Annotated in this window: 107 protein-coding genes and 1 pseudogene (1 of these 108 running past the window's edge); 29 read left to right on the top strand and 79 right to left on the bottom strand. The window is 55.0% G+C overall.

The window, feature by feature from the left end; all coding sequences use genetic code 11:
• Both ABRZ28_RS12955 and ABRZ28_RS12950 read left to right on the top strand, forming a co-directional pair.
• On the top strand, nt 1-78 hold the 3' end of the coding sequence (locus tag ABRZ28_RS12955) for a 1,2-dihydroxy-3-keto-5-methylthiopentene dioxygenase (RefSeq protein ID WP_319604857.1). Its footprint begins 444 nt before the window's first position; the window shows 78 of its 522 coding nt (coding positions 445-522); its start codon lies off the left edge, out of view; its stop codon occupies nt 76-78.
• Between the two features lie 109 nt (nt 79-187).
• Nucleotides 188-652 (top strand): YehS family protein, encoded by a 465-nt coding sequence (locus ABRZ28_RS12950; RefSeq protein ID WP_319604858.1) that lies wholly within the window; start codon nt 188-190, stop codon nt 650-652.
• A 28-nt stretch (nt 653-680) separates the two neighbouring features.
• On the opposite strand, the gene ABRZ28_RS12945 is transcribed toward ABRZ28_RS12950, so the two are convergent.
• A complete protein-coding gene (locus tag ABRZ28_RS12945) occupies nt 681-1,619 on the bottom strand; it encodes a LysR family transcriptional regulator (RefSeq protein WP_330520444.1) in 939 nt (312 codons plus the stop codon).
• A 55-nt stretch (nt 1,620-1,674) separates the two neighbouring features.
• On the opposite strand from ABRZ28_RS12945, the gene ABRZ28_RS12940 reads away from it, so the two are divergent.
• The 6 genes from ABRZ28_RS12940 (at nt 1,675) to ABRZ28_RS12915 (ending at nt 9,623) form a co-directional block, all read left to right on the top strand.
• Nucleotides 1,675-2,601, top strand: coding sequence for a carbon-nitrogen hydrolase family protein (locus ABRZ28_RS12940; RefSeq protein WP_319604860.1), 927 nt, complete (start codon nt 1,675-1,677; stop codon nt 2,599-2,601).
• A 166-nt stretch (nt 2,602-2,767) separates the two neighbouring features.
• Nucleotides 2,768-4,711: a methyl-accepting chemotaxis protein gene (locus ABRZ28_RS12935; protein WP_413556266.1), complete on the top strand. Its 1,944-nt coding sequence runs from the start codon at nt 2,768-2,770 to the stop codon at nt 4,709-4,711.
• A gap of 314 nt (nt 4,712-5,025) precedes the next feature.
• On the top strand, nt 5,026-6,669 hold the full coding sequence (locus ABRZ28_RS12930) for a methyl-accepting chemotaxis protein (protein WP_330520443.1): 1,644 nt from the start codon (nt 5,026-5,028) through the stop codon (nt 6,667-6,669).
• Between the two features lie 171 nt (nt 6,670-6,840).
• Nucleotides 6,841-7,476, top strand: a complete 636-nt coding sequence (grxB, locus tag ABRZ28_RS12925; RefSeq protein WP_330520442.1) for a glutaredoxin 2 — start codon at nt 6,841-6,843, stop codon at nt 7,474-7,476.
• Between the two features lie 361 nt (nt 7,477-7,837).
• Nucleotides 7,838-8,443, top strand: a complete 606-nt coding sequence (locus ABRZ28_RS12920) for a TetR/AcrR family transcriptional regulator (protein WP_319604864.1) — start codon at nt 7,838-7,840, stop codon at nt 8,441-8,443.
• On the top strand, nt 8,436-9,623 hold the full coding sequence (locus ABRZ28_RS12915; RefSeq protein ID WP_330520441.1) for a multidrug effflux MFS transporter: 1,188 nt from the start codon (nt 8,436-8,438) through the stop codon (nt 9,621-9,623). The genes ABRZ28_RS12920 and ABRZ28_RS12915 overlap by 8 nt, the downstream gene beginning before the upstream one ends.
• 343 nt (nt 9,624-9,966) lie before the next feature.
• On the opposite strand, the gene fdhE is transcribed toward ABRZ28_RS12915, so the two are convergent.
• From fdhE to ABRZ28_RS12890, 5 genes are all read right to left on the bottom strand, one after another.
• Nucleotides 9,967-10,893 (bottom strand): formate dehydrogenase accessory protein FdhE, encoded by a 927-nt coding sequence (gene fdhE / locus ABRZ28_RS12910; RefSeq protein WP_319604866.1) that lies wholly within the window; start codon nt 10,891-10,893, stop codon nt 9,967-9,969.
• A 5-nt stretch (nt 10,894-10,898) separates the two neighbouring features.
• Nucleotides 10,899-11,528, bottom strand: a complete 630-nt coding sequence (gene fdoI / locus ABRZ28_RS12905) for a formate dehydrogenase cytochrome b556 subunit (protein WP_319604867.1) — start codon at nt 11,526-11,528, stop codon at nt 10,899-10,901.
• Nucleotides 11,515-12,429: a formate dehydrogenase subunit beta gene (fdxH, locus tag ABRZ28_RS12900; RefSeq protein WP_330520439.1), complete on the bottom strand. Its 915-nt coding sequence runs from the start codon at nt 12,427-12,429 to the stop codon at nt 11,515-11,517. Before fdxH ends, fdoI begins: the two co-directional genes overlap by 14 nt.
• A gap of 12 nt (nt 12,430-12,441) precedes the next feature.
• The gene (gene fdnG / locus ABRZ28_RS12895; RefSeq protein ID WP_330520438.1) at nt 12,442-15,489 is read right to left on the bottom strand and encodes a formate dehydrogenase-N subunit alpha; all 3,048 of its coding nucleotides are present in this window, start codon (nt 15,487-15,489) and stop codon (nt 12,442-12,444) included.
• Nucleotides 15,490-15,870: 381 nt separating this feature from the next.
• Entirely contained in the window at nt 15,871-16,593 is a 723-nt protein-coding gene (locus tag ABRZ28_RS12890) for a glutamine amidotransferase (protein ID WP_319604870.1), read from the bottom strand.
• Nucleotides 16,594-16,911: 318 nt separating this feature from the next.
• Here ABRZ28_RS12890 and ABRZ28_RS12885 point away from each other — a divergent pair, with 318 nt between their 5' ends.
• Both ABRZ28_RS12885 and ABRZ28_RS12880 read left to right on the top strand, forming a co-directional pair.
• A complete protein-coding gene (locus ABRZ28_RS12885) occupies nt 16,912-17,391 on the top strand; it encodes an Hcp family type VI secretion system effector (protein ID WP_330520436.1) in 480 nt (159 codons plus the stop codon).
• A gap of 44 nt (nt 17,392-17,435) precedes the next feature.
• A complete protein-coding gene (locus tag ABRZ28_RS12880) occupies nt 17,436-17,861 on the top strand; it encodes a DUF2778 domain-containing protein (RefSeq protein ID WP_330520435.1) in 426 nt (141 codons plus the stop codon).
• Nucleotides 17,862-18,167: 306 nt separating this feature from the next.
• On the opposite strand, the gene ABRZ28_RS12875 is transcribed toward ABRZ28_RS12880, so the two are convergent.
• From ABRZ28_RS12875 to ABRZ28_RS12830, 10 genes are all read right to left on the bottom strand, one after another.
• Nucleotides 18,168-18,797: an SDR family oxidoreductase gene (locus ABRZ28_RS12875; RefSeq protein WP_330520434.1), complete on the bottom strand. Its 630-nt coding sequence runs from the start codon at nt 18,795-18,797 to the stop codon at nt 18,168-18,170.
• Nucleotides 18,794-19,288, bottom strand: a complete 495-nt coding sequence (gene hutX / locus ABRZ28_RS12870) for a heme utilization cystosolic carrier protein HutX (RefSeq protein ID WP_319604876.1) — start codon at nt 19,286-19,288, stop codon at nt 18,794-18,796. Before hutX ends, ABRZ28_RS12875 begins: the two co-directional genes overlap by 4 nt.
• Before the next feature lie 13 nt (nt 19,289-19,301).
• A complete protein-coding gene (gene hutW / locus ABRZ28_RS12865; protein ID WP_330520433.1) occupies nt 19,302-20,615 on the bottom strand; it encodes a heme anaerobic degradation radical SAM methyltransferase ChuW/HutW in 1,314 nt (437 codons plus the stop codon).
• Nucleotides 20,616-20,888: 273 nt separating this feature from the next.
• Complete coding sequence (locus ABRZ28_RS12860) at nt 20,889-22,367, bottom strand: FGGY-family carbohydrate kinase (protein WP_319604878.1); 1,479 nt, start codon at nt 22,365-22,367, stop codon at nt 20,889-20,891.
• Entirely contained in the window at nt 22,364-23,248 is an 885-nt protein-coding gene (locus ABRZ28_RS12855) for an L-ribulose-5-phosphate 3-epimerase (RefSeq protein WP_319604879.1), read from the bottom strand. The genes ABRZ28_RS12860 and ABRZ28_RS12855 overlap by 4 nt, the downstream gene beginning before the upstream one ends.
• A complete protein-coding gene (locus ABRZ28_RS12850; RefSeq protein WP_330520432.1) occupies nt 23,248-24,294 on the bottom strand; it encodes an ABC transporter permease in 1,047 nt (348 codons plus the stop codon). The genes ABRZ28_RS12855 and ABRZ28_RS12850 overlap by 1 nt, the downstream gene beginning before the upstream one ends.
• A gap of 12 nt (nt 24,295-24,306) precedes the next feature.
• Entirely contained in the window at nt 24,307-25,296 is a 990-nt protein-coding gene (locus ABRZ28_RS12845) for an ABC transporter permease (RefSeq protein WP_048638133.1), read from the bottom strand.
• Nucleotides 25,289-26,803: a sugar ABC transporter ATP-binding protein gene (locus tag ABRZ28_RS12840; RefSeq protein ID WP_319604881.1), complete on the bottom strand. Its 1,515-nt coding sequence runs from the start codon at nt 26,801-26,803 to the stop codon at nt 25,289-25,291. Before ABRZ28_RS12840 ends, ABRZ28_RS12845 begins: the two co-directional genes overlap by 8 nt.
• A 69-nt stretch (nt 26,804-26,872) precedes the next feature.
• On the bottom strand, nt 26,873-27,877 hold the full coding sequence (locus ABRZ28_RS12835; RefSeq protein WP_121590227.1) for a substrate-binding domain-containing protein: 1,005 nt from the start codon (nt 27,875-27,877) through the stop codon (nt 26,873-26,875).
• A gap of 172 nt (nt 27,878-28,049) precedes the next feature.
• On the bottom strand, nt 28,050-28,859 hold the full coding sequence (locus ABRZ28_RS12830; protein WP_330520511.1) for a DeoR/GlpR family DNA-binding transcription regulator: 810 nt from the start codon (nt 28,857-28,859) through the stop codon (nt 28,050-28,052).
• 483 nt (nt 28,860-29,342) lie between these two features.
• Here ABRZ28_RS12830 and araD point away from each other — a divergent pair, with 483 nt between their 5' ends.
• Nucleotides 29,343-30,038 carry an L-ribulose-5-phosphate 4-epimerase gene (gene araD / locus ABRZ28_RS12825; protein WP_330520431.1) on the top strand — a complete coding sequence of 232 codons (696 nt, stop codon included), beginning with the start codon at nt 29,343-29,345 and terminating at the stop codon, nt 30,036-30,038.
• Nucleotides 30,039-30,067: 29 nt separating this feature from the next.
• Here the strand turns inward: araD and hypF are convergent, their stop codons facing one another.
• From hypF to ABRZ28_RS12760, 13 genes are all read right to left on the bottom strand, one after another.
• Nucleotides 30,068-32,380: a carbamoyltransferase HypF gene (gene hypF / locus ABRZ28_RS12820; protein ID WP_330520510.1), complete on the bottom strand. Its 2,313-nt coding sequence runs from the start codon at nt 32,378-32,380 to the stop codon at nt 30,068-30,070.
• A gap of 224 nt (nt 32,381-32,604) precedes the next feature.
• Nucleotides 32,605-33,621, bottom strand: a complete 1,017-nt coding sequence (gene hypE, locus ABRZ28_RS12815; RefSeq protein ID WP_330520509.1) for a hydrogenase expression/formation protein HypE — start codon at nt 33,619-33,621, stop codon at nt 32,605-32,607.
• A 42-nt stretch (nt 33,622-33,663) separates the two neighbouring features.
• Nucleotides 33,664-34,779 carry a hydrogenase formation protein HypD gene (gene hypD / locus ABRZ28_RS12810; RefSeq protein ID WP_330520430.1) on the bottom strand — a complete coding sequence of 372 codons (1,116 nt, stop codon included), beginning with the start codon at nt 34,777-34,779 and terminating at the stop codon, nt 33,664-33,666.
• Nucleotides 34,766-35,053, bottom strand: coding sequence for a hydrogenase maturation factor HybG (gene hybG, locus ABRZ28_RS12805; RefSeq protein ID WP_319604883.1), 288 nt, complete (start codon nt 35,051-35,053; stop codon nt 34,766-34,768). The genes hypD and hybG overlap by 14 nt, the downstream gene beginning before the upstream one ends.
• Nucleotides 35,044-36,075 carry a hydrogenase nickel incorporation protein HypB gene (gene hypB / locus ABRZ28_RS12800; RefSeq protein WP_319604884.1) on the bottom strand — a complete coding sequence of 344 codons (1,032 nt, stop codon included), beginning with the start codon at nt 36,073-36,075 and terminating at the stop codon, nt 35,044-35,046. Before hypB ends, hybG begins: the two co-directional genes overlap by 10 nt.
• A 51-nt stretch (nt 36,076-36,126) precedes the next feature.
• Entirely contained in the window at nt 36,127-36,468 is a 342-nt protein-coding gene (gene hypA, locus ABRZ28_RS12795) for a hydrogenase maturation nickel metallochaperone HypA (protein WP_319604885.1), read from the bottom strand.
• A complete protein-coding gene (gene hybE, locus ABRZ28_RS12790; RefSeq protein ID WP_319604967.1) occupies nt 36,461-36,970 on the bottom strand; it encodes a hydrogenase-2 assembly chaperone in 510 nt (169 codons plus the stop codon). The genes hypA and hybE overlap by 8 nt, the downstream gene beginning before the upstream one ends.
• A 28-nt stretch (nt 36,971-36,998) precedes the next feature.
• Nucleotides 36,999-37,499, bottom strand: a complete 501-nt coding sequence (locus ABRZ28_RS12785; protein ID WP_330520429.1) for a HyaD/HybD family hydrogenase maturation endopeptidase — start codon at nt 37,497-37,499, stop codon at nt 36,999-37,001.
• Nucleotides 37,499-39,205 (bottom strand): hydrogenase 2 large subunit, encoded by a 1,707-nt coding sequence (hybC, locus tag ABRZ28_RS12780; protein WP_330520428.1) that lies wholly within the window; start codon nt 39,203-39,205, stop codon nt 37,499-37,501. The genes ABRZ28_RS12785 and hybC overlap by 1 nt, the downstream gene beginning before the upstream one ends.
• On the bottom strand, nt 39,183-40,382 hold the full coding sequence (gene hybB, locus ABRZ28_RS12775) for a Ni/Fe-hydrogenase cytochrome b subunit (RefSeq protein ID WP_330520427.1): 1,200 nt from the start codon (nt 40,380-40,382) through the stop codon (nt 39,183-39,185). The genes hybC and hybB overlap by 23 nt, the downstream gene beginning before the upstream one ends.
• Nucleotides 40,369-41,403, bottom strand: coding sequence for a hydrogenase 2 operon protein HybA (gene hybA / locus ABRZ28_RS12770; protein WP_319604889.1), 1,035 nt, complete (start codon nt 41,401-41,403; stop codon nt 40,369-40,371). Before hybA ends, hybB begins: the two co-directional genes overlap by 14 nt.
• A gap of 3 nt (nt 41,404-41,406) precedes the next feature.
• Entirely contained in the window at nt 41,407-42,555 is a 1,149-nt protein-coding gene (gene hybO, locus ABRZ28_RS12765) for a hydrogenase 2 small subunit (RefSeq protein ID WP_319604890.1), read from the bottom strand.
• A gap of 599 nt (nt 42,556-43,154) precedes the next feature.
• Nucleotides 43,155-44,747: an ABC-F family ATPase gene (locus tag ABRZ28_RS12760; protein WP_319604891.1), complete on the bottom strand. Its 1,593-nt coding sequence runs from the start codon at nt 44,745-44,747 to the stop codon at nt 43,155-43,157.
• 329 nt (nt 44,748-45,076) lie between these two features.
• Here ABRZ28_RS12760 and ABRZ28_RS12755 point away from each other — a divergent pair, with 329 nt between their 5' ends.
• Entirely contained in the window at nt 45,077-45,958 is an 882-nt protein-coding gene (locus tag ABRZ28_RS12755; protein ID WP_330520426.1) for a PhzF family phenazine biosynthesis protein, read from the top strand.
• A 163-nt stretch (nt 45,959-46,121) separates the two neighbouring features.
• On the opposite strand, the gene elaB is transcribed toward ABRZ28_RS12755, so the two are convergent.
• The 15 genes from elaB to lrhA all read right to left on the bottom strand — a co-directional run bounded on the left by elaB (nt 46,122) and on the right by lrhA (nt 63,304).
• Nucleotides 46,122-46,436 (bottom strand): stress response protein ElaB, encoded by a 315-nt coding sequence (gene elaB / locus ABRZ28_RS12750; RefSeq protein WP_319604893.1) that lies wholly within the window; start codon nt 46,434-46,436, stop codon nt 46,122-46,124.
• Nucleotides 46,437-46,625: 189 nt separating this feature from the next.
• Nucleotides 46,626-48,086, bottom strand: coding sequence for an NADH-quinone oxidoreductase subunit NuoN (gene nuoN / locus ABRZ28_RS12745; protein WP_330520424.1), 1,461 nt, complete (start codon nt 48,084-48,086; stop codon nt 46,626-46,628).
• A gap of 6 nt (nt 48,087-48,092) precedes the next feature.
• A complete protein-coding gene (gene nuoM / locus ABRZ28_RS12740; RefSeq protein ID WP_330520423.1) occupies nt 48,093-49,628 on the bottom strand; it encodes an NADH-quinone oxidoreductase subunit M in 1,536 nt (511 codons plus the stop codon).
• A gap of 97 nt (nt 49,629-49,725) precedes the next feature.
• A complete protein-coding gene (nuoL, locus tag ABRZ28_RS12735) occupies nt 49,726-51,573 on the bottom strand; it encodes an NADH-quinone oxidoreductase subunit L (protein WP_330520422.1) in 1,848 nt (615 codons plus the stop codon).
• A complete protein-coding gene (gene nuoK / locus ABRZ28_RS12730) occupies nt 51,570-51,872 on the bottom strand; it encodes an NADH-quinone oxidoreductase subunit NuoK (protein ID WP_319604897.1) in 303 nt (100 codons plus the stop codon). Before nuoK ends, nuoL begins: the two co-directional genes overlap by 4 nt.
• Nucleotides 51,869-52,429 carry an NADH-quinone oxidoreductase subunit J gene (gene nuoJ, locus ABRZ28_RS12725; protein WP_319604898.1) on the bottom strand — a complete coding sequence of 187 codons (561 nt, stop codon included), beginning with the start codon at nt 52,427-52,429 and terminating at the stop codon, nt 51,869-51,871. The genes nuoK and nuoJ overlap by 4 nt, the downstream gene beginning before the upstream one ends.
• A 9-nt stretch (nt 52,430-52,438) precedes the next feature.
• Nucleotides 52,439-52,981 (bottom strand): NADH-quinone oxidoreductase subunit NuoI, encoded by a 543-nt coding sequence (nuoI, locus tag ABRZ28_RS12720; protein ID WP_319604899.1) that lies wholly within the window; start codon nt 52,979-52,981, stop codon nt 52,439-52,441.
• A 14-nt stretch (nt 52,982-52,995) separates the two neighbouring features.
• Nucleotides 52,996-53,973, bottom strand: coding sequence for an NADH-quinone oxidoreductase subunit NuoH (gene nuoH, locus ABRZ28_RS12715; protein WP_319604900.1), 978 nt, complete (start codon nt 53,971-53,973; stop codon nt 52,996-52,998).
• Nucleotides 53,970-56,696 (bottom strand): NADH-quinone oxidoreductase subunit NuoG, encoded by a 2,727-nt coding sequence (nuoG, locus tag ABRZ28_RS12710; RefSeq protein WP_330520421.1) that lies wholly within the window; start codon nt 56,694-56,696, stop codon nt 53,970-53,972. Before nuoG ends, nuoH begins: the two co-directional genes overlap by 4 nt.
• Before the next feature lie 127 nt (nt 56,697-56,823).
• Complete coding sequence (gene nuoF / locus ABRZ28_RS12705) at nt 56,824-58,173, bottom strand: NADH-quinone oxidoreductase subunit NuoF (RefSeq protein ID WP_330520420.1); 1,350 nt, start codon at nt 58,171-58,173, stop codon at nt 56,824-56,826.
• A complete protein-coding gene (gene nuoE / locus ABRZ28_RS12700; RefSeq protein WP_319604903.1) occupies nt 58,170-58,721 on the bottom strand; it encodes an NADH-quinone oxidoreductase subunit NuoE in 552 nt (183 codons plus the stop codon). Before nuoE ends, nuoF begins: the two co-directional genes overlap by 4 nt.
• 2 nt (nt 58,722-58,723) lie before the next feature.
• Nucleotides 58,724-60,523 (bottom strand): NADH-quinone oxidoreductase subunit C/D, encoded by a 1,800-nt coding sequence (gene nuoC, locus ABRZ28_RS12695; RefSeq protein WP_319604904.1) that lies wholly within the window; start codon nt 60,521-60,523, stop codon nt 58,724-58,726.
• Between the two features lie 95 nt (nt 60,524-60,618).
• Nucleotides 60,619-61,293, bottom strand: a complete 675-nt coding sequence (locus ABRZ28_RS12690) for a NuoB/complex I 20 kDa subunit family protein (RefSeq protein ID WP_009112081.1) — start codon at nt 61,291-61,293, stop codon at nt 60,619-60,621.
• A gap of 16 nt (nt 61,294-61,309) precedes the next feature.
• Nucleotides 61,310-61,750, bottom strand: a complete 441-nt coding sequence (locus ABRZ28_RS12685; RefSeq protein WP_319604905.1) for an NADH-quinone oxidoreductase subunit A — start codon at nt 61,748-61,750, stop codon at nt 61,310-61,312.
• Between the two features lie 642 nt (nt 61,751-62,392).
• Nucleotides 62,393-63,304: a transcriptional regulator LrhA gene (lrhA, locus tag ABRZ28_RS12680; RefSeq protein ID WP_319604968.1), complete on the bottom strand. Its 912-nt coding sequence runs from the start codon at nt 63,302-63,304 to the stop codon at nt 62,393-62,395.
• Between the two features lie 493 nt (nt 63,305-63,797).
• On the opposite strand from lrhA, the gene ABRZ28_RS12675 reads away from it, so the two are divergent.
• Together ABRZ28_RS12675 and yfbR are read left to right on the top strand one after the other, a co-directional pair.
• On the top strand, nt 63,798-65,012 hold the full coding sequence (locus ABRZ28_RS12675) for a pyridoxal phosphate-dependent aminotransferase (protein WP_319604906.1): 1,215 nt from the start codon (nt 63,798-63,800) through the stop codon (nt 65,010-65,012).
• Between the two features lie 128 nt (nt 65,013-65,140).
• Nucleotides 65,141-65,740, top strand: a complete 600-nt coding sequence (yfbR, locus tag ABRZ28_RS12670; RefSeq protein ID WP_330520419.1) for a 5'-deoxynucleotidase — start codon at nt 65,141-65,143, stop codon at nt 65,738-65,740.
• Nucleotides 65,741-65,758: 18 nt separating this feature from the next.
• Here the strand turns inward: yfbR and ABRZ28_RS12665 are convergent, their stop codons facing one another.
• The 4 genes from ABRZ28_RS12665 to yfbV all read right to left on the bottom strand — a co-directional run bounded on the left by ABRZ28_RS12665 (nt 65,759) and on the right by yfbV (nt 69,756).
• Nucleotides 65,759-67,591, bottom strand: coding sequence for an SLC13 family permease (locus ABRZ28_RS12665; RefSeq protein ID WP_319604908.1), 1,833 nt, complete (start codon nt 67,589-67,591; stop codon nt 65,759-65,761).
• Nucleotides 67,592-67,857: 266 nt separating this feature from the next.
• A complete protein-coding gene (locus ABRZ28_RS12660) occupies nt 67,858-68,517 on the bottom strand; it encodes a sugar phosphatase (protein ID WP_330520418.1) in 660 nt (219 codons plus the stop codon).
• Between the two features lie 21 nt (nt 68,518-68,538).
• On the bottom strand, nt 68,539-69,033 hold the full coding sequence (locus ABRZ28_RS12655; protein WP_319604910.1) for a YfbU family protein: 495 nt from the start codon (nt 69,031-69,033) through the stop codon (nt 68,539-68,541).
• A gap of 267 nt (nt 69,034-69,300) precedes the next feature.
• Entirely contained in the window at nt 69,301-69,756 is a 456-nt protein-coding gene (yfbV, locus tag ABRZ28_RS12650) for a terminus macrodomain insulation protein YfbV (RefSeq protein WP_319604911.1), read from the bottom strand.
• A gap of 427 nt (nt 69,757-70,183) precedes the next feature.
• Here yfbV and ackA point away from each other — a divergent pair, with 427 nt between their 5' ends.
• Complete coding sequence (ackA, locus tag ABRZ28_RS12645) at nt 70,184-71,386, top strand: acetate kinase (protein WP_330520417.1); 1,203 nt, start codon at nt 70,184-70,186, stop codon at nt 71,384-71,386.
• Nucleotides 71,387-71,463: 77 nt separating this feature from the next.
• Nucleotides 71,464-73,605: a phosphate acetyltransferase gene (gene pta, locus ABRZ28_RS12640; protein WP_319604913.1), complete on the top strand. Its 2,142-nt coding sequence runs from the start codon at nt 71,464-71,466 to the stop codon at nt 73,603-73,605.
• Nucleotides 73,606-73,704: 99 nt separating this feature from the next.
• On the opposite strand, the gene yfcD is transcribed toward pta, so the two are convergent.
• The 5 genes from yfcD to eat form a co-directional block, all read right to left on the bottom strand.
• Nucleotides 73,705-74,313 carry an NUDIX hydrolase YfcD gene (yfcD, locus tag ABRZ28_RS12635; RefSeq protein WP_319604914.1) on the bottom strand — a complete coding sequence of 203 codons (609 nt, stop codon included), beginning with the start codon at nt 74,311-74,313 and terminating at the stop codon, nt 73,705-73,707.
• A 74-nt stretch (nt 74,314-74,387) separates the two neighbouring features.
• Complete coding sequence (gene yfcE / locus ABRZ28_RS12630; protein ID WP_319604915.1) at nt 74,388-74,939, bottom strand: phosphodiesterase; 552 nt, start codon at nt 74,937-74,939, stop codon at nt 74,388-74,390.
• Nucleotides 74,940-75,218: 279 nt separating this feature from the next.
• The gene (gene eutC, locus ABRZ28_RS12625) at nt 75,219-76,013 is read right to left on the bottom strand and encodes an ethanolamine ammonia-lyase subunit EutC (protein WP_330520416.1); all 795 of its coding nucleotides are present in this window, start codon (nt 76,011-76,013) and stop codon (nt 75,219-75,221) included.
• The gene (locus tag ABRZ28_RS12620) at nt 76,010-77,401 is read right to left on the bottom strand and encodes an ethanolamine ammonia-lyase subunit EutB (protein ID WP_330520415.1); all 1,392 of its coding nucleotides are present in this window, start codon (nt 77,399-77,401) and stop codon (nt 76,010-76,012) included. Before ABRZ28_RS12620 ends, eutC begins: the two co-directional genes overlap by 4 nt.
• Nucleotides 77,402-77,556: 155 nt before the next feature.
• A complete protein-coding gene (eat, locus tag ABRZ28_RS12615) occupies nt 77,557-78,942 on the bottom strand; it encodes an ethanolamine permease (protein ID WP_330520414.1) in 1,386 nt (461 codons plus the stop codon).
• Between the two features lie 410 nt (nt 78,943-79,352).
• On the opposite strand from eat, the gene folX reads away from it, so the two are divergent.
• Together folX and ABRZ28_RS12605 are read left to right on the top strand one after the other, a co-directional pair.
• The gene (gene folX / locus ABRZ28_RS12610; protein ID WP_319604919.1) at nt 79,353-79,742 is read left to right on the top strand and encodes a dihydroneopterin triphosphate 2'-epimerase; all 390 of its coding nucleotides are present in this window, start codon (nt 79,353-79,355) and stop codon (nt 79,740-79,742) included.
• 106 nt (nt 79,743-79,848) lie between these two features.
• A complete protein-coding gene (locus ABRZ28_RS12605) occupies nt 79,849-80,754 on the top strand; it encodes a TIGR01777 family oxidoreductase (protein WP_319604920.1) in 906 nt (301 codons plus the stop codon).
• An 86-nt stretch (nt 80,755-80,840) separates the two neighbouring features.
• Here the strand turns inward: ABRZ28_RS12605 and hisP are convergent, their stop codons facing one another.
• From hisP to pdxB, 15 genes are all read right to left on the bottom strand, one after another.
• A complete protein-coding gene (gene hisP, locus ABRZ28_RS12600) occupies nt 80,841-81,614 on the bottom strand; it encodes a histidine ABC transporter ATP-binding protein HisP (protein WP_319604921.1) in 774 nt (257 codons plus the stop codon).
• A gap of 15 nt (nt 81,615-81,629) precedes the next feature.
• A complete protein-coding gene (locus ABRZ28_RS12595; RefSeq protein WP_319604922.1) occupies nt 81,630-82,346 on the bottom strand; it encodes an ABC transporter permease in 717 nt (238 codons plus the stop codon).
• Nucleotides 82,339-83,028, bottom strand: a complete 690-nt coding sequence (locus ABRZ28_RS12590) for a histidine ABC transporter permease HisQ (RefSeq protein WP_319604923.1) — start codon at nt 83,026-83,028, stop codon at nt 82,339-82,341. Before ABRZ28_RS12590 ends, ABRZ28_RS12595 begins: the two co-directional genes overlap by 8 nt.
• 253 nt (nt 83,029-83,281) lie before the next feature.
• Complete coding sequence (locus tag ABRZ28_RS12585) at nt 83,282-84,061, bottom strand: lysine/arginine/ornithine ABC transporter substrate-binding protein (protein ID WP_319604924.1); 780 nt, start codon at nt 84,059-84,061, stop codon at nt 83,282-83,284.
• Nucleotides 84,062-84,190: 129 nt separating this feature from the next.
• Nucleotides 84,191-84,352 carry a hypothetical protein gene (locus ABRZ28_RS12580; protein WP_319604925.1) on the bottom strand — a complete coding sequence of 54 codons (162 nt, stop codon included), beginning with the start codon at nt 84,350-84,352 and terminating at the stop codon, nt 84,191-84,193.
• A gap of 116 nt (nt 84,353-84,468) precedes the next feature.
• A complete protein-coding gene (locus ABRZ28_RS12575; protein ID WP_330520412.1) occupies nt 84,469-85,038 on the bottom strand; it encodes a UbiX family flavin prenyltransferase in 570 nt (189 codons plus the stop codon).
• 196 nt (nt 85,039-85,234) lie between these two features.
• Nucleotides 85,235-86,752, bottom strand: a complete 1,518-nt coding sequence (purF, locus tag ABRZ28_RS12570; protein WP_319604927.1) for an amidophosphoribosyltransferase — start codon at nt 86,750-86,752, stop codon at nt 85,235-85,237.
• Nucleotides 86,753-86,773: 21 nt separating this feature from the next.
• Nucleotides 86,774-87,274: a colicin V production protein gene (gene cvpA / locus ABRZ28_RS12565; protein ID WP_319604928.1), complete on the bottom strand. Its 501-nt coding sequence runs from the start codon at nt 87,272-87,274 to the stop codon at nt 86,774-86,776.
• A gap of 157 nt (nt 87,275-87,431) precedes the next feature.
• Nucleotides 87,432-88,169 (bottom strand): cell division protein DedD, encoded by a 738-nt coding sequence (dedD, locus tag ABRZ28_RS12560; RefSeq protein ID WP_330520411.1) that lies wholly within the window; start codon nt 88,167-88,169, stop codon nt 87,432-87,434.
• Nucleotides 88,159-89,427, bottom strand: a complete 1,269-nt coding sequence (gene folC / locus ABRZ28_RS12555) for a bifunctional tetrahydrofolate synthase/dihydrofolate synthase (RefSeq protein ID WP_330520410.1) — start codon at nt 89,425-89,427, stop codon at nt 88,159-88,161. The genes dedD and folC overlap by 11 nt, the downstream gene beginning before the upstream one ends.
• A 90-nt stretch (nt 89,428-89,517) precedes the next feature.
• Nucleotides 89,518-90,432: an acetyl-CoA carboxylase, carboxyltransferase subunit beta gene (accD, locus tag ABRZ28_RS12550; protein ID WP_319604931.1), complete on the bottom strand. Its 915-nt coding sequence runs from the start codon at nt 90,430-90,432 to the stop codon at nt 89,518-89,520.
• Nucleotides 90,433-90,661: 229 nt separating this feature from the next.
• A complete protein-coding gene (locus ABRZ28_RS12545) occupies nt 90,662-91,324 on the bottom strand; it encodes a DedA family protein (protein WP_319604932.1) in 663 nt (220 codons plus the stop codon).
• Nucleotides 91,325-91,423: 99 nt separating this feature from the next.
• A complete protein-coding gene (truA, locus tag ABRZ28_RS12540; RefSeq protein ID WP_319604933.1) occupies nt 91,424-92,251 on the bottom strand; it encodes a tRNA pseudouridine(38-40) synthase TruA in 828 nt (275 codons plus the stop codon).
• The gene (locus ABRZ28_RS12535) at nt 92,251-93,261 is read right to left on the bottom strand and encodes an aspartate-semialdehyde dehydrogenase (protein ID WP_330520409.1); all 1,011 of its coding nucleotides are present in this window, start codon (nt 93,259-93,261) and stop codon (nt 92,251-92,253) included. Before ABRZ28_RS12535 ends, truA begins: the two co-directional genes overlap by 1 nt.
• Before the next feature lie 99 nt (nt 93,262-93,360).
• Nucleotides 93,361-94,497, bottom strand: coding sequence for a 4-phosphoerythronate dehydrogenase PdxB (gene pdxB, locus ABRZ28_RS12530; RefSeq protein WP_330520408.1), 1,137 nt, complete (start codon nt 94,495-94,497; stop codon nt 93,361-93,363).
• A gap of 182 nt (nt 94,498-94,679) precedes the next feature.
• Between pdxB and flk the strand changes: the two genes are divergently transcribed.
• Nucleotides 94,680-95,858, top strand: coding sequence for a flagella biosynthesis regulator Flk (gene flk, locus ABRZ28_RS12525; RefSeq protein WP_330520407.1), 1,179 nt, complete (start codon nt 94,680-94,682; stop codon nt 95,856-95,858).
• 72 nt (nt 95,859-95,930) lie between these two features.
• Here flk and fabB read toward each other — a convergent pair whose 3' ends face one another.
• Complete coding sequence (gene fabB, locus ABRZ28_RS12520; RefSeq protein WP_319604937.1) at nt 95,931-97,145, bottom strand: beta-ketoacyl-ACP synthase I; 1,215 nt, start codon at nt 97,143-97,145, stop codon at nt 95,931-95,933.
• A 159-nt stretch (nt 97,146-97,304) separates the two neighbouring features.
• Here fabB and mnmC point away from each other — a divergent pair, with 159 nt between their 5' ends.
• From mnmC to ABRZ28_RS12500, 4 genes are all read left to right on the top strand, one after another.
• Entirely contained in the window at nt 97,305-99,323 is a 2,019-nt protein-coding gene (mnmC, locus tag ABRZ28_RS12515; protein WP_330520406.1) for a bifunctional tRNA (5-methylaminomethyl-2-thiouridine)(34)-methyltransferase MnmC2/FAD-dependent 5-carboxymethylaminomethyl-2-thiouridine(34) oxidoreductase MnmC1, read from the top strand.
• A gap of 63 nt (nt 99,324-99,386) precedes the next feature.
• A complete protein-coding gene (locus ABRZ28_RS12510) occupies nt 99,387-100,235 on the top strand; it encodes an AraC family transcriptional regulator (protein ID WP_330520405.1) in 849 nt (282 codons plus the stop codon).
• A gap of 173 nt (nt 100,236-100,408) precedes the next feature.
• Complete coding sequence (locus ABRZ28_RS12505; protein ID WP_442878691.1) at nt 100,409-101,146, top strand: AzlC family ABC transporter permease; 738 nt, start codon at nt 100,409-100,411, stop codon at nt 101,144-101,146.
• Nucleotides 101,143-101,454, top strand: a complete 312-nt coding sequence (locus ABRZ28_RS12500; RefSeq protein ID WP_330520404.1) for an AzlD domain-containing protein — start codon at nt 101,143-101,145, stop codon at nt 101,452-101,454. Before ABRZ28_RS12505 ends, ABRZ28_RS12500 begins: the two co-directional genes overlap by 4 nt.
• Before the next feature lie 44 nt (nt 101,455-101,498).
• On the opposite strand, the gene ABRZ28_RS12495 is transcribed toward ABRZ28_RS12500, so the two are convergent.
• Genes ABRZ28_RS12495 through prmB form a run of 6 tightly spaced genes read right to left on the bottom strand, consistent with a single transcriptional unit; the run spans nt 101,499 to nt 106,089 of the window.
• Complete coding sequence (locus ABRZ28_RS12495) at nt 101,499-101,786, bottom strand: YfcL family protein (protein WP_319604941.1); 288 nt, start codon at nt 101,784-101,786, stop codon at nt 101,499-101,501.
• 34 nt (nt 101,787-101,820) lie between these two features.
• Nucleotides 101,821-102,384, bottom strand: coding sequence for an elongation factor P hydroxylase (locus ABRZ28_RS12490; protein WP_330520403.1), 564 nt, complete (start codon nt 102,382-102,384; stop codon nt 101,821-101,823).
• Entirely contained in the window at nt 102,384-103,184 is an 801-nt protein-coding gene (locus ABRZ28_RS12485; RefSeq protein ID WP_330520402.1) for a sulfite exporter TauE/SafE family protein, read from the bottom strand. Before ABRZ28_RS12485 ends, ABRZ28_RS12490 begins: the two co-directional genes overlap by 1 nt.
• Before the next feature lie 3 nt (nt 103,185-103,187).
• On the bottom strand, nt 103,188-104,018 hold the full coding sequence (gene mepA / locus ABRZ28_RS12480; protein ID WP_330520401.1) for a penicillin-insensitive murein endopeptidase: 831 nt from the start codon (nt 104,016-104,018) through the stop codon (nt 103,188-103,190).
• Nucleotides 104,019-104,024: 6 nt separating this feature from the next.
• The gene (gene aroC, locus ABRZ28_RS12475) at nt 104,025-105,110 is read right to left on the bottom strand and encodes a chorismate synthase (protein ID WP_319604945.1); all 1,086 of its coding nucleotides are present in this window, start codon (nt 105,108-105,110) and stop codon (nt 104,025-104,027) included.
• Nucleotides 105,111-105,156: 46 nt separating this feature from the next.
• Nucleotides 105,157-106,089 (bottom strand): 50S ribosomal protein L3 N(5)-glutamine methyltransferase, encoded by a 933-nt coding sequence (prmB, locus tag ABRZ28_RS12470; RefSeq protein ID WP_319604946.1) that lies wholly within the window; start codon nt 106,087-106,089, stop codon nt 105,157-105,159.
• Nucleotides 106,090-106,259: 170 nt separating this feature from the next.
• Here prmB and smrB point away from each other — a divergent pair, with 170 nt between their 5' ends.
• A complete protein-coding gene (smrB, locus tag ABRZ28_RS12465; RefSeq protein ID WP_319604947.1) occupies nt 106,260-106,802 on the top strand; it encodes an endonuclease SmrB in 543 nt (180 codons plus the stop codon).
• Between the two features lie 71 nt (nt 106,803-106,873).
• Here smrB and sixA read toward each other — a convergent pair whose 3' ends face one another.
• Nucleotides 106,874-107,359 (bottom strand): phosphohistidine phosphatase SixA, encoded by a 486-nt coding sequence (sixA, locus tag ABRZ28_RS12460; RefSeq protein ID WP_330520400.1) that lies wholly within the window; start codon nt 107,357-107,359, stop codon nt 106,874-106,876.
• Nucleotides 107,360-108,085: 726 nt separating this feature from the next.
• On the opposite strand from sixA, the gene ABRZ28_RS12455 reads away from it, so the two are divergent.
• The 5 genes from ABRZ28_RS12455 to ABRZ28_RS12435 all read left to right on the top strand — a co-directional run bounded on the left by ABRZ28_RS12455 (nt 108,086) and on the right by ABRZ28_RS12435 (nt 113,423).
• Nucleotides 108,086-108,631 (top strand): Csu type fimbrial protein, encoded by a 546-nt coding sequence (locus ABRZ28_RS12455; protein ID WP_319604949.1) that lies wholly within the window; start codon nt 108,086-108,088, stop codon nt 108,629-108,631.
• A 63-nt stretch (nt 108,632-108,694) separates the two neighbouring features.
• Nucleotides 108,695-109,219 (top strand): Csu type fimbrial protein, encoded by a 525-nt coding sequence (locus tag ABRZ28_RS12450; RefSeq protein ID WP_319604950.1) that lies wholly within the window; start codon nt 108,695-108,697, stop codon nt 109,217-109,219.
• 18 nt (nt 109,220-109,237) lie between these two features.
• Nucleotides 109,238-110,029 (top strand): fimbrial biogenesis chaperone, encoded by a 792-nt coding sequence (locus ABRZ28_RS12445; protein ID WP_330520399.1) that lies wholly within the window; start codon nt 109,238-109,240, stop codon nt 110,027-110,029.
• A 24-nt stretch (nt 110,030-110,053) separates the two neighbouring features.
• Nucleotides 110,054-112,459, top strand: a complete 2,406-nt coding sequence (locus ABRZ28_RS12440; RefSeq protein WP_442878690.1) for a fimbria/pilus outer membrane usher protein — start codon at nt 110,054-110,056, stop codon at nt 112,457-112,459.
• Nucleotides 112,452-113,423, top strand: a complete 972-nt coding sequence (locus tag ABRZ28_RS12435; protein ID WP_330520397.1) for a Csu type fimbrial protein — start codon at nt 112,452-112,454, stop codon at nt 113,421-113,423. The genes ABRZ28_RS12440 and ABRZ28_RS12435 overlap by 8 nt, the downstream gene beginning before the upstream one ends.
• A 148-nt stretch (nt 113,424-113,571) precedes the next feature.
• Here the strand turns inward: ABRZ28_RS12435 and ABRZ28_RS12430 are convergent, their stop codons facing one another.
• From ABRZ28_RS12430 to ABRZ28_RS12420, 3 genes and pseudogenes are all read right to left on the bottom strand, one after another.
• Nucleotides 113,572-113,868: a YfcZ/YiiS family protein gene (locus tag ABRZ28_RS12430; protein ID WP_319604954.1), complete on the bottom strand. Its 297-nt coding sequence runs from the start codon at nt 113,866-113,868 to the stop codon at nt 113,572-113,574.
• 389 nt (nt 113,869-114,257) lie between these two features.
• Nucleotides 114,258-115,139 (bottom strand): hypothetical protein, encoded by an 882-nt coding sequence (locus ABRZ28_RS12425; protein WP_330520396.1) that lies wholly within the window; start codon nt 115,137-115,139, stop codon nt 114,258-114,260.
• A 7-nt stretch (nt 115,140-115,146) separates the two neighbouring features.
• Nucleotides 115,147-115,343 (bottom strand): annotated as a pseudogene (locus ABRZ28_RS12420) (hypothetical protein); the annotation flags it as partial.

Below are 115,343 nucleotides of genomic sequence, written 5' to 3'. Positions count from 1 at the left end.
GATTTTGTCGCTATCCGCATCTTTACCAACCCGGCGGGCTGGGTCGGTCATTTCACCGGCAGAGAGACCTTCCACTGACCGACGCGGCAATGCCCGCCGCCGCCGAGGTATCCTTTACTGCGTTTACGGCCGGATCGCTTTATACTACCCGGCCATAATGATCATCAGCGGCGGGAATCATCCGGTAATGATAAATAACGATGTATTACGTAGCGTGCGCTACATGCTAAACCTGAATAACGAACAATTGATTGAAATTCTGGCGCTGATGGACGTCAGCGTCACGCCGCAGCAAATGGCCGCGTTCGTCAAAAAAGAAGAGGAAGAGGGCTGCCAGCTCTGCCCGGATGTGCTGATGGGCGCGTTTCTCGATGGGCTGATTATCCACAGGCGCGGCAGAGACGACAGCCGCCCGGCCCCCAAAATCGAACGCCGGATCACCAATAACATCATCCTGAAAAAACTGCGCGTAGCATTCGCGCTGAAAACCACCGATATTCAGGAAATTCTTCAGTCGCAGGATTTCCGCCTGTCGCAGCCGGAACTGACCGCCATGCTGCGCGCGCCGGAACACAAAAACTACCGCGCCTGCGGCGATCAGGTGCTGCGTTATTTCCTGAAAGGATTGGCGGTGCGTCTGCGCAAAGGCTGATTGCCGACGGCCGTAGCCTTACATCCGGCTACGGTTGCCTGAAACATTCCTCTATCGCGCCCTTAACCTTGATTTCAATTTTGTCGAATGAACCGGCGGCGCGCCAGCCCACCTCGATGGGATAACGGCTCAAACCGACCGGACACGGCAACAGGCGTAATCCGCCGTTGCCGGCAATGGCCAGCGCGGCATGCGCCGGAATGGTGGCTATCGCCGGCGATCCTTTCAGCAGATACGGCAGCGCGGCGAAATGGGTAGTGGCGGCCGTGACATGACGCTTCAGACCGGCAGCCGCCAGCGCCTCATCCACAATGCCGATAAAACCGCCGGATGAGATCAGGATGTGATCGCTCGCCACAAAGCGTTCCAGGTCCATGCACTCATCGGCCGGATGAAATGCAGGATCGACCAGACAGGCATACTCCCCTTCCCCCACCCACGCGTGGCTCAACGCGCGGCTGGAAAAGCCGCCGGACGTAATCGCAATATCGATTTGGCGCTCCATCAGCGCGCTCGACACAATCTGGCTATGCGTCTGACGAAAAATCAGCCGCAGTTTTGGCGCCCGTTCAGCCATAATGGCGATCAGCCGGGAGCCGATGGCGATTTCAAAGTCGTCGGAAAGCCCGATAATCAGCGAGCGCCCTTCATAGCTTTCGGCCTGCGGGGAGACCATCGACAGGCTTTGGCGAAACCGGTTTAACGCCTCCGTCACGACGGGTTTTAGCTGACTGGCCAGCGGCGTCGGCGCCAGCCCGTGGCCGGTACGCTGAAACAATTGCTCGCCATACAGCTCGCGCAGACGGGCAAGCGAGGCGCTGACCGCCGACTGGGTGACATGCAGACGGATGGCGGCCCGGCTGGCGCTGCCTTCTTCATACAGCGCTTCAAACACTTTTAACAGGTTCAGGTCGGCCCTGACGATATTCATATCATTCATATCGATTAGCAACCATTCGCTCTTCATTGGTAACAGCGCATTCTATATCATCAGGTCTCCGTCCCTTCAGAGGTTTTTTGCCATGACTCAATCCATCGTCGCCGCGCTGCAAATCGGCGCTTTGCCCAGCGGTAAAGCCGATACGCTGAAACTCATTCTTTCCTATGAAAAAGCCATCGCCGCCAGCGGCGCAAAACTGGTGGTGCTGCCGGAAGCCGTGCTCGGCGGTTATCCCAAGGGCGAGATATTCGGTACGCATCTCGGGTATCGGTTACCGGAAGGACGGGAAGCGTTCGCGCGCTATTTCGACAACGCCATCGAAGCGCCCGGCGAGGAAACCGAGGCGCTGGCCGGTTTATCCGCCCGCACCGGCGCGGCGCTGGTGGTCGGCGTCATCGAACGGTCCGGCAGTTCGTTATATTGTTCATCGCTGTTTTTCGAACCGACGCTGGGACTGGCGGCGAAACACCGCAAACTCATGCCGACCGGCACCGAACGCCTGATCTGGGGTCAGGGCGACGGCTCCACGCTGCCGGTGGTTGAGACGGAGGCCGGACGCATCGGCTCGGCAATCTGCTGGGAAAACCATATGCCGCTGCTGCGCACCGCCATGTATGCCAAAGGCGTGGAGATCTGGTGCGCGCCGACGGTCGACGAACGCGATATGTGGCTGTGCTCCATGCGTCATATCGCGCATGAAGGGCGGTGTTTCGTGGTCAGCGCCTGTCAGGTGCAACCCTCGCCGAAAGAACTGGGGATCAGCGTCGCGGGTTGGGATGAAAACCGGCCGTTGATTCAGGGCGGCAGCGTGATCGTCGGCCCGCTGGGCGATATTCTGGCCGGCCCGTTCAAAAACGAGAGCGGTCTGATCAGCGCGGAAATCGATACGCGGGAGCTTAAACGCGCTCGTTACGATTTCGATGTGGTCGGTCACTATGCCCGCCCCGATGTGTTTGAGTTAAGCGTGGACGAACGCGCCAGGCCGGGCGTGAAATTTATTCGCGACTAATCGCCTGATAATAAGCCGGGCGACGCGGCGCCCGGCCCCGCCTTTTCATGCGGCGGATAAACGTGACCCGTAACGCATTCAGAAAATACGTCGCAGGCTAGACTCGGATGATTCAATGATTCGTTTTACTCCATGATTCAATTGAAGAGAGGGAACTACTATGGGAATGCTGTCGTCTTTCCGTGCAGGAGCAAGTCTTTTCGGCGTCAAATCGCCCGCCAGCGGCGTCTATAACTGTGATGCGTTACCCGCCTCGTTGAGTAAAATCGGTCTTTCCGCCCCCTCGGGGCTGCTGTTCGCGTTCGTGCCGCCCGATGCCGATTTCGCCAGGGTCAATAGCGCCTGGCAGCGGTTTTCAGACGACGACCTGACGGTTATCGCCCTTTCATCCTCCGGCGCGCTGTGCAGCCGTCCGCAGACCTCGACCTATTGCGCAATGAGCGGAAGCCAGGGAAGTTGGCTATGGTTGCCGCAGACATTGATCGCCCGTCATGAAGTTCACGTTATTGATTTGCATGTACAGGGAAAGGCCGGCGCCGGCGAGCGAGTGGCGGCGATTCGTCAGGAACTGGAGCGGCTCAATCTCAAGATGCCGCTTTCCGCCGATCGCACTTTCGCCATGATTTATTGCGACGGCCTGTCGGCCTCAGAAGGTTTTCTGATGCAGGCATGGTATGACAGCGGCCGCTTTCCCTGCCTGGCGATTGGCGGCTCGGCCGGCGGCAAGCTCGACTTCAGCGCCACCTATATCGGTCGCCGCGACGGCGTGCTGCAAGGCAAGGCCGTGCTGGTGTTTTGCCAGATGGCTGAAGGGAAATCCTTTGCGCCGTTCAAGAGCCAGAACTTTACCCCTACGGAGCAAAGCTGGCTGGTCGCGGAGGCCGATCCGGTGGCCCGCACCGTCCGGTCGGTTTTCGACGCCAACGGACGGCCCCAGCCGATCGTCAGCGCGCTGGCCGAATACCTGCGCTGTCGACCGGAGCAAATCGCCGATCAACTGACAGGGAAAACCTTCGGGGTGAAGGTCGATAACGAATATTTTATTCGTTCGATCGCCGCCATTCACCCCGACCGCATCGCGTTCTTCTGCGATTTAGCGTTCGGCGATCGCCTGTATCTTCTTCAGGCAACGGACTTTGTCGCCGCCACCCGCCATGACTGGCAACGGTTCCTGGCCGATAAGGGCAAACCCACGGGTCTGCTGCTGAATGACTGCGTGTTGCGCAGAATGAACAACGCCGCCAGCCTGGAACACGCCGGCTTCTTTGATCAGGTGCCGGCCGCCGGTTTTTCCAGCTTTGGCGAGATTTTCGGCGTCCCCATCAACCAAACGCTATCCGCGCTGGCGTTTTTCGATCACGACGTCAAAGCCATGACGCATTTTCCCATCGAATACGCGGCCTACGCCGGCCACTATGCCCAGCGGGCGCTGCGGCGCTGGGAAGCCATGCACGGCATCCAGTCCGGCGTGATCCAGCGGGTCGTCGCTTATCAGGAAGAACTCAACCCGCTGCTGACGACGCTGCCGCAGTTGGAGCACGCCACGACCCGGCAGACCGAAACGTTGGACATCGCCGAGTCCAGCATCCGCGCCATCAGCGCCGCGGCCATGCAGACGCGCACGGCGCAAAACAATCTGGAGCAGGAGCTAAACCAACTGGAGCAGATTTCTCTCGGCATCACGCAGATCACCGTCGGCATCAGCGCGATAGCCGATCAAACCAACCTGCTGGCGCTCAATGCCGCCGTGGAAGCCGCACGCGCGGGCGATGCCGGCCGCGGCTTCGCCGTGGTGGCCGACGAGGTCCGGCGTCTGGCCCGCTCTTCCAAAGAACAGGCCGACGCCACCAGGCAGAATATCCGTTCGGCGGTCGACACCATTGAGCGTATCCGCAACGTCGCCGCGCAAACCGTCAGCACCACGCAGGATATGGCGAATCAAAGCATTTCAGCCGCCGACCAGATCGCCGTCATGAGCACCGAAACCAGTCAGGAGCGTCATAACGTAACCGCCAATATGGGACGTTTGAAGGAAGCGGCCAAAGGAATGGATGCGATGCATGAGGCGGTCGAGCAATTGACGACCCTGCAACGCCTGACGTCGTCTTAATACACCCCGTCGAACCGGCGACTGCGGCGCAGTCGCCGGATGCGCATCAAGGGAATGCGCCGATGACGGCCGAAAAACACATTCGCCAAAAGATTATTAACAAAACATTAACTCGATCTAAACCTTGGAATCCAATAGAATCTTCCGCCCCAATTCGCTATCTCATAACTCGACTCTGCGGCCGGGCGCGGCGACCGTTTCCCGCAGCAATTCGCGGCAGGGAAGACGCGAACAAAATGACGGGTAGACACAACAACCCTCCTCCGAAACAAGACGCTCTTCGTTAGGGAAGAATAAAATGGCAAAGGATATTTATGAATAAGTTGAAAAATATGAAGCTCAGCTCAATGCTGGGCGCCGGTTTTACGTTAGTGATTTTACTTGGCCTGCTCACCGCGATTTTCGGACGCGGCCAGTTGGTCAGCGTAGCGAACCATATGGACTATCTGGCGAATACCCGGCTAACCAACCTGATCTTGATGCAAGAAATCAAAGATAATATGAATACCGCGTCACGATTGATTCGCGACATGGCTTTATATACCGATAAGCATCGTATTCAGGAAAGCAATCAACAAATTGAGCGCCTGATCGTTAGTGATAACGAACGAATGACGCTGCTGGATAAGAACCTGAAGCTCAAACGCTCGCGCGAGCTGCTGGATAATCTGAATGCGACCCGTCCGGCGTACTCGGAAGCGGTCAAAAAGGCGATTGAGATGAGCTTGTCCGGTGAGCAGGAAAGCGCGCGCGCCTATATTCTGGCTGAAGTGATCGAACCGCAGAACCGGGTGATCGCGGCGCTGGACGCAATGATCCAGGAGCACAAGGCCGATACCATCGCGATGTCGCATCGCTTTATGGATGAGGCAAAATCGACGGGAACGTTGCTGCTGATCGTCACCGCCATCAGCGCGCTGATTGGCGCGCTGATCGCCTGGCTGATTACCCGTACGGTTAAAAGCCAGTTGGGCGGCGAACCCGCCTATGCGGCGCAAATCGCCCATCAGGTGGCGGAAGGCAATCTGTCCATGCAGGTCGCGCTGCGCCAGGGCGACGCCGGCAGCCTGCTGGCGGCCATGAACGACATGCGCGAACAGCTGCTCGTGATGGTTCATCAGGTACGGCAGAGCAGCGAATCCATCGCCACCGGCGCCAAAGAAATCGCGGCCGGCAGCACCGATCTGAGCCAGCGTACGGAAGAACAGGCCGCCAGCCTGCAACAAACGGCCGCGGCGATGGAACAGATGAGTCAGACCATTCGTCAAAACGCCGATACGGTACGCACCGCGACCCAGTTGGCCAACACCACCAGCGCCACGGCCGCGCAGGGCGGACAGGCGGTGGGGAATATCGTCCAGACCATGCAGGAAATCAGCGGCAGCTCGCAGAAAATCGGCGATATCATCGGCGTGATCGACGGTATCGCCTTCCAGACCAACATCCTTGCGCTGAATGCCGCCGTAGAAGCCGCCAGAGCGGGCGAGCAAGGCCGCGGTTTTGCCGTGGTCGCAGGCGAAGTCCGCGCGCTGGCGCAACGTTCCGCATCGGCCGCCAAAGAAATCAAGGATCTGATCGGCGCAAGCGTCGCGACGGTGGAAAAAGGCGCGTCATTGGTCAGCGGCGCAGGCGCCACCATTGATGAACTGGTGCAGCAGGCCCGCCACGTCGCCGGATTGATTGCCGAAATCGGCGTCACGACGGAAGAGCAAGAGCACGGCATCGGCCAGATTAACGACGCCATCACCCAGTTGGATCAGGTGACCCAGCAAAACGCCGCGCTGGTTGAACAATCCGCCAGCGCCGCGGACAGCCTCAGCGACCAGTCCGCCAGACTGGTGGAACTGATGAGCGCGTTCAATATCGGCGACACGCGCGGCGACTCCCCGGCGCCGGCGTTGAAAAAACCCGCGCCGACGCGGCTGGCGCCAGCGGCCGGCGACTGGCAACGCGTTTAATTCTCCGGCGGGTAGATTGCTTTTTATCACGCGCAACGCGGGTTGGCCGGCGACAGCCCGCCCGCGTCAATATGCCGACGGCCCACCCGGCGGCAACTTGCAGTATGATGGTTACAGGTCGGATAAAGATCCGTATTCTGCTGTTTTCCTACCCATTGAAGGTGCCAAAACATGAAACTTTTCATTTATGAACACTGCCCGTTCTGCGTCAGAGCCAGAATGATTTTCGGTCTGAAGGCGATCCCCTTCGATCTGTCCGTCATTATGGAAGGCGACGTTGAAACCCCGACCCGCATGGTCGGACGTAAGGTGGTTCCCATCCTTCAGAAGGATGACGGCAGTTTTATGCCGGAAAGCATGGATATCGTTCATTATGTCGATAACATCAGCACGCCGCTAATCGCGGACAAGCCGGTCGATGCCGCCATTGAAACATGGTGCAAAGCCGCCTCCGGGGTAATTTTCAACCTGGCGGTGCCGCATTTCACCAAAGCGGATTTCAAAGAGCTGGCTACGCCTGAAGCGCGTGAAGCCTACCGTCTGCGCGAAGAGAAAGCCTTCGGCGATCTGGATGCGCTGATCGCCGACAGCCCGGCGCTGATCGCCGAAGCGCAGCGCAAACTGACGGAGCTTGAGCCGCTATTGGCCGATAAACAGACGATTGCCACCACCGACTTTATTCTGTTCCCGCTTCTGCGCTCGCTGAGCATTGTGAAAGGCATTCACTTCGGACCGCACGTCGCCGGCTACCTGACGCGCGTCAGCGATGCCGGCAAGGTTGATCTGCTGACCGCTCAGGCCAGATAAACGCGGCAAACCTCATTTCACCTGTCAACCGACGATCAACAAACGATGTCAAAGCAAGAAAAAACGCCATGGCGGCATCAGCGGAAAACCCCTGACTATCGATTTTCGCTGGCTAATGAGCGTACGTTTCTCGCCTGAATCAGAACCGCGCCGGCCTTTCTGGCCGGCGCGATCGCTATCGACCAATTCACCGTAACGACCGCTTTTCCTGCGCGCGACAAAATAAAACGTTTCCCCGGGCGGAAATCATGCCTTATAATTGAGAATGAACGTTCATTCTCATAATTAACAAAACGCGATAAGATCGTCCGCCAAGTTGATTACTGTTTGTCTGGGTGAACGTTGCAACATTGGAGAGACTATGCAAAAAACCATCAGCAAATCAGAACGAATAACCGCCCGCCGCGATCAGATCATCGCGGCGGCGCGCTTTTGTTTTCGCCGTGCGGGATTCCATGGCGCGGGGATGGCGGCCATCGCCTCGCAAGCGAACCTTAGCGTCGGCCAGATATATCGCTACTTCGCCAACAAAGACGCCATCATTGAGGAAATGGTCAGCCAGATCGTGAACAATAAATTACAGCTTCTCAGGCTGAGCGGCGATCATTCCGCGCAAATGATAAAAATGCTGGCGGAGCGCATTCTGGTGGGCGATGAGAAAACCCGCGAAGATGATAATGCGCTGATGCTGGAAGTGACCGCCGAAGCCACGCGCAATCCTCGCGTCGCGGCGATCCTGCAAGAAGCCGATAACAAGCTGTTCCAGCAGGCGACCGAGATGCTGCAACAGCGTTATCCCGCCTTGAGCGCGCCGCAAATCGCCGCGCGCGTTGAATTAATGGCCGTCTTGTCTGAAGGCACGGCGTTTCGCGCCGTGACCAGCCAAAAGGCCTCGCCGGATATGTTAAGTCAGCTTTATCAGCATATCTTCCATCACTCTTTCCCTGAAACCACCGTCAATGAATAAAACCACGCAATCATCCCGTTTGGGTTACGCACTGGTACTGGGGCTGCTTGCGACGCTTGGCCCTTTATGTACCGACCTCTATCTGCCCGCGCTGCCGGAATTGGCCTCGGAACTGTCGACGACCACCGCCGCCGCACAGTTAAGCCTGACCGCCGGCCTGCTGGGTTTGGGCGTCGGCCAGCTGATTTTCGGCCCTCTCAGCGACAAACTGGGGCGCCGGCGACCGTTGCTGATCTCCCTGTTTATTTTGCTGCTGGCTTCGGTTTGGTGCGCGCTGGCGCAGGATATTAATCACCTGATCGTCGCGCGGGTTATTCAGGGGCTGGCCGGCGCCGGCGGCGCCGTTTTGTCGCGCGCGGTAGCCCGCGATCTCTATTCCGGCCATGAGTTGACCCGCTTCTTCGCCTTGCTGATGTTGATCAACGGTCTGGCGCCGATCGTCGCGCCGGTCATGGGCGGCGCGTTACTGAGCATTATCGACTGGCGGGGAATATTTATTGCGCTGGCGGTGATTGCCGTTTTGCTGCTGTTGCTTGCCGCCCTGCGCCTGCCCGAAACCCTTCCGCCGCAGCGCCGGGTGACCGGCGGCGTGGGAACGCTGGTCCTGTCGGTCGCCAACCTGCTGACGCAGCGCCAGTTTATGGGGCTTTGTCTGGCTCAGGGCTTCGCCGGGGCCGGGATGTTTGCCTATATCGGCGCCTCGCCGTTTGTCTTGCAGGAGATCTATCGGCTTAGCCCGCAGATGTTCAGTTTATGTTTTGCCATCAATGGCGTGGGATTGATATTTTCCGCCCAGATATCCTCACGCTTGAGCGGTCATTTTGGAGAAATACCGGTGCTGAAGGTCGGGCTGGTTATCGCCGGCGTATCGTCGCTGCTGTTGCTGCTGGCGACCGCGCTGCAAGCATCGCTGATCTGGCTGCTGATCCCGCTGTTCTTTACCATTATCATTATCGGTATCGTCGGCCCCAGCGCATCGGCATTGGCGATGCAAAGTCAGGGAGATAAAGCGGGCAGCGCCTCGGCGTTACTTGGCGTCAGCATGTTCACCCTGGGCGCCGTCAGCGTTCCGCTGACCGGACTATTCGGCACTTCCGCGCTGTCCATGGCGCTGGTGATCGCCATCTGTTATGCGCTGGCCATCGCGTCGTTTGTCTTGCTGGCGCGCCGGACGAGCTAACATATGCGCCTGCCGCCGGCAGACTCTAACGCTTGTGATGCCTGCCCCCCTCTGCGTTATTCCCTGCGCACAAAAACAGCGGGCATGTTTTTGAACGCCGCCGAAGAGATGGGGCGAGTAACCGGGAATCAGTCAATGACTATCTCCGGTTTCAGCATGTGATCCCCGCCTACTACTGCGGGGATGACGAGTTTGTTGGCGGGAGATGATGAGTTTGTTGGCGGGAGGCGACGAGTCGGTTGGCTGCGGGGATGGTTAGTTGGCTGGTAGGGATAATAAGTTGGCTGGCGGGAATGACTGGGGCAGGCCCGGATGACGGGGATAATTCCCCGCCAGTTCGCGATCAGATTGCGCTTTCGGGGAACAGGAACGGATTGATGCTGCTGCGGGAAAAGCCTTCTTCTTCCATTTTCACGTCCAGCACCAGCGACGCCAGATCGTCGGCCACCGCTTCCACCCGGTGATCTTTTTCCTGATACAGGATTTTCAGATAGGTGCCGCAGTTGCCGCAGCTTTCCGCTTTAACGGCGGCATTTTCGCTGTCCAGCGACCAGTAGTTCAGATCGCTCGACTCCTCGCAGTTGCTGCATTTCACCCGCACCATGTGCCACTCGCTTTCACACAGATTGCAGTGCAGATAACGCAACCCGCTGCCGGCGCCGAGCTGCACCACGCCGGAAACCGGCATACTGCCGCACACCGGGCAAAACTGACGGTGTTCGCCCGGCTCCGCCCGCGCTTTACCGGGGATTTGGCTGGCCATCTGCGCCCAGAATAACGACAGCGCGGCCCAGATAAACGGCGCTTTATCGTTAATTTCCGCGCCGAACTCATGGTTAAACAACGCGGTCGCCATGGTTTCCAGCTCTTGCGCCGACGACTTCTCCAGATTTTCCAGCGTCGCCAGCACCTGCCCGTCCGCTTCCGGTTTCAGCTCTTCGATCAGCGCGCGCAGCAGGGCGTGCCAATGTTCATCGCGGGGAAACGCCGAAATATCCAGCGGGGGACGATTGCCGGCCTGTTTGAGTACCTCGGACAGATCCATCCGCAACGGATGATCGTGCAGCACTTTCCGCTGCGCCTCCACCACGGCGGCGGCGAACGTCAGATAATCCCCCAGCGGATGCGCCTGCGCCAACTGCCGCAGCCGCTCGGCGCGGCTGCTGTATAAACTTTTCAAATTAGCAAAAAGCAACGGCGGGATATGTCCCACCGATGCTGAAGTTTCATTACTTTCTAACTGTTCCTGAGGAACAATACGGATACTCATCAGGGTTATTTTTCCTGTTGTTTACGTTGTAACTCGCGATACCAGCGCGGGTGATGTTTTTTCGCCCAGGCGGCCGGCACCCAGCCTTCCACCATAGCGGTTATCGTCCCTTTCACCCACAATGCCGCATAGATATGCACCATGATAACGAGGATAAGCCCAACCGCCGACAGCGAATGAACCAATAAAGCCAGGCGTAAAACCGGAATGGGGAACGCGTCGGCAAAATAGGGCCGCCACATGACCACGCCGCTCGCCAATAGCAATACGAGGCTGATAATGGCTAACCAGAATACGCATTTCTGGCCGAAATTATACCTGCCCGTGTCGCCGACTTCCTCATTTCTGGCGATTTTATGAATATTTTTAGCCCATTCGATGTCGTCGCGATTGATCAGATTGTGTTTCCAGTAGCGGAAAAACATCAGCAGAAACGCCGCAAACATCACCACGCCGACAAACGGGTGCAGAATGCGCGCCAGTTGCGCCGTTCCCAGGATATTCATCATCCAGTTGAGCGAAGGAAAGAAAAAGCCTAATCCGCTGATGGCGGCGAACACGAAACAAAAAGCCACAATCCAGTGATTAATGCGCTCCGGCGCGCTATAGCGCTGAATCCGATTATTCTTCTTCATGTTGCTTATCCTCATGATGCGCCTCATCCGCGTCCTCTTCATCGTCTTCTACGCGATTCGGCCCCACGCCGACATAGTGGAATACGCTGGCGGCGAATGTAGCGGCAAAACCGATGGCCGCCAGCGGTTTCCAGATCCCTTTCCAGAAAGTCACCGTCGGGCTGATGGCCGGGTTATCCGGCAGGCCGTGATAAAGCTGGGGTTTATCCGCATGGTGCAGAACATACATAACGTGGGTGCCGCCGACGCCGGCCGGATCGTACAGTCCGGCATTTTCATAACCGCGGCTGTTGAGATCGAGGACGCGCTCCGCCGCCAGATCTTTCATCGCCTCTTTGGTGCCGAAATGAATGGCGCCGGTCGGGCAGGTCTTGACGCAGGCCGGCTCCTGGCCCACCGCCACGCGGTCCACGCACAGCGTGCATTTGTAGACGCGGTTGTCCTCTTTGTTCATACGCGGTACGTCAAACGGACAGCCGGCGATGCAGTAGCCGCAGCCGATACAGTGTTCGGACTGAAAATCGACGATACCGTTGGCATACTGAATAATGGCGCCTTCCGACGGGCAGGCTTTCAGGCAGCCCGGATCGGCGCAGTGCATACAGCCGTCCTTGCGGATCAGCCACTCCAGTTTGCCCTTCTCCTCGACTTCCGAGAAACGCATCACCGTCCAGGATTTGGCGGTTAAGTCGGTCGGGTTATCGTACACGCCGACGTTATGCCCCACCTCATCGCGAATATCATTCCACTCGGAGCAGGCGACCTGACAGGCTTTACAGCCGATACAGGTGGTCACGTCGATCAGCTTGGCGACTTTCTGCTGGTGATCGCGCGCCTGCGGCGGCGGCGTCAGGGAATTTGTCGCGGAGCGACGGATAATATCTTGTGATTGCATGGCCATAATTTTTCTCCGCTACGCCTTTTCCAGATTAACCAGGAACGCCTTGTATTCCGGCGTCTGGGTATTGGCATCCCCGACGTGCGGCGTCAGGATATTGGCCAGAAACCCTTTCTGCGTGGTGCCTTCGAACCCCCAATGACAAGGCACGCCGATGGTTTCCACCGGTCGCCCTTCGATCATCAGCGTGCGGATGCGTTTGGTGACCACCGCTTTCGCCTTGATGTAACCGCGTTTGCTGCTGAGCTTCACCATGTCGCCGGCGCGGATGCCTTTCTGCTCGGCCAGCGCTTCGCCGATTTCGACAAACTGCTCCGGCTGGACAATCGCATTCAGCCGCGCATGTTTGGTCCAGTGACGAAACAGTTCGGTGATGGAGTAGGTGGTCGCCACGTAGGGAAATTCAGACGCCGCGCCCATGCGTAGCCGGTCGGCCTCATACAGGCGGGCGGCCGGGTTAAAGCGCGTATTTTCATGCAGCGGACTTTTCGCCAGCGGCGATTCGACCGGCTCGTAGTGTTCCGGGAACGGCCCGTCGGTCAGCTTATCGATGCCGAACAGGCGCCCCATGCCTTCCGCCTGCAAGATGAAAGGCCCGACGCCGCTGCCGGGCGCCGCATTACCATAATCGGGGATATCGATCCCCTGCCAGCGCTGCCCGTCCCAGCGCAGGATTTCACGTTTCGGATCCCAGGGTTTTCCCTGCTCGTCGGCCGAGGCGCGGTTGTACAGAATGCGGCGGTTTTGCGGCCAGGCCCAGGCCCACCCCAGCGTGCTGCCCAGACCCGATGGATCGGCGTTATCGCGCCGCGCCATCTGATTGCCCTGCTCGGTCCAGCAGCCGGTATACACCCAGCAAAAACTGGCGGTGGCGCCGTCATCGCGCAGTTGCGAAAAGTCGGCCAGCAGTTGCCCTTTTTTCAGCACCAGATTGCCCTGCTCGTCGTACAGATCTTCCAGCGCGTAACCGTTGCCCTCTTTCGCCACCTCTTCCGGCGTCGGATCTTCCGGATTGAGGTAATTCCAGGCCATATTAAGCACCGGCTCCGGGTTGGCGCCGCCCTCTCTGGCGTACATTTCCCGCAGGCGCAGAAAAATGCCCGCCAGAATCACCCCGTCATGGCGCGCTTCCGCCGGCGGCTCCGCGCCTTTAAAGTGCCATTGCAGCCAGCGCCCGGAATTCACTATCGAGCCGTTTTCTTCGGCAAAGCAGCTGGACGGCAGGCGGAACACTTCCGTTTGAATACTGGCGCTGTCCACCTCGTTGAGTTCGCCGTGGTTTTGCCAGAAATTGGAGGTTTCCGTCGCCAGCGGATCGATAATCACCAGAAATTTCAGTTTTTTCAGCGCGTCACGCGCTTTGTTCGAGTCGGCGAAGGCGGCTATCGGGTTAAAGCCCTGAGCGATGTAGCCGTTCACCTTGCCTTCAATCATCATCTGCGTGTAGTGCAGCGCGTCATAACTCTGATCCCACTTGGGCAACCAGTCGAACCCCCAGTCGTTTTCCTTACGCGCGTTATCGCCGTAGAAACTCTTCATCATGCTGATAAAAAATTTAGGCGTGTTTTTCCAATAATTTACCTGGTCGGGCAGCAGGGCGTTGGGGGTAATCTGGCTTAAATAGTCTTGCAGCGTGGTCTGTTTTTCCGACGGCAAATCCATATAGCCCGGCAGCCGCAGCGAGAGCAAGCCGAGGTCGGTATAGCCCTGAATATTGGAGTGTCCGCGCAATGCGTTGATGCCGCCCCCCACCATGCCGATATTTCCCAGCAGCAGTTGGATCATCCCGGCGGCGCGAATCATCTGGGACCCGGTGGTGTGCTGCGTCCAACCGAGCGCATACAGAATGGTGGCTGTTCTGTCCGGCACGCAGGTGGAGGCCAGAATGTCGCAGATGGTCAGAAAGTCTTCTTTCGGCGTGCCGCAGATATTGGTGACGACGTCCGGCGTATAGCGGCTGACGTGCTGTTTGAGCAGATTCCATACGCAGCGCGGATGGCTCAGCGTGGTATCGCGTTTGGCGAAGCCGTTTTTATCCAGTTCGTACAGCCAGGAAGCGCGATCGTATTTGCGCGTCTGCGCGTCGTAACCGCTGAAAATGCCGTCCTCGAATGTGTAGTCCGCGCGCACCAGCAGGCTGGCGTTGGTGTAGGACTTCACATATTCCATCTGGACTTTGTTGTTGCTGAGCAGATACTGAATCACCCCCAGCAGGAAGGCGACATCCGAACCCGCACGAATGGGCGCGTAGAGATCGGCAACCGACGCGGTGCGATTAAAACGCGGATCGACCACAATCAGCTTGGCGCCGTTTTTGATTTTGGCTTCAACCGCCCATTTAAAACCCACGGGATGCGCTTCCGCAGGGTTGCCCCCCATCACGAGCACCACATTGGCGTTTTTAATATCCACCCAGTTATTGGTCATCGCCCCGCGACCAAAAGTCGGCGCCAGCGCCGATACGCTGGGCGCGTGGCACAGCCGCGCCTGGGTATCTATCCCCAGCATCCCCAGCGCGCGGGCGAAACGGTGGTCCAGCATGCCGGTTTCATTACTGGCGGCCGATGAGCACAGCATGCCCGTCGTCAGCCAGCGGTTGACCGTCACGCCCGCGCTGTTCTTTTCAACGAAATTGGCGTCCCGATCGGCTTTCATCAAGCGCGCGATGCGATCGAATGCCTCCGTCCAGCTGATACGCTGCCATTTATCCGAACCCGGCGCGCGATATTCAGGATATTTAAGACGCTGATCGCTATGGATAAAATCAATCAACCCGGCGCCTTTCGGACACAATGAGCCGCGGCTGACCGGATGGTCGGGATCGCCTTCGATATGAAAAATCGACGGTTTGGCGTTTTTGGCGCCGTCGCCGAGGCTGTACATTAAAATGCCGCACCCGACCGAACAGTAAGTGCAGTTATTACGCGTTTCTTTGGCCCGCAGTAATTTATATTGCCGGGTTTCCGCCAGCGCGACGGCCGGAGAAAAACCCAGGGCGGTCACGGTGGTTCCGGCCATGCCGCCCGCACAAATCCTAAAGAATTGCCGTCTACTGACCTGCATGAAAAACTCCTCACACCACATTGCTCACAATTAGGTGAAACTCTTTCTTTTTATAAGGAGGGATAAAACGATGGCGAAACCAGCCAAAACCCCCACTAACTCTAGGTATTATGATGTGGAATAATAAAATCTCAAATTTTTATCTAAATAATAACAATTCCATCACAAAATCGAGATTGTTTGCGTTGGCCGTCACAATTTATTGATTTGAAAATAAAAATAATAATCATTTGTATTATTTCTGAAGCGGGCGTGATTTTGATATGCGGTTTGGATGGCTAAAATCAGAAGGACGACCGCCTGCGCGCAACTACCGCAGGCGATGGCTTGACGAGGGATGTTCAACGCGTCGTCCATGACGATAAAAACGGGGATGCGCGGCTACCGGGTCGCGTATTGCTGAATAAAATCCAGCAGGATTTTTCTGGCCCAACGTGGTTCATCGCTCAATTGCATCATCTGTTCATAATCGAATCCCAACTGACGCAAACGGACTTCGTTACGCCGCAAACAGGCCCGCATGATGTCTGCATTAAATTCCGGATGAAATTGTACGCTCAGCGCGTTATCGCCGTAGCGAATAATCTGGCATCCCTCCACCGCCGAACTGGCCAGCACCTGCGCCCCTTCGGGCGGCACCAGCACCGACTGACGATGGCTAAGGTAAGCCTGAAATTGCTCAGGATGCTGTCGCAGCCAGCTGACGTTTTCCGCTCCGGGATGCAAGGTTACCGTCTGAAGCCCCATTTCGGCGCCGTTGGGGTTGTCGCCCACCGTACCGCCCAGAGCATGCGACAGCAGTTGATGACCGTAGCAGACGCCCAGCAGCGGCACATCGGCGTGAAACGCTTCGCGCAGCCAGCCGGCCGTATACTCGCTCCAGTCCAGGCGATCCGTCACCATTGACCAGGAACCAGAAATGATCGCCGCCGATAGCTGCTCGAACGGCGGCAAAGGTTCCCCCAGATCGGGGCGAATCACGCGCAGCGCATTGGCGCCTTCCGGCAGCGTATCTGCAAACCATTTCCCTTGCGGCCCAACCTGAGAAGCAACATCTTCCGGCGGCTCGCCCATCTGAATAACTAATAATGCCTTTGTACTCATGCCGCTACTCTACCCCACACTGATGAGTGACTGCCTCAAAAACCGGGCTTAATGCCCATGAGCGGTCTGCTGTGTTTTCCCATTTAAAACAGACCTGTAATTATTAAGTCAAATTAACTCACACATCAATAATTTTAATTATTATTTTTTGGCATGAAATAGTTATTAATATTATTAATTTAATTAGCGGTTATTTTAAAATGGAGAAGTAACAAATAAATCATCAAAAAAAATATTTCCAAAAAAAACATTTATTAACTTGCCATCTTCGCCAAACAAATAATAACATAACCAGATAGCTAATATCAGGAAGATAAAATGGCAATCCCAGCATACTTATGGTTGAAAGATAAAAGCGGCGCAGAGATCAAAGGCTCCGTCGAGGTTCTGGGTCGTGAAGGTAGTATTGAAGTGTTAAGTTTCGGTCATAACCTTCGTATTCCCGTTGATGGAATTACAGGAAAATTAACCTCTACCCGCACCCACTCCCCAATGTTTATTGAAAAGGAGTTTGAACGTTCATCACCATACCTTTACAAATCCGTGGCGACAGGGAATACATTACAATCCGCCGAGATTAAATGGTATCGAATCAATCGTGCCGGACATGAAACCGAGTACTTCAACATGTTATTAGAAAACGTTAAGATTGTTTCTATCTCTCCAGGCATGCACAATTGTAAAGATCCCGCGCTGCATCACCAGAATCATATTGAAACCGTAGAATTGAGATATGAAAAAATCACCTGGAAGCATTGCGATGGAAATATCATTTTTTCCGACTCATGGAATGAGTAATCACAGATATGTTGAATTTCACATTTACGCTTAATGGCAAACCCATGTCTGAACTGGTTTGCGGCGCTTATCGGTTTCAGGCTTTTTCCGGCGATGGTCCATATATCAATAAAAGAAACTATTCTTGCATGAAAGATATCGGCGCACTACCGCCTGGCGACTATCTGATTGTCGATCGTCCGTGGGGAGGGCCACGATCGATTGTATATGGCGCAGCAAAATTAAAGTTTATATGGTTCGCTCTTTACCGAATGGATAATAGTATAGATGATTATACCTGGTGTAACGGTGTTGAGCGTGGAAATTTTCGCTTACATCCACAAGTAACCATACGAGGACGTTCACTTGGTTGCATTACACTTCCCAATAATACGCATTTTATGATGCTAAGAAGTCTACTACTTTCACACGGGAAGTCTTTATATCATGGTTCGAACATCGAAACTTACGGGATAATATCGGTAATATGAAAAAATGGATTAAGTGCTTTATTGTTTGGTTGATGCTAACTATTGTTATATCCAACATATTTTATTTTCTAAGAATACAACTATGGACCGACCATATTGATGACATAATCAATAACTACATCAGAAAACACGCCAGAACACAGGAAGATATCGCGGATATCGTTTCCAATATCTACTTTTGTATATTTATGATCCCCTGCGCCTTCATCGCCTATTTTGCTACGGTTTATCCCGCCTATAAATCCAACAGCAAAAAATAGCCTTCCGCCGTCAGTACACCGTAGAGGATCATCTCTACGGCATAGGTTACGGCATCAACGGCAGCTCAAGATCCGGATCAATCAGGCTGTAGATTTGATTACCGAACTTCGGCTGTTGTAAAAGGCGGTCGACGGTCAGCGCGACATCCTGGCGGGACACCAGCCCTAACGCCGCATCCCCCTGGGTCAGCCGCGCGTTATGCGTGGCGACGACATCCAGCAGTCCGCCCGGACGGACGATGCAATAGTCCAACGTGCTGGTTTGCAGCCAGCTTTCCGCCAGCGACTTCTCCCGCACCGCCAGCCCGAAGGCGGCTTTGGCGCGCGGCGACAGCAGCGGCCATTGCTCGCCGCAGCCCATGGACGTCACCAGCAGCATACGCTTTATCCCGGCCTGCTCGGCGCCGTCAATCACGACGCGATGACCAAGATAGTTCACCGCGCCGCCGCCCAGGGTGGACACGACGATAGCATCCGGGCCTGCCAACCGGCAGGCTTGCGCGACGGCATCGGCATCGCAGGCGTCCCCCTGCACCACGCTAACGCCCTGCGCACGCCAGTGAGCGGTTTGTTCCGCATCGCGCAGCATTACGACCACCGGTTGCTCGCACTCAATGGCGCGCTGCAATAAACAGCCGCCAACGCCCTGTCCCGCCCCAAAGAGTAGCCACGTCATACCTGCTCCAGTTGTAACTCAACCGCTAATGTATGGAACGCCTCAACCTGCGTCGTCAGCAGCTGACGATGGCTGTCTCGTCCAAGAAAGATTTTAAACATCGCATCGCCGTCGGCATTAAAAAACACCACGGACGCGGTGTCCACTCCCATGAACTTACGTTCGATGAATGCAATATGCCGACAATTCGCCGCGCGGATATGCCCGCTCAGCCCATTTTTGCCGCGCAGATTAAAGTAACCATGGCGATGCGCGCCGCTCGGCAGTTCGCTTTTGAATTCCAGAATGGCGTCCGCCGTATGGCTGATTAACGTCACCTCTCCCCAGCCGGTTATCGCCTCCCATACCTGATCAAACCGCTCCCCGGCCGCCAGCGAACGCTGCGCTTCAGGTAACGCCTTAACCACATTGAACAACGAGGTTTCATACTGACTGGCGATATCTTCCAGCGTGCCGTCCGGCTCGGTCGCCAATAATTCATGCAATGTCATGGTAAGTCTCCAGTTAGTAGGCGGGTTCTTCGGCATTCAGTTGAGGAATGATTTGTTGCAACGCCTGCATCAGGTTATTAGCCCAAAAACGGCCGTCATCGGTTAAACGCAGGCAGGTTGAGTCGTCGCAGGTTAATCCCGCCTGATGCCACTGGCTCAGCAAAGGCTGAAGCGCGCCGGCGTGGCGAGTGAGCTGCGGCAGTTTAACCCGACCGACTTCGATCCCAGCCTGAAGCTGGTGCTGCCAGGAACCGGCCGGACTGGCCGGCGTCATCATCATGATCGGCTTTTGTCCCTGATCGAGCGCCTGGTAATAGCGCTCCAGACTGCGCTCCATCATATAGGATTGGCCGTTGAGATTACCGCCCGCGCCGCTGCCCATCGCCAGACAGTCGGCGCCTTGTTTAATCAGCAGATTATACAGGTTACGTTCGCGGGTAGTTCTGGCCCAGTGGCTGTTGCTGAGCTGATGCCAGCCGGCATCCGCCAGAAATGACGCGCCGCTGCGGTAGAAATTGCGGCGGGCGGTCACATCGGGCAAGACCACGCGCTGGTTTTCGGCGGCTTTCGCCAGCGGCGTGGTGGGCAATAAATTCAAGGCGTAGAGATCAACGCCGTCTAAAGGCAAATTGCTGACGATGTTCAGATCCTCCCGCCAGGTTTCCGGTGTTTGCCCCGGCAGACCGAACATCAGATCGCAAACTACCGCGGCGCGATCGCGCTGACACAGGCGCTCCAGGAAACGGATCGACTGCTGTTTATCCGAGGTGCGCGCCATCCGCTGACGGATACGGCTATCAAAGGTTTGAATACCGATGGAAAAACGGTTCGCGCCCGCATCCAGCCAGGCATCGATGCGTTCATCATCGAAATCCAACGCCCGGCCCTCCACCGTAATTTCACAGTCGGGCGCTAACGGCAATGAATCGCGAATAGCGCGGATAATCCGGGCAAGCTCGTTAGCCGTCATCGCCGTCGGCGTGCCGCCGCCGAAATAGACGGCATGGATCGGCGCCGACTGGTGCAACGGACTGTCCGCCTCCAGCGCCAGCTCTTGCAGCAGATAGCGGGTATAGGTTTCCGTACTGTCGTCGCGCAATTTATTCTGATAGAAGCCGCAGAAAGTACAATGCGTCGCGCAGAAAGGGATGTGCAGATACAGCAACCGCTTGCGGGCAGGCAGTATTCGCTGCGTCAACGCCTGCCAGCCGGCGGGGATCTTTTCAGGCGACAGCGGCACATGATTGCGCCAGGGCATGGCCATACGCCGTGCGCCGAACGGCTGTTCACCTGGTTGAGCATAATAGGGCGTCAAATCGATGTTCATTCATATCCATCCCTTCAAAAGCATTATTTCAAATTAGATGATAATAATTTTTATTTATCAATAAGGATGAATGCGGGACGGACATGCACGGCATATTCCGCCGGCGATATTTCGCTGAATTAACCAATTTGTATATTTTATTTAAAATTACATCTACAACTTATTTCTCTTATTCTTTATTATTTTCATGGCATTAAATTCACTTCCCCTATTTTTGTGTAACAAAAACGACCACCGCGGCCAATACATTAAAGTTAATTCATTTTCAAAAAATCACGCCACTTCGGCCATCGCCGCGGCGATACGCTTGAAACGCTCAAAACGCTGCCGCAGCATCCGGTATTTGTCCGCATCCGGCTCCAGACGGATAACCGGAACCTGACTCGCCTGTATCGCGTCTTCGAAGCCGCCATACTCGCCGGCGCCCACGGCAGCGCAAAGCGCGGCGGCGCGACAGCCCGACTGGCGCACATCGACGATCTCCAGCGGTAGATTGCCGGCATCGCAAAACATCTGCATCCAGATTAGGGAGTGCGTCGGGCCGCCGGTAAAGCGAATACATTCAGTACCTTCTATCAGCGCCAACACGCGATCCTGATGCAAAAGATGTGAGAATAGAATGCCCTGATAGATGGCATACACAATATCCTCGGTGCGATGATGGCCGCACAGTCCCCAAAATCCGCCGCTCAGATTGGCGCTGAAGTTGGAACCGTACAACCAGGGGAAAAACAGAATGTCCGCCGGCTTTTGATATGCCTGCGCGACCCATTGATTGATAACGCGGTAGCTGTCAGGTAAATCAGGCAGAAATTGCTGCACAAACCAGCTCAGATTACTGGCGGAGGTCGGGCTGCCCTCATGGGCGAAATAGGTGCCGGGAACGCTGTACTTCCCCCAGACATAAGGATAATCCGAAGGGACGATGCGATCGCAGACGCGGGTGGCGATCGACCAGGTGCCCGCCACGGCGCTGAGTTTGCTGGCGTCATAGACGCCCGACGTCAGCGCGGCCCCCACCACATCAAATACGCCGCCAAATACCGGCGTCCCCGGATTTAACCCGCAGCGTCGGGCGGCCTCGGGCTGCACATAGCCGGCAAGGTCGGATGAACCGATAATTTTTGCCGTTTTATCCGCCACTTCTTCAATGCCGAAGATATTCAACAGGTCGGCATCGAACTCCCCGCTATGCTGATTGAAAAGATTACTGCCGGAAATATTGGTTTCCTCACAGGAAAACTCACCGGTCAGGCGATAACGGATATAGTCATGCGCCATCAGGACATAGCCGGGTTGCGCGTAACAGGCCGGTTCATACTCCTTGAGCCAGCGTAACAGCGCGGCCGGATGTGACGGCCATAGTTGTTGCAGGCTATGCGGGTAAGCTTGCCGATCTTTTCCCTGCGCTTTCCAGCGGCTGACCAGATCCTGAGCCCGCGAATCCGATGACACAATGCCATTGCGTAACGGATTTCCCCGTTTATCAACCAGGTAAAGCCCTTTGCCATGCGCGGAAAAACCAACCCCGCGGATAAAGGACGGATCGATATTTCCCTCGGATAATGCCTGCCGGATCGCCTGGCAGGTCACCTCCCACAGTTCATCCATGTTTCTTTCACAAAAACCCATGCGCGCACTCAGCAGCGGCAACAACCGCTCCGTAACGATGATTTCTCTGCCTTCGGACGTGTAAATACCGGCTTTGGTCACCGTTCCACCCAGATCGATCCCCAGAAAATAACGGCTCATTTCTCCCCCTCGGCCAATGGCAAATCCTGCCAGCCGGCAATGCGCATTTTGTCTTCAATCCAGTGACGGGCATGGATGATATCCAGCAGCGGTTCCGCCGACTTTTCGGTCCACATTTCGATCAGGAAGGTGCCTCGATAGTTGAGACGATGTAATATTTTGAATAAACCAACAAAATCAACACATCCGGCGCCGAAAGGCACATCACGAAACTGCCCGGGCGAATCACCGGTCACCGGAAAGGTGTCTTTGAGATGGATTGCCGCAATTCGATCGATCCCCTGACTCAGCTCACTTTCCACCTCGTTACCCCATGCGGTGAGATTGCCGATATCGGGATAAACCGTGAACCACGGGGAATTAATTTTATTATCCAGCGCCTTCCACTTGCCGATCGAGTTGAGAAAGGCGGTATCCATAATCTCGACGGCGCACATCACCTGGGCGGCGGCGGCCTGCTCCACCGCCCAGGCCATCGCGTCTTCAAAGCGGGCGATGGTTCCGGCGTCCTGCGGCTCATAATAGACGTCATATCCCGCAAGCTGGATGGTGCGAATGCCTAAATCCTGCGCCAGTTGAATCGCCTTGAGCATAATCTCTCTGGCGCGCTCGCGGGTCGCGCCGTCACGACTGCCAAACGGAAACCGGCGGTGCGCCGACAGGCACAAGGTTGGAATACGTACGCCGGTCTGCTGAATGGCGCTGATGATCTCCATACGTTCAGCGCGCGTCCACTCGAGGCGCGCCAGACGTTCATCACTCTCATCAACCGACATTTCGACAAAATCAAACCCACAAGATTTAGCTACGGCGAGCTTTTCTATCCAGCTGATCCCACAGGGCAACGCTTTCTCATAGATACCTAACGGATGACTGCGCATTATTTTCCCCCGCGTGTCGCCAGTTGATGTTGATATTTCATTCGGTTTTGCTTCATTGCGCGCCGGGAGCGCCATTTATCTTTAAAGCACTTAAACGCCAGCGCGCAAATCAGGGTGATGCCCCATACCGCCAGATTAATGTGCAGGCTGACGCCCAGCAGACTTAGCCCGGTGGCAATAACCTGTAAAACCAGCAACGCGCAAAACACATGACTGACTTTGCCCGCGCCGCCGAACGGATTGGTTCCCCCCAGCACGATAGCCAGTACCGTCAACAACAAATAAGAGTCGCCATATCCCATACGGGCGGAGTTAAAGCGGGCCATCATGATGAGACCGGCCAGCACGCAGAGCAGGCTGGAAATCGAATAAATCGCGATCATGACCCGTTCGGTGCGAATACCGCTGAACCAGGTGGCGTTGATATTGCTGCCGCACATGTAAATGGTTTTCCCCAGCCGGGTTTTCCCCAACACCAGCCCCAGCGCCAGCGAAGCGGCCACGAAAATGATCATCGGTATCGGGATCCCCCACACCACCTCCGATCCGATGCTGCGCACGATAGGCGGCATACCGCTTAGCGCAGCGCCTTTGGTCAGATACACCCCGATGCCGCTGATAATGGTCATACTGCCCAGCGTCACCAGAATCGGATGCGCCCCCACGCGGGAAACCAGCAATCCGGTCAGACCGCCGATAACCAGCGCGATGATCGCCGCGCCCAACAGGGCGATGACCAGCCACGTCAGTTGCATAGCGACGCCCGCATCCGCCGGCACATACCGGATCAGCAACCAGGCCATAAACAGACTGGTCAGGTTGGCGGTGCCGATAATCGACAGATTCAGCCCGCCGCTGAGCATCGGGACAAACATGGCGAAAGTCAGCAACCCCAATTCCGGTAGCTGAAACGCAATGCTCAGAAAAGTATTTTCGGTGAAGAAACGTCCCGGCATGGCCAACGCAAAGATCGCCGTCGCCAGACAGCAAATACTGAGCAGTCCCAATACCGTGCCGTCAATGGGGAAAAGTCCGTGCTTTTTCATATGAGACCCTCGTCAGACAAAACCAACGTCAGTATCTTTGCGTTTTTTGTAATGCGTGACGCAGATAGCCGCGACGATCACCACGCCAATCACGATATTGACAAAATAGCTGGACACGCCGATCAGATTGAGTCCGTTTTTCAATATGCCGATCAGAAACACGCCCATCAGGGTGCCGATTACCGAACCGCGCCCGCCCGACAGGCTGGCGCCACCCAGTACCGCCGCGGCCAGCACATCCAGCTCGCCGCCGACCAGCGCGCTGGGTACGACTTCACTCATACGGTAGGTCTGCAACAGGCCGCCGATAGCCGCCGTCGCCCCAAGGTAACCATAAGCAAACAGGTAGATCAGCGAGACGCGAATGCCGATACGATGAGCGGATTCCGGGCTTCCCCCGACGGCATACAACTGACGACCGATATGCGTTTTATTCAGCAACGCCCAGGTCAGCAGCGCGATAACGAGCATCACCGCCAGCGGCAACCCCACCTGATAGCTTTCGCCGCCATAGCTAAACGGCAGCACGGCGCGCTGACCGATCCACCACTCCGGCAGGTCATAAATGCTATGACCGTTGGTGATCCACATCAGCAGCCCGAACAGCAGCGACTGCATGCTGATGGTAATAATAATGGAAACAATATTGAGGTAGTAAATCAGCACCGCGTTCACCAGCCCCAGCGCAATACCGACCGCCACGGCAATGATCAGACACAGCGCCGGGCTGGTTACCAGCGCATTGAGCAACAGCGAAGCCACGACGTACTGCACCACCGACGCGACGGCGGCAAATGAAATATCGATCCCGCCGGTCACCAACACCACAAACAGTCCCAGAGCAAAGATCCCGGTCACCGCATAGCTTTCGGTCAGATCGAGTAAATTCTGTACCGAGAGAAACTCACTGCTGAGCGATGAAAACAGCGCCAGCATGATCACGATCACCCAGCTCAGCCACCCTTCCACCGAACGCGGTTTAAACCGATTAAAATTAGCCATTAATAGCCTCCGCACATTGTTGTTCGGTAATCTGAGCGGGGAACAGTTCATGCAGAATTTTCCCCTGCTTCATATGCAGGATGCGATCGCAGTTGTAATAAGCTTCAGGGACTTCATCGGTGATAAGCAGTACGGCGATACCCACGCCGGAGAGACGATGAATCAGTTTATAAATACTGTCTTTGGCCCCGATATCGACGCCGACCGTCGGCGCATCCAGGATCAGCACTTTCGGACGCGTCAGTATCCATTTTGCCAGCACCACTTTTTGCTGATTACCGCCGGATAACGTCGCAAGCGGGTTATTGAGATCGCTGACCTTGATGTCCAGATCTTTAATCCACTCCCGCACCATCTCCTCCTGTCTGACTTGATCAATCAGATAGAACGGGGTGCGGATGCGTTTAAGAATCGACAGCACCATATTATCGGCCACCGACTGCGGCAGCACCGCGCCTAACGTCAGGCGATCTTCAGATACATAGCCAATACCCATTTCAATGGCATAGGTATTGTCCTTGATGGCGGTTTTTTTGCCGTCAATGTAGATATCGCCGCTGTGCGGATGCGTAATGCCGAACAAACTGAGCGCCAGCTCCGTTCGCCCCGCGCCCAGAAGACCGCACAGGCCGAGAACTTCGCCCCGATGCAGACTGAACGACACGTCCTGAAACTGACCTTTGCGGCTCAGCCGTTCAAGTCTCAGCACCTCTTTACCCAGCTCGGCGTTAGGCAGTTTTCGTTCATGAACGATCGTCAAACCGGTCATTAGTTCGGTGATACGGCCGGTCGACAGCGTCTGTGCCGGCCAGGTTCCCACTTTTTCCCCATCGCGGATCACCGTGATACGATCGGAGATCTCTTTAACTTCATCCAGGCGGTGACTGACGAAAACCACGGTAATGTTTCTATCGCGCAGATAGTTCACCGTGCGCAGCAGTTGATTGACCTCCGTGCGAGTCAACGAGGCGGTAGGCTCATCCATAATCACCAGTCGGGCATCCGCCACCAGCGCGCGGCAGATCGCCACCTGCTGACGCTGGGCGATGGGCAAATGCTGTACTAACGCGTCAGGATCGATGTTGAACTGCAATTCTTCGAGGATCTTCCGGGCGCCTTGTTTGATTTTTCGCCCGCTGAACCAACCAAGATATCCCTTCAGGTTATATTCAAACGCAATATTTTCAGCTGCTGTAAGATTAGGAAACAACGATAAATCCTGATAGATCACCTGTATCCCCATTTTCCTCGCCCGATCCGGCGTCAGGGAGGTGTAAGACTTATCATCGATAATTATCTCGCTGCCATCATCCGGCGCGTATACGCCGCTGATGGTTTTAATTAATGTGCTTTTCCCGCAGCCGTTGGCGCCCGCCAGGCAATGAACCTCGCCCTGATGCAACGTCAGATCGATATTTTTCAACGCCTGGTGGCCGCCGAAACTTTTGGAAAGCGCCTTTAGCGTAATCAGCGGAACGCTATCATCAAGGTCAGAAATAATAGCCATTTTACTTTTCCCGAAACGCGACTTGAGTAGCGCCGGGCAACGCATTGCCCGGCTTGATTTTCAACCCGTTTACAGGCCGAGCTTCACCAGACGCCGGGTGTTTTCAACATCCAGTTTTTCCGGGTTGTCGCTGAGAAGGGTATTGCCGTTGATTTTTATCTCGCCCATATCACCGATTCTGACGCCGTCTTTGAGCGCCTCGCCGTTCATCATGGCGGTCGCGACCTGCACGAACACTTTACCGGCGACCATCGGGTTGGAAATGTAACCGCCGTCAATCGCGCCTTTTTCCAGCAGCCTGATGCCCTGCCCCGGCGTGAATGTGCCGAATACGCAGGTGGCGTCATTCTTTTTACGCTTATCGATCGCGCGCGCCGCGCCAATCGGCCCCTGGGAACCAAATGACATGATGCCTTTCAGATCTTTATGCCGGGACAGCAAATCGTTGGCGGTGCGCATGGAATCATCAACCGACTCCGCAACGCCAAAACGATCTTCCACCAGCGTCATATCGGGGTAATGCGCCTTCTGATAAGCAATCGCCGCATCCGCCCATTCGTTAACCAGCGGCACGGTCAAACTGCCGACGAACATCGCGTATTTCCCCTTTTCGCCCATACAGGCAGCCATATCTTTCATATGATTGGCGCCCATATTTTGCGTATCCAGCAATTCAAAATCCCAGTCCGCATTGGTCTGCGCGGGCGACTCGTGGGTTATCACCTTAATGCCGGCCTGCTGAGCGCGTTTAAGCACCGGTTCCAGCACTTTGGCATCGTTAGGCACTACGCCGATGACATCGACCTTCTTCGCAATCAAATCTTCAATCGCCCGAACCTGCTCCGCCGGATCGGCGGTTGTCGGCCCGACTTGCCAGGCATCGACCCCCAATGCTTTTCCTTCCTCTTTGATCCCCTGCTCCATGACGTTAAACCAGGGAATTCCGCCGACTTTAACCACCACGCCCAGCGTGAAGGGTTTATTGGCTTTTTGCGCAATAGCGCTATCGGCGGCCCATACGGAAGATGAGGCGATCAGCGTGGTAATCAAACAGGGTAAGATTGATTTTTTCATTATAAAATCCTCAGAAAAATGATTTATACGCGTCAATACTTGACGCTTTTTATTAAAAGCTGTCTTTTTTATAAAATTCCCGCTGGTATTGGCTCTGTTGCTTACATCAGTTAAACGATCATAAATAATTTGTCATCTCTTACCGCCACATCATAAAAAACAGAAAACAACTTTATTTTTCCGTCTCAATAATCTTAAAAGTATGGTTATCGCCGTAATGATTTTTCAATTCAACTTTGTTAGTAATCAAAACATCGACCTCATCCAGCATGCATATTTTACAAAACGCATACTGTTCGAATTTACTGGAATCCACGAGCAATATTTTTTGGTTGGATACCTGTAACATCACCTGTTTTAGTCTGGCATTGACTTCATTGCCGTCCCTGACGCCATTCTCCTGATTCAGTCCCTGGCATGAAAAGAAAAAAGTATTAATCTGAAAACTCCTTAGCATGCTTTCAGCTACCGGCCCGTGAAAGTCGCCATGACGTTCGGAATATTCACCGCCGACGCCAATAATGCGAACTTTATCGCGACTGGCCAATGCCTGAATAATATTAATCGAGTTTGTCACTACGGTAATTTCAATATCCGGGATTTGCCTGGCAAGAAACCAGCATGAGCTGCTGTTATCCAACAGAATGCAGTCGCCAGGATGGACGAATTGCAGTGCGGACTTGGCAATCCTCATTTTAATATCAGGATTTTTTTCCGTTCTTTTGCGAAAAGACTCGGCCCTGTCAACATTGTTAAGACTATAAGCGCCGCCTTTAATATCGATTACCGGCGTTTCATGCGTATCCAATGCCACTGCGCCGCCAAAGCTACGGATTAACTTTTTATTTTTTTCCAATATTCTCAGGTCGCGGCGAATCGTTTCCGGCGAAACCCGACACATCACGGATAATTCCGCCACTAACGCGGATCCCGACTGTTGGACATGCGTACAAATCATTTTATAGCGTTCCGCCTGTAACATCATCGTTCTCCACCAGAATATGGATTGGCCTGCTGTTATCTTGGTTTTTTTTAGCTACGGTTAAAGTGAGCTAATTCAATAAACGGCGCATACCGCCGCCATTGCTGAAATTACGCTAGACCATTCAAACTAAAACATGAAATGAATACATCTAATTACATATTTTCATGATGGTCATCACAAAAAATAGCAAAAAAGCATCAGCAAATAGGCATCAACAGAAATGATAAAACATAAACGGGCATCAATTCGATGCCCGTTTATGCCCGAATAAGACATAGTATGACCATTTAATCTTCGCCGACGCCTCTCACGCTTTAATCCTGATAATAAACGCAGTAATTTAATTATCAGATAATTTCAAATCACTCTGTCATGGGAAGAATGAACCCTTGAACAGAAATACAAATAGGAATAAATGCATCTTGATTAATATTTCTATTTCATATCCGTATTCCAATCATTCTTACGAGGTGAGTAATAATGCTACAGCGATTAAAACAACAGGTTTTTGAAGCGAATTTATTACTACCGGAATATCGGTTAGTGACATTTACCTGGGGAAACGTCAGCGGGGTAGATCGTCAAAACGGACTGATGGTCATTAAACCTTCCGGCGTGGAATATCACACCATGAAAGCAGACGATATGGTGGTCGTTGAACTGGAAAGCGGAAAGGTGGTGGAAGGCGAGAAAAAACCCTCTTCAGACACGGATACGCATCGGGTCTTGTACCTCGCTTTCCCTGAAATCGGCGGTATCGTGCATACCCATTCACGTCATGCAACCATCTGGGCGCAAGCCGGCGCCGCCATAACGGCTCTGGGGACTACCCACGCGGATTATTTCTACGGCGCCATTCCCTGTACACGACAGATGAAAGAAGAAGAAATTGCCGGAGATTACGAATATGAAACGGGCAAGGTGATTGTCGAAACCTTTAAAGCGCATTCACTCAGCGCCAAAGATATTCCCGCCGTGCTGGTCAACGGTCACGGCCCCTTCGCCTGGGGAGAAGACGCGCTGAATGCGGTGCATAATGCCGTGGTACTGGAGGAGATTGCCTACATGAATCTGTTCACCCATCAGCTTCGGCCGCAGATTGGCCCGATGCAGCAGAAATTACTGGATAAGCACTATCTGCGTAAACACGGCAAAGACGCCTATTACGGGCAATAATCGCCGCTATCTGAGAATAAGCGGTACGCTCAGGGAATGGGCGATGAGCGCAACGCGGATAATTGCGCCGCGGCGATCAGCGCCTGCCCCAACGCCAGTCCGCCGTCGCCGGCGGGCAGTCTTTCCGGTTGCAGTAGAGTGAATTCCGCCAGTTGCCGGCGCAGCAATTCGACAAGCAAGCGGTTGTGCATCACCCCGCCGGACAACACGATGGTGGTAATGCCGTATTGTCGCGCCGCTTGCCGCGCCAGCTCGGCGAATCCCTGCGCCAGCGCATGATGAAACGCATAGGCTTTGTCGGCAGGCTCGGCGCGATAGGCCAGCCACTGCCGCCAGAAGGTGGCCAGATCCAGCGTACCGTCGGCCAGCAAAGGCAGCGTGACCGGCGGTTGACGCATAAACAGCCGACTCCGCCAGGCCAGGGATTCCAGCCAGCAGGCGGCCTCGCCCTCCCAGCTTTGCGCCGGCGCGGAGAACCCGGTCGCGGCGGCGACCGCGTCGAACAAGCGGCCGGCGGAAGACGCCGTCGGCGAATTAATTCCCCGTGCAATCGCCTTGCTGAGCAACGCGCGCGCATCGGTCGGGATGGCCGCGGCTTGCGGTAAGTACGCCCAGTCCGGGACAAAACGCAGCCACTGCGCCAGCAGGTTGCGCCACGGCTGGCGCGCCGCCAGATCGCCGCCGGGCAAGGCGACGGCGGGTAATCCGCCCAGACGCCGACATTGGCGATAATCCGTCAGCAGGCATTCGCCGCCCCACCACTGGCCGTCCGCGCCGAATCCGATGCCATCCAGCGCCAGCCCGATAACCGGCCCGGCGTCGCGCGGCCGCCGGTGTTCCGCCAGACAAGCAACGATATGGGCGTGATGGTGCAATACCTCGATAGAGGGGATCTGCCGCTGTTCGGCCAGTTCCTTTCCCAGACGATGGCTGAGATAACCGGGATGCGCATCGATCGCCACCGCTTTAGGAGTAAAACGGTAAATATCCTCGAATAGCGCAATGGCCTGGCGGTACTGCCGTTCAATATCGCTGTCGGCCAGATCGCCCAGGTGCTGGCTGACGATGGCTTGCTCATCGCGCAGCAGGCAAAAAGTATTCTTTAAATCCGCGCCCATCGCCAGTAACGCGGGCTGTTCGGCGAATCCCGGCGGCAGGAGCAATGCGTCCGGCACGTAACCGCGCGCGCGACGCAGCATCTCCGCCCGGTTTTTATGCAGTCTGACCAGCGAGTCATCGGCGCGTTGCACTATCTGCCGATTGTGCAGTAACCACAGGTCGGCAATGCCGCCAAGCTGCGCCGTCGCCTGTGCATTGGTCAACGCCGGCGGTTTGCCGGCGGCATTGCCCGAGGTCATCACCAGCGGGCGCGCCACGCTTGCCAGCAACAGATGTTGCAGCGGATTGGCGGGCAACATCACCCCAACTTCAGATAAACCCGGCGCCACCAGCGCGGACAGCGGGCCATCCTGCCGCAGCGGCAGCAGAACAATCGGCGCCGCCGCGCTTTTCAACAACCGTTGCGCAGCGGGAATATCGTCAGCCGTTGTGCATGTCGTCAGCCAGTCTATCGCTGGAAGCATCACCGCCAACGGCTTACCGGGGCGATGTTTGCGTTGGCGCAAGCGCAGAACGGCCGGAGTATTGGTGGCATCACAGGCCAGATGAAAACCGCCGACCCCTTTAATCGCCACGATATCGCCGGCCAATAATGCGCTGGCGGCCTGATAAATCGCCTCATCCCCTTCCGCCTGCCGCTGCGCCGCTTCATTTTCCAGCCAGACCTGCGGCCCGCACTGCGGACACGCATTGGGCTGAGCGTGAAAACGCCGATCCGCCGGATGTTGATATTCCGCCAGACACTGCGGGCAAAGCGGGAAATCCGCCATTGAGGTAAACGGCCGGTCATAGGGCATCTGGCGGATAATGGTGAAACGGGGGCCGCAGTGCGTGCAGTTGATAAACGGATAGTGATAACGGCGATTGGCCGGATCGTTCAGTTCGCGCAGACATTGTTCACAGGTTGCGGCATCCGGCACCACCTGCGTATCCATCTGTCCTTCTCCGCTGTGCTCGATAACGAAGGAAGACGGCGCGGACGAGCACTGCCACGGCTCGCAGGTCATGCTGTCGATATGCGCCAGCGGCGGACACATTGCCGGCAATTCCGTCATAAAGCGTTCAATATTTGCCGACTGATAGAGATGAATCAGCACCCCGGCGCCGTCATTGCTGACGTTGCCGCGCAGTTCCAGCTTATGCGCCAATTGCCAGACATAGGGCCGAAATCCTACCCCCTGCACTTTGCCTTTTATGCGGATCTGAATACCGTTATGGTTCACGCTCACGTGGAAGATATCCTTGCCTGTTTAGACTGGTTTCTCTGTAAGTTCAGTGCTATTTCGTGCGCGAAGAGAAAGGTATTTTTATGCCGTACCCAGCACATACCGGGGTTCTTCACGGCCACTCACGTCATTCCCGCGTAGGCGGAAATCAACCGATGGCTGTCTACGGTTTCAGAGACAGATCCCCGCCTGCGCGGGGATGTCGGGGCAGGGAAATGTCGTCAGCAAATCCTCGGCATCGGCTCGTTATGCGGCAGATCCAGCAGCCGCGAGGCGCCGAACACGCCGCACAGGCGAACCTGCGGTTTTTCCGTCACCACGCCGATGGTTGCCGCGTCGCGGCCTAGCGGATGCGCGCGTAGCGCGGCCAGTACGGCGCTTTCCGCCTCGCCTGACACCACCAGCACCAACTTGCCCTCGTTGGCGAAATTGAGCGCTTCCAGCCCCAGAATTTCACAAATGCCGCGCACCGCCTGCTTCAGCGGCAACGCGCTTTCGTTGATTTCCATCCCGCAACCGCTGGCCTGCGCGTACTCGTGCAGGATCGCCGTCACCCCGCCGCGCGTCGCGTCGCGCAAGGCGCGCACGCCGTCGATGCCGCGCAACGGCGCGATTAACGGCGTCAATACCGCGCAATCGCTGGCAAGCTCCGCCTCCAGCCCCAACTGCTCGCGCAGGTTGAGAATGGCGGCGCCATGGTCGCCCAGCGTGCCGCTGACGATAATTTTATCGCCGGGGCGGATCTCCCCCGTTCCCCAGTGAATATCCGCCGGGATCGCGCCGATGCCGGCGGTATTGATAAAGATCTTATCGGCCGCGCCGCGCGGCACCACTTTAGTGTCGCCGGTGACGATTTGTATCCCGGCGTCGCGGGCGGTTTGCGCCATGGACGCCACAATACGCAGCAGGTCGGCGCCGGCAAATCCCTCTTCAATAATGAAACCGCAGGAGAGATATTTCGGCGTGGCGCCGCTGACCGCGATATCATTCGCCGTACCGCATACCGCCAGCTTACCGATATCCCCGCCGGGGAAAAAAATCGGATCGATAACGTAGCTGTCGGTGGTGAACGCCAGACGATCGCCCTGTTGCATCAACTCGGCAAGGGGTAATCTGGCCTGGTCTTCCCGCTGTCCCAACAACGGATTGTCGAACGCCTGTAAAAACAGTTGTTCAATCAGTTGTTGCATCGCCCGGCCGCCGCTGCCGTGCGCCAGCGTAATTTCTTTTAGCCGTATCTCTTTTAAAGCAAGATCAATTGGCTGTGTTGAATGACTCATTCAGGCACACTCCCGCCGATACTGATAATAAGCCGCACAGGCGCCTTCGGAAGAGACCATCAGCGCGCCGATGGCGTTTTGCGGCGTACAACGCCGGGCAAACAGCGGGCAATCCGCCGGCTTGCAGCGTCCGGTCAATACGTCGCCGCAGCGCGATCCCGGCTCATCGGACGTATGCTGATGGCGCGGATGAAAACGGCGCTCCGCATCAAAGTCGGCATAAGCCGCGCGCAATTGCATACCGGAGTCGGCTATCTCGCCCAGCCCTCGCCATTCGCTGCTGGATTTGGTTTCAAATACCTCGTCCATCACCTTCTGCGCCAGCAGGTTGCCGCAGTCCGGCACGATGCGCCGGTACTGATTTTCCACCACGCAACGCGCGTCGTGAATCTGACTGACCAGCATCAACAGCGCCTGCAAAATATCCAGCGGTTCGAAGCCGGTGACCACAAAGGGTTTATGGAACCGATCGCACAGCGGTTGATACGGATGCGCGCCGATCACCATGCTGACATGTCCCGGCGCCAGAAAACCGTCGATACGAAGGTCAGGCTGTTGCAGCAGGCTCTTCAGGGTGGGAACAATGGTGATGTGCTGGCAAAACAGCGTAAAGTTGGCGATGTTGCGACGTTTCGCCTGTTGCAGCGTCAGCGCGGTGCTCGGCATGGTGGTTTCGAATCCCAAACCGAAAAACACCACCTGACGATCGGGATTTTTCTCCGCCAGCGTCAGCGCATCCAGCGGCGAATAAACAATGCGCACGTCCGCGCCATGTCGGCGGGCGTCCTGCAACGAACCGTTGCGGCCCGGCACGCGCATGGCGTCGCCGAAGGTGCAAAAGATCACCTCGGGATGCGCCGCAATCTCCAGACAAGCGTCAATACGCCCCATCGGCAATACGCAAACCGGACACCCCGGGCCGTGGATAAATTCAATTTCCGGCGGCAGCAGACGATCCAGGCCGAATTTGAAAATGGCGTGCGTATGTCCGCCGCAGACTTCCATCAGCTGTAGCGGCCGCTCGCGCCATTGCGGCATGTCGGCCACCAGCGACTGAATGCGTTGCAGCAACGCTTTCGCCAGTTCAGGATCGCGGAATTCATCAACGTACTGCATGGTCGGCTCCGGTCTGTCGCATTTCATCCAGCTCCAGCCCCACGGCGCGCATCGACTGCAACGCCGTCAGCGTATCCCGCGCTTCCTGTTCATCCAGCAGGCTCATGGCGAAACCGACATGCACCAACACCCACTGCCCGATCAGATCGGCGGGATCGCCTTCGCAAACCAGCGCAATGCTCACCGAACGTTGTACGCCGCAGACGTCGACATACGCGGGTTGATGAATGTCAGCGCCGACGGCCACCACCTTGCCGGGAATGCCTAGGCACATAGCTGCGCCTCCAGCCAACCGATCCACTCCTCCATGCCATCGCCGTGGCTGGCGGATAGCGCGATAACCTGAATATCGGGATTGACGCGCCGGGCATTCGCCACGCAGGCTTCCAGATTGAAATCCAGATAAGGCAGCAAATCGATTTTGTTAATGACCATCAGCGATGCCGCGGCAAACATATGCGGATACTTCAGCGGCTTATCCTCGCCCTCCGTGACCGAAAGCACGGCGACTTTGGCGCGCTCGCCGAGATCAAAACCGGCCGGACACACCAGATTGCCGACGTTCTCAATGAACAACAGACTGTTGTCCGGCAGTTGCAGACGATGCGCGGCATCATGCACCATCTGCGCATCCAGATGGCATCCTTTGCCGGTATTCACCTGAATGGCCGCAACGCCCGTCGCCCGAATGCGCTCGGCGTCATTAGTGGTTTGCTGATCGCCCTCAATCACCGCGCAGGGTACCTTCTGACTGATGTGATTCAGCGTAGCGGTCAATAGCGTGGTTTTACCCGAACCGGGGCTGGAAACCAGATTCAGCGCCAGAATATTCTGCGCGTTGAAGTGTTCCCGGTTATGTTCCGCCAGATGATTATTCTTGCTCAGTACGTCCATTTCAATCTGGAGCAGACGTTGCTGGCCGACGCCCGGCGCATGGGTTCCCGCCTCGCCGTGACCGTAATGCAGATCCTGTTCATTAACCTCCGGCTGAAACGCCGCTTCGCGCTCGTCGGCGGCATGTTGTTTCGCCGGTTTCGCTCCCTGCCGGATCTTGGGCGGCAGCGCGTAATAATGATTATGGACATCGCCATGATAATGATGGTGGTGGATAATCACGCAGCGGCCTTTTATTTTGCCGCCGTGGTGATGACCATGGTCGTGATGATCGTGCTCATGGTCATGATGATGGTCGTGCTTATGCCCGTGTTCGTGTTCGTGATGATGGTCATGCTGATGAAGATGTTCTTCACCCTCGATTCTGCTTTCCCCTTCACCGCAACCGCATGTGGTACACATAGGGATCTCCTCCCGCTATTTCTCTTTAGCCCAGACGGGCTGGACTATCGGTTACTCAATCGCTAACTGTTTAATCTGCATGCTGTCGCCGTCATCAACCCGCAGGTTGTAGCTGCCGCACTGCGGACATCCGGCGCCGTGCTCGACCACCGCCACCAGCGCGCTGCATTCCCAGCACCAGGCTTTGGCCGGTCGAACCGCGACGTGCAGTCGGCACCCTTCCGCCAGCGTTTGTCGGCAGACGGACTCGAAACAAAAACGCAGCGCGCTTTCTTCGATACAGGAAAGCGCGCCGATCTCCAGCCAGACCTCCGTCACCCGCCGGGCTTTATGTTGACGGGCCTGTTGTTCAATCAGCTCCAGTGCGTTATAGCACATGGAAATTTCATGCATGACGCTCCCCCCGGTTTCGGCTAAACAGCGCGCGCCGGCTGACGTTTTGCGGCGCATCGGCATCAATCACCGGAAACGAAAGCGCCATTTTCGCACTCTGCTCCGCCAGTGAAATCGCCTGTTCGCCGCTCATCCGGCTATCTATCGGCGACATTAATGAGCAAGACAGATACTGTTTCCCCGCCATTTCACCCACAATGAACGTCGCGTCGCCGCAAGGCAGCGACAGCGCCAGACGGTCGCCCAGCGTTCTGACTGGCCAGTCCTGCCGCGGCCCCGGCAACACCAGCAGACTCATCATCCACGGCGTCAGCAGGCAGCCAATCCACTGTTGTTCAAACAGCGTAAATCCACAGGCTTTCACGGGAATGCCTTGACGGTAAAAGGGCAGCATCTGCATCTTTTCCCGTCCGATTTGCGCGAACATCGCCTCCAGCCAGGCCGCCGGATGCTCATCATCATGCCGGATAATCATTGAAGATTCTTTGCGATAGCCCGGCATTAGGTTTAAATCGCCGGCTTCGGATTGCTTATTCACCACAGACCTCGCATTGTTCGCGTTCGCTGACCGTGATCCCGCTTTGCCGCAGCGCCGCAATGATTTGCTGTAAAGCCGGCGCTATCGCCCGCTGTATCGTCTCGGTCAGACCAATATGCACATCCAGCGATTCGGGAACCACGCCGATCAGCGTCAACCGGCGGGGAAACTCGCCCGTCAGTTGCAACGCCATCAGCACGTCGGACAAACCTAACTGGTGCGGAGAAATCTTGCGGGTAAAGAGTGCGGGTACTTCGCCGTCGCGCAGCACCGCCACCTCGCCCGGCGCCTGTCCGGTCAGCACGGCATCGGCCACGATCAGATGATCGCGCCCGGCCATCGCTTCCATCAGCTCCATGCCTGACGTACCGCCGTCAAGGATGTCGATTGCCGGCGAAAATCTGTAGCGCTGCTCTAACGCTTCGATAATACGTACGCCGACCGCTTCATCGCTCAACAGCAGGTTGCCGATCCCCAGCACCAGTATATTCATCACAACACCTTGACCCGGGTGACTTCGTTGCCGCTTACCGTATCCACAATATGCACCGCGCAGGACATGCACGGGTCAAAGGAGTGGATGGTGCGCACCACCTCCAGCGGCTTATGCGGATCGGCGACCGGCGTGCCGACCAGCGACTGCTCGTAAGGGCCGGGAACGCCGTCGAAGTTGCGCGGGCCGGAGGTCCAGGTCGACGGAACAACCGCCTGATAGTTGGTGATTTTGCCGTTTTTAAACACGATCCAGTGCGACAGCATGCCGCGCGGCATTTCGCCGAAGCCGACGCCGCGAAATTCGGTATCCGGCGACAGGTCGGGCTTGATGAAGGTCTGATGGTCGCCTTTGCCGATATTGGTCACCAGAGCCTGCCATTGCTGCGCCAGCGTATCTTTCAGCACGCAGCAATGCACCGTCCGGCCGATAACCCGGCCCAAGGTGGAGTGCAGGTGTTCGGTTTCCAGCGTCTTGCCGGTCAGCGTCTGGTATGCCGCGGCGACCTGGGCAAAGTGTTTCTTCGTGTCTTCATGTCCGGCGGCCAGACCGCACAGCAGCCACGCCAGCGGCCCGACTTCAACGGTCTTGCCGTAGAAGGTCGGCGCTTTAACCCAGGAGTATTTGCCGTCATCCTGCCAGCCGGTATAGTTGGGACGCGTCAACCCTTCCCACGGCGCCAGCGGCTCATCATCCTGATACCAGGCATGCTTGCCGCTTTCCTTGATGCCTTCAATCAGGAACTTATCGTTATGGCTGGTGATGGGCCGGAATTTGGCGAAATCGCCGTTTTCCAGATAGCCGCCGGCCAGCAGGAAACCGCCGTTTTTGTTGTCCGTCGGCAGCTCAGGCACGCTGAGATAGTGATCGGCGCCTCTGCCCAGCGTCAGCCATTCAGGGTAATGGGCGGCGATCACCGCACAGTCCACTTTGTAGACCTGCTCGATAAAATCGCTCAACCGGTCGATAAAGGATTTCACATACATCAGACGTTCAAGGTTCAGTACGCTGGGCGCGTCAAGATTGATCGGGTTGGCGACGCCGCCCACGGCCAGATTCTGAATATGCGGCGTTTTACCGCCGAGGATCGCCACTATCCGATTGGCGTCGCGCTGACATTCCAGCGCTTGCAGGTAGTGGGCGACCGCAATCAGGTTGACTTCCGGCGGCAGCGCCATCGCCGGGTGTCCCCAGTAACCGTTGGCGAAAATACCCAGTTGCCCGCTGGCGACCAGATCTTTCAGCTTCTGCTGCACTTTGGTGAATTCCGCCGCATTGTTCAGAGGCCAGTCAGACAACCCTTTCAGCAACGCCTCCGCTTTCTGCGGATCCGCCTCCAAAGCCGAAGTAACGTCAACCCAGTCGAGCGCGGAGAGCTGATAGAAGTGAACGATATGGTCATGGATGCTATGTCCCGCCAGAATCAGGTTACGGATGTACTGCGCATTCACCGGAACGTTCAACTGCAAGGCGTTCTCCACCGCGCGAACGGAGGCAATGGCGTGTACCGTGGTGCATACGCCGCAGATACGTTGCACAATCATCCAGGCATCGCGCGGATCCTGACCTTTGACAATCTCCTCCATACCGCGCCACATGGTGCCGGACGACCAGGCCTTTGTGACTTTCCCCTGTTCAATTTCGCAATCAATGCGCAGGTGTCCCTCAATGCGGGTAATAGGATCAATGGTGATGCGTTGGCTCATGCTTTACCTCGGCCTGATAATTCTTATGAACGCCTTCCAGCGCGGGAAGTACCGGCAGCAGCCGGATTAACAAGATGTATGCGCAAACTTCAATCGCGACAAAACCTATGGAGATCAGCACTTCCGATGCAGCCGGGAAGTAGTGGTAACCCCCGCCGGGATTGAAAGCCAGCAAGGAATAGCTCAGCCGCCACACGGCGGCCCCGAACAACATGCTCAATGCCCCCAGAAACAGCAGACGCGAGTCATTGCGGCAACGTTTGAAGCGGAACAGCAGCAACGGGAAAATCATCAGCGCGGCTTCACACCAGAAAGTCACGGCGAAACGGTCGCCCGCGAACAGATAGCGCGCCTTGTCGTGCCAGAGAATTTCGCCGAAACGCAACGCCACGAACAGCAGCAGCAATACCTGGAGGACGCGCGTCAGACGGGCGAACAGGGATTTTTCATCCGCGCCGCGCCCCTTCAGCCCGGCCTGCACCAGCGAGCCTTCGAACATCACGATCGAAAAGCCCATGATAAATGCGGTCAACAGCGACAGCAGCGGCAACAGCTCATAGCTCTGCCACAGCGGATGGACTTTATAGCCGGCGGAAATCATCAGCGAACCCATCGATGACTGGTGCATGGTGGGCAACAGCGCGCCCAGCGCGATTATAAAAAACATCACCTTATTTAATCGCTTAAGCGCTATCTTCCACCCCAGTCGCTCGCAGATCACCGGGGCGAACTCCAGCGCCATCACGCCGATGTAAATCGTCATACAGACCGCGGTTTCAAACAGTACGGATGAGGTATTGAAATGGCCGGGAATAAAGAAGTACGGAATATTCCAGTAACGCCCGACGTCGATGGTGATCGACAGCCCGCCCAGCGAATAGCCGAACAGGCTGGCCAACAGCGCCGGACGAACCAGCGGATGGTATTCCCCCCGGTTAAACACATAGACGGCCCAGGCCAGCGCCCAGCCGCCGCAGGCAAACCCGGTGCCCACCAGCAGATCGAAGGCGATCCAGATCCCCCAGGGATAGCCCCCGTTCAGCGCGGCGACCGAACCGATGCCGAACACCAGACGTTTGACAATCAGCAGCGCGCACAGAATGACAAACGGCGCCAACGCCACCACCGGCCAACTGACCAGACGCCCACCTAATGGACTCGCTTTATGCGCCGTCATGATCGTTCTCCTGTTTCTTATCATCCTGCGGGCGACCGTCATGATCCAGCCGGTCCGCGCGGGTATTGCGATGCACCAGCACCGACAGGCCCGCTAACACCGCCAGCGGCAATATCATGCCCTTGTACAGCGTATGCTGAATATGCTCGGAACGCGCGCCGGTAGACAGTTCGGCCAGTTCCGGCAAGTCAAGATTCTGATAAGGCACGCCCGCCAGCACCAGCACCTGAGTGCCGCCCGCTTCTTTCTCGCCATAAACATACTGGTCGTACTTCGGCACGGTATGCAGATAGGTATCCTTCCTGGCCAGCGTCTGACGCGGATAGTGATACTCATCGCCTGCCTGCAACGATAAACGGCGTTTCGCTTCCGCCAGCAATTCTTCACGGGCGCCGAAAATAACCGCGCCGGTGGGACAGACATCCACACAGCCCGGCAGACCGCCTTTGTCTAATCGTTCCAACCCCGGCTGATTGCAGAGTTCGCACTTATGCAGCTTGCCGAACGGATCCTCATAATCGTATTTGGGAATGTTGAACGGACAGGCGACCATACAGTAACGACAGCCGGTACATACGCCGGCGTCGTAATGCACGACGCCGGTTGTGGGATTTTTTTTCAGCGCCGAAACCGGACAAACCGAAACACAGTTCGGATCAACGCAGTGCATGCACTGTTTTTTGATATAGGCGTAGCCATTCTCAACCTGATCCTTATTTTTTCCGTCGCCGGAGCTCCATACCTGAATGATATTATTGGTGTAAGGGCTGAGCTTATCGTTGTTCGACCAGGTGGCGTCCCCGCCGGCGTAGATCGTGCTGTCCGGCTTATAGCTCAGCTTATTGAGTTGCTGACACTCGCTGACGCAGGCCTGACAGCCCACGCACAGCGTTGAGTCGTAAAGCATCCCCAACGCGCCGGGAATCGGCGGCTTATTGGTTGCCGCGGCATGACCCGCCAGAGGTGTGCCTGCCAGCAGCGCGCCGGCGGAAGCCAGCTTGAAAAAATTGCGTCTGTTCACGGCTTAACCCTCCCGGGATCCGTTTCCGGCATCCTGCTGACTTTGCTTTTGAGCCGCCTGCTTTTGCTGACGCCCCAACTCGCGCACCGCCATCAGGCTGACGCCGCCGACCACGCCGAGCACGCCGCCGATCAACCCTGTCGCGGTGGCGGAGATATGGCCGCCCTCCGGACTATGGACCGCCGGTTTTTCCACCCGCGGCGTGGGATTTTCCACATTGGCCAGTTGGAAAATGCCTTTGGTAAAACCGATGCCTTTCTCGTTGCAGCCATAGCAAGGATGCCCGATGCCCACCGGCCAGATGCCGCCGCCGACGTCGCAGAATTCCAGCGTCGGGCAGTTGCCGTAGGTTTCCGGCCCTTTACAACCCAGATGGTAGAGACACCATCCCTGACGATGGCCTTCATCGCCGAATTCTTTGGCGAAACGTCCGGCGTCAAAGTGCGGGCGCCGCTCGCAGTTTTCGTGGATCAGGCGACCGTAGGCGAAGGTCGGACGGCCCTGGCTATCCAGCGCCGGCGGACGTTGATAAGTGATGATATGCGCGACGGTGGCCAGGAAGTTGTGCGGATTCGGCGGACAACCGGGGATATTAATGACGGTTTTACCCGGCAAGATCTCCTGCAAGCTGACTGCGCCGGTCGGATTGCTGCCCGCCGCCGGCACGCCGCCCCAGGCCGAACAGGATCCGATGGCGATAATCGCCGCCGCATGCTCCGCCGTCTCGCGGATATGCTCTACTATCGGTTTGCCTGCCACCATACAGTAGATGCCGCCGTCTTTGATGGGGATCGACCCATCGACAACCAGAACGTATTTCCCTTTGTATTGCTCGATAGCACGATGCTTGTTTTCTTCCGCCTGTTCGCCAAACGCGGCGGACAGTACTTCGTGATATTCCAGCGAGATGGTGTTTAACAGCAGATTCTCAATGGTTGGATGCGTCGCCCGCAACAGGGACTCGGTACACCCGGTACACTCTTGCGCCCCTATCCAGATTACCGGCGGACGTTGCGTGGAGACGATCGATTGCGCTATTTCCGCGACGGCGGAGTCCGCCAATCCCATTGATGCCGCCAGTGCTGCACATAACTTCATAAAATCACGACGATTAACGCCGTGATGGGAAAGCATTAAATTTTCCCCACTCATTTTTTATTATTCTCCTGTAACTCGAACGGAGTAACACACGAAATGTGTGTGGGTATGGTAATGAGGAAATTTATTTAACAGACTTGATCTTCATCAATCGCTGGGACAATAGGCGTATTATTTCTGTTATAACTGTGACTTTATACGCATAGACTCTATTTAAAGGCGCATATTCTTTGTTTAGATGAGAAATAATCTCAATAACTCGCTGAATTATCCGCACATTTATTTTGCGTTGGCTAAATCGATTAATCACAGGGTGAGTCGCACAAAAACCAGAACATAATAAACTGATAAATAACATTATTTTATAAAAACACTATTTAAATCCCTTTATTATCAGATTGGCGATCTCCGGATTAGCGCATTTTTAAACCTAAATATAAAATTAATTACTTTAGATATTTTAGTTTAAAAACAGGAGAAAATGACCATCCTCTTAAATTTTGACTTGAGGGAAATGTTAACGGAATAAATATTGGTGAGAATTTTTTATCTATGTGAAAAATATAAAGCGTCATGCTGAATGTTAATAAAAAGGCGGCATGGTTATCAACCGTGCCGCCTTGATTAAAACCGTATGGCGCGAATTAAGGTCGTTATTGAATACCCTGACTGCGCAGGTAATCCTCATAATTTCCGGTGAAGTCGGTCGCTTTGTTCGGCGTCATTTCAATAATACGGGTCGCCAGGGAACTGACGAACTCGCGGTCATGCGAGACGAACAACAGCGTGCCTTCATACATCTCCAGCGCCATGTTCAGCGCCTCAATGGATTCCATATCCAGGTGGTTGGTCGGCTCATCCATAACCAGGATATTGGGACGCTGCATCATCAGCTTGCCGAACAGCATACGCCCCTTCTCACCACCGGATAACACCTTCACTTTCTTCTTGATATCATCCTGGCTGAACAGCAAACGTCCGAGTACGCTACGAACCGCCTGCTCATCATCCTTCTCCTGCTTCCACTGGCTCATCCAGTCAAACACCGTCAGCGAGTCATCGAATTCATATTCGTGATCCTGCGCGTAATAGCCGATTTTCGCGTTTTCCGACCATTTAACCGTACCGCTATCAGGCTGAAGATCGCCGACCAGCGTTTTCAACAGCGTCGATTTCCCGACGCCGTTGGTTCCCAGAATCGCCACCTTCTCGCCGACTTCCACCATCAGGTTTAATTTGCTGAACAGCGGACCGTTATCGAACCCTTTCGCCAGAGCCTCCACCTCCAGTGCGTTACGAAACAGCTTTTTATCCTGCTCGAAGCGGATAAACGGGTTCTGACGGCTGGAGGCTTTTACCTCTTCCAGTTGAATTTTATCAATCTGGCGGGCGCGTGAAGTCGCCTGTTTGGATTTGGATGCATTCGCGCTGAATCGGCTGACGAAAGACTGTAATTCGGAGATCTGCGCTTTCTTTTTGGCGTTATCCGCCAACAGACGTTCGCGCGCCTGCGTCGCCGCCGTCATATATTCATCATAATTGCCGGGGTAAATACGCAGTTCGCCGTAGTCGAGATCCGCCATATGGGTACACACCATGTTCAGGAAGTGGCGATCATGGGAAATAATAATCATGGTGCTGTTACGGTCGTTCAACACCTGCTCCAGCCAGCGAATGGTATCAATATCCAGGTTGTTGGTCGGTTCGTCGAGCAACAGGATATCCGGATCGGCGAACAATGCCTGCGCCAGCAGGACGCGTAATTTCCAACCGGGAGCGACTTCACTCATTAGACCGTAATGCTGCTCCAAAGGAATGCCGACGCCCAACAGTAACTCACCGGCGCGCGCCTCGGCGCTGTAACCGTCCATCTCGCCATACTGCACTTCCAGATCGGCGACTTTATAGCCATCGGCTTCACTCATTTCAGCCAGCGCGTAAATACGATCGCGCTCTTCTTTCACCGCCCATAGCTCGGCATGGCCCATGATCACGGTATCCAGCACGCTGTATTTTTCGAAAGCGAACTGATCCTGACGCAATTTACCCAAACGCTCATTGGGATCGAGGGCCACGTTGCCGGAACTCGGCGCCAAATCGCCGCCCAGAATTTTCATGAACGTGGATTTACCGCAACCGTTCGCGCCGATCAAGCCGTAGCGGTTACCGCCGCCGAATTTAACGGAAATATTTTCAAACAATGGCTTACTGCCAAACTGCATCGTGATGTTGTTGGTACTTAGCACAGAACTTACTCAAGTCAGAATGTGATGTTGGTCGCATTATGCCACAGAAGCGCCACATAATCGCGACAGAGAGCGATATTGCGCCGCACCGTCGCCGGTCGCGCCGGATATTATCCTCTGCAAGCGCACAGAATCATGCATAAAAACTATCCTTCACTCAAAGACAAACCGCTGATTTACAGTCATAATTATTAAAAATCGCTATTTTCAGGACGCCGGAATAAAACCAAGAAACCGGCGACCTAAACTATCGACTCGCCAATAAATAGCAAAACACGGCCACAGGCCGGTAATTTGAAAGATTCGGGGATGACAGGAAAAGACGACCTATGCCGCAACAACGACGCTTTAAACAAATCGATGTGTTTACCCAACGCCCCTTCAAAGGGAATCCTTTGGCCGTGGTGCTGGACGCCGACGGTCTGACCGATGAACAGATGCAAATTATCGCCCGTTGGACCCACCTGTCGGAAACCACCTTTGTCGTCCCTCCCACCAATCCGCTGGCCGACTATGGCGTACGCATTTTTACCCCTGAGCAGGAACTGCCGTTTGCCGGCCATCCCACGCTGGGTACGGCGCACGCGCTGCTGGAGTCGGGTTTACAGACCAAATCCCCCGGGCAGATTATCCAGCAAAGCGGCATCGGCCTGGTACCCATCAATATTGATGATGATGGTTCGCTGGCCTTTCATGTGCCGCCGGCCACAATCGAGCCCTTTGATGCCACGTTATCCCCGCTGCTGGAGCGAACGCTCGGCAGCGCCAGAATAGATAAGCGCTATTCCCCGGCAACTGTACGAATGGGAATAAGCTGGTTGATAGTACGGATGGACAACGCCGATACCTGCCTGAACATCACGCCGGACGCGCAATCCCTGGCCGATTTACAAGCAGCCTGCCAGACCGACGGCATCGCCATTTACGGACCGCATGATAACGCCAGCCCAACGGACTACGAAGTTCGCACGTTTTACATGGAACAGGGATACCTCAGGGAAGATCCGGTCACCGGCAGCGCCAATGCTTGTCTGGCCTGCATACTGCGCCAACAACATTATCCGGATAATATCGCCTCCCAACTGGATTACCAGGTTCGACAAGGAACCAAACTCCAGTGCGACGGCCGAATATCGGTGGTCTACATCAATGACGAGCCCTGGGTCGGCGGGCATAGCGTGACGATAATTGATGGTACGCTGCTGGCGTAAACGCCCCAATAGCGGATAAGCGCCGCGCAGGCAGAGCCTATTGCATGCTTGTCGTTACAGAGTGATTGTGAAAAACGGGATAGAGTATACTCGGGCAGTTAGCCGCGTAGCGCGGCCAACGCTCATTCATTTGACGCATAACCGCAATATTCAGCCCCCAGACTTAACGTCTGGCCAGCAGCAACCCCAGCACCAGCCCGACGGTTGCGCCGATACCGATACCTTGCCAGGGTTTTTCATGCACATAGATATCCGCTTTATCCGCGACCTGTTTGGCCCGGGCATAGTAACTGTTGCCGGCGCCGCCGATTCTGGCTTTCACCTCTTTCAGCGACTGTTCCGCCTTAGTCTTAAGATCAAGGTAAGCTTTATCAGCCTGATCGCCCGAGTAGCGCAATAATTCTTCCAGCGTTTCAGATAAGAGCTTCAGATCGTCATCGACGCGAATATCTTCAGGCTGCTGTTTTACATCTGCCATAAAATGCTCCTTTCCTTATGAAAAAAATTGTCCCGTTAACTATAGACAATTTTGCGTACTTGCAATGGTCTTAAGCGGCCGGATCATTCCTAAAGAAGCGGTTCAGCAAGCGACGAATAGGGATTGCCGCCATAAAAAAACGCCGCAGACCATCGTCTACGGCGGTTTCATCTGACCGTCTGCGTACCCTTACATGATTGGCTGGGCCAACTGCACCAGGGAAATAAGCGGTTGCGGGTAAAAACCCAGTATCAACACCACGATTGCCGAGATCACCACCACCGCGCCGCCGGCCGTCAATGCCCAGTTTCCTGGCGCATCATCGCGCGTTGACGTCTGCGGCGCATCCAGATACAGGCTGACCATCAACCGCAGATAATAGTAGAGGCCAATCGCGCTACCCAGCACGACCGCGCCGGCCAACCACCACTGGTCAGTGTTCACGCTGACGGCCAACACGTAGAACTTGCCGAAGAAGCCCAGCGTCATCGGGATACCGGCCAGCGACAACATCATCACCGTCATCACCGCAGCCAGGACGGGCTTATGCCAGAACAGGCCGCGATAGGACAGCATGGAGTCGGCCTCAGGGCCGCTGCACGGACTTGATATCAGGCTGACAACGCCAAAGGCGCCGAGACTGGCAAACAAATAGCCCACCAGATAGACGCCAACCGTTTCCAGCGCCAGTTGATGAGTTTGCACCGCGATCAATGCAACCAGCAGATACCCCATATGCGCAATGGATGAGTATCCCAGCAAGCGCTTGATGCTGTGCTGGGAAACCGCCATCACGTTGCCGAACACGATGGAAACAAACGCAATCACGCCAAGCGCGATTCTGACCGAGTCGCTGTCCACCATCGGTGCGTAGAGGAACAAACGCATCACCGCGCCGAAAATGGCGATCTTGCTGGCGGTGGCCAGAAAGGTCGAAACCGGCGCCGGCGCGCCCTGATACACATCCGGCGTCCACAGTTGGAAAGGCGCCAGCGACAGCTTAAAGCCCACGCCGACGATGATCATCCCCAACCCCGCCAGCAACAGCGGCTCATGGATGTGGAGATCGCTCAGGCTGCGCCCCAGACTGGCGAAGGTCAGATTGCCCGAATCGGCATATACCAGCGCCATACCGAACAGCAGGAAAGAAGACGACGCCGCCGAGAGCAACATGTATTTTATACCGGCCTCCAGCGAACGCGCCTGGCGAAAGGCGTAACTGACGAGTCCAAACAGCGGCAGCGAAATCAGTTCAATGCCAATGAACAACGACGCAAGATGATTCGCGCTCGCCAGCAGGATCCCCCCTAACGAGGCAATCAGCACCAGCAGATAGAACTCGTCGCGGTTATCCTCATACCCTTCCAACCAGGAATAAGCAAAGGTACAGGTCGCCAGGCTGGCCACCAACACCAGTCCGGTATAGAACATGGAAAAACCATCAACCCGTAACAGCGGGGTCACATCGGTCGGCCCTGCCTGGCCTGCAAAGTAAAGCGACAGCAGCGCGATGCTCAGACCGATAACCGTCAAGGTTGCGTTGACAAAATGGTTGCGTCGCCACGCAATGCACAGCATCACAACCACTACCGTCAATCCGACGATCAACAGCGGCGATAGCGCAATTAGTTGTTGAGGAGTTATTGTCATGGCGAATTACGGCCTTGTTGTTGAAATTATTGAATCTGGAGTAGACGACATAAACCACTGCTGGATATTTGCCATCGCCGCACTGGAGGTATCCAGAATCGGTTGCGGGAACACCCCTAACAACACCAGCAACACCACCAGCGGCATAACGACGGACAGCTCGCGCATCGTCATACCCGGCAGCGGTTGTTCTGATTTCGGGGCGCCGTAATAAGCACGTTGCATCAGCATCAGCGAATAAACCGACGCAAATACCAGACCGAAGGTGGAAATCACGGTAATCAGCGGAACAACCTGATAACTGCCGATCAGAATATTAAATTCCCCGACAAAGTTACCGGTTCCCGGCATACCTAAGGTGGCGACGGCAAAAAAGAGCGACAGCGCCGGCAAATATCTGAGACGGGCCCACAGCCCTCCCATCTGACGCATATCCCAGGTATGCACACGCTCGTACAACTGACCGCACAGGATAAAAAGCCCCGCGGCCGACAGACCGTGAGCAATCATCAGGATAACCGCGCCCTGAAAAGCCTGTTGGTTGCCGGAGTAAATGGCAATCATCACAAAGCCCATATGGGAAACCGAGGTGTAAGCGACCAACCGCTTGATATCGGTCTGATTAAAGGCCATCCAGGCGCCGTAGAATACGCTGATCACCCCTAACCACATGGCGATAGGCGCAAATTCGTGCGAGGCATTCGGAAACAGCGGCAGGCTGAAGCGCAGTAAACCGTAGGCCGCCGTTTTCATCAACAGCCCGGCCAGGTCGACGGAACCCGCGGTCGGAGACTGGCTGTGGGCATCCGGCGACCAGCCATGTACCGGCACCAACGGCATTTTCACCGCGAAGGCGACGAAGAATCCCAGCATCAGCAGGTATTCAATGCCATACGACATTTCCGTTTTCAGCAACGCTTCGTAATTGAAGGTCCAGACGCCGGTAGCATCATGATGCACGAATACCAGCGCCAGAATGGCGATCAGCATTACCAGGCCGCTGGTCTGGGTATAAATGATGAATTTGGTTGCCGCGGCGGTTCGGGTTTTGTCATCAGAACCTTTGTGTCCCCATATGGCGATGAGGAAATACATCGGCACCAGCATCATTTCCCAGAAGAAGAAGAACAGGAACAGGTCGATAGCGACGAATACGCCGATAACGCCGACCAGCGTCCACAATATTCCAAGGTGGAAAAGCCCCTGGTTGTGGTGCTCCTCATTCCAGGAACTGAGTATCGCCAACACGCCCAGTAGCGCGGTCAACACCACCATCAGCACCGAAAGTCCATCCAGTGCCAGATGAAAATCGATGCCAAAGCGGGGGATCCACGGAACACTGAACTCAACCTGCCATTGCGGCAGTCCGCCGGGCGTTGCCAAAGAATAGCCACCTTGCAACCAGAGTTGCAGAGATAGCACCAACGTCAACCCCATCGCAATCAACGCGATCCAGCGCGGTACTTTGGTACCTAAACGCTCAGACAGCCAACACAGCAGACCGCCGATAAAGGGGATAAGAATTAGCCAAGGTAGTAGCATGGCGCTTTGTGTCCCTAAATTAAAGAAATCTGAAAACTTGCCGTGGCGGGCACTCTCATCAGGAATGCCCTACCCTTCGTACGTTCCGGCTACCGTCTTAAACCAGCAGTAACAACGCCAGCACGACGACAGCGCCCAACCCCATGGAGGCAACGTACCACCGCACCTGACCATTTTCGCTCACTGCCAGCCCGCGGTTACCCCAACGGGTAATGAAAGCCGGAATATTCATCAGCGCGTCCAGCGGATCGCGGCGCAACAGTCTGGCGACGGCCAGATAGGGTTTGACGAAAACTTTGTCGTACAGCCAGTCAAATCCCCAGGCATGGAACCACCAGGTTGAGAAGAAACGTCCGGGCGCGCTTTGCGCGATACTGTTCACCCATTGACGTTTACCCAGCCACAGCAATGCGGCCAGTAAGATGCCCGCGATGGCGACCACGCCGGAAACGATTTCCAGCGTTATCATCCGGCCGTGCTCCAGTTCCGTTGTTTCCGGCAGTACGCCGTGCAACGGCGGCACAATCATCGCGCCGATAAAGGTTGACAGCACCATTAACACAATCAGCGGTAAATGATGTGAGATGCCTTTCCCCGCATGAGCTTTGGTTTTCGCCTCGCCGTGGAACACAATAAAGATCATACGGAAGGTGTACAGCGAGGTCATAAAGGCGCCGACCAGCCCCGCCACCATCAAATTGAGGTGACCGTTAGCCCAGGCGCCCGCCAGAATTTCGTCTTTACTGAAGAATCCGGCGGTAACCAGCGGCAACGCAGCCAATGCCGCGCCGCCGACCAGAAAGCAGACATACACCAGCGGAATGGTTTTACGCAGCCCGCCCATTTTGAAAATGTTCTGCTCGTGATGACAAGCCAGAATCACCGAACCGGAAGACAGGAACAGCAACGCTTTGAAAAACGCGTGGGTCATCAGATGGAAAATCGCCGCATCCCACGCCTGTACCCCCAACGCCAGAAACATATAGCCGATCTGACTCATGGTGGAATAAGCGAGTACGCGTTTGATATCCGTCTGCACCAGCGCGGCGAACCCCGCCAATACCAACGTGACCGCGCCGACGACGCCGACCAGATGTAAAACGTCCGGCGCCAGCAGGAACAACCCGTGGGTACGGGCGATCAGATACACCCCGGCGGTCACCATCGTCGCGGCGTGGATCAATGCCGAGACCGGCGTCGGCCCCGCCATGGCATCCGCCAGCCAGGTTTGCAGCGGCAACTGAGCGGACTTACCGACCGCGCCGCCCAGCAACATCAAGGTCGCCCAGGTGATCGCCGGAGACCCCTCCGCCAGTTGTTGCGGCGCCAGTACCATCAGTTCGCGGAAGTTAAGCGTCCCCAGTTCCCGATAAAGAATGAACAGCGCAAACGCCAGAAATACGTCGCCCACGCGCGTTACCACAAAGGCTTTCATCGCCGCCGCGCCGTTTTTCGGGTTGGTGTAGTAGAAACCGATCAGCAGATAGCTGCACAGCCCCACCCCTTCCCATCCGAGGTACATCAGCAACAGGTTATCCGCCAGAACAAGCACCACCATACTGGCGATAAACAGGTTGGTGTAGGCGAAGAAGCGGGAATACCCCTCTTCGCCGCGCATATACCAGGAAGCGAACAGATGGATAAAGAACCCCACGCCGGTCACCACAGACAGCATGGTGGCCGACAGGCCGTCAAGCGTCAGCGTCACGCCGATATTAAAATCGCCCACCGCCATCCAGGTCCAGAGATGCTGGTCAAACGCGCCCGCACCGCTATGTTGCTGACCAAGGAAATCAGCCACTGCCCAGGCGGCCGTCAGCGCCGCCAACCCAACGGAACCCACACCGACCGTCGCAGACGCGTTCTCCGACCAGCGGCCGCGGGAAAACGCCAACAGCAGGAAGCCAAGCAGCGGGAATAGTATTGTTAAGTAGAGTAAGTTCATCCGCGCATCTCACTGACTGTATCAATATTCAGATTCTGGCGGCGGCGGTACAGTTGCAGCAACAGCGCCAACCCGATGCTGGCTTCAGCCGCCGCCAGCGTAATCGCCAGGATATACATCACCTGCCCGTCCGCCTGATGCCAGTAGCTGCCGGCAACCACAAACGCCAACGCCGCCGCGTTGATCATTATCTCCAGGCTTATCAGCATAAACAGCAAGTTACGACGGATAACCAACCCAGTCAGCCCCAAAACAAACAGGATGGCTGCCAAAATCAAACCATGTTGTAACGGAATCATGCGCGTTCCCCTGTTATTTTATTCTCAACATTCTGGTGCGCGGTTTCTTTGGCGATAACCTCTCCGCGTTTGTCTTCACGACCGACGTGGAAAGCGACCACCAGCCCGGCCAACAGCAGCATCGAGGCCAGTTCAACGGCGAGAACATAAGGACCGAACAGCGCGATGCCCACCGACTTGGCATCCACCATGTCGCCGGTAATGCCCTGGTCGTCCAGACTTAAAATGCCCTTCACTATCACTATCAGCAAGACCAGCGACAGCAATGATGGCCCTATCCAGACGGTAGGTTTAAGCCATGCGCGTTCCTGCTCGACCACGGAGTTTCCCAAGTTGAGCATCATCACCACAAACACGAACAGCACCATAATGGCGCCCGCGTAAACGATGATCTCCAGCGCGCCGGCGAAGTAAGCCCCCAGCGAGAAAAACACGCAGGCGATGGCGATGAGAGAAACAATCAGATATAACAACGCATGCACGGGATTGGTATGAGTGATGACGCGCAACGTCGCCACTACTGCAATCAGGCCCGCAATATAAAAAGCGAATTCCATGCTAGCTCCTTAGGGCAATAGGCCTTTAACATCAATGGGTTTAGCTTCGTTTTCAGCTTCGCCTTTATCTTTCCCATCGATAGCCATGCCGGCCATCCGGTAGAAGTTATATTCCGGATATTTACCCGGCCCCGATATCAGCAGATCTTCTTTTTCGTACACCAGATCCTGCCGTTTGTAATCCCCCATCTCAAAATCCGGCGTTAACTGAATGGCGGTGGTAGGACAAGCCTCTTCACAAAAGCCGCAGAAAATGCAGCGCGAAAAGTTGATACGGAAAAACTCGGGATACCAACGACCATCTTTGGTTTCCGCTTTCTGCAAGGAGATGCAGCCGACCGGACAGGCCACGGCACACAGGTTACAGGCCACGCAACGCTCCGCGCCGTCCGGATCGCGCGTCAGCACGATACGGCCGCGATAGCGCGGCGGCGGATTCACGGGTTCTTCGGGATACATTCTGGTTTCGCGCTTTTTAAAAGCGTTCGAGCCCACCATACAGATACTGCGTACCTGGGTGCCGAAACCAATCACTAAGTCTTTTAATGTCATGGTTCACTCACCCCTTATTGAGCGTTGTACAAAATGACCGCGGCCGTCGCCAGCAGGTTCAGTAAGGTTATCGGCAGACAAACTTTCCAACCGAAAGCCATCACCTGGTCATAACGCGGACGGGGCAAGGCGGCGCGAATCAGAATAAACATCATCATGAAGAAGGCCGTTTTCAGCGCAAACCAGACAAACGGCGGCAGGAACGGACCATGCCAGCCCCCGAAGAACAGGGTAACGATCAGAGCGGAAACCGTGACGATACCGATATATTCGCCGACGAAGAATAAACCGAATTTCATGCCGGAATATTCGATGTGATAGCCATCCGCCAGTTCCTGTTCCGCTTCCGGCTGGTCAAACGGATGTCGGTGACACACCGCTACCCCGGCGATGGCGAAAGTAACAAAGCCGAAGAACTGCGGAACGATGTTCCATAAATGCGCCTGCGATTCGACAATATCGCTCATATTGAAAGAACCGGCCTGAGCGACCACGCCCATCAGCGACAGACCAAGAAACACTTCATAGCTCAACGTCTGGGCGGAAGCGCGCACCGCGCCCAGCAATGAGTATTTGTTGTTGCTCGACCAGCCGGCAAACAGCACGGCGTAAACCGCCAGACCCGCCATCATCAGGAAGAAGAGTATCCCGATATTCAGATCCGACACGCCCCAGGTCGGGCTGACCGGCACAATGGCAAAGGACAGCAATAAAGAGGTAAAGGCGATCATCGGCGCCAGCGTGAAGATCACCTTGTCGGTAAATCTTGGCACCCAGTCTTCTTTGAAGAACATTTTGATCATATCGGCGACTAACTGTAACGAACCGCCCCAACCGACCCGGTTCGGTCCGTAACGCCCCTGGAACAGACCCAGCAGCTTACGTTCGCCCATACTCATGAATGCCCCGCAGGTCACCACGACCAGCAGAATGACGATCGCTTTGCCAACGGCAATCAGTACTTCCAGGAGCTCCGGTGTTAACCAACTCATTGTGCAGCCTCCCGCAGATTGTCAACGGTCGCGCCCGCCAGCACCGGCGCGATGCCCGGCAGTCCCAGCGGTAAACCGACCTGTCCCTGACTCAAGCCGTCGCTTAACCGCAGCGGCAAGCGTAATGTCTGGCCTTCGCAGCTCAATTCGACCAGCGTACCGGGATTCACCCCCAGGGCCGCCGCATCAGCCGGATTAACCATAACGTAAGCTTCAGGCATACGGCTTTGAATCACGGCGGAGCGCTGCGACATCTCATCGCTGCCGAACAGATGATAATACGGCGCAACGCGCCAGCTTCCTGATTGAGCGACAAACGCCGCCGGGATGTTATCGAAATATCCCAACGTACTGTCTCCCGCTTCGATCAGGCGGACTCCCGGATCGCCGTGGCGAATATGACCGCCGACTTCATCCTGAAACTTGTTCCAGGCTTGCGGCGAGTTCCAACCCGGCGCCCAGGCGAAGGGAATCTGCTGACGATCGGCCTGCGGACTGTTGTTCCCTTCCATTGAGAAGGCGAACATGGTGTCTTTATCCTGCGGCTGACGCGGCTCATGCACGCTGATGTTGGCGCGCATGGCGGTGCGTCCGCTTGAACGGTTCGGCGAACGCGCCAGTTTCTGCCCGCTAATTCTGAACGATGCGTCAGGCGCGGCCTGTTTAATCGCCGACAATTGCGGCATGGCATCAATACAGGCATCAATGACATGATCAAGCTGAGTCCAGTCGATTTTGCGGTTGTGGTAGGTGGAGCTCAGCGAGTGCAGCCAACGCCAGCTTTCCAGCATCACCACGCTGTTGTCGTAGTAAGCGGGATCGTAGACCTGGAAAAATCGCTGCGCGCGGCCTTCCTGGTTGATTAGCGTACCGTCGCTTTCGGCAAAACTTGCCGCTGACAGAACAAAGCCGGCTTTATCCATGATGCGGGTGCGCTGATGATCCAGCACGATCACGTTGCCGGCTTTTTCCAGCGCCGCGTCAATGCGCGCGGCAGGCGCGTGACGATAGAGATCGTTCTCCATGACCACCACGCTGTCGGCTTCGCCGTTTTCCAGTTGCGCCAGCGCGTCATCCAGCGAGCCGCCCCCGATCATCGACAGGCCGATGCTGTTGGCCGCGGAGGCGACAAACGTGATGCCGACGTCGGCGCCGCGAGACTTGAGCGCCTGCGCCACATTGGCCGCCGCCGCGATAAGTTCTTCGCTGCCCGCGTTGGTGCCGGAAATAATCAGCGGTTTTTTCGCCCCGGTCAGCGCCTGAACAATGATGTCCACTTTCTGATCGAGTCCGTCGGCCAGATCCGTCACCGCCGGCGCGCTGTCATCCAGCGCATGGGCAATGGCGAAACCCAACCGGGCCTGATCGGCGACCGGCGCCCGATAGTTCCAGGCGGCGATATCGTCCAGTCGGGTACTGTCCACGTTGGTGATAAACAGCGGATGTTTGGCATGCTGACCAATATTCAGGATGGCCGCAATCTGCCAGTCGGCCACTTTCTGCGCCGCCGCCATTTCACGCGCTTTGCCTTTTACCGCCTGACGAACCGCCAATGCAATGCGCGCGCCGGTCTGAGTCAGATCTTCGCCCAGCACCAGAACGGCGTCATAACTTTCGATCTCGCGCAGCGCCGGCGTACGCACGCCGCCGTTCTGCAAAACTTGCAGAATCAGTTGCAGCCGTTGTTGTTCGTCGTGGGCGATACCGGTATAAAAGTTTTCCGCCCCGACCAGTTCACGCAAAGCGAAGTTGCTTTCAATGCTGGCGCGCGGCGAGCCGATGCCGATGGTTTTCTTCGCCTGACGCAACGCGTCGGCCGCGCCTTCCACCGCCTGTTCGCCGGTCAGCTCAACCCAGTCGTCGCCGCGACGTTGCAGCGGATGTTTCGGACGATCTTGCAGATTGACGTAGCCGTAGCCAAAACGACCGCGATCGCATAAGAAATAATGGTTTATGCTGCCGTTGAAACGGTTTTCAATACGACGCAATTCGCCATAACGTTCGCCGGGGCTGGTATTGCAGCCAACGCTGCACTGTTGGCAGACGCTCGGCGCAAACTGCATATCCCATTTACGGTTGTAACGTTCGGAGTGCGTTTTGTCGGTGAAAACGCCGGTCGGACACACCTCAACCAGGTTGCCGGAAAATTCGCTTTCCAGCGTGCCGTCCTGCGGACGCCCGAAGTAGACGTTATCGTGCGCGCCGTAAACGCCAAGGTCGGTGCCATCGGCATAATCTTTGTAGTAACGGACACAACGGTAACAGGCGATACAGCGGTTCATCTCATGCGAGATGAAAGGACCCAAATCCTGATTACGGTGAGTGCGTTTGGTAAAACGGTAGCGACGGAAATTCTGTCCCGTCATCACCGTCATATCTTGCAGATGACAGTTCCCGCCCTCCTCGCACACCGGACAGTCATGCGGGTGATTGGTCATCAGAAACTCGACTATCGTTTTACGGAATAGCTTCGCTTCTTCGTCTTCAATCGCGATGAACGTACCCTCGGTAGCCGGCGTCATACAAGACATCACCAGTCGACCGCGGGTATCCTCCTCGTTCTGGTATTGCTTTACCGCGCAAAGGCGGCAAGATCCAACGCTTCCCAGCGCGGGGTGCCAGCAAAAGTAAGGAATATCAAGTCCCAGGGACAGACAAGCCTCAAGCAGGTTGTCCGCTCCATTCACTTCATACTCTTTGCCGTCTACATGAATAGTAGCCATAGTCAGCATGCTTCCATAATGGCCTGAGTTACCACAGGCGCTAATCAAAAATTCTGTTTATGAGGGCGACTTGTTGGTGTCGCCCGGCGGATACATTTACTGCATCTCAAGCTCATCAGACGATTGGTTACCAGCGCTCTTTCAACAAGTTAGGTTGAATACCGCCAATCGCTTTGGTGTTACCCAGATATTGTGAAGAAATACCCGCTTCGAACTCATTTCGGAAATATTTGATGGCGCTTTGCAAGGGTTCCACGGCGCCCGGCGCGTGAGCGCAAAAGGTTTTGCCTGGGCCCAGGAAACGGCAAAGCTGCTCCAGCGTTTCGATATCTCCGGGCTGCCCTTCTCCACGTTCCAATGCCCGCAACAGTTTTACGCTCCAGGGCAAACCATCGCGGCACGGCGTACACCAGCCGCAGGATTCACGGGCAAAAAACTCTTCCAGATTGCGGGTTAAGGAAACCATATTGATTTCGTTGTCGACCGCCATCGCCAGCGCGGTACCCAAACGGCTTCCCGCTTTGCCGATGTTCTCAAAGTCCATCGGCAAATCGAGATGATCGCCGGTCAGGAAATCGGTACCGGCGCCGCCGGGCTGCCAGGCTTTCAATGTCAGCCCGTCCCGCATGCCGCCGGCGTAATCCTCAAGAATCTCGCGCGCGGTGGTGCCAAACGGCAATTCCCACAGACCCGGATTTTTAACGCGTCCGGAAAATCCCATCAGTTTGGTGCCGGCATCCTTGCTTTTGCCGGCGGACAACCCCTGATACCACTCGGCGCCGTGCTCGATAATGGCCGGAACGTTGCACAACGTTTCCACGTTATTAACACAGGTCGGTTTACCCCATGCTCCGGCGGATGCCGGAAACGGCGGTTTCGAGCGCGGGTTGGCGCGACGACCTTCCAGCGAGTTAATCAGCGCGGTTTCTTCGCCGCAGATGTAACGACCGGCGCCGGTATGGACAAACAGTTCGAAATCAAACCCGCTGCCCAGAATGTTTTTACCCAGAAGACCGGCCTGTTTGGCCTCCTCAATGGCGCGGCGTAAATTCACCGCCGCTTCAACATATTCGCCGCGCAGAAAGATGTAGCCGCGGTAGGCTTTCAGGGCAAACGCGCTGATCAGCATGCCTTCCACCAGCAGGTGGGGAAGTTGTTCCATCAACAGGCGGTCTTTATAGGTTCCCGGCTCCATTTCATCCGCGTTACACAGCAGATAACGGATATTCATGCTTTCGTCTTTCGGCATCAGGCTCCACTTAAGCCCGGTCGAAAAGCCGGCGCCGCCGCGTCCTTTCAGACCCGCGTCTTTAACCAGGGAAACCACCTCATCCTGCGCCATGCCGCTCAGGGCTTTCTGCGCGCCGGCATAGCCGTTTTTGCTGCGATACTCATCCAGCCACACCGGCTGTTTATCTGCACGTAAACGCCAGGTCAGAGGATGCTGTTCAGCAGTCAGAACAATGTTTTTACTCATTGATACTGCTCCAATAACGATTCGATATCATCAGGCTTTACGTGACTGTGAATGTCGTCGTCAATCATCATTGACGGACCTTTATCACAGTTTCCCAAACAGCAGGTCGGCAGCAGGGTAAAACGGCCGTCAAACGTAGTCTGACCCGGCTTAATACTGAGTTTGCGTTCCAAAGCCGCCTTGACGCCTTCATACCCGTTGATATGGCAAACGACGCTGTCGCAATAGCGCACGATGTGGCGTCCCACCGGCTGGCGGAAGATCTGGCTATAAAACGTGGCCACGCCTTCCACATCGCTGTCCGCGATTCCCAGCACATCGGCAATCGCCTTGATGGCGCCATCCGGCACCCAGCCACGCTGTTTCTGCACGATTTTCAGCGCTTCGATCGACGCGGCGCGGGCATCTTCATAATGGTGTTTTTCCTGCTCAATCGCGTCACGCTCTGCGTCGCTCAGCACAAAAACATTTTCTTTCGTCAGTGAATCGGCGGCGGGTTGCCCCTGGGCGTCGATATGATCGGGAGTAGTGTTGTTATGATCGTGCATAATTAGCGGTCCACATCAGACATGACAAAATCGATACTGCCGAGGTACACGATCAGGTCGGAGACCAGACATCCGCGGATGACGGACGGAATCTGCTGTAAGTGTGCGTAACTCGGCGTGCGAATACGTGTACGGTAGCTCATCGTGCCACCATCACTGGTCAGGTAATAACTGTTGATACCCTTGGTTGCCTCAATCATCTGGAATGATTCGTTGGCGGGCATTACCGGTCCCCAGGAAACCTGGAGGAAGTGGTTAATCAGGGTATCAATGTGCTGCAAGGTGCGTTCTTTCGGCGGCGGCGTGGTCAGCGGATGATCGGCTTTGAACGGGCCGGCCGGCATATTCTTCAGACACTGTTCCAGAATACGCAGGCTCTGACGCAGTTCTTCAACTTTCAACATCACGCGGCTGTAACAATCGCTGATGCCGTCGCCGAGCGGCACTTCAAAGTCAAAGTTTTCATAACCGGAATACGGACGCTGTTTGCGCACGTCGAAATTGACGCCGGTTGCCCGCAAACCGGCCCCTGTGACTCCCCACTCCAGCGCCTCTTTCGCATTGTAGCCGGCAACGCCCTGAGTACGACCTTTCAGGATGCTGTTCTCCAAAGCGGCTTTGACATAAGTGTCCAGACGAGACGGCATCCAGTCGAGGAATTCGCGCAGCAGACGCTCCCAGCCGCGCGGCAAATCATGCGCCACGCCGCCGATACGGAACCAGGCCGGGTGCATACGGAACCCGGTGATGGCTTCGATCAGATCGTAAATTTTCTGACGATCGGTGAACAGGAAGAAGATCGGCGTCATCGCGCCGACGTCCTGGATGTACGTCCCGATATACAGCAGGTGGCTATTAATACGGAACAGTTCCGACAGCATGACGCGGATCGTCTTGACGCGATCCGGCACCTCGATACCCGCCAGTTTCTCAACGGCCAGTACATAAGGCATCTCATTAACGCAGCCGCCCAGATACTCGACGCGGTCGGTATAAGGAATATAGCTATGCCAGGACTGACGCTCCCCCATTTTTTCCGCGCCGCGGTGGTGGTAGCCCACATCCGGCACGCAGTCGAGTATTTCTTCACCGTCCAATTGCAGGATCAGACGGAAAGCGCCGTGCGACGACGGGTGGTTCGGCCCCATGTTAAGAAACATGAAGTCCTCGTTTTCGGTGCCGCGCTTCATGCCCCAGTCTTCAGGCTTAAACGTCAGCGACTCCATTTCCAGATCTTCTTTCTGCTTGGTCAGCACAAAGGGATCGAATTCGGTGGCGCGCGCCGGATAGTCTTTGCGTAACGGATGGCCTTCCCAGGTCAGCGGCATCATGATGCGCGTCAAATGCGGGTGGCCGTCAAAGGTCATGCCGAACATTTCCCAGGTTTCCCGCTCATACCAGTTGGCATTGGGGAACAAGTTGGTCATGGTCGGCAGATGCATGTCGTTTTCGGCCAGCGCGACTTTCAGCATGATGTCGCGATTGCGCTCGATGGAAATCAGATGGTAAAAAACGGAAAAATCAGCGGCCGGCAAGCCTTCGCGATGGGTGCGCAAACGTTCGTCCATGCCGTGCAAATCAAACAGCATCACATAAGGCTTCGGCTGTTTTTTCAGGAAAGACACCACTTCCAGTAATTGCTCGCGCTTGACCCACACGACGGGAACCCCGGTACGCGTGGCCTGCACAGTAAAAGAGTCGGGCCCAAAACGGTTACACAGTTCGCCAACCACCGGATCATCAAGATGATCGCGAGTTTGCCAGGCAGGCATAGCGAGATCGTGCGTCGTTAAATCTGTCATAAATATGTCACCACATTAAATGTGCTATTTCTATCTGAATAAGGCCGCACCTATTATCGTGATATTACGCGACCGCCATATTCATCATTCGCAGGTCAAATCTCATCGGGCGAACGCAAGTTGGTCACCGCGATACGCTCACCGCGCTTACGTTCCCGTTCAGACTGCATATTGGCGCGATAAACGCCCTGCTCTCCCACCGTCCATGACAGCGGGCGACGCTCTTTACCGATGGATTCCTGTAATAGCAACAGCGCTTGCATATAGGCTTCAGGTCGGGGCGGACAGCCAGGAATATAGACGTCAACCGGGAGGAATTTATCAACGCCCTGCACAACGGAGTAAATGTCGTACATCCCGCCGGAGTTCGCGCAAGCCCCCATGGAGATCACCCACTTCGGCTCAAGCATTTGTTCATACAGACGCTGAATGACCGGCGCCATTTTGGTAAACACCGTACCGGCAACAACCATGAAGTCCGCCTGACGAGGCGAGGCGCGAATAACTTCGGACCCGAAACGAGCAACGTCGTGTACCGCAGTAAACGAGGTCGTCATTTCCACGTAACAACAGGAAAGGCCGAAGTTATATGGCCAAAGCGAGTTTTTACGACCCCAGTTCACGGTATCGTGAAGCGCATGCTCCAGCTTGCCCATATAAACGCTGCGGTGAACATGCTGCTCCAGAGGGTCGGAAACGATCTCCTGGCGTTGCAGGGGATAACGGTCATTCTCACCGTCCGGCTCTATGCGGGTGAGCGTATAGTCCATCTTAAATGCCTCGCTGTTACTGCTGATGATTGTTGGTAATGTTTACGATGTCTGATTTAACGACCTGTCTCTTGGAACGCGCGGGGATCCAATCCAGAGCGCCGATTCGAACCAGATAGATCAAACCAGCCAGCAACACGAAAATGAATATGGCTGCTTCGATAAAGCCAATCCAGCCGCTCTCTCTGATAGAGACGGACCAGGCGTAGAGATATAAGGCTTCAACATCGAAAATGACGAAAAACATGGCGACCAGATAAAATTTGGCGGACAGCCGCATACGCGCTGAACCTACCGCATCGATTCCTGATTCATAAGGTACGTTTTTGGCTCTGGCTTTTGCCCTGCCGCCAAGCAAAAAACCACCGGTCAGCATGAAGATACACAGGCCAACGGCAATAATAACGAATAACGCAAATGCCCAATGATGGGCGAGGATTTCTGTAGTTGTTGACATACTCGTTGCTTACTCATCAAAAGTGGTTAGTAACATCTGCTCTTTTTCGGCAGCTAAGCACCACATCGATTAAAAGGAAGGATAAAAGACCACACAAAACGCACGGAAACGTGTCAGGTCAACGGGCATTAGATGGTCGAGCCCCTAATTCTGTAACCTTTTTTCAACCTTACTAAAGGTAACAGTATATCAGTTTACATGCACACAGTTTTGTTAACACTCACATTCCTGTTTTCCGCTTAATCGAGTCAGTGATTATTATTTGTTAACAAAGCACGATCACGGCCAGCTCAGGTTTACCAAGCCACTATACCATTTTCGAAAGGATTGCTTGTTCACCCATAGTGTTATTAAGGGCATTTTTTGATCCGCGGCACATTTTTGCTAATTTAGTTAGTAAAAAAACTGATGAGAACAATTTTTGAGCCAATGGAAAATTATTGAGGCATGCGTTAAAAAAAAAGAACCCGCGTTTCATAAAAAATCAGGGGATTTTAAAATTTTCTACCGCGTAGGCAGATAAAGGAAAGAAAGTGCAATATGGGTAAATATCCTGTGCCGACAACCACGTTATCAGCGAGCTGACCGCCATTATTCGGGACACGTCCTTTTGACCCGAACAATGTCTGACCTGTTATACAATTACATCACGTCCTTTAACGAGGCGTCCATTACCGGCACATAAGATTTATTGCCTGAGCCGATCACGTTAAAAATCGCCGTTGCCAACTCATTTTCATGATGCGGATTTTTGCACAGGAAGTAGCGGGTTTCCGGCAGTCTGGGTAACCCATCCTCTTCGCCCAGCACCCTTAATCCCGGACTCATCATCTCAACCGAACGTACGGTCACGCCCAAACCTGCTTTAACGGCGGCGCGAACCGCCGACAGCGTGGATGCGACATAGGCGATTCTCCATGGGATCCCCATTGCATTCAGATACTCCAGCGCCAATGTCCGAAAAGGACTGGGGTCATCCAAAACAACTAGCGAAACGGGTTCTTCCGGTCTGAATTGATAATCAGCGGCGCAATACCACAGCGTCGGAGATGTCCGTAATAAGACGTGGGGAAATTCCATACTGTGCATTGTGGTAATCACCAGATCAATTTTCCCCTGATGTAGCATATCCAACATTTCCGCGCTGCGCTTCACGCTCACGTCGATTGATAATTTAGGGAAGATAGATGTTACCCGGTGTAAAATATAAGGAAGAATGGTATCAGCAGTATCATCGGAAGCGCCGATGGTCAGTGCGCCCTGAATATCACTGAACATTAATGAGGTACAGGCCTCGTCATTGAACTGTAATATTTTTCTCGCATAGCCAAGAAACTGAATACCGTGTTCGGTCAAAAGCTTATTGCGCCCATGACGGGCGAAAAGCTCCTTTCCGATGAGTTGCTCTAAACGTTGCATCTGCTGACTGACGGCCGATTGCGTCCGACGTACAGCAACAGCAGCGGCTGCAAAAGTGTTCAAATCTGCAACAGCGACAAACGTTCTTAATAGATCAAGATCGAGATTTATTACTGGTCGATTTGCGTTGGTCATACGATTCATCACTTATCTATTTTAATTTTTAACAAAAACAATCCTGGTGTTTTATTACATGTAATGGTAACAACCCATACATTTTAAAGACACTATCGCAGACGCACCATAAGGGCAAAAAAATACTTATATTTCGTTACCACAATCGCCTTTTCAATTGATGAGTTGTCATTGTTTTAAATGCCTTACCTCCTTGAATTCTTAATCAGATAACGTCGTCTTTCTTTTTTCATTCTGTAAAATAAATGCTACCAATCTTTAAATAACCGCATGTATTTTCATAATGAAAAATGTTCCGACCGACATAAAAGCGAACCCGCCGTCTACAGTATCGCACCATCGGATTAGTACACAACCATATAGTGCATAAGCGGAATAATTTGCAGAGAAAGCGATAATCATTCTTCAAAAGGTACTACAGGAGGAGTACATTGAGCAGGTTATGCTATTCCACACAGGAATGCGCTTTTCCCGCAAAAGGTTCGTGATATTTATGTCCCCGATTGAAAAATCCAAGAAGCTGGAGAACGTTTGTTATGACATCCGCGGCCCAGTTCTGAAGGAAGCCAAACGTCTTGAAGAAGAAGGTAATAAAGTACTTAAGCTGAATATTGGCAATCCTGCGCCCTTTGGTTTTGACGCGCCCGACGAAATTCTGGTCGATGTGATCCGCAATTTACCGACGGCACAGGGCTACTGCGACTCCAAGGGCCTGTATTCCGCGCGTAAAGCCATCGTCCAGCACTATCAGGCCAGAGAGATGCGTGATATGACGGTCGAAGATGTGTACATCGGCAACGGGGTCTCTGAGCTGATTGTGCAATCTATGCAGGCTTTGCTGAATACAGGCGACGAAATGCTGGTTCCGGCGCCGGACTATCCGCTATGGACCGCCGCCGTATCGCTTTCTAATGGCAATGCCGTACATTATCTCTGTGACGAAACATCAGACTGGTTTCCCGATCTGGATGACATTCGTAAAAAAATTACGCCCCGTACTCGCGGCATTGTGATTATCAACCCCAATAATCCCACTGGGGCGGTGTATAGCAAAGCGCTGCTGCTGGAGATCGTGGCTATCGCCCGCGAGCATAACCTGATTATTTTCGCCGATGAGATCTACGACAAAATCCTGTATGACGACGCGCAGCACCACTCCATCGCCGCCCTGGCGCCGGATTTGCTGACCGTAACGTTTAACGGATTATCAAAAACCTATCGCGTCGCCGGTTTTCGTCAGGGCTGGATGGTGTTGAACGGGCCGAAAAAGCACGCTAAAGGCTATATTGAAGGCTTGGAAATGCTGGCATCCATGCGTTTATGCGCTAACGTGCCGATGCAGCATGCCATTCAGACGGCCATCGGCGGCTATCAAAGCATCAGCGAATTCATCCAACCGGGCGGACGCTTATATGAACAGCGCAACCGAGCCTGGGAGTTGATCAACCAGATCCCCGGCGTATCCTGTGTAAAACCGCAGGGCGCGCTTTACATGTTCCCGCGCATTGATGCCAAGCACTTTAATATTCACGACGACCAGAAACTGGTGCTGGATCTGCTTTTGCAGGAAAAAGTCTTGCTGGTTCAGGGAACGGCATTTAACTGGCCCTATCCGGATCATGTTCGCATCGTCACCCTGCCCCGCGTTGACGAACTGGATATGGCGGTACACAAACTGGGGCGTTTCCTGCAACACTACCGCCAATAACGCGGTCCCCCTCCCGACGCCGGGTCGCGGTTATCACGCCCGGCGCCGCGAGGTTGCCGGATGGTTTGCATAATCCCCATCCAGTGACCACAATAGATTCCCATCGTGCTGTTGTCTGAGAGATTGCCATGAATCAGAGTCACTTTTTTGCCCATTTATCCCGTCTGAAACTCATCAACCGTTGGCCGCTGATGCGTAACGTGCGAACGGAGAATGTATCAGAGCACAGTCTACAGGTCGCTTTCGTCGCCCATGCGCTGGCGGTGATTAAAAACCGTAAGTTCAATGGCAGCGTCAATGCCGAACGTATCGCCCTGCTGGCGATGTATCACGATGCCAGCGAGGTGCTGACGGGAGATATGCCAACGCCGATCAAGTATTACAACGCGCAAATCGCTCACGAGTATAAAAAGATCGAATCGATTGCCCGACAGAAATTGATCGATATGCTGCCGCCGGAGTTGCAGCAGGACTATCAATCGTTGCTGGATGAACAGCATATGAGTGAAGAAGAACGGGCGATCGTCAAACAGGCCGATGCGCTGTGCGCCTATTTGAAATGCCTGGAGGAGTTGTCGGCGGGCAATACGGAATTTACGCTGGCGAAAGCCCGGTTGGAAAAAACATTACAGCAGCGCCAAAGCCCGGAGATGGACTACTTTATGACCGTATTCATCCCAAGCTTTAGCTTATCCCTGGACGAAATCAGCCAGGACTCGCCGCTGTAATGACGCGCTAGCGCCGGATCAGAACGGATAAATCCACGGCACCATCATCACGCTGATGACCATAACCAGTATGGTGAACGGCACGCCGATCCGCAAAAAGTCGCCAAACTTATACCCTCCCGGCGCCAGCACCAGCGTATTGACCGGTGATGAAACGGGCGTCATAAAGGCCGCGGAAGCCGCCACCGCGATGATCATCGCAAAGGGATAAGGCGATACCCCCATCTGATTCGCCGCGGCGACGGCAATGGGCGCCATCAGCACCGCCGTCGCGGTATTGGAGATAAACAAGCCGATGACGGCGCACAGGATAAACAGGCACACCAACATCACATGCGGCCCGGAGCCACCGGCGATATCCATCAGCCCATCAACAATCAGCGTGACGCCGCCTGTTTTCTGTAACGCCAGCGCGAATGGCATCATTCCTACAATCAGGATGATACTGGGCCAGTGAATCGACCGGTAGGCGCTTTCCATATCAATGCAGCGGAACTTGCCCATTAATAAGCAAGCGATCAGCGCCGCAATCGCATTAGGGATTTCATCCGTCAGCATCATCGCGACCATCAACGCCAGACAGAACAGCGCATGAGGCGCCTGACTGATGGCCGGCGCCACGTCATCCACCTCGGCAGGCAGATTCAGCAACAGAAAGTCGTTTTTCTGCATATGCAATTGCCGGATCATCCGCCAGTCGCCGATCACCAGCAGAATGTCGCCCAACTGAAGGGGCTCGTCGGCCAGAATCCCCTCCATCGCTTCGCCATTACGGCGGATCCCCACCACGGTCAGACCATAGCGGCTGCGAAAGCCCACGTCATAAAGGGTTTTCCCTAACAGTTCGGAGTCTGGAATCAAAGAGACTTCCGCCATCCCTACGTCACGCGCCTGCTCGGAAAAATACTCGCCGCGCAGTACCATCGGCTCCAGACGTTGGGATGTGCAAAATTCACGTAAATCGACTTCGGAGGTCGACATATCGATCAGCAGAACATCATTCAGGCGCAGTTCCGTATTTCCCGCCACGCTGACCATGACGCGCCGAAATTTACGCCAGCGTTCGATCCCGACGATATTCGCGCCATACCGCTGACGCAACCGCAGATCGTCAAGCCGATGGCCAATAAAGGGAGAGCCGGGGCGAATCGCCAAACGTCGCGCCCGACCCGTTAGTTTGTAGTCCCGAATCAGGTCGCGGAATGTTTTTCTTTTCCAGGTATCTTTTGCCGCTTCCGCCGTCGCGCCGCCAAGCCAGTAGCGAGCCACCATCATATAAGCGACGCCGACCAGCAATACGACAACGCCAATGGGCGTCATACTAAAAAAACCGAATCCTTCAATGCCTTCCCGCATCAGTTCGCTGCTCACCACCATATTGGGCGGCGTGGCCACCAGCGTCATCATCCCGCTGATTAGCCCGGCAAAACTCAGCGGCATCAATAATCGCGCCGCGGATGTCTTCATGCGGGCCGAAACGCTAAGCACGACCGGAATAAAGATCGCGACCACGCCGGTCGAACTCATGAATGCCCCCAGCAGCGCGACGGTGACCATCAGCAGCACCAGCATTTTTAATTCGCTTTTGCCGGCCGCCCGCACCAGCCAGTCGCCGACCTGATAGGCCACGCCGGTCCGAACCAGACCTTCACCAATAATAAACAGGGCGGCAATCAGAATAACGTTGGGATCGCTGAAACCGACCAATGCCTCGGATAACGACAATGTTCCGCTCAGAACAAACGCAATAATGACCAGCAGTGCAACAACATCCATGCGCAATTTATTGGTGGTAAACAACACAATGGCGATCAGCAACAGGGATAAAACCCAGAGAAGTTCGCTATTCAAAACGGTTCCCCTGACGGAAAGAGAGTCATTGATAGGTTCTTATGTCTTAGCAAATACAGACGCATGTTTTAGCGTAGCGCTGCTGCGGCCCGCTTAGGGTGGCAGACAGGGATAGTCTGCCATAAAAAAATGCAGGAGCATTTTTCAACGCAGCCCCGCTGCGGCCCGCTAGGGTGGCAGACAGGGATAGTCTGCCATAAAAAAACCTCGCGGACGCGAGGTTTGATCATATTTAGTCGCGCTTTTATCAATAAGTTAGGCAGATATCACGCTTGATTAAAAACGATACAGCCGCTATCGGGAGAGGCTTCTATCCGCAATTGTTCCAGCGAATCCAAAACCAGGTCAACCTGATCCAGCTTCGGCGTATCCGCCGGCGCTCTGACCGCGATAACCTGGCACCCGGCCGCCAGCCCGGATAACACCCCGGCCGGCGCATCTTCAACGACGACGCAATCCTCCGGCTTCAAACCCAGACGCTGCGCGCCCAATAAATAGGCGTCCGGATTCGGTTTACCCCGCGCCACCTGCTCCGCGGTAATAAAGACTTTTGGCATCGGCAATTCGCCCGCCCGGTGACGAGCGCTGGCGATAGGCACGGAACCGGAAGTGACTATCGCCCAGGGAATACCTAACTCATCCAGCCGGGCCAGCAACGCGTTAGCGCCGGGCATGGCGACAACGCCCTGCGTATCCGTCGCTTCTATTTTTTCCAGTTCGTCGAATTCCCGCTGAATGGTTTCCTCACTCTCGCCTTTCAGAAAATGGCGCAGCGAAGTTATCGCCTGTTTGCCATGAATAAAATCGCAAACCTCCTGGGGTTCGATACCATGCTCTTTCGCCCAGAAACGCCAGGATCGCTCCACGGCCGGCAATGAATCAACCAACGTGCCATCCAAATCGAACAGAAAACCTTTACACTTCACAGAACGCCCCTTTGCAATCATTCAGGCATTAATAATTTGTGCAATCTCGACTGCACTCAAGTGATATTGGCGCGGGCAGGACTGCCAGATAGCCAACATTCTGCCATATTTATCCCACATTTTAGTCTGGGCGTTAAAACCATGCGTTCCGGCATCGAAATGCGGGTAACGCCCTTCGACATGCACCATGAAGCGGACAAACCCAAGATAACGGGCTTCCGTGGCGGCATCAAAGCCCAAAAAGGCCAGACGACGCTCATCAATCCCCTGTTTATCCTTCAGATTGCCCCACGACACCTGCAACGCATGGTGCATTTCCATGATATTGATAATCGTGCGGCAGACTTCCTCGCTCAAATCACCAAACTCGCGGTCCAGCTCCCGCATCTGTAAACCATAGCCGCGTTCGATGATGGTTTGCAGCCGGCGATAGCGTTCAGCATTCTCCGGATCAAGCATCGTCATCATTTTATATTGGTTTGAAAGGATCAATCTTTGGGCATTTGTCATTTCCATCTTGCTCTCCTGAACCTCATTCCGGCATGCCGTTAATTACAACGATTTACTTAATCTTTCAATTTGCAGGCGCCTTGACCGGACAAATTCATTCCCGACGAATTTGTCGCTCGCTTGCCGTCTGACCGCATATTGAAATCGATTGGGGGATTTTGAAAAAAGCATCGCATACTACATCGTATCGAGGTAGCGTCAGCACCCGATTTTTTGATTTGAAACAGCAGGAAAGAGAAAATAGCATTCCGTCCGCCGTCCGTCTGATGAAGATCACAGATCGTCCAGAAACGTTTTATCGAGCTGTTTAAACGCACGTTTCAGCACATCCGCCAGCGTTTGATAAGTCGGCGCGTCTTCCAGCGGAGCCAGCGCCAGACCGGATTCAATCAGCTTGTGACGGATATCATGAAACCACTGTAATAACGTGGGCGGCAGCGGCGTAACCGAACGGCGTCCTAGCCACCATAGCCCTTGCATCGGCAGGCTACAGGCGAAGAGCGCGGTGGCGATGGCCGGTCCAAGCTGCCCGCCGAGGGCAATCTGCCACGTCAGGGTAAACACCGCCAGCGGGGGCATAAACCGGATGGCGAACTGAGTGGCGCGCGCCACCCGGTTCTCAGGGAAGACCGGAGCAAGGCGTTTATCCGCAGGCCAGGTTTTCATGTAATGCTGCCCACGCTGGAGTAACTGTAGCCAACTCATTCGACCGCTAGGCTTTGTTGCCATGGGCGCACCTCAACTTTACAGATAAAAAATAAAAACTTCGCACAAATCAACAACTCATTTTGACAATGTTAAAATATATTTTGTGTTTGCCGTACGCTATCGGTATTCTAGATCGGCCTTTTAGCCGCCTTATTTACAGATGCAGCATGGCTATGCGCAGAGATACCTTTCCTGCGAAACACATTTTGTATACAGCCATCAGCGGTATGATTCGTTGCGCCTGGACTGTGGGCCGCATAAGGCTTGTATCCTGTTATTATACTGTAAATACGGTATAACATACTTGGTGAAATTGGCGCTTTTTTCACCTTCATATCAGGTGTATCACACCAGGGTGTGATTTTAATCATAAATGCCAACCATGAGATAAGATACGCTATCCTCCGTTTGGCATTTTTTTAACCATATATAACAAGTAGGTACTTCCATGTCGAGTAAGTTAGTACTGGTTCTTAACTGTGGTAGTTCATCCCTGAAGTTTGCCATCATCGATGCGATTAACGGGGAGGAATACCTGTCAGGTCTGGCCGAGTGTTTCCATCTTCCTGAAGCCCGTATCAAATGGAAAATCGACGGTGGTAAACAAGAAGCCGCACTGGGTGCTGGCGCTGCTCACAGCGAGGCGCTGAACTTCATCGTTAATACCATTCTTTCCCAGAAACCGGATCTGTCCGCTCAGTTGGTCGCCATTGGCCATCGTATCGTCCACGGCGGCGAAAAATTCACTCAGTCCGCGGTTATCAACGATGGCGTTTTGCAGGGTATCAAAGATGCCGTACCTTTTGCACCACTGCATAACCCGGCCCACCTGATCGGTATCGCCGAGGCGTTGAAATCATTCCCTAAACTGGCTGATAAAAACGTGGCTGTATTTGATACCGCCTTCCATCAGACCATGCCGGAAGAATCCTACCTTTATGCGCTGCCGTACAAACTGTATAAAGACCATCATATCCGCCGCTATGGCGCGCACGGCACCAGCCACTACTATGTGGCCCAACGCGCGGCTGAAGCGCTGAACAAACCGGTAGAAGATCTTAACGTAATTACCTGCCACCTGGGTAACGGCGGTTCTGTGACTGCGGTACGTAACGGCAAATGCGTTGATACCTCCATGGGTCTGACCCCGCTGGAAGGTCTGGTGATGGGAACGCGCAGCGGCGATATCGATCCGGCGATCGTTTTCCACCTGCATGACTCGCTGGGCATGAGCGTAGAGCAAATCAACAAACTGCTGACGAAAGAATCCGGTCTGCTGGGTCTGACGGAAGTCACCAGCGATTGCCGCTACGTTGAAGAAAACTATACGACCAAAGAAGACGCGAAACGCGCAATGGACGTATTCTGCCACCGTCTGGCCAAGTATATCGGCGCATACAGCGCACTGATGGAAGGCCGTCTGGATGCGATTGTCTTCACCGGCGGTATTGGTGAAAACGCCGCAATGGTCCGTGAACTGACGATGAACAAACTGGGCCTGCTGGGCTTTGAAGTCGATCACGAACGTAACCTGGCCGCTCGCTTCGGCAATAGCGGCAACATCGCCAAAGATGGCAGCCGTCCGGCGCTGGTTATTCCAACCAACGAAGAGTTGGTTATCGCACAAGACGCCCTCCGTCTGACTGCGTAAAAAATGAATCCCGACTCCGTCAGCTTAGGCTGACGGAGTTGTTTTTGACCAACGAGCAACCGTAAAGAGGTTTAGCCGTGTCTCGAACAATCATGTTAATTCCTACGGGCACCAGCGTCGGTCTGACTAGCGTCAGCCTGGGTGTCATTCGTTCCATGGAACAAAAAGGCGTGCGCCTGAGCGTGTTCAAACCTATCGCACAGCCACGAACCGGCGATCAATCGCCAGACCAGACGACCACCATTATTCGCGCCAATTCATCAACCATCACTGCCGCTGAACCGCTACAGATGAGTCACGTTGAGTTTCTGCTGAGCTCCAACCAGCAGGACGTGTTGATGGAAGAGATCATCGCCCGCTATCATGAAAACACGAAAGATGCGGAAGTGGTGCTGGTCGAAGGTTTGGTTCCAACCCGCAAACATCAGTTCGCCAATGCGTTGAATTATGAAATCGCCAAAACCCTGAATGCGGAAATCGTTTTTGTCATCGCGCTGGGCAACGACTCGCCGGATCAATTAAAAGAACGCATCGAACTGGCCCGTTCCAGCTTCGGCGGCAGCAAGAATAAGAACATCACCGGCGTCATCATCAACAAACTGAACGCGCCGGTGGATGAGTTAGGCCGTACCCGTCCCGACCTGTCTGAAATCTTTGACGATTCCAACAAAGCCAACGTGACGAACATCGATCCGCGTCAGCTGTTTGCCAACAGTCCGCTGCCGGTTCTGGGCGCCATTCCATGGAACTTTGATCTGATCGCCACCCGCGCCGTCGATATGGCCACTCACCTGAGCGCCGATATCATCAACGAAGGCGATATTCAGACGCGCCGCATCAAAACCGTGACGTTCTGCGCGCGCAGCATTCCTCACATGCTGGAGCATTTCCGTCCGGGTTCACTGCTGGTTACCTCCGCCGACCGTCCCGACGTACTGGTCGCCGCCTGTCTGGCTGCCATGAACGGCGTGGAAATCGGCGCCCTTCTGCTGACCGGCGGCTATGAAATGGACCCCAGCATCAGCAAACTGTGCGAACGCGCGTTCCAGACCGGTCTGCCCGTCTTTATGGTCAAGACCAACACCTGGCAGACGTCTCTCAGCCTGCAAAGCTTCAGCCTTGAAGTGCCGGCGAACGACCACCAGCGCGTGGAAAAAGTGCAGGAATACGTCGCCCGTCATATCGATTCAGAGTGGATTGATTCACTGAGCGCCGAGTCTGAAGGTTCACGTCGCCTGTCGCCGCCGGCATTCCGTTATCAGTTGACCGAACTGGCGCGTAAAGCGGGCAAACGCATCGTACTGCCGGAAGGCGACGAACCGCGTACCGTGAAAGCGGCGTCCATCTGCGCCGAACGCGGTATCGCCCACTGCGTACTGCTGGGCAACCCGGAAGAAATTCAGCGTGTCGCCGCCGCACAGGGCGTCGAACTGGGTAAAGGCATTGAGATTGTCGATCCGGAAGCCGTTCGCGAACGTTATGTTCCACGTCTGGTTGAGTTGCGTAAGAACAAAGGCATGACCGAAGTCGTTGCCCGTGAACAGCTGGAAGACAACGTGGTTCTCGGCACGCTGATGCTGGAACAGGGCGAAGTAGACGGTCTGGTTTCCGGCGCGGTACACACCACCGCCAATACTATTCGTCCGCCGCTGCAATTGATCAAAACCGCGCCGGGCAGTTCGCTGGTTTCCTCCGTGTTCTTCATGCTGCTGCCGGAACAGGTTCTGGTTTATGGCGACTGCGCCATCAACCCGGATCCGACGGCGGAACAGCTGGCTGAAATCGCCATTCAATCCGCGGATTCCGCGACCGCTTTCGGCATCGACCCGCGTGTCGCCATGATCTCTTACTCCACCGGTAACTCCGGCGCCGGCAGCGATGTAGAAAAAGTGCGTGAAGCTACGCGTCTGGCACAGGAAAAACGTCCGGATCTGATTATTGACGGCCCGCTGCAATATGACGCCGCCATTATGGCCGACGTGGCGAAATCCAAGGCGCCGAACTCGCCGGTTGCGGGTAAGGCCACCGTGTTCATCTTCCCGGATTTGAACACCGGCAACACGACCTACAAAGCGGTACAGCGTTCAGCCGATCTGATCTCCATCGGGCCAATGCTGCAAGGCATGCGTAAACCGGTGAACGATCTGTCTCGCGGCGCGCTGGTAGACGATATCGTTTATACCGTAGCACTGACGGCGATTCAGGCGACCCAGCTTTAATTTTTCCGCCTGATGGTCGATACACAAACGCCAACCTGAAGGTTGGCGTTTTTTTTACGCTATCTTTATCCTGCCGCCGGAAACGTGATCAAAACGAACTCATTTTGCCAAATCGGCGGGATCCTGATCTTCGCTACGGCTCTGCCCATCGCCGGCGACGCTGCTTTCTCGCGCCAGCGGTTTACCATAACTTTGGTCGTTGTAACGCGTTAACCACAACGACAGCGCCTTGAGCGAATCAGGCGTAAACTCATCGCAGCGCGCCGTAATCTCTTCCGGCGACAGCCAGCTGACTTCATCAATTTCCGATTCCTGTAGCGCAAACGGCCCGTGGGTCACGCAGCTGAATAATCCGCCCCATACCCGGCAGTTATCCCCTTCGTAATAAAACAAGCCATGCTCGGCAAACGGCACATCCGCGATACCCAGTTCTTCCTCCGCTTCGCGGCGGGCCGACTCAAGCATATTCTCCCCGCTTTGCACCACGCCGCCTGCCGTCGCATCCAGCCATCCCGGGTAGAAGTCTTTGGTTTCAGTCCGGCGCTGAACCAGAATTTTACCCATACCATCATGCACAACAATATAAGTAGCCCGATGGCGCAGACACTGAGCACGCATCTGCTGACGACTTGATTGGGCGATGACCTCATTGTTCTCATCGACGATATCAACCCACTCGGTGCCTGCTGACTGACTTTGTTCCGCCATCCTCTGAAACCCTTTAGTATGGGCGCGTTGCGACGCGCGCCTGTTTTGAATAATCGGTTTTACCGCTCGCTAAATTAATGCCTAATGCTCACCTGCGCAATAGGCTCCCCGCCCAGCAGCGGAAGAACCTGTAAAGTCCCCTGCGCCAGCATCCCGTAACTCGCGGGATAGCCGCCTTTTGGCAGGCTGGTCGAACCAGGATTAAAGTAATACAGGCTATCCCGTTTTTCCGCCACTGGAATATGCGTATGACCGTAAACCAAAACATCGCCGTCATTCAGCGGCGGCAAATTATCGGGATGATAGAGGTGTCCATGCGTCAGGAAAAGACGATTCTGCGGCAATAGCACATGTTGCCAGGGCGACGTTATCGGGAAATCAATCAACATCTGATCGACTTCGCTGTCGCAGTTTCCCCGCACCGCAATAATACGTGAAGCATAAGCATTCAGCCGTGCGGCGACGTCGCCCGGCTGATAACGATCGGGCAGCGGATTCCGCGGGCCGTGATTAAGAAAATCCCCCAGGAGAATCAGCCACTCGGCGCCGCTGTGCGCAAAAATATCCAATACCCGCTCCGTCGCGCTCAACGAACCATGTATGTCTGATGCAAACATCAATTTCATCGTTTATACCCTTCTTACCTGAAGTTGCAATGCGGGAGATACCCCATTGATTTCGAGATGCGGGGGTCGGCGATCGAATGACGAATCGGTCAACGGTTTTGAGCGCGGCGCCCCCAACGGAGCAAGTCTCACGGAAAGCGGAGTCATGCCGCCAACGCATCTGCAACTTGAAAAAAATGACGAGTATAGTTTAACAAAGTTGCGCGGCGGCTCTTACTCCCTATTGCGGATAAATCCACGGCGCAGCGCCCCATCGTCCCCCTCGCAATCAGGAATGACCTAGCGTGACGATAACCAGGCGGATGGCGGCGCAATCCGTCCGTGAAGCGCGGGATTATCGCTTTCATCTTTAAGTTGAACGCCCGATAACCGACGCTGGAAACTCTGCTCCAGCAGCCAGGCCAGCTTAAACGCCGCCAGCGGGTAGTCCAGCCCTTCAGGACGGATATTGGAAATACAGTTGCGCTCCGACTCCAGCCGCCGGGTATTCGGCTCCCAGGTCATATAGACGCTCAGGCTATCCGGCGAAGAAAGACCGGGACGCTCGCCAATCAGAATCGCCACCGCTTTCGCCTGCAAACACTCGCCGATATCGTCGCCCAGCGCGACGCGGGACTGGTGCGCCAGTACGATAGGCGCCAACGACAGCCCGAGTTGGGAAATATACGGCAGTAACGCCTTAATCAACGGCACGGCCTGCCGATGCACCGCTTTGGAAGATAAACCATCGCCCACCACCAACAGTAAATCAGCGGGTTTGCCGGCCATTGACAGCAACGACGCCCGGCTGGAAGCGGAAAGACGTCGGCCTAAATCCGGCCGACAGAGGTATTGCTGCCGGTTTTCCGCCGCGCTATGCGCCGTGAGGGTTTTCAGACCCGCTTGCTCCAACTCTCCGGCCAGCGTTTCACTATCAAACGCCTGATGAACGGCATCCCGGGCCTGAGCATGCGCCATACCGAATTTCAATAGCTCGCTGGTCGGCATGCTGGCGCCGGCGCGCCCCAATGCAATGCGGGCGGCGGTATACTCGCGCAATGTTTCCCAGGGATTCGCATGGATTACTTTGCTCATGCGCGCGCCTCCAGATAAGGTTGATGCTGTAATAGCGGATGTTGGCTGCCGGTGTCGCGCAACCGGCCCTGCGTATCAATGATTTTCATCCTCTCCAGCCACGCGCCGAATTCCGGCGCATGCTTCAGCCCCAGCAGCTCGCGGATATACAGCGCATCATGGAAAGAGGTGCTCTGGTAGTTGAGCATGATGTCATCCGCGCCTGGGACGCCCATCAGGAAAGTCAATCCGGCATTGGCCAGCAGGGTCAACAGCGTATCCATATCATCCTGATCGGCCTCGGCATGGTTGGTGTAACACACATCGCACCCCAGCGGGACGCCCAGGAGTTTGCCGCAGAAATGATCTTCCAGACCGGCGCGAATAATCTGTTTACCGTCATACAGATATTCAGGGCCGATAAACCCCACCACCGTATTCACCAGCAGCGGAGAAAAACGCCGGGCCACCGCATAAGCGCGGGCTTCGCAGGTTTGCTGGTCGACGCCATGATGCGCATTGGCGGACAGGCTGCTGCCCTGCCCGGTTTCAAAATACATCACGTTATCGCCCAGCGTACCGCGTTTCAGACTTAACGCCGCCTGATGCGCTTCTTCCAATGTCGCCAGATTAAAACCGAATCCGGCGTTGGTGGCCTCGGTACCCGCTATCGACTGGAACACCAGATCGACGGGCGCGCCTCTTTCCATTAATTGCAGGGTGTTGGTCACGTGCGTCAGCACGCAGGACTGGGTCGGGATCTCGAAACGGCCGATCACATCATCCAGCATGTAATTCAGCTTCTCCAGCAACGGCAGGCTGTCGCTGGCGGGATTGATGCCGACCACCGCATCGCCGCTGCCGTACAACAACCCATCCAGCATGCTGGCGGCAATGCCTTTCAGATCGTCAGTCGGGTGATTAGGCTGTAGCCGCACGCTAATGTGGCCAGGCAGGCCAATGGTATTGCGAAACTTGGTGGTTACCCGGCACTTTTTTGCCGCCAGGATCAGATCCTGATTGCGCATGATTTTACTGACGGCCGCCGCCATTTCCGGCGTAATGCCCGGTGCGGCCTGCGCCAGCAGCGCGCTGTCCGTACTTTCGCTTAACAGCCAGTTGCGAAAATCGCCCACCGTCAGATGAGAGATAAGGCTAAAGGCCTGCCGGTCATGGCTGTCGATAATCAGCCGCGTCACCTCATCCTGCTCATAAGGAATTAGCGCTTGCTGCAAAAAAATGGTCAGCGGCAGGTCGGCCAGCGCCATGCGCGCGGCCATCCGCTCTTCCGCGCTTTCCGCCGCCACGCCGGCCAGCATATCGCCGGAGCGCGCGGGCGAGGCCTTCGCCATCAGCTCGCGCAAATCATGAAAACGATAACTGCGATGACTCAGCGTCGTCTGATACATGCTTTCGCCTCGTTCATATTGGCGCGGCCCGCTATCGGGATAACGGACCGCGCTTATTCAGAAATTCATGCTGATTGATATCGACTGCGCAACGCCCCCATTCTGAGGTAGCGCGCCCTGTCGCCATATCACTGCAATCACTGAGCGCCAGCCGCTTATCTGGATGTCGTCAATTGCGGATCGAACTCGGCGGAATCACGCGCGCCGCGGGTCAGACGGAACCATCCATAGCCTATCAGCATCATGGCGGCGAAAATCGTGGCCAATAGCGTGTTGTAATAAACCATAGCAGCCAGGCAGATTACCGCCATCACCAGCGCGAAAGCCGGCGCGAACGGATAGCAGGGCGCGCGGAACGGACGATTCAGCGCAGGTTCGCTGCGACGCAGTTTGAAGAGCGCGGCCATTGACGTGATATACATCACGATCGCGCCGAATACCGACATGGTCACAATGTTGGCGGTCAGCGGCTGCCCGCCGATCGTTATCAGCGAATCAGAGAAAATGGCGGCGATGCCGACGACGCCGCCGGCCAGAATCGCCCGATGCGGGGTTCGAAAGCGCGTATGAATGCGCGCCAGCGGCTTAGGCAGATAGCCGGCGCGCGCCAGCGCGAATATCTGACGGGAATACCCCATGATGATGCCGTGGAACGAGGCAATCAGACCAAACAGGCCAAGCCACACCAGCATATGCAGCCAACCGCTGTTGTGGCCGACAATCAGCTTCATGGCCTGCGGCAGCGGGTCGTTGATATTCGACAGTTGACGCCAGTCGCCCACGCCGCCGGCAAACAGCATAACGCCGATGGCTAACAGGGTTAGCGTCAGGATGCCGCAAATAAACGCGCGGGGAATGGTGCGCCGAGGATCTTTCGCTTCCTCCGCCGCCATCGCCGCCCCTTCAATCGCCAGAAAGAACCAGATGGCAAACGGGATCGCGGCGAAAATACCGGAGACCGCCACCGAATTGAATTCGTCGGAACCGGCCCAGCCCAGGCTGGTAAAGTTGCTCCATTCAAAACCGGGGGCAACCACGCCCATAAACACCAACAGTTCAAAAATCGCCAGCAGCGTCACCAGTAATTCAAAGGTCGCGGCGATGCCGACGCCAAGAATGTTGAGCCCCATAAAAATCAGGTAGGCGCTGACGGCGATCCATTTAGGATCCAGCGAGGGAAACTGCACGTTCAAATAGGCGCCGATAGCCATTGAAATCGCCGGCGGCGCAAACACAAATTCAATCAGCGTCGCAAACCCGGCGATAAACCCGCCGGTCGGACCAAAGGCGCGGTAGGCATAGGCGAACGGCCCGCCGGCATGCGGTATCGATGTGGTCAATTCAGTAAAACTGAAAATAAAAGCACAATACATGGCGGCGATCGCCAACGCGGTAATAAGAAAGCCCAGCGTGCCGGCCTGCGCCCAACCGTAGCTCCAGCCGAAGTACTCGCCTGAGATCACCAGCCCGACGGCGATGCCCCATAGATGAAAGCTACCGAGCGTACGTTTTAACCCCGGCTCCGCCTTATTATTGTCCATATAGCCATCCCCTGATTTCAATAAAATATGCAGGGTATTGCAAAGACCGTACCAAATAGCGGGATATTTAAATCGCAGAGAGACGGGGTGCGCCAAAAACCGCTATCGCCGGCCTTGCACCACATCGAGGCGGCATGTTCCATCATGAAGCATTTAATGCATAATTTACGCGCGCGCACCATTTTGAGTCATTCGCCCGAGGGAATCCATTTGTGGTGGCTCACCGAACCGTGCTTGCCAGCGACGGCAAAAAATGATTTATACCCATAGATATCAATCTTAAAGCCAGCGGCAAACGGCCCCACTCCCCTTCAACCATGGCGTGGCGGCTGGTAAGGCAAAATATTCTGACGCAGAGGATCGCAGCCCGCGCGCCGCTGCGCTAACTTCAAGCCAGAAAGGGGCGATAAATGTCACACCGTAATACCGATGCCATTATTCGAATCAAAAACCTGCGATTACGCACCTTCGTTGGGATTAAGGAAGAAGAGATCAATAACAAGCAGGATATCGTCATCAATGTTGAGATCCACTATCCGGCGGAAAGGTCGCGCGACAGCGAAGATATCAACGACGCATTGAATTATCGCACCATCACCAAGAATATTATTCGTCACGTGGAGGAGAACCGCTTCGCCCTGCTGGAAAAATTAACTCAGGATGTGCTTGATATCGCCAGCAATCATGACTGGATCACCTATGCTGAAGTTGAAGTGGATAAATTGTTTGCCCTGCGGTACGCCGACTCCGTTTCCGTCAGCATGCGCTACTACAAAGAATCGCGTTATCACCAGGCATAGCCGTGAAACGCCGGAAACCGGCAAAGTACGCGGATAGCCCCATGCTTGCGGCGGCCCGGCGGGCAGGACAACCGCCATAAAAATGAAGGTATAAGCGAGGCCAGACATGCAACTCTTAATTACCGGCGGTACCGGCCTTATCGGACGCCATTTGATTCAACGATTACTGTTACTTTCGCACCGCATTACCGTCCTGACCCGCACCCCTGAACGCGCCCGAACGATACTGGGCGATCGGGTGGAATATTGGTCCACGCTGCATGATAAAACCTCACTGAACGCTTTCGACGGCGTCATTAACCTGGCAGGCGAGCCGATTGCCGACAAACGCTGGACGGCGGCGCAAAAACAGCGTCTGTGTCAGAGCCGCTGGGAGTTGACAGAACAACTCGCCAAACTGATTAACGCCAGCAGCGAACCGCCCTCCGTTTTCATTTCAGGCTCTGCGGTGGGATATTATGGCGATCAGGGCGCGGCGCTGGTCACCGAAGATGAAGCGCCCGCCAATGAGTTCACGCATGACCTGTGCGCGCGTTGGGAAGCGCTGGCTCAGTCCGCCGAAAGCGACAAAACGCGCGTCTGTCTGTTGCGTACCGGCATTGTGCTTTCCGCTCAGGGCGGCGCGCTGGCGAAAATGTTGCCGCTGTTCCGGTTGGGGCTGGGGGGGCCGCTCGGTTCCGGTAAGCAATACATGCCCTGGATTCATCTTGACGATATGGTGAACGCTATCCTTTATCTGCTGGATACTCACGTTCTCAGCGGGCCGTTTAACATGGTTTCGCCTTACCCGGTACGCAACGAACAGTTTTCCGCCATGCTGGCGGAGGTTCTGCATCGCCCCGCTTTTTTCCGGGTGCCGGGGTTCGCCATAAAGCTGCTGATGGGCGAAGGCGCGACGCTGGTGCTCGGCGGGCAGCGCGCTATTCCGACGCGGCTGGAAGCGGCCGGTTTCGGTTTCCGCTTCTTTGAACTGAAGGAAGCGCTGGAAGAGGCGACCCAAAAACGAGGCTGATGACAACGTGTCTCAAGCGGTGAAAATGGGCCGGTTGATCAATGATCTGAAAAAGTCTGGCTGACATCAATGTCAGCCAGCGGTGTTTACTTCAGCGAGCCGGAGAGGAACTGCTGCAAGCGCGGGCTCTTCGGGCTGCCGAATAGCTCGCCCGGCGGCCCTTCCTCTTCAATGACCCCCTGATGAAGAAAAATCACATGGCTGGAAACATGACGAGCGAATTCCATTTCATGCGTCACCACCACCATCGTTTTTCCCTCTTCCGCCAGTTGCTGCATGATGCGCAACACCTCGCCCACCAGTTCAGGATCCAGCGCGGACGTCGGTTCGTCAAACAGCAGCACCTCCGGCTCCATCGCCAGGGCGCGCGCAATGGAAACGCGCTGCTGCTGACCGCCGGAAAGGTTGGCCGGATATTTATCCTGCGCATCGCCCGTAATGCCCACTTTATTCAGATAAAAAACCGCACGATCGCGCGCTTCCGCCTTACTCAGTCCCAGCACCTGAACCGGCGCTTCCATGACGTTTTCCCGCGCCGTCATGAAGCTCCATAGATTGAAATGCTGAAAGACCATCGTCAGCCGGGTACGCAACAGTCGAAGCTGCTTTTTATCAAAAACCTTCAACTGATCATCGCTATCGCGCACCATGCGAATTTCCTGATCGTTGACATAAATCGCCCCTTCACAGGGTTTTTCCAGAAAATTGATACAACGCAGCAACGTACTCTTGCCTGAACCGGACGAACCGATAATCGAAATGACGTCACCGGCTTTCGCCTGCAACGAAATACCTTTCAATACTTCATGCTGACCATAACGTTTACGCAGTTCTGTCACCATCAGCTTATTATTCGACATAGATTATTCCTGCGTTTAGTTGGATGAACGGGGAGAAAGATGGCGTAGCCAGCGCTGTTCCGCTTTTTTGAACAGACCGATTAGCGCGAAAGAAACAACCAGATAGATCGCCGCGGCAATACCAAAGGCATAAAACGGCTGATAGGTCGCCGCGTTGATATCGCGGGCGATTTTCAAAATATCCGGTACGGTGACGGTAAACGCCAGCGCGGTCGAATGCAGCATCAGGATCACTTCATTACTGTAAGCCGGCAGCGCAATACGCAGCGCGCCCGGCAGAATAATGCAGCGATACTGCTTAAAGCGCGAGAAACCGTAAGCCCGGGCGGCTTCAATTTCACCGTAAGGAACCGAACGAATGGCGCCGGCGAAAATTTCCGTGGTATACGCACAGGTATTCAGCGCCAGCGCCAAAACGGCGCAATTCAAACCGCTGCGGAAAAACGCATTCAACAGATCGGTTCCGCGCACAATCTCCAGACTGTAAACCCCGGAATAAAAGACCAATAGCTGCACATAAAGCGGGGTACCGCGAAACACGTAGGTAAATGCCCAAACCGGCAGGCTGAACCAACGTCGCGGCGAAACGCGGGCCACCGCCAGCGGCAACGCCAGCGCGCCGCCGATCGTTACCGAGGAAATCAGCAGCCATAACGTCATCGCCAGGCCGGTCAAACGGTAGCCATCGCTCCACAGCAGAGGCTGCCAATATTGTTGCAGGATCTCACTCATAACTTATTTTTCTTACTCCCTGCGAATAGCGTTTTTCCAGCCACCACAGCACCCCATTGGAGATCGTGGTAAAGATCAAATACATCGCCCCGGCGACCAGCGCGAAATAAAACGGCTCATGCGCCCCTTTGCCCGCCAGTTGCGTGGCCTTAATCACATCATTCAGGCCAAGTAACGAAACCAGGGCCGTCGCCTTTAAGATCACCTGCCAGTTATTGCCAATGCCCGGTAAGGCGAAGCGCATCATCGAGGGAAACATAATCCGACGAAAGACTTTCATCGGCGTAAAACCAAAAGCCACGGCGGCTTCAATCTGGCCGCGTGATACCGCCAGATAGGCCCCGCGAAATGTTTCGGTAAAATAAGCGCCGTAGATAAAACCCAGCGTAATAATGCCCGCAGTGAGAGGATCGATATCGATTTGTCTGAAGCCCAGCAGTTCCGTGACGCTATTGAGCGTGATTTGCAGACCATAAAAAATCAGCAGCATCAGCACCAAATCAGGTACGCCGCGTATAAGCGTGGTATAGCAGGAAAAACCGCCGGACAGTAGTCGATTGGCGGACAACTTCGCGCCAGCGCCGATCAGGCCGATAACCAGCGCCAGAACCAGCGAGCTCACCGCCAGTTCCAGCGTCATCGCCGCCCCATCCAGAATTAATTGGGAATAGCCGTAGAACATTGCTTACTTCCGCTTAAGGTGAAACAGAGGTTGATAACGAACAAGAATATTTCGACATCTCGTCTTACCGAACTTGTCATACCGGCATTCATCAGGCGCTGGCGTAAATAAGGCGGGCAACGCCGCCGAATCAACGGATAAAACAGGTCTCTGCTCGCAAAGAGAGACCTGAAAGCGCCACGGATGAATGCGGTTTGCACAAAGATATCGGTAGTCATGTCACCCGTTGTCTACCTAAGTCAATAATGAGAACTTAGCCGCCGTAGACATCGAAATCGAAGTATTTTTTCGCAAAAGTATCGTAGGTTCCGTCTGCGCGTATTTCCGCAAACGCTTTATCCAATGCGGCTTTCAATTCGGTATCCGTTTTACGCAGCCCTATGCCGGTACCCACGCCGAAATATTTGTCGTCTTTCACCGCCGCCCCGGCAAATTCATAGTCTTTGCCCACGCTCTGTTTCAGAAAACCTTCGCTAGCCGCGACTTCATCCTGGAATGCGGCGTCAATTCGCCCCGCCCTCAGGTCGTCGTAAACCAGTTCCTGATTCTGGTAGGCGACGACGTCAACGCCTTTTGGCTGCCATAGGGCATTGGCGTAGGTTTCCTGCGTCGTTCCCTGCAAGACGCCGACGCGTTTGCCGCCCAACGATGCCAGCGTAGGTTCGATGCCCGAGCCTTTCTTGGCAATCAGACGACTATTGGCGGCATACAGTTTTTCCGTAAAGGCGATTTCCTGCTGGCGTTTTTCGGTGATGGAAAGTGAAGAGATGATAGCGTCGATTTTTTTCGCTTTCAGCGACGGGATCAGCGCATCAAAGTCACTTTCGACAAAAGTACAGTTGGCTTCGATACGTTTGCACAACTCTTTCGCCAGATCGATATCAAACCCGACCAGCTCCCCCTTGGCATTTTTGGATTCAAACGGCGCATAGGTGGGATCGGTACCCAATTTAATATTCTTGGGAATATCGGCCATCGCGCTTCCTGCGGCCAGAATTAATGCCAGCGGCAAAACTTTTATCAGTTTTTTCATATTGCTACCTTTACCAATGAGTGATTGAAGGTCAAAAATCAGTTGTCGACATCGGGACGATCAATGGCTTTAAAAAACAGCTAACGTCAGTAACGACTACGCTTTTTCGTTCCGAATTCCTTGCAGTTTTCATGCCATAATAAGAAATTCGTATAAATAAAACGGCATAATGCCTTCGATGCCCCAAAGCAGACTAATTATTTGATAAATAAATATTTTTAAATTCACCGCCGGTAAGAAGGAAAGATCGTCGGCGGCAGAGACGCCAGCATGGCGGATCACCAGCACCATCAGAGTGCAGCAATGCAATATAATGATGCATTGATGTAAAAACGCCCCAAAATGAAGCAAAACACGGGCTATATACGGCGCGTGATTTACCCGAATGCGCAAAAAGTATGCAGCGCTTAAGCGCCTTGCCAGCGTGTAAACAGATCTGCGGGCAGACGGATATCAAACTGATCGAGCACCCGGTTCACCGTTTGATCGATAATATCCTGCACGCTTTGCGGACGATGATAAAAAGCCGGCACCGGCGGCATAATAACCGCGCCTAATTCCACCGCCGCGGTCATGATGCGCAAATGTCCCAGATGCAGCGGCGTTTCACGCACGCAGAGTACCAGCGGCTGGCGCTCTTTCAACACCACATCGGCCGCGCGCGTCAGCAGGTTATCGCTGTAGCTGTGGGCAATTCCCGACAGGGTTTTTATCGAGCAGGGTAAAATCACCATCCCGTCGGTTTTAAATGAACCGGAAGAAATACTGGCGGCAATATCCCGCATGTCGTACACCACATCCGCCAGCGCCTGAACGTCGCGCAGACTGAAATCCGTTTCCAGAGACAGCGTCTGCCGTGCCGCCTGACTGATAATCAAGTGCGTTTCCACATCCTCAATCGCCTGCAAAACCTGTAACAGGCGAACGCCATAAACCACCCCGCTGGCGCCGGAAATACCTACAATAAGTTGCTTCATCAATAGTGCCTCTGACCGATCGCGCCAGATGGTTAACGCGGATTCATAATTTACACGGATAATCTATTTGCGCTGACTTTGCCGCATTGATTACCGATAAGCAAGAATAAGAAAAGGGAGAACGTATGACCGTTCTCCCTTTTACTTTCATCATCGCCCAGCGCGGCATAACGGCCGCCGGCTGAAAATTCAGCGCTTAACCTTCGTTATGCAACTCCAGATCTTCCACTTCGTTCTGGCTGCGCAACGCTTTCGCATCGTCATTACGCAACACTTCCAGATAATCCAGATAACCCTGATCGACGTCCTTGGTCACATAGACGCCGTTGAATACCGAACATTCAAACTGGGTGATATCCGGGTTATCTTCGCGCGCGGCGGCGATCAGATCGTCCAGATCCTGGAAGATCAGCGCGTCCGCGCCAATCAGTTGACAGATTTCATCCACTTCGCGACCGTGGGCGATCAGCTCATTCACGCTCGGCATATCGATGCCATAAACGTTAGGGAAGCGGATTTCCGGCGCCGCCGAGGCCAGATAAACGCGTTTAGCTCCCGCTTCACGCGCCATTTCGACAATCTGCTCGGACGTCGTGCCGCGCACGATGGAGTCATCCACCAGCAGAACGTTTTTATCACGAAACTCGGCGCGGTTGGCGTTCAGCTTGCGGCGTACTGATTTACGGCGCGCCTGCTGTCCCGGCATGATGAAAGTACGGCCTACGTAGCGGTTTTTCACAAAACCCTGCCGATACGGCTTGTTAATGATACGCGCGATTTCCAGGGCGATATCGCAAGACGTCTCGGGGATGGGGATCACCACGTCGATATCCAGATCTTCCCATTGACGGGCTATCTTCTCGCCTAATTTCTGGCCCATGCGCACGCGCGCGCTGTACACGGAAATTTTATCGATAAACGAGTCGGGGCGCGCGAAGTAAACGTATTCGAACAGGCAGGGGTTGCTCTTCGGGTTTTCGGCGCACTGGCGGGTAAATAACTGCCCTTTCTCCGTGATGTAAATCGCCTCTCCCGGCGCCACGTCACGCAGAAATTCAAAGCCCAGCGTATCCAGCGCCACGCTTTCCGACGCCACCATATATTCGCAGCGGCCGTCTTCCAGATCGCGTTTACCGATAACCAGAGGACGAATACCGTTGGGATCGCGAAAAGCCACCATGCCATGACCGATAATCATGCTCACGCACGCATAAGCGCCGCGGATTTGCTGGTGCGTCGCGGCGACTGCCGCAAAGATGTTATCCGCTTCCAGCGGGTAGTGCTGAAAACGATCCAACTCTCTGGCAAAGATATTCAGCAGAATTTCAGAGTCCGACGTGGTATTCACATGACGACGCTCCTGCTCAAACAGCTTTTTGCGCAGTTCGTGAGCGTTAGTCAGGTTACCGTTATGCGCCAGCGTAATGCCGAACGGCGAGTTAACGTAGAAGGGCTGCGCTTCCGAAGCGCTGGAACTGCCCGCGGTAGGATAACGCACATGCCCGATGCCCATGTTGCCTTGTAAACGTTGCATGTGCCGTGCTTCAAACACATCCTTCACCAGGCCGTTGGCCTTGCGCAGGCGAAAACAGTTCAAGGCATCAATGGTGACGATGCCTGCGGCATCCTGCCCACGGTGCTGCAACACCGTTAACGCGTCATAAATCGACTGGTTGACCGGTGTAAAACCGGCGATACCGACAATACCGCACATGGTGTCTTTTCCTCATCAGCGCTACCGCAACGAGATATGCTGCGGCAAGAAACTTGACGTGCTTTGCAGGTAGTCAAAAAACCACCTGATAATGTAACTGAACTGCGGTATCAACTGGGACTGCTTCCAGTCAGCACTCTGTGAAAAACCGGTGAAGGTATCCAGAAAGAATAGCAGCGCAGAAACAATCAGCACACCGCGCAGCGCACCGAAACAAATGCCCAATACGCGGTCGGTGCCCGAGAGTCCGGTACGTTCAACCAGTGAACCAATCACATAGTTGACGATAGCTCCCACAATCAATGTCGCAATAAACAGAATGGCGATGGCAATCCCATTACGTACCAGTTCGTCGTCAAAACGGGTGAAATACCCGGCGAGGTAAACATAGTAGTGACTGGCGATAAAAAACGCGCATCCCCAGGTTACCAGCGATAACGCTTCGCGTATAAACCCCCGGATAAGGCTAACCAACGCCGAAAATCCGATGATGCCAATAATGACGTAATCAACCCAAATCATCAGTTATCCTAATAATGAACGATGCTGACCGTCAGGTCGCCGCGTCATCCTGTTCGCGGCGCATTCTAACAGAAAAAGAAAACGTTTGCGTAGCGTATTTCCGCCGATTTGATTAATCGGAAATCAAACAAAAAACGCCAACCGGCGCGTCAATCCCTTAGCGCACGCTATACGATTTTACCTGACCGTTCAGACCGCTAATCTGATGAAGTTCCGCCAGCGAAGACTGCAATTTCTGCCTTGACGCATCCGGACCGACATAAATTCGGGTAATCTGCCCCTGAACCGGGGTCGCCGGCAGGGTATATGCCCGATAGCCGGAAAGCCGCAGTTTTGCGACGATCTCATTAACCTTGTCCGCATTTTTCAGCGCGCCAAGCTGTACGACATAAGCCTGTCCGACCGGCGCCTGTTCCGTCGGTTTGCTGTCAGGTTTCGTCTCGGGCTTCACTTCCGGTTTCGGCTCCGGTTTCGGCTCCGGTTTGGGTTCCGGTTTGGGCTTGGCTTCCGGTTTCGTCTGCGGTTTGACTTCAGCCGGTTTTTGCGCCGGACGTTCAACCACGGCGGGCGGCGCCGTCACCGTTGCGGGGGCATGGGTTGCGGGCGGCGGACTTTCCGGTTTAACCTCTGCGCCGTTATTTCCCGGCCCGCTTTCATCCGCGTTACCGTTCATCGCCGCCTCGGCGCCCTCCGGCGGCTGACTGGGCAAAGATTGAGTCAGCGCGGGCAATGAATCCATTTCATTGTTTTCCTCCGATGACGGCACCAGCGGGATCGCCGCGAACTCATCTTCGTAGTGTTTTTTCTTACCATCCAACAGGCCGGGCAACACGATAACGCCCAGCGCGACCAGAATGATGGTACCCACCAGCCGATTCTGAAATTTACTCGCCATACGCACTCCCCTCATCCAGCGCTTCCATAACATGCGCTACCGTATGAAAAGATCCGCAGACAATGACGGTATCCTGTGTCGCCGACTCCGCCATTGCCTGTCGCCAGGCACTCGCCACATCGGAATATTGCCGACACGCGTCCAGATGTTCGGCCAGTTGCCGCGCCGTCGCCCCGCGCGGGCCTTCCAGCGGCGCGCAGTACCATTCGTCGACCAGTGGTTTTAACTGGCTCAACGTACCGCCGATATCTTTATCCGCCAGCATTCCCACCACCGCGCGCACTTTCCCGCTTTTCGGCAGCATGGCCAGCCGGCTAGCCAGATAAGCGGCGGCATGAGGATTATGGGCGACGTCCAGAATCAGCCGCGGATCCTCGCCGACGATCTGGAAACGGCCGGGCAGCGTCGCCAGGCGTAGTCCCTGACGAATCGCCCCTTCATTCACGTTCAGGGGCGAGGCGTTCAATGCGGCCAATGCCGTCGCCGCATTGGCTAACGGCACATTCGGCATCGGCAGATCGGACAATTCGCGTTGTTTATTCTGCCAATTCCATCCGTCGCGCTGAATGGAGAAATCCCAGTCCCGGCCGCGCCGTAATAACACGGCGCCTTTTTCACCGGCGACGTCCGCGATCGACCCCGGCATATCGGGTTCGCCGACGACCGCCGGTCTGCCCTGGCGGAATACGCCGGCTTTCTCTCTGCCGATACTGTCCCTGTCGCTGCCCAACCAGTCGGTATGATCCAGCGCGATGCTGGTCACCACGGCGACATCCGCATCGACAATATTGGTCGCATCAAGACGGCCGCCTAAACCGACCTCCAGAATAACGACGTCCAAATCGGCCTGTTTAAACATCTGCAAGGCCGCCAGCGTGCCGAATTCGAAGTAGGTCAGTGAAACATCGCCCCTTCCGGCTTCGATATCCGCGAACGCCTGGCTGTGCATCGATTCAGGCAATTCCTTCCCCTGCACTCTCACCCGTTCGGTATAACGCAGCAGGTGCGGAGAACTGTATACGCCCACCCGCAATCCGGCGGCCAACAGTATGGATTCCAGCGTACAGCAGGTGGTGCCCTTGCCATTGGTTCCTGCGACGGTAAAAACCACCCCGGCGGGCTGTAGCAATTGAAGATTCTCAGCAACCTGCTTGACGCGCGTCAGGCCCAAATCGATGGCCTGGCCGTGCAGGTGCTCAAGATAATTAAGCCACGTGGCCAAAGGCGACGTGGCTTGGGGTATTTGAAGATTATCCATGAGTCCCGTTCACTGGCTTACGGTTCATTTTATACGGGAAGCATAAATTCTGCTCGGCGCAGCGCCCATGCTTCCCGTTCATCGGTTCAACTACGCTTCGTCCTGCGATTCGGCGGCGTCATCCTGATGATGTTCCACCACCTCGTTGCTCGGTTCCGGGTAGTTGGTCAACTTGGCGAGGATCGTCGCCAGTTTATAACGCATTTCCGGACGGCGGACGATCATGTCGATAGCGCCCTTCTCAATCAGGAATTCACTGCGCTGGAAGCCCGGCGGCAGTTTTTCACGCACCGTCTGCTCAATCACCCGCGGCCCGGCAAAGCCGATCAGCGCTTTGGGTTCGGCGATATTCAGATCGCCCAGCATCGCCAGACTGGCGGAAACGCCGCCCATGGTCGGATCGGTCAGTACGGAAATATAAGGCAAACCGCGGTCGCGCATTTTTGCCAATGCCGCGCTGGTTTTAGCCATCTGCATCAGCGACATCAGCGCTTCCTGCATACGGGCGCCGCCGCTGGCGGAGAAACAGACCAGCGGGCAGCCGTCTTCCAGCGCCTGCTCGACGGCGCGAACGAAACGCGCGCCGACCACCGAGGCCATTGAACCGCCCATAAAGGCGAATTCAAACGACGCCGCGACGATAGGCATGCCGTATAAGGTGCCTTTCATCACCACCAGCGCATCTTTTTCATTCGATTGCTTTTGCGCGGCAACCAAACGATCTTTATATTTTTTAGAATCCCGGAATTTCAGGATATCTTTCGGCTCCAGTTCGCTGCCTAACTCCACCGTCCCTTCCTTATCCAGGAAAGATTGCAGGCGAGCACGCGCGGAGAGGCGCATGTGGTGATCGCACTTAGGGCAAACTTCCAGATTACGTTCCAGCTCTGCGCGATAAAGAACCTGACCGCAACTATCACATTTCGTCCAGACACCTTCAGGAATATTCGCTTTACGGGTGGGCGTGATATTGCTTTTGTTAAGAATTCGTTCAATCCAGCTCATTGATAACCTTTCTGCTTGAACCTGGCACACGCCAGTCCACTGTTCATGCGTTACTTTTCCCTGACAACACCGCCATTAGAAAATGCCTGAGACACGCGTTGATGGCGATATCAAGCACTGGCGCCAAGGATTGTTTCAGGAACAGACCATAAATGCTGCCCATTAAACCATAACGTTCCGGTACTGTGGATAAAAAACTGGTAAAACCGGATGTTAAAGTTTATTTCATTTACTTTACATTACTCCGCGCCGCCGCTCTTCTGTGACGTATGATTTCAATCACGCCGGGCAGAATAGAGACGAGAATAATCGCGACAATCAGTAATTTCAGATTTTGCTGCACAATGGGCAAATCGCCAAACAGATAGCCCGCATAGGAAAACAGCAGCACCCACAGCAACGCGCCGACGACGTTATAAGCGGCGAAATGCCGGTAACTCATGTGTCCCATGCCTGCAACAAACGGCGCGAATGTTCTCACAATAGGGACAAAGCGTGCCAGAATTATTGTTTTACCACCGTGACGAGCATAAAACTGATGCGTTTTATCCAGATAACTGCGGCGGAAAATTTTCGAATGCGGATTGCTGAACAGTTTTTCGCCGAATAGCCGGCCAATGGTGTAATTCACCGCATCGCCCAGGATCGCCGCCACCGTCAGCAGGAAAACCATCAGATGAACGTCGAGATCGTTCGACGGCAATGCGGCCAGCGCGCCGGCGACGAACAGCAAAGAATCGCCCGGTAAAAACGGCGTCACCACCAGCCCGGTTTCGCAGAACAAAATCAGAAATAAAATGGCATAAATCCAGACGCCGTATTGCGCGACCAGTTCGGCCAGGTGAACGTCGATATGGAGTATAAAATCAATAATAAAATGAATGAATTCCATTAAAACATCTCTTTCTTGGCGCCGTTTTTTGCTTCCGACCACCTGTCCGGCTGGTCAAAAACGCGTCACTTACAAGCCTATCATTTAAAAATCGATCGGTTACATCGAGTCATGCAAAAACAGCGGCCCCATCGGCGGCCGCGGCAAGGCAAAACGCGCGGGATAATCCACGGCGACCAGATACAGCCCTTCGGCTCTGGCGGTCGCCGCCGCCAACGTGCGATCTTTTGCCGCCAGCAGCTCCGCAATCCACGCCTCCGGCTGATTGCCGCATCCGACTTCCATCAGACTGCCGACGATGTTGCGAACCATGTGATGCACAAACGCATTGGCCTTGATATCTACCACGATATAGGCGCCATGACGCGTAACCTTTAAATGATTTACATTACGCCAGGGACTGCGTGACTGACAGTGAACCGCTCGAAACGACGTGAAATCGTTCTCGCCCAGCAGGCACTGACCGGCGCGTTCCATTCGCGCCGCATCCAGAGGATGATAAAAATGCGTGACCCCCCGGGCCAGCACCGCGGGACGATAGCGATGATTATAGATGACATAGCGATAGCGGCGCGCCGTGGCGCTGAAACGGGCGTGAAAATCATCGTCCACCGTTTTTACCCAGCGCACTGCGATATCCGGCGGTAAATTGGCGTTAACGCCCATCGTCCAGGCGGCGTCCTGGCGTACCGCCTGCGTGGTGAAATGCACCACCTGCCCGGTCGCATGTACGCCGGCGTCGGTGCGTCCGGCGCAGAAGACGCCGATGGGCTCATTGGCGACTTTACTTAATGCCTGTTCAAGACACGCCTGAACGCTGATGACTTCAGCCTGACGCTGCCAACCATAATAACGGCTGCCGTCATACTCAATCCCCAACGCAATTTTCAGCGGCGCCTGTTGCTCCGCCTGAATCAATCCGGACATTACCCCAAATACTCCCGCACCAGACATTCCGCCGTTTCCACAGCCATCAGCGCGCCGCCGAAACGCACGTTGTCCGCGACGGACCAGAACTGCAATAACTCGGGAATACCGTAATCATTACGCAAACAGCCGATGCTTAATTGCACATTGCCGGAGGCATCCTCGACCTGGGTCGGATAATCCTGCTCGTCGCTGACCTGCACGTCGTCGGTCTGCAACAGTTCATCCCGCGCCTCCTCCGCCGACATCGGGCGCAGCGATTCAAGATGGACCACCTGCGCATGGCCGTAGAAAACCGGCGACTGGATGCAGGAGACGGAAATCGGCAAGCCTTCATCCTGCAACACTTTTCGCACCTGATCCACCAGGCGGCGTTCTTCCCGCACGCTGCCTTCGTTATCCGGCAACAACGGCAACAGATTGAACGCCAGCTGTTTGGGGAAAAATCCCGCTTCGGGCGGAATGCCGTTCAACAGGCGCGCGCTTTGTCCGGCCAAATCATCGACCGCCGCTTTGCCGCGGGCGGATACCGACAGCATATTCGTCACGTGCAAACGGGACAAACCGGCGCCATCCGTCAAGGGTTTAATCGCCTTCAGCAATTGGCTGGTCAGGCTATCCGCCACCGCGACGATATTGCGGTTACGATAATCCGCCAGCGCATGGGCGTTGACCCCCGGCACTACCAGCGGCACATCCGGCTCCAGCGCAAACAGACCGCTGCTGTCGATAACCAGACAGCCGGCATTCCCGGCCTCTTCGGCGTAACGCTCGCTGGCGTCCTGTCCGGCGACAAAAAACGCCAGTTGCGCCTGCGACCAGTCAAAATCGGCGGCATCCTGCACCGGGCAAGACTTGCCGCCAAAACGGATGATTTCACCCATGCTACGTTCACTGGCCAGCGGATACAGTTCACCCACCGGAAATTCGCGCTCCTGCAACAACTCCAGCAACGCCGAGCCTACCGCGCCCGTTGCGCCCAGCAGAGCAATATTCCAGCCGTCAGACATTTGGTTTTCTCCCCAAACTTATGAATGAAACATCCACGGCCGATAACCCTATCGCCCGTGAAATAAAGAGTCTTTAACAGATTTCACTAAAATATGTGATTAACGATCAACCACCACGGAGGCATTGAACCCCAGCTTATTCAGACAGTCCGCGCTGCCGCTGTCGGCGCAGACAACATGAAGTGACGACCACTCGCGTCGTTCCTGGTAAGTTTTACGCAGGCGATCAAACCCGCCCTCCTGATGTACCGCATGACGCAGCAGCGCATCGTCCCGACGCACATCATACACCAGATGCGCCAGACGCTTTAATAGCGCTTCGTCCAGCGGCGACGCGAGCATCACTTCGGCCACTTCCGGCTTGGGTAACAGGGATGACAATGCCACCTGTTTGGGATTACCGATAAACCGGCTCCAGGCTTCAAACACCTGGGTGGTGCCGCGCGCTTTGCCTTCCAGCGTATAGCCGGCGATATGCGAGGTGCCGATATCGACCAACGCCAGCAGGTCCGTGGATAACGCCGGCTCCGGTTCCCAGACATCAAGAATGACGCTGAATTTTTTCCCCCGGTTCAATACCTCAAGCAGGGCGGCGTTATCCACCACCGGCCCGCGGCAGGCGTTGATCAGGATACGGCCCGCGGCAAAATCATTCAGCACCGACGCATCAACCAGGTGGTGCGTTTTATAAGGGCCGTCAAGGTACAACGGCGTATGCAGCGTCAGAATATCGGCGTCCCGCACCAGTTCCTCAAACGAGCGAAAGTCTTCATCGTCCCCCCGTTCCGCGCGCGGCGGATCGCACAGCAGGGTTTTGACGCCCCAGGCTTGCAGACGCGCGTTCAGCCGCCCGCCCACATTGCCGACGCCGACAATCCCGACGGTTTTATCACGCAACTGAAAACCGTCGCGTTCGGCAAGCATCAACAGGGAAGAAAAGACATATTCTACAACGGCGATGGCATTACAACCCGGCGCCGCCGAAAAGCCGATGCCGTTGGCATCGAGCCAGTTCTGGTCGACATGATCGGTGCCGGCCGTGGCGCTGCCGACAAACTTGACCGAGGTTCCGGTCAGCAGCTCGGCGTCGACTTTGGTCACTGAACGCACCATTAACGCTGCCGCGCCATCCAGCGCCTCGCGCGGCAGCGGACGCCCCGGCACGCTCTGAACATCGCCCAGTCGGCTAAATAGCTCGCGTGCGTACGGCATGTTTTCATCAACCAGAATTTTCATTGTCTTTCCCGCTAACCTGTTGCCCAGCTCAAAATAGGGAGCTTATTTTGCCACTGAATAGGCAGGAAGCCCAATGCTATTGGTCGCCGTAAGTTAACCTCCGGTATTGTTTCGGGGCTATCTGTCGCTTATAGAGATTGCTATGATTCCGTTATCAGCAGCCAGCGGTGAGGTAAAACAGTATGCAGCCGGTAAACGGTCCAGGTGTCCCACTGCCGGGCGAACGCGCCGTCGGCACTACGCCGACCGCGTCTCTCCCCGCAACCGCCGACGGCGGCGATCGGCCCTTGACGTCGGCGCAACGCACGTCGCTTGAAAATCTGATCGTTAAAATTGCGGCGCTCAGCACGTTAAAAGTCGCCGACATCTGGAACGGGGTGAAACAGGGACTGGGACTGACGGAAAGCGCCGAACTGACGTCACGCCACTATCAGCCTGCGGAGCAGTTGCTGCAAACGCGATTAAGCGAAGTGCAAACTCAGGACAATACCAGCCGCCAGCAGTTGATGCAGCGTTTGACGGCAATGTTGCCGGAGGGCGATAACCGTCGGACGGCGAGCGATTTTATCCGTCAGCAATTCGGCCATACCGTTCTGGGTTCGCTCAATAGCAACCAACTGCGGCAGGTGGTGGCGTTATTACAAAACGGGCAAATCCCGCAATCGACCGCCAACGCCGCCGTCACGCCACAGCCACCGACGTCCAACGCTGCCGAGCGCCCGCTTTTACCCGCCGAGCAAAATAGCCTGAATCAACTGGTCGCCCGGTTGTCTTCGCAAACCGGCGAACCGGCGGCCAAAATCTGGACTACGCTGATGACGATGCAGAATTTAAGCGCGGGCGCCGCCATTCCGGTGAAAAATTTGCCGTTGCTGACCCAGTTTCTGCAAGCGCAGGCTACCTTGCAACCATCGCCCCAGCCTGCTTCATACCCGGCGGCGCAGACAGCGTCCGCCGCTAACGGTTCAGCGCCGGGAGAGCCTGCGTCAAGCGCGGCGAGCAGCGTCAATACGCCCGGCGCGACGACGGCGGCTAACGTCGCGATGTCGAATCTCTCGCTATTGCAGAGCGCTCTGCCGCATCCCATCGATGCGCAGGAACAGCAGATGCTGCTGGACTATATGCAGCATCGCTTTAACGCCGTCCCGCTGATGCCGGCTCAGCTCAGCGACGTACTGACCTTCCTGTTCAGCCAGCGCATACGACGAGCGCAGGAAACCGACTGGACGGCGCCGCAGCCGCTGCTCAACCCGCTCATCGCCTCTCAGCCGCTCAACTGGCCATCATTGTGGCAAAAACCGATGTTTGCGGGGATTGTCGGCGTCTGCGTCGCGATCTTTCTCTTGTGGATCCTCATATAACAAAACGCCCCGTCAACATCAGGTTCACGGGGCGTGAGGTCGCTTCAGCCCGCACGGCGCGGGCAAACGCGATTACTTATCGAACTTACGCATAACCAGGGTGGCGTTGGTGCCGCCGAAACCAAAACCGTTCGACATCACCGTCGTCAGTTTGCGCTCTGTCGGCTCGGTGATAATGTTCATCCCCACCGCGTGCTCGTCCAGCGTTTCGACGTTGATGCTCGGCGCGATGAAGCCGTGTTCCAGCATCAGCAGCGTATAAATCGCTTCCTGCACGCCAGCCGCGCCCAGCGAGTGACCGGTCATCGCCTTGGTGGCGGAAATCGCCGGAATATTGTCACCGAACACTTCACGGATGGCGCCCAGTTCTTTCACATCGCCAACCGGCGTAGAGGTGCCGTGCGTGTTGATGTAATCGATCGGCGCGTCCACGTCCTGCAACGCCATCTTCATGCAGCGCATTGCGCCTTCCCCTGACGGGGCAACCATATCCGCGCCGTCGGACGTCGCGCCGTAGCCGATGATTTCACCGTAGATGTGCGCGCCGCGCGCCAGCGCGTGTTCCAGTTCTTCAACCACCACGATACCGCCGCCGCCGGCGATAACGAAGCCGTCGCGGTCCGCGTCATAAGTACGGGACGCTTTTTCCGGCGTGTCGTTATATTTGGTGGACAGCGCGCCCATGGCATCGAACTCGCAGGCCATTTCCCAGCACAGTTCTTCACCGCCGCCGGCGAAGACCACGTCCTGTTTGCCCAGTTGGATCATTTCCACCGCGTTGCCGATACAGTGTGCGGAAGTCGCACAGGCGGAACTGATGGAGTAGTTAACGCCGCGGATTTTAAACGGCGTCGCCAGACAGGCGGAAACGCCGGAAGCCATGGATTTAGTGACCATATAAGGCCCCACGCCGCGCAGACCTTTGGCCCGCATGCCGTCGGTGCCGGCAACCTGATTACGCGGAGAACCGCCGCCGGAACCCACGATCAGGCCCGTGCGATCGTTGGAAACCTGATCGTCGCTCAGACCGGAGTCTTTAATCGCCTGTTCCATAGACAGATAGGCATAAATCGATGCATCACTCATAAAGCGCACAACTTTGCGATCGATGAGGCCTGTGGTGTCCAGTTTAACGTTACCCCAGACGTGACTACGCATGCCGGAATCTTTCAGCTCTTGAGAGAAAGTAATACCCGAGCGGCCTTCCCGCAAAGACGCCAGAACTTCCTGCTGGTTATTACCGATGCTTGATACGATCCCCAGACCTGTAATCACTGCACGTTTCATTCAATACCTCTTCCACTTATATAGTTTGGGATTTCGCATCGCACTTTAGCGTACAGTTGTACGCTGAACAAGTCCGATCAGCCGAACTTTTACTAAATTTGCGCCTCGACATTCAGCTCGTTAAAATCGCGTCACCGCTTGAATAATGAGTCAGTTGCCGTGAATAACCGCCCCATCCGACATGCGACGTTAAGTTGGAACGAACAGGGTACACCTGTATCGCAACAGTTTGATGACGTCTATTTTTCCAATCAGGATGGGCTGGCGGAAACCCGCTATGTGTTTTTAACCGGCAACGGGTTTCCCGAACGCTTTCTCACGCTTTCGCGCGAAAGCTGCGTGGTGGCGGAAACCGGCTTCGGCACCGGACTGAATTTTCTGACGCTCTGGCAGGCTTTCGACGATTTTCGCGCCCGGTCGCCGCAGGCGCCGCTGCGTCGCCTGCACTTCATCAGCTTCGAGAAATTTCCGCTGCGCCGGGACGATCTGGCCGCGGCGCACGCCCAATGGCCGGAGCTGGCCGAATATGCGCAAGCGTTGCGCGAACAGTGGCCGCTGCCCTTGTCCGGCTGCCATCGCCTGCTTCTGGCGCAGGGCCGCGTAACGCTCGATCTCTGGTTCGGCGATGTCAATGCGCTGCTGCCTACGTTGGATACGTCGCTGAATCATAAAGTCGACGCCTGGTTTCTCGACGGCTTTGCGCCGGCCAAAAATCCGGACATGTGGACGGAAGATCTGTTTCACGCCATGGCGCGCCTCGGCCGCCGGCACGGCACGTTCGCCACCTTCACCGCCGCCGGATTTGTGCGCCGCGGGCTACAGCAGGCCGGCTTCAGCGTCAGTAAAGTCAAAGGGTTCGGCCAAAAGCGCGAAATGCTGAGCGGTTATCTTCCCGAATGCATTCCCGTGTCCTCCCCTGCCCCCTGGTATGCTCGCCCGCCGGCTGTCGCCCCCCACGATATCGCGATTATCGGCGGCGGCATCGCCAGCGTGTTAACCGCGCTGGCGCTGCAAAGACGCGGGGCCGCCGTCACGTTGTACTGCGCCGATCCCCAACCGGCGCAGGGCGCGTCCGGCAACCGTCAGGGCGCGCTTTATCCGTTGCTTAATAATCGGCACGACGCGCTTTCGCGCTTCTTTGCCGCCGCGTTCGCCTTCGCGCGCCGCCAGTATGCCGAACTGGCGGCGCAGGGCGTCGATTTTGCACATCAGTGGTGCGGCGTGAGTCAACTGGCCTATGATGAAAAAAGCGCCCGTAAGATTGAGCGCATTTTACAGGCCGAATGGCCGCCGGAACTGGTTTTCGCCGTCACGGCGGCGCAGCTTGAAGAGGCGAATGGTCTGATGCTTGGCGCCGGCGGCGTGACTTACCCGGAAGGCGGCTGGCTATGCCCGGCGGAACTCACCGCCTCCGCGCTGCGACTGGCCCGGCGGCAAGGGCTTGTCATACACATGAGCACCAAGGTTTCCGCGCTTGAGCAAAGCGATATCGGCTGGCGCCTGACGCTGGCTGACCAGCGGCAGGCGGAACATGCCGCGCTGATTCTGGCGAACGGTCATCAACTGTCGGACTGGACTCAGACCCAACATTTGCCGTGCTATCCGGTGCGCGGCCAGGTCAGTCATATCCCGACGACGCCGACGTTACGGCGGCTGAAACAGGTGCTTTGCTATGAGGGTTATCTGACGCCGGTCAGCCCGCAGCATCAGGAGCACTGTATCGGCGCCAGCTACCAGCGCGGCGATAGCGCCACCGACTATCGTGAAGAAGAACAGCAGGAGAATCGCCGGCGTCTGCTGGACTGTCTGCCGCAGGCGCAGTGGGCGCAGCAGATCGATATCAGCGGCCGCCAGGCGCGTCAGGGCGTACGCTGCGCGCTGCGCGACCATTTGCCGCTCGTCGGCGCGGTGGCGGATTATCAGCAAACGCTGGATAATTATCAGCATCTACTGCAACGACAGCACCACGCGGAAAATCTGCCGCCCGCGCCGACTTATCCGAATCTGTTTCTTATCGGCGCGCTGGGGTCGCGGGGATTGTGCTCGGCGCCTTTGGCGGCCGAGATTCTGGCGGCGCAAATTTATGATGAACCGCAGCCGTTGGACGGCGAAACGCTGGCGGCGCTAAACCCTAACCGATTCTGGATCAGAAAACTGCTGAAAGGCAGGCCGGTTTAAAGGTAAAACGGTTCACTCCGGACGGCAATTTTGTTCAAAAGCGGCCACATCATGGGAGGCTGAATGACGGAAAAGAAAAAAGAGCGGGAACAAGCCCGGTTTCGCCATTTGCAAGCGTTTGGCGGCCTGGAAATGCTGCAAGCCCGATATAAACGGCAGCGTTTCTCCCGTCATTCCCATGAAAATTTTTGTATCGGCGTCATTGAAGAAGGCGCGCAGCGGTTTTACCGCACGGGCGGCGAGCATGTCGCGCCCAAAGGCGACATTATTCTGGTGAATGCCGATGAAGTTCATACCGGACATTCCGCGGTGGCGGGCGGATGGTCATACCGGGCTATCTATCCCAACCCGGATTTGCTGCTTTCCCTTTCCCGCGATTTTCAACAACCTCAGGGGGCGATTCCCTGGTTTCCCGATGCCGTGGTACACGATCCCGGCCTGTCGGAACAGCTACGCCTGACATTCACCCTGCTGACGCAGGAAGGCAACGCGTTGCTGAAAGAGACTCTGCTCTTTTCCTCGCTGGCCTGGCTGATGATGCGCTATGGGAAAAGCCGTATTTCCGCGCGCGAATTAGCGGATTCCGGTAATCATATCGCCAACGTTAAGGCGTTAATGGATGCCTGCCCGGAACAGAATTTCTCGTTGATCGAACTGGCGGCTATCGCGACGCTCAGCCCGTGGCATTTTTTACGTCAGTTTAAAAAAATGACGGGCATGACGCCGCACGCTTATTTAACGCAGGCCCGGCTGCGCAAAGCCAAATCACTGTTACTGGCGGGACAGGGTATATCCGCGGCGTCCTCGCTGTGCGGATTTTCCGATCAGAGCCATTTCAACCGACACTTTAAAAAAGCCCAGGGCATTACCCCGGGCGAATTTATCCGTTCATTACATTTTCCCGTCGGTTAAATAAGCGCCGTCATGCTGACGGCACTATTGTTAGTTTTAGTTTCGCGCCGGCAAAATAACCCTACTGTTTTGCCATTAATCGGCGTCGCCGCCCTGAGCAATTTTGTTCAATACATCTCCCTCCAATAACCGTAAGCTATATCTCTAAGATTTACCTGAGGATCGCATTGTCTATGAATACGCCGGATGTCGGCCTGTTGTCGTCGGATAAGAATAAAACGCGGTCGCCGTGGCGGGGTTTTACCGCCGGGGCGGTGGCGATGTTGCCCCTGTGTTTATCGGTCATTCCCTGGGGAATACTCGCCGGTTCGATGGCGATCCAATCAGGACTGAGCCTGGGACAGGCTATCGGCATGTCCGCCATCATCTTTGCCGGCGCCGCGCAGTTGGTCACGCTCGGCCTGCTGATGTCCGGCGCCAGCATACTGACGATTATTATTTCCATTTTTTTTCTTACCGCCCAACATTTCATTTATGGCCTGACGCTGCGGGAATTCGTTTCCCTGTTGCAACTGCGTTATCGACTGCCGATTGGTTTTCTACTCACCGATGAACTGTTCGCCCTGAGCATGGCGCAAAAGAATAAAAAAGCCATGACGCCGGGATATTTAATCGGCGCGGGGCTGGTCTTTTATCTTTGCTGGAATATATGCAGCCTGCTGGGTATTTTTATGGCGCACGCCATTCCCGACCTGGATAAATATCATCTCGATTTTTCCATTATCGCCACCTTTATTACGCTTATCGTGCCGATGATTAAACGGCTCAGCGTGTTGTTCGGGGTAATATTCTCACTGTCGGGCTCAATGCTGCTGTCTTACTACCGCATTGAAGGCGCGATCATTATTTCCGGCCTGAGCGGCATGTTATTTTCCGTGTTAGTTGCCCGGATAGCGAGGGAGAAAGTATGAGTTGGCTATTATTGTGCGCGCTGGCCGGGATCGTTTTCTTTAACCGGTATATTTTCCTTGAGCCGAAAACGCCGGTAAAACTGCCGGGATGGGTGCATGAAGCGCTGAAATATTCAGCCCCCTGCCTGCTCAGCGCGATCTGCGGCCCGGTTATTTTATTAGCGCAGGGAGAATTACGGCCTTTTCCCGACAATCCCTATTTTTGGGGCGCGCTTTTCAGCGCCGTTATCGCGTTTTTTATCCGCAGCATGGTCATCTGCGTGCTGATCAGCCTGCTGTTCTTTTATCTGTTGTGTACGTTGATTTAACGCCTGGTTCTGGCGGCGTCCCATGCGCCAGAACCTCGTCAGGTTTAATGTGTTTGCTGACGCTTCGCCTGTTGAAATAACCTTTCCCACATGTCATTCACCAGCACCTGATCCGGCGGAGAAAGCTCGCCGTTCTTTATCGCGGCGTTAATGCTGTCGCTAACCCGCGCATAGAGCGCTTCCGGCGTATGTTCGCCGTTTTCCTCCGCTTCCGCCACCGAAACGGTTAAATGACCGCGCAGATAACCGCCGGCAAAAAGTTCGTCGTCGCTGGCATGTTCCACCATGTCATCAATCAGCGCCAGAATACGCGCCTCAAATTCTGCGATCATTTATTATCCTCAATTAATCGATAGTCAGCGCGATTCAGCAGAGATCGGCCGGGTACGGAAAGCTCGCCGCCGTCAACGGCGGCGTATGATAAAACGATTGTAACGCATGAATAAAGCGCGCCGGCCGGGCCGGGATCCCCTGTTGCAAATAAAGCATGACCTGTTCATGCACCCGGCGTTGAAACGCGATGCGATCCGGCTCAGCGTCGCCATTCAGATTGTCGCAACTGACGTTAAACGGAAAATCCGCCGCCGCGCAGAATAGCCAATCGAACGCCTGCGGTTTAATCTCTACGGACTCAAACTGAGACTGCGTCATGGCATCACGCCCGTCCGGGCAGTACCAGTAGCCAAAATCGACCTGTAAACGTCGTCGCTCGCCGGCGATACACCAATGGGAAATTTCATGCAGCGCGCTGGCATAAAAGCCGTGCGCAAAGATTATCCGATGATACGGCACCTGCTCGTCGGCGGGCAGATAGATGGGCTCATCCTCCCCCTTCACCAGGCGGGTGTTGTATTCCTCGCTAAAGCAATCATTAAAAATATCAATTAATTGCTGGTAATGATGGGTAATGCTATTTGTCTTTGTCGTCATCAGAAAAATTGCCCCAGCCAATGTGCAATCGCAGCGCCATGGCTGTCATAAATCAGTTTACAACTCATGATGGCGGAAACGATCACCAGCATCGGACGAATCAGTTTCTGGCCTTTGCTCAACACCATTTTTGCGCCGATGCGCGCGCCGATAACCTGCCCCAGCAGCATAATCAGCCCCACCGTCCACACCACTTTCCCGCCGAGCATAAAGAACAGCAGTCCGCCGAAATTAGAGGTGAAATTCAGGATTTTGGCATGCGCCGTCGCTTTCGACAGGTTAAAACCGCTCAGCGTGACGAAAGCCAGGGCGTAAAACGATCCGGCGCCGGGGCCAAAGAAACCGTCATAAAAGCCGACGCAACCGCCCGCAATCAATGCGAAAGGCAGACCGGACAGACGGTGCTGGCGGTCTTCATCGCCGATTTTCGGCGACAGCAGAAAATAGAGCCCGATGCCGATGATCAGCAGCGGCAGCAGCTGCCGCAGAAAATCGGCGTGAATCTGCTGAATCAGCCAGGCGCCTGAGATCGAGCCGACAAACGTCAAGGCTATCGCCAGTTTCTGTTCATTCAAATTAACCGCCCGGCGACGGATAAAATAGAGACTGGCTGAAAACGAACCGCCCATGGATTGCAATTTATTGGTCGCCAGCGCCTGCGCGGGCGACAGCCCTACGGCCAGCAGCGTCGGCACGCACAATAAACCGCCGCCGCCGGCAATCGAGTCAATAAACCCCGCCAATATGGCGACAAAAAAAAGAATGGCCAACATTTCCGGGCCAATAATAGAAAGGTCCATACATTATTCCGAAGCGAAATGTCTGTCGATCAAAGCCTGACACGAATCCGGCAATGGCGGCGGCGAAGTTTTAGTCGGCGACTCTCGCACCGGCTGTCTGGGCTGGAACCAACTGGTCAACTCGGCGCCGCATCCATCCCCCGTCGGCGGCGACGGCTGCTCCTGACATTCCAGACTATCGGCCGGACAGCGCAGACGAACATGCATGTGCGCGCGATGACCAAACCACGGGCGAACCTTGCGCAGCCAGTCGCGATCCTGCCCCGCATCGGCGCACAGCTGTTTTTTGATCGCCGGGTGAACAAAAATACGCGTCACCTCGTTATCTTTCGCCGCCAGCTTCACCAGCGTCGTCACCTCGGGCTGCCAGGCGCGAGGATTAATCTGGCGCCCATTCTGCGCAACCAGATCGATCGGCTGGGGTTTAAGAAGCTGCTGCTGACTCCAGCGCTGTTTCGGTAATTGCAGCCAGATATCCACATCCAGACCGGACTGATGGCTGGCATGACCGCTGCTAAACCGCCCGCCGGCAGGCATGCCCATATCGCCGATCAGCACATGGGCGGACGTACGGCGCTTAACCGATGCGCTCATGCGGGTGATAAAGGACAGCAAATGGGGATGGCCGTAATAGCGGTTCTGGTCGACGCGCATCACCTGATAATCCGGTGATTGCAACGGCAGCGCTTGCGCGCCGACGATACAGCCATTGGAAAAACTGCCGATGGCCTGAGGGGCGCCCGCAACCGGGCGCGTGATTTCCTGCCAGGGGGTTTTCGCCCATAGCGGCGCGCAGCATGCCAAAGCGATAAACCCAATTAACCCTTTTTTCATTATCTCTTACCAGCGGGGAACCTGACTGTCGACATCGCCGCACTGCGCACGCTGGCGCAGCAGGTGATCCATTAATACAATCGCCATCATCGCTTCGGCGATCGGCACCGCACGGATCCCGACGCAAGGATCGTGACGACCGCGGGTCACCATTTCCGTCGCCTCTCCCTGACGATTAATGGTTCTTCCCGGCACCATGATGCTGGAGGTCGGTTTCAATGCCAGATGGGCGATAATCTGCTGTCCGCTGCTGATGCCGCCCAAAATACCGCCGGCGTGATTGCTCTGGAAACCCTGCGGGGTAATCTCATCGCGATTTTCGCTGCCGCGTTTCGTCACGACCGCAAAACCGTCGCCGATCTCCACGCCTTTCACCGCGTTGATACTCATCAGGGCATGCGCCAGATCGGCATCGAGACGATCAAACACCGGCTCGCCCAATCCGGCGGGTACAGACTCGGCCACGACGCTGACTTTGGCGCCGATGGAATCGCCCTCTTTTTTCAGCGCCCGCATCAACGCATCCAAAGCGTCCAGTTTGTCGGCATCCGGACAGAAAAAGGGATTCTGTTCAACCAGATCCCAGTCTTTCAATTCACAGCTCACATCGCCGATTTGGGACAGATAGCCGCGAATTTTCACGCCGTGCCGCTGTTGCAGATATTTTTTCGCTATCGCGCCGGCCGCGACGCGCATCGCGGTTTCGCGCGCAGAGGAGCGGCCGCCGCCGCGATAATCACGCCGACCGTATTTTTGTTCATAGCTATAATCGGCATGACCGGGACGGAAAACGTCCTTAATGGCGCTGTAATCCTGTGAACGCTGATCGGTATTTTCAATCAGCAAGCCAATGCTGGTGCCGGTGGTAACCCCTTCAAACACGCCGGAAAGAATGCGCACCTGATCGGGTTCTCGACGTTGGGTGGTATAACGGGACGTTCCGGGGCGGCGGCGATCCAGATCGCGTTGCAGATCCGCTTCCGTCAGCGGGATCCCCGGCGGAACGCCGTCAACAATACAGCCCAGGGCAATTCCGTGGGACTCACCAAATGTGGTGACGCGGAAAAACTGTCCAATACTGTTTCCTGCCATCACAACTCCTTAGCCTATCAATAATGGTTTTAACTCAAGCATCGAATCAATCGCGGTAGATGCTGAAATGCGCCTGACAATCAATCAATTGAGATTTGCTTAACATAAACACCCCATCACCCCCGTTCTCAAATTCCAGCCAGGTGAACGGGATATCGGGATACTGATCGATCAGGTGAACCATGCTGTTGCCCACTTCGCAAATCAGGATGCCGTCGTCGCTGAGATAATCCGGCGCACAGGCCAAAATACGGCGCACCAGTTTCAGTCCGTCGCTCCCCGCAGCCAACCCTAATTCCGGCTCATAGCGGAACTCTTCCGGCAGGTCCGACATATCTTCCTCATCGACATAAGGCGGATTGGTCACAATCAAGTCGTAGCGAATGGCGGGCAGATCGCGAAACAGGTCGGAGCGGATGGGCGTCACGCGATGTTCCATGCCGTGCTGCTGAATATTTTGTTCGGTCACCGCCAGCACATCGTTGGAGATATCCACGGCGTCCACCTCGGCTTGCGGAAAAGCCTGCGCGCAGGCAATCGCAATACAACCGCTGCCGGTACACATATCCAGAATATGTCCTGGCGTCCTGGGCAGAACCTCGCCGAAATAATTGTTGATTAACTCGCCGATCGGCGAGCGCGGCACCAGAACCCGTTCGTCAACATAAAATTCCAGACCGCAGAACCAGGCTTTGTTGGTCAGATAAGCGACCGGTATGCGCTCATTGACCCGGCGAATGACGCGTTCGACAATGCGATGACGTTCGCTGGATGTTAAGCGGGAAGTATACATATCTTCTGGAATATCAAGGGGTAAAAACAGCGTGGGCAACACCAGTTGCACCGCTTCATCCCAGGGATTATCCGTACCGTGACCATAATAGACATTGGCTGCGTTAAACCGACTGACAGACCAACGCAACATATCCTGTATGGTATGAAGATCGCTGATGGCCTCGTCGACGAAAATTTTGTCCAAGGTTATCCTCCGCAGACACATCTGAATGGAAATTTAGCGCTTAGTTTGCCATGAAGCCCGCGACAAATCAGTAGTTATAACCGGCCGAACTAAGGTTAGGCCGACTTTTATTTAGCGACGGAAGAGAGAAAAGGTAAACTGGCGGAATGTTGATGCAGGGTGAACGACCAATGAATAATAAATATTCACTGAATGACGAAGAATTGCAGCTTTTTCGTACATCCGTTTCCGGTACGAAAAAATTACGCCAGGATACCTATCTCCACAAGCCGGCGCGCCGCAAGCTCAGTGAGTTGCCGCCCAGACGCGCATTACAGGAACAAGTGGACGCCAGCTTTTATTTTTCAGATGAATTCCAGCCGCAGTTGGAAAGCGAAGGGCCGACGCGCTACGTTCGCCCCGGCGCCAGTCACTATGAGCTGAAAAAACTGCGCCGCGGCGATTACTCGCCCGAGTTGTTTCTCGACCTGCACGGTCTGACGCAATTGCAGGCCAAACAGGAGTTGGGCGCGCTGCTGGCCGCCTGCCGGCGGGAACATGTTTATTGCGCCTGCGTGATGCACGGTTACGGCAAACATATTCTGAAACAGCAAACGCCGCTGTGGCTGGCGCAGCATCCCGACGTGCTGGCTTTTCATCAGGCGCCCAAGGAGTTTGGCGGGGATGCGGCGTTGCTGGTGCTCGTCGCGCTGGAAGCGCCGTCGTTGGAGTAGACAAAGCGGCGTGGCGGCGACACATCCCGTCAACGCGCGCCGTAGCGGCTGTTATCTGTGCAGCCTCGTCTTTATGGCATCTTGCGCGCTAACTGAGACGGCCCGATCTGCCAGTCGAACACCCCCTTCCCCGATTGTGAATCAACGCTCACGCTGGCGATAGCCGAAGTCGCAAACATCGGCGCGGTTTCGGCGGGGCATAATTCCGCGACCAGGTAGCCGACCAGAGGCAGATGGGAGATCACCAGCACCGTATCAGTCCCTTCCTTCGCCAACGTTTGCAGATAGTAGCCGACTAATTTGGCATTGCCGCCGGGCGTCAGCTCAGACAAGCATTCATCCTCCTCCGGCAACGGCAGGATATCCCTGACCGCCGCCAACGTTTGCTGCGCGCGCAGGTAGGGACTGACCAGGACACGATCGATATTAATCGCCTGATTATTCAGCCAAAACGCCATTTTCTGCGACTCATCATAACCGCGCGTGCTCAGGGGCCGCTGCGAATCACTGGCGGCATCAGGTACTGCATCACCATGACGCATAATCAAAACTTGCATGTCACACCGCTATGTTGATAAAACTCTGCTATGAAAAACGCTTATAAAGCAATGAATTGAATAAACTCATCCTTTAAAATCGCGCTATCTCGATCCATAAAGGGGAACGATTATCGCAGATTTTCGCTGCTAATTTAATCACTAAATGAAAGCGTTTTTCCGCACCACCGCGTCTGACCCAGGATTCCGCAACATAGCAGAGATAATTTGGATGAAAAAACCGTGAAATCCTCAAATTCAACATAAACAAATAAAAATTAATAACATTCATTATTTTTAATCTTTTTTATTGCATACCAGAAGGCTTATGTTGTTAAACATTAATTCTGCTTCTATCTTTACATCAAAAGATTAATTTTATTTACTAATTCGCCCAATAACATGCGAACAGCGGCAGCCTGACATTACAATCATAAAATAAGATTAACATTATTTATCACAATCATTTTTCTGACATTATTTTTGATGAACAGACCTTATATGAACATGGAAAATTGTGACTAAAACTTAACTGAGGAATTAATTTCCTTATGTGACGTTTTATTTCACCTTATGGGAAAACGCTTTAAATACACTGTAGTTACAGAAAAGTAATCAATAGTGTAATAGCTGAATTATTAACATGCGAATAAACGAACCTGCATTATTAATAAAAATGCAATTATAGGTTCGTCTACCCTATTTCCATACAGGTGAAACAAACACAATATATATAAAGGAATCACTATGAATGCCAATAAAAAAATACTGTCCGCGCTGGCGACATTATTAGCGCTGGGCATAATGCCGACCGCGCAGTGTTCCACCGTCACCGGTCAAATAGGCGTAACCTTAACCATTACCACGGCTTGTACGGTGGAAAACGGCGCCAGTTCCGGCAGCTCGTGGGGTACCATCGATTTCGGTTCATACAGTAGCCTTGCCGCCAACATCGACGGCCAGATGACCAATACTTCAGGCAGCGGCCTGGCGGTAACCTGCTCGGAAGGCACGCCGGCTACCGTTTACATCGGTTCCGGCACCAACGATTCCTCTTCGCTCAGAACATTGGCGCCCAGTTCCGGCAGCTATCATATCCCTTATCGTTTATACAGCGACGCGGCCCGGACAACGGAAATACCGCTTAACGATACCAACGGTATTGCACTCACCGCGACCGGCGTCGCCCAGCCGATTCCCATCTATGCCCGTATCCTGCCCGCCGATCAAACGGTCATATCGCCGAGCGCCGGCACCTATACCGACACGGTTGCCGCCACCGTCGAGTGGTAACCCCCAAGAGCGGAACGCCTGGCGTTGCGATCTGTTTTCGCTCATTGATGAGCAAGGATTAGGATGATTTCTCAGCGACTATCGCTCCTGCCCATTGTCTTGTTCTCTTTGCCGGCGGCGGCAGTAACGGTAAGCGATACCTTTACCGTCAGCGCCGACATCGAAAAAGGCTGTGCTTTTGGTCGTGACGTCAACGCCAGTCAACCGGACATGGGCGCCATCGATTTCGGCACCCTGAGCGCGCCCGCCGCGACTGTCGACGTAGCCAGCACGGTGGGCGGCGGTTCGATTGTCGTGACCTGTACGCCGGGCATCGCGGTATCCATTGAACTGGATTATGGACTGCACGGCGGCGACGGCGAGCGGCGTTACGTAATGAATACCACAGGCAGCGCGCTGCTGCCTTATCAGTTATACCGTGATGCTGCCCGCACCCAGGTATGGGGCAGCGACGATCTGGCGATGAGCATTTCCTCCTTTCCGGCAACCACTCAGACCTACACCGTTTATGCCCGCTATTTCGGCGCCTCGTCGCTGCCGCCGGCAGGGGAATACACCGATAGCATAACCGTCAGCCTGAGCTACTAAAACCAGCATAGAAGAAACATGAAAAGAATATTAGTCATTTTTATTCAATCCGTTAGTTTAATTTTATCCATCTTCTTCGCCCCCTATTCCGCCGCCGGCAGCATACTGGTCTGGCCGATTTATCAGGTTATTGAATCCGATGAAAACGGTTCCGCCCTGTGGCTGGAAAATAAAGGAAACGCGCCCGTTGGTCTGCAAATTCGCATTATGGCCTGGAAACAGATTAATTTTCAGGATCGTTACGCAGAGCAAAAAGAGGTGATCGGCACCCCGCCATTTACCACGCTGGAGCCGGGACAACGCCATATGGTGCGCCTGATGCGCGCCACGCCGGCGCCGGTCGATACGGAACGGTCTTATCGCATCATTATTGATGAAATCACGACGCCCTATGCCCAGCAACAGGCAACGCCCCGGATAGGAATCCAGTTTCAAATGCGTTACCTGCTGCCGCTGTTTATCGACGGCGCAGGGATATGGACACAGGCGAGACCGGGTAAACAACGTCTTAACCGCGATCCCGCCATGCCTGATTTGTACTGGCATATCGCCGCCGTCGCAGGCAAGCCCTATCTTTACATACAGAATCTGGGCAAGGTGCATGCGCGCTTGAGTCAGGTTTTCTGGTCATCGTCGCCAAAAGGGGAAACCCACAATCTCGCCATGACTCAGGGTTTTTTAGGCTACGTCTTACCGGGACAGGAAATGCGCTGGCCGTTGCCTGCGGGAATATCCACGCCCGGCGCAGCCCTGAACCTGTTTACCCATTTGTCGGACATTGCCGATCCCGTCCTGATTAAACGGCGATAGCTTTTAATGGCCGGCAATAGGGATATGAAGAGACATGCCATCAATGTGATACCGTTTATCGTTTCGCTACGGTATTTTTTGGGGAGCATATTTGTCTGCTTATTATTTTATTCCGCAGTTCTTCAGGCGGAAGAATATACCGCTCTCCCCGCGCCGCCGCGCGTTAAACCGACAATCAACGAAGCCGTCTATTATTTAACCTTGGTGATTAATGGTCAGAGCGATCATGCAGTAATACCCGTGAATTATCGTCATGATAATTATTACGTGGAAGCCGACGTACTGAGCAAAAATAATATCCGATTACCCGCGGGAACCGTCGGCCAGGTGAATGTAAACCGTTTGCCTGAGGTCAGCGCGGAATATGATCCCAGCCAGCAGCAGTTAAAACTGACCGTGCCGGTCGACTGGCTACCGGCGCAACGGGTAACGAGCGACGGCTCCGGCACGGAACGCCTTGTCCCAAGCAGTAGTCTTGGACTTCTGTTTAACTATAACGCCTATTATTCATCGCCGTCGAACGGCGGCGATTCGCTGAGCGCCTGGATGGAACAGCGCGTTTTCAGTGACTATGGCTCATTTTCCAACACCGGCATTGATGACATCATGACGGGAAACCATTCAGATCAATATCATCGCTATCGCCGCTTTGATACCTACTGGCGATACAGCGACAGCGGGCGGATGATTTCATACCAGGCGGGCGATCTGGTCAGTAACTCGCTGACCTGGAGTCACTCCGTGCGGATGGGCGGCGTACGTATCAGCCGGAATTTCGGCCTGCGCCCCGATATTGTGACCTACCCGCTTCTGCAATATTCCGGCTCCGCGGCCGTTCCCAGCACGTTGGATCTCTTCATCAACGGTTATAAGGCGAACAGTTCAAATCTTAATCCCGGCCCCTTCACCCTGACCAATACGCCGTATCTCAACGGCGCCGGTGAAGCGACGGTGGTCACCACTGACGCCCAGGGAAGGCGGATCGCCACCACCATTCCATTCTATGTCTCCAATACCTTGCTGCGAGCAGGATTAAGCGATTTCGATCTTTCCATGGGCGCGCTGCGCCATGACTACGGATTCCGAAACGCCGCCTATGCGTCCGAGCCGGCCTTCAGCGGCATTTATCGTTATGGATTAACAAATTGGCTAACATTATCCACCCATGTGGAAACCGAACGGGATCTTTATCTGGCGGGCATGGGCGCCGATTTTACCGTCGGCCGCTGGGGTACCCTCAGTTCGTCCTACACTCAGAGTGAAAGGGATGGGCGCGGACAGCAATATACGTTGGGGTATTCCTACTATACCCGACTGTTCGGCCTGAATGTTCAGCATGCCGGGCGCGACCAGGCATATCGCGATTTAACCGCCGTCAACAATGAAGGCCGGCTCAGCCGCCAGAGCAATCAGGCGACCCTCAGCAGCCAGCTATTCGGCAAAGGCAACGGCACCGTCGGCGCCGGCTATTTTGATATTCAGTCTTTCGATCGCTCGCGGGTAAAACTCCTGAATCTCTCTTACAGCCGACAGCTGTGGCAAAGCAGCTCGGTTTACGCCGCGCTCAATAAGACGCTGGGAGAAGATGACTACAGCGTACAGATCCAATTCGTTATGCCCTTCGGCACGAGAAATACCGCCAGTTCCGGCGTGCAGCGCGACGCCAACGGCAATTATTCAGCGCGTGTCGGTATGACGCACTCCGCGCCGACCGACGGCGGATTCGGCTGGAATCTGGCTTATGCCGCAGGCGGCAATCCCTACCAGCAAGGCACCTTGAGCTGGCGCGGACCTTATAACCTGATACAGGGCGGCGTGTATGGTAATGAAGGCAATAGCACAAGGTGGGGGGAACTGAGCGGCTCACTGATATATATGGACGGCGGCCTGTACGCCAGCAACCGCATCAACGACGCTTTTATTGTGGTCGATACCGCAGGCTACGCGGGCGTACCGGTTAAATATGAAAACCAGTTAGTGGGCGCCACCAACGGCAGCGGTCATTTGCTGGTGCCGTGGGTCGCGTCCAACTATCCGGCAAAAGTGGAAATCGATCCGATGCCGCTCCCCGCGAATGTCGATACGCCCAATATCGAGCAACGCGTATCGGTAAAAGAAGGCAGCGGCATTGTGGTGAAATTCCCCGTGCGCAACGTACTTTCCGCCAATATCGCCTTACGTAATAGCCACGGTCGGCCTCTGGCGATCGGCACCTGGATCACCGATGAGTACAGCGGCGCCGCCACCATCAGCGGCCATGACGGGCTGGCCTATTTCTCCAATCTCCGTACCGTCAATCGATTGCATTTTAAACAAGAGGACGGGCAAACCTGTCAGGTCGCGTTTTCCCTGCCGGCGACAGCCCGGATGATGGTCAGCGTCGGCCCGCTGACCTGTCAACTAACCGCCCAGAGAGATAAAGATGAGTAAATTAAGATTGGGGTTCCGCCTGCTGTTTTTGCTGCTGGGCCTGATGAACGCCCGTTACGGTCTCGCAAGCTGCGCCGCCCCGGCCAGTTCAACCGAGCTGGGATCTTACGCCTCTTCCGTCGTCGGCCCCGACGGGACGCCGCAAATCATCACCTCCGGCAGCGGCTTTAGCTGTAGCGGCAGCGCATTAAGCCTTATCAGCACCAATACCATCACCGCCACCATCACTGGCGATACCAACGCCAGCGGCGACGGCATGCGGCTAAAAGGCGGCGCCGGCGGCAACGACGCCATCGTTTACGACCTGTGTATCGATGCCGGTTGTGAAACCCGCTATGGAATTGGCTCAAGCTATACCTGGAAACAAACAACATTTCTGGGCGTATTAGGCCTGTTCAACGCCAGCGACGGTACTTTGCCGATATATGTCCGCACCAGCGTCGGCAACAACGTACCGGCAGGCACCTATACCGATACGGTAACCATTCAATGGGATTACAATCTGTGCGCGCTGGGGGCGTTGGGTCTGTGTATCTACGATAGCGGCACGCTGACCTCAACGCTCAATTTGTCGATGACCATCACCAACGACTGCCAGATCAGCAGCGCGCCCGACGTCAGCTTCGGCTCGGCGGCCTTCCCCGCTGACTTTCCAACGGTCAGTAATAGTCTGGGCGTCAATTGCACCAATCTGGGCGCCTATACGGTCAAGCTGACCAGTTCACATCCTGACGATGCCAACTGGCGCAGAATGACCAATACGGCCGACGGCGCGGAATATTATCTGCAATATCAGCTATATCATGCGGATAATACCGCCTGGAGTGAAAACACGGATTACGCGGGAACCGGCACCGGCGTGACTCAGCGCATTCCCTATACGGCGCGCATCAACGGCAGCCAGGCCAATCAGCCGGCAGGAACCTATAGCGATACCGTTACCGTCGCCGTGACGATTAACTAGCCCTGACGGACTTTTCGCCCACGGCAGGCGACGCAAAGGAAAACGCAGCGTCTGCCGGCAGGCAGTAATCGGTTAATGCAGCAGAGTTTTTAGTAGAATGGCGGCACGCCATGATAACCCTGGCGTGCCACAATCAACTTCGGGGAAATTACCGCAGGCCGAGTTGGAAGATCAGCGTTTCAGCCTCACAGCTGAAGGTGAAATCCACATCCAGTTTCACGCCGCCTTCTACGGCGTCCAGTTTACTGCTGATCTGACAAGGATCGGACTCCACGGAGCGGGCTTTTTCCGTTAACGCTTTCAGCGTCGCTTCCGCCTCTGCGCGATCGGCAAAAACTTTACTATAAGACGCAGTGCAATCCGTGTTGTCCATGATTGTGCCGACATCAACGCAACAACAGGCGGCAGTTTCTTCAGCATTACATTTATTGATCGGGTTCGTCATCTTGAGCTCCTCTACGGGCAGTAACCTATATACAGATATGATCCGGTTCAAAAAAATGGTTATTTCTTCCTATTCTACTCACCGAGCCGGCACAGCACTAGAACTTACTGCCCACGGGGGCATTTAGTGGCATCCCTCACACCTCATTGTTATACCCGCGTAAAAACGCCGCCATTTCGCACCAGAAACATAACATCGCCATTACCTTGAATGGCGTACCATTGTGATTTATTCACATATACCTGTCTTTTTGCAAACAGCGAAAGGTTTCACGTCTGAATGGTGAGCGCGGTTCGCCGACCCGACAGTGCGCCTCCCTTTCGAGCGCTGGCGAAAAGCGTCCTGCGGGACGGTAGCCTTTCGGCTGTTTGAACCCCATCGCCTCGTCGCTACGCGTTATCTGGTCGTGCTGGGCGTTGGCCGTGCTCGACAAAGTTCGGCTCCCGTTCCGGCCAGCGATACAGCTCGTCCGGGTGCGCCGCGGGGAAAAAACCCTGCGGCGGCACCGGAATAAATTCATTCTCCACCCGGCGGATCAGCGTCCAGGTGGCCGGCACGTTTTCGATTTTCTCCCAGCCATAATCGCGTTCCCCTTCGTCCGTAACGAAATCACTTCTGACCTTTCCCTGCGGGGCGACATGCGGCAAATAGCTGAAGGGATGAAAAAACTGCGCGCAGGCATATTCCACATCCGGCAGATAAATCCCGGTCACCGTCACCGGGTCATTCGGCCCAAGCACCACGGACGTATCCAACTGGTAGCGGGGAATTTGCGCGGGTAAATCCAGCGGACCAAAGGCGCTTTCATCATATAAATAAGTTAATAGTCCTTCATCCCAGTTTGAACTGACGGTGCTATGCACCATCGTATCGTACATACTGCCCAGGCTGAACAGATCGGAATACTGTTGCAGCGCCGGCGGACTCATCCAGCGCTCCGGCCAGTAATCGGTCAGTCCTTTGTTGTCGCTGTTGACCCCCCCGCCGGTAATATAGGCATTGGGGTCGTGATGCTGTAGCCGCACATAACTGCGATCCAGCCCGGATAAGGTGTCGCGAATATTGGGCAACACCCGGTTCTGCCAGATAATATCGATCTGATCCCAGGCCGGTCGGCGGCGGAGGTCGGCGGGCAGATTTTGCACAAACAGCTCCACCTGCTGCTCGCAGTGATCGACAAAGGCGTTGTAGGCCTCCCAGCGCCGGCGGTAATAGTCGACGCTGGTATAGCGCTCCAGTAAATAACACTCCTGCGGGTGTAATATCGCCATCTTGTTCTTACCCCGGAAACTGCACAATACCGCCGTCGTCGCGCTCCAGCAGCGTCCAGTGGATAACCCTTTTCTGCGTCGCGCTGTCCTGCCACTGCGGCAAAATATCGCCTTGCGCGAAGTGTTGCCGTTCAATGCGCCCGGCCTGATAGGTGCTCCAGACTCCGCCGTACGGGCAGACCGTGCCGCTCAGCAACGTCAGAT

The organism is Brenneria sp. g21c3, from assembly GCF_040240345.1.
GTDB lineage: Bacteria > Pseudomonadota > Gammaproteobacteria > Enterobacterales > Enterobacteriaceae > Brenneria.
Note: the sequence above shows the minus strand (reverse complement) of the source record. Positions and strands in the feature narration are given on the sequence as shown.

Coding starts and splice junctions, on each gene's coding strand:
- ABRZ28_RS12950 (WP_319604858.1), top strand. CDS start 188: ATGATAAATAACGATGTATTACGTAGCGTGCGCTACATGCTAAACCTG.
- ABRZ28_RS12945 (WP_330520444.1), bottom strand. CDS start 1,619: ATGAAGAGCGAATGGTTGCTAATCGATATGAATGATATGAATATCGTC.
- ABRZ28_RS12940 (WP_319604860.1), top strand. CDS start 1,675: ATGACTCAATCCATCGTCGCCGCGCTGCAAATCGGCGCTTTGCCCAGC.
- ABRZ28_RS12935 (WP_413556266.1), top strand. CDS start 2,768: ATGCTGTCGTCTTTCCGTGCAGGAGCAAGTCTTTTCGGCGTCAAATCG.
- ABRZ28_RS12930 (WP_330520443.1), top strand. CDS start 5,026: ATGAATAAGTTGAAAAATATGAAGCTCAGCTCAATGCTGGGCGCCGGT.
- grxB (WP_330520442.1), top strand. CDS start 6,841: ATGAAACTTTTCATTTATGAACACTGCCCGTTCTGCGTCAGAGCCAGA.
- ABRZ28_RS12920 (WP_319604864.1), top strand. CDS start 7,838: ATGCAAAAAACCATCAGCAAATCAGAACGAATAACCGCCCGCCGCGAT.
- ABRZ28_RS12915 (WP_330520441.1), top strand. CDS start 8,436: ATGAATAAAACCACGCAATCATCCCGTTTGGGTTACGCACTGGTACTG.
- fdhE (WP_319604866.1), bottom strand. CDS start 10,893: ATGAGTATCCGTATTGTTCCTCAGGAACAGTTAGAAAGTAATGAAACT.
- fdoI (WP_319604867.1), bottom strand. CDS start 11,528: ATGAAGAAGAATAATCGGATTCAGCGCTATAGCGCGCCGGAGCGCATT.
- fdxH (WP_330520439.1), bottom strand. CDS start 12,429: ATGGCCATGCAATCACAAGATATTATCCGTCGCTCCGCGACAAATTCC.
- fdnG (WP_330520438.1), bottom strand. CDS start 15,489: ATGCAGGTCAGTAGACGGCAATTCTTTAGGATTTGTGCGGGCGGCATG.
- ABRZ28_RS12890 (WP_319604870.1), bottom strand. CDS start 16,593: ATGAGTACAAAGGCATTATTAGTTATTCAGATGGGCGAGCCGCCGGAA.
- ABRZ28_RS12885 (WP_330520436.1), top strand. CDS start 16,912: ATGGCAATCCCAGCATACTTATGGTTGAAAGATAAAAGCGGCGCAGAG.
- ABRZ28_RS12880 (WP_330520435.1), top strand. CDS start 17,436: ATGTCTGAACTGGTTTGCGGCGCTTATCGGTTTCAGGCTTTTTCCGGC.
- ABRZ28_RS12875 (WP_330520434.1), bottom strand. CDS start 18,797: ATGACGTGGCTACTCTTTGGGGCGGGACAGGGCGTTGGCGGCTGTTTA.
- hutX (WP_319604876.1), bottom strand. CDS start 19,288: ATGACATTGCATGAATTATTGGCGACCGAGCCGGACGGCACGCTGGAA.
- hutW (WP_330520433.1), bottom strand. CDS start 20,615: ATGAACATCGATTTGACGCCCTATTATGCTCAACCAGGTGAACAGCCG.
- ABRZ28_RS12860 (WP_319604878.1), bottom strand. CDS start 22,367: ATGAGCCGTTATTTTCTGGGGATCGATCTGGGTGGAACGGTGACCAAA.
- ABRZ28_RS12855 (WP_319604879.1), bottom strand. CDS start 23,248: ATGCGCAGTCATCCGTTAGGTATCTATGAGAAAGCGTTGCCCTGTGGG.
- ABRZ28_RS12850 (WP_330520432.1), bottom strand. CDS start 24,294: ATGAAAAAGCACGGACTTTTCCCCATTGACGGCACGGTATTGGGACTG.
- ABRZ28_RS12845 (WP_048638133.1), bottom strand. CDS start 25,296: ATGGCTAATTTTAATCGGTTTAAACCGCGTTCGGTGGAAGGGTGGCTG.
- ABRZ28_RS12840 (WP_319604881.1), bottom strand. CDS start 26,803: ATGGCTATTATTTCTGACCTTGATGATAGCGTTCCGCTGATTACGCTA.
- ABRZ28_RS12835 (WP_121590227.1), bottom strand. CDS start 27,877: ATGAAAAAATCAATCTTACCCTGTTTGATTACCACGCTGATCGCCTCA.
- ABRZ28_RS12830 (WP_330520511.1), bottom strand. CDS start 28,859: ATGTTACAGGCGGAACGCTATAAAATGATTTGTACGCATGTCCAACAG.
- araD (WP_330520431.1), top strand. CDS start 29,343: ATGCTACAGCGATTAAAACAACAGGTTTTTGAAGCGAATTTATTACTA.
- hypD (WP_330520430.1), bottom strand. CDS start 34,779: ATGCAGTACGTTGATGAATTCCGCGATCCTGAACTGGCGAAAGCGTTG.
- hybG (WP_319604883.1), bottom strand. CDS start 35,053: ATGTGCCTAGGCATTCCCGGCAAGGTGGTGGCCGTCGGCGCTGACATT.
- hypB (WP_319604884.1), bottom strand. CDS start 36,075: ATGTGTACCACATGCGGTTGCGGTGAAGGGGAAAGCAGAATCGAGGGT.
- hypA (WP_319604885.1), bottom strand. CDS start 36,468: ATGCATGAAATTTCCATGTGCTATAACGCACTGGAGCTGATTGAACAA.
- hybE (WP_319604967.1), bottom strand. CDS start 36,970: ATGCCGGGCTATCGCAAAGAATCTTCAATGATTATCCGGCATGATGAT.
- ABRZ28_RS12785 (WP_330520429.1), bottom strand. CDS start 37,499: ATGAATATACTGGTGCTGGGGATCGGCAACCTGCTGTTGAGCGATGAA.
- hybC (WP_330520428.1), bottom strand. CDS start 39,205: ATGAGCCAACGCATCACCATTGATCCTATTACCCGCATTGAGGGACAC.
- hybB (WP_330520427.1), bottom strand. CDS start 40,382: ATGACGGCGCATAAAGCGAGTCCATTAGGTGGGCGTCTGGTCAGTTGG.
- hybO (WP_319604890.1), bottom strand. CDS start 42,555: ATGAGTGGGGAAAATTTAATGCTTTCCCATCACGGCGTTAATCGTCGT.
- ABRZ28_RS12755 (WP_330520426.1), top strand. CDS start 45,077: ATGCCGCAACAACGACGCTTTAAACAAATCGATGTGTTTACCCAACGC.
- elaB (WP_319604893.1), bottom strand. CDS start 46,436: ATGGCAGATGTAAAACAGCAGCCTGAAGATATTCGCGTCGATGACGAT.
- nuoN (WP_330520424.1), bottom strand. CDS start 48,086: ATGACAATAACTCCTCAACAACTAATTGCGCTATCGCCGCTGTTGATC.
- nuoM (WP_330520423.1), bottom strand. CDS start 49,628: ATGCTACTACCTTGGCTAATTCTTATCCCCTTTATCGGCGGTCTGCTG.
- nuoL (WP_330520422.1), bottom strand. CDS start 51,573: ATGAACTTACTCTACTTAACAATACTATTCCCGCTGCTTGGCTTCCTG.
- nuoK (WP_319604897.1), bottom strand. CDS start 51,872: ATGATTCCGTTACAACATGGTTTGATTTTGGCAGCCATCCTGTTTGTT.
- nuoJ (WP_319604898.1), bottom strand. CDS start 52,429: ATGGAATTCGCTTTTTATATTGCGGGCCTGATTGCAGTAGTGGCGACG.
- nuoI (WP_319604899.1), bottom strand. CDS start 52,981: ATGACATTAAAAGACTTAGTGATTGGTTTCGGCACCCAGGTACGCAGT.
- nuoH (WP_319604900.1), bottom strand. CDS start 53,973: ATGAGTTGGTTAACACCGGAGCTCCTGGAAGTACTGATTGCCGTTGGC.
- nuoG (WP_330520421.1), bottom strand. CDS start 56,696: ATGGCTACTATTCATGTAGACGGCAAAGAGTATGAAGTGAATGGAGCG.
- nuoF (WP_330520420.1), bottom strand. CDS start 58,173: ATGAGTAAAAACATTGTTCTGACTGCTGAACAGCATCCTCTGACCTGG.
- nuoE (WP_319604903.1), bottom strand. CDS start 58,721: ATGCACGATCATAACAACACTACTCCCGATCATATCGACGCCCAGGGG.
- nuoC (WP_319604904.1), bottom strand. CDS start 60,523: ATGACAGATTTAACGACGCACGATCTCGCTATGCCTGCCTGGCAAACT.
- ABRZ28_RS12690 (WP_009112081.1), bottom strand. CDS start 61,293: ATGGACTATACGCTCACCCGCATAGAGCCGGACGGTGAGAATGACCGT.
- ABRZ28_RS12685 (WP_319604905.1), bottom strand. CDS start 61,750: ATGTCAACAACTACAGAAATCCTCGCCCATCATTGGGCATTTGCGTTA.
- lrhA (WP_319604968.1), bottom strand. CDS start 63,304: ATGACCAACGCAAATCGACCAGTAATAAATCTCGATCTTGATCTATTA.
- ABRZ28_RS12675 (WP_319604906.1), top strand. CDS start 63,798: ATGTCCCCGATTGAAAAATCCAAGAAGCTGGAGAACGTTTGTTATGAC.
- yfbR (WP_330520419.1), top strand. CDS start 65,141: ATGAATCAGAGTCACTTTTTTGCCCATTTATCCCGTCTGAAACTCATC.
- ABRZ28_RS12655 (WP_319604910.1), bottom strand. CDS start 69,033: ATGGAAATGACAAATGCCCAAAGATTGATCCTTTCAAACCAATATAAA.
- yfbV (WP_319604911.1), bottom strand. CDS start 69,756: ATGGCAACAAAGCCTAGCGGTCGAATGAGTTGGCTACAGTTACTCCAG.
- ackA (WP_330520417.1), top strand. CDS start 70,184: ATGTCGAGTAAGTTAGTACTGGTTCTTAACTGTGGTAGTTCATCCCTG.
- yfcD (WP_319604914.1), bottom strand. CDS start 74,313: ATGGCGGAACAAAGTCAGTCAGCAGGCACCGAGTGGGTTGATATCGTC.
- yfcE (WP_319604915.1), bottom strand. CDS start 74,939: ATGAAATTGATGTTTGCATCAGACATACATGGTTCGTTGAGCGCGACG.
- eutC (WP_330520416.1), bottom strand. CDS start 76,013: ATGAGCAAAGTAATCCATGCGAATCCCTGGGAAACATTGCGCGAGTAT.
- ABRZ28_RS12620 (WP_330520415.1), bottom strand. CDS start 77,401: ATGTATCAGACGACGCTGAGTCATCGCAGTTATCGTTTTCATGATTTG.
- eat (WP_330520414.1), bottom strand. CDS start 78,942: ATGGACAATAATAAGGCGGAGCCGGGGTTAAAACGTACGCTCGGTAGC.
- folX (WP_319604919.1), top strand. CDS start 79,353: ATGTCACACCGTAATACCGATGCCATTATTCGAATCAAAAACCTGCGA.
- ABRZ28_RS12605 (WP_319604920.1), top strand. CDS start 79,849: ATGCAACTCTTAATTACCGGCGGTACCGGCCTTATCGGACGCCATTTG.
- hisP (WP_319604921.1), bottom strand. CDS start 81,614: ATGTCGAATAATAAGCTGATGGTGACAGAACTGCGTAAACGTTATGGT.
- ABRZ28_RS12595 (WP_319604922.1), bottom strand. CDS start 82,346: ATGAGTGAGATCCTGCAACAATATTGGCAGCCTCTGCTGTGGAGCGAT.
- ABRZ28_RS12590 (WP_319604923.1), bottom strand. CDS start 83,028: ATGTTCTACGGCTATTCCCAATTAATTCTGGATGGGGCGGCGATGACG.
- ABRZ28_RS12585 (WP_319604924.1), bottom strand. CDS start 84,061: ATGAAAAAACTGATAAAAGTTTTGCCGCTGGCATTAATTCTGGCCGCA.
- ABRZ28_RS12580 (WP_319604925.1), bottom strand. CDS start 84,352: ATGGTGCTGGTGATCCGCCATGCTGGCGTCTCTGCCGCCGACGATCTT.
- ABRZ28_RS12575 (WP_330520412.1), bottom strand. CDS start 85,038: ATGAAGCAACTTATTGTAGGTATTTCCGGCGCCAGCGGGGTGGTTTAT.
- purF (WP_319604927.1), bottom strand. CDS start 86,752: ATGTGCGGTATTGTCGGTATCGCCGGTTTTACACCGGTCAACCAGTCG.
- cvpA (WP_319604928.1), bottom strand. CDS start 87,274: ATGATTTGGGTTGATTACGTCATTATTGGCATCATCGGATTTTCGGCG.
- dedD (WP_330520411.1), bottom strand. CDS start 88,169: ATGGCGAGTAAATTTCAGAATCGGCTGGTGGGTACCATCATTCTGGTC.
- folC (WP_330520410.1), bottom strand. CDS start 89,427: ATGGATAATCTTCAAATACCCCAAGCCACGTCGCCTTTGGCCACGTGG.
- accD (WP_319604931.1), bottom strand. CDS start 90,432: ATGAGCTGGATTGAACGAATTCTTAACAAAAGCAATATCACGCCCACC.
- ABRZ28_RS12545 (WP_319604932.1), bottom strand. CDS start 91,324: ATGGAATTCATTCATTTTATTATTGATTTTATACTCCATATCGACGTT.
- truA (WP_319604933.1), bottom strand. CDS start 92,251: ATGTCCGGATTGATTCAGGCGGAGCAACAGGCGCCGCTGAAAATTGCG.
- ABRZ28_RS12535 (WP_330520409.1), bottom strand. CDS start 93,261: ATGTCTGACGGCTGGAATATTGCTCTGCTGGGCGCAACGGGCGCGGTA.
- pdxB (WP_330520408.1), bottom strand. CDS start 94,497: ATGAAAATTCTGGTTGATGAAAACATGCCGTACGCACGCGAGCTATTT.
- flk (WP_330520407.1), top strand. CDS start 94,680: ATGCAGCCGGTAAACGGTCCAGGTGTCCCACTGCCGGGCGAACGCGCC.
- fabB (WP_319604937.1), bottom strand. CDS start 97,145: ATGAAACGTGCAGTGATTACAGGTCTGGGGATCGTATCAAGCATCGGT.
- ABRZ28_RS12510 (WP_330520405.1), top strand. CDS start 99,387: ATGACGGAAAAGAAAAAAGAGCGGGAACAAGCCCGGTTTCGCCATTTG.
- ABRZ28_RS12505 (WP_442878691.1), top strand. CDS start 100,409: ATGAATACGCCGGATGTCGGCCTGTTGTCGTCGGATAAGAATAAAACG.
- ABRZ28_RS12500 (WP_330520404.1), top strand. CDS start 101,143: ATGAGTTGGCTATTATTGTGCGCGCTGGCCGGGATCGTTTTCTTTAAC.
- ABRZ28_RS12495 (WP_319604941.1), bottom strand. CDS start 101,786: ATGATCGCAGAATTTGAGGCGCGTATTCTGGCGCTGATTGATGACATG.
- ABRZ28_RS12490 (WP_330520403.1), bottom strand. CDS start 102,384: ATGACGACAAAGACAAATAGCATTACCCATCATTACCAGCAATTAATT.
- ABRZ28_RS12485 (WP_330520402.1), bottom strand. CDS start 103,184: ATGGACCTTTCTATTATTGGCCCGGAAATGTTGGCCATTCTTTTTTTT.
- mepA (WP_330520401.1), bottom strand. CDS start 104,018: ATGAAAAAAGGGTTAATTGGGTTTATCGCTTTGGCATGCTGCGCGCCG.
- aroC (WP_319604945.1), bottom strand. CDS start 105,110: ATGGCAGGAAACAGTATTGGACAGTTTTTCCGCGTCACCACATTTGGT.
- smrB (WP_319604947.1), top strand. CDS start 106,260: ATGAATAATAAATATTCACTGAATGACGAAGAATTGCAGCTTTTTCGT.
- sixA (WP_330520400.1), bottom strand. CDS start 107,359: ATGCAAGTTTTGATTATGCGTCATGGTGATGCAGTACCTGATGCCGCC.
- ABRZ28_RS12455 (WP_319604949.1), top strand. CDS start 108,086: ATGAATGCCAATAAAAAAATACTGTCCGCGCTGGCGACATTATTAGCG.
- ABRZ28_RS12450 (WP_319604950.1), top strand. CDS start 108,695: ATGATTTCTCAGCGACTATCGCTCCTGCCCATTGTCTTGTTCTCTTTG.
- ABRZ28_RS12445 (WP_330520399.1), top strand. CDS start 109,238: ATGAAAAGAATATTAGTCATTTTTATTCAATCCGTTAGTTTAATTTTA.
- ABRZ28_RS12440 (WP_442878690.1), top strand. CDS start 110,054: ATGAAGAGACATGCCATCAATGTGATACCGTTTATCGTTTCGCTACGG.
- ABRZ28_RS12435 (WP_330520397.1), top strand. CDS start 112,452: ATGAGTAAATTAAGATTGGGGTTCCGCCTGCTGTTTTTGCTGCTGGGC.
- ABRZ28_RS12430 (WP_319604954.1), bottom strand. CDS start 113,868: ATGACGAACCCGATCAATAAATGTAATGCTGAAGAAACTGCCGCCTGT.
- ABRZ28_RS12425 (WP_330520396.1), bottom strand. CDS start 115,139: ATGGCGATATTACACCCGCAGGAGTGTTATTTACTGGAGCGCTATACC.